Source organism: Vibrio lentus (assembly GCF_002875945.1).
In the GTDB taxonomy this organism is placed as follows: Bacteria; Pseudomonadota; Gammaproteobacteria; order Enterobacterales; family Vibrionaceae; genus Vibrio; species Vibrio apostichopi.
The window spans coordinates 57,672-152,586 of the sequence record NZ_MCZK01000158.1 but is presented as its reverse complement, the minus strand read 5'-3'; the positions used below and the strand labels follow the sequence as shown (position 1 = coordinate 152,586).

The 94,915-nt window shown below is 44.4% G+C and carries 76 protein-coding genes and 2 tRNA genes (1 of these 78 running past the window's edge); 30 read left to right on the top strand and 48 right to left on the bottom strand.

Annotation, left to right across the window (positions count from 1 at the left end; all coding sequences use genetic code 11):
* On the top strand, positions 1-437 hold a 437-nt coding region (locus BCT49_RS20465), incomplete at its 5' end, for a helix-turn-helix domain-containing protein (RefSeq protein WP_133151663.1).
* Between the two features lie 83 nt (positions 438-520).
* A complete protein-coding gene (locus BCT49_RS20460) occupies positions 521-2,209 on the top strand; it encodes an AMP-binding protein (protein ID WP_102437803.1) in 1,689 nt (562 codons plus the stop codon).
* Positions 2,210-2,331: 122 nt separating this feature from the next.
* Here the strand turns inward: BCT49_RS20460 and BCT49_RS20455 are convergent, their stop codons facing one another.
* From BCT49_RS20455 to BCT49_RS20440, 4 genes are all read right to left on the bottom strand, one after another.
* Positions 2,332-3,714, bottom strand: coding sequence for a vWA domain-containing protein (locus BCT49_RS20455; protein ID WP_102437801.1), 1,383 nt, complete (start codon positions 3,712-3,714; stop codon positions 2,332-2,334).
* Positions 3,715-3,725: 11 nt separating this feature from the next.
* The gene (locus BCT49_RS20450) at positions 3,726-4,283 is read right to left on the bottom strand and encodes a TadE/TadG family type IV pilus assembly protein (RefSeq protein WP_017108786.1); all 558 of its coding nucleotides are present in this window, start codon (positions 4,281-4,283) and stop codon (positions 3,726-3,728) included.
* Positions 4,284-4,294: 11 nt separating this feature from the next.
* A complete protein-coding gene (locus BCT49_RS20445) occupies positions 4,295-4,789 on the bottom strand; it encodes a TadE/TadG family type IV pilus assembly protein (protein WP_102437799.1) in 495 nt (164 codons plus the stop codon).
* 525 nt (positions 4,790-5,314) lie between these two features.
* Positions 5,315-5,506 (bottom strand): hypothetical protein, encoded by a 192-nt coding sequence (locus BCT49_RS20440; protein ID WP_102279505.1) that lies wholly within the window; start codon positions 5,504-5,506, stop codon positions 5,315-5,317.
* Positions 5,507-5,605: 99 nt separating this feature from the next.
* Between BCT49_RS20440 and BCT49_RS20435 the strand changes: the two genes are divergently transcribed.
* Positions 5,606-6,511, top strand: coding sequence for a LysR substrate-binding domain-containing protein (locus tag BCT49_RS20435; protein WP_017108783.1), 906 nt, complete (start codon positions 5,606-5,608; stop codon positions 6,509-6,511).
* Between the two features lie 56 nt (positions 6,512-6,567).
* On the opposite strand, the gene BCT49_RS20430 is transcribed toward BCT49_RS20435, so the two are convergent.
* Positions 6,568-6,774 (bottom strand): DUF1127 domain-containing protein, encoded by a 207-nt coding sequence (locus BCT49_RS20430; protein WP_102437796.1) that lies wholly within the window; start codon positions 6,772-6,774, stop codon positions 6,568-6,570.
* A gap of 103 nt (positions 6,775-6,877) precedes the next feature.
* Here BCT49_RS20430 and BCT49_RS20425 point away from each other — a divergent pair, with 103 nt between their 5' ends.
* The gene (locus tag BCT49_RS20425) at positions 6,878-7,828 is read left to right on the top strand and encodes a LysR substrate-binding domain-containing protein (RefSeq protein ID WP_102326217.1); all 951 of its coding nucleotides are present in this window, start codon (positions 6,878-6,880) and stop codon (positions 7,826-7,828) included.
* A gap of 45 nt (positions 7,829-7,873) precedes the next feature.
* Positions 7,874-8,086, top strand: coding sequence for a VF530 family DNA-binding protein (locus BCT49_RS20420; RefSeq protein WP_012604684.1), 213 nt, complete (start codon positions 7,874-7,876; stop codon positions 8,084-8,086).
* Positions 8,087-8,301: 215 nt separating this feature from the next.
* On the opposite strand, the gene fusA is transcribed toward BCT49_RS20420, so the two are convergent.
* Entirely contained in the window at positions 8,302-10,389 is a 2,088-nt protein-coding gene (gene fusA / locus BCT49_RS20415) for an elongation factor G (RefSeq protein WP_017106964.1), read from the bottom strand.
* Positions 10,390-10,623: 234 nt separating this feature from the next.
* On the bottom strand, positions 10,624-12,006 hold the full coding sequence (radA, locus tag BCT49_RS20410) for a DNA repair protein RadA (RefSeq protein ID WP_102437794.1): 1,383 nt from the start codon (positions 12,004-12,006) through the stop codon (positions 10,624-10,626).
* 161 nt (positions 12,007-12,167) lie between these two features.
* On the opposite strand from radA, the gene BCT49_RS20405 reads away from it, so the two are divergent.
* Entirely contained in the window at positions 12,168-14,516 is a 2,349-nt protein-coding gene (locus BCT49_RS20405) for a PilZ domain-containing protein (protein WP_102437792.1), read from the top strand.
* 114 nt (positions 14,517-14,630) lie between these two features.
* Here BCT49_RS20405 and serB read toward each other — a convergent pair whose 3' ends face one another.
* On the bottom strand, positions 14,631-15,611 hold the full coding sequence (gene serB / locus BCT49_RS20400) for a phosphoserine phosphatase (RefSeq protein WP_102437790.1): 981 nt from the start codon (positions 15,609-15,611) through the stop codon (positions 14,631-14,633).
* A 109-nt stretch (positions 15,612-15,720) separates the two neighbouring features.
* Between serB and BCT49_RS20395 the strand changes: the two genes are divergently transcribed.
* Positions 15,721-16,332, top strand: coding sequence for a YtjB family periplasmic protein (locus BCT49_RS20395; RefSeq protein WP_102437788.1), 612 nt, complete (start codon positions 15,721-15,723; stop codon positions 16,330-16,332).
* A 252-nt stretch (positions 16,333-16,584) separates the two neighbouring features.
* Here BCT49_RS20395 and deoD read toward each other — a convergent pair whose 3' ends face one another.
* From deoD to BCT49_RS25725, 7 genes are all read right to left on the bottom strand, one after another.
* Positions 16,585-17,304, bottom strand: a complete 720-nt coding sequence (gene deoD / locus BCT49_RS20390) for a purine-nucleoside phosphorylase (protein ID WP_029225895.1) — start codon at positions 17,302-17,304, stop codon at positions 16,585-16,587.
* A gap of 67 nt (positions 17,305-17,371) precedes the next feature.
* A complete protein-coding gene (locus BCT49_RS20385; protein ID WP_029224167.1) occupies positions 17,372-18,592 on the bottom strand; it encodes a phosphopentomutase in 1,221 nt (406 codons plus the stop codon).
* Between the two features lie 76 nt (positions 18,593-18,668).
* Positions 18,669-19,997, bottom strand: a complete 1,329-nt coding sequence (gene deoA / locus BCT49_RS20380; RefSeq protein ID WP_102437786.1) for a thymidine phosphorylase — start codon at positions 19,995-19,997, stop codon at positions 18,669-18,671.
* A 223-nt stretch (positions 19,998-20,220) separates the two neighbouring features.
* On the bottom strand, positions 20,221-20,997 hold the full coding sequence (gene deoC, locus BCT49_RS20375) for a deoxyribose-phosphate aldolase (protein ID WP_017080007.1): 777 nt from the start codon (positions 20,995-20,997) through the stop codon (positions 20,221-20,223).
* Between the two features lie 521 nt (positions 20,998-21,518).
* Positions 21,519-22,781, bottom strand: coding sequence for a NupC/NupG family nucleoside CNT transporter (locus BCT49_RS20370; RefSeq protein WP_017108773.1), 1,263 nt, complete (start codon positions 22,779-22,781; stop codon positions 21,519-21,521).
* Positions 22,782-22,985: 204 nt separating this feature from the next.
* Complete coding sequence (locus BCT49_RS20365) at positions 22,986-23,780, bottom strand: TatD family hydrolase (RefSeq protein ID WP_102437784.1); 795 nt, start codon at positions 23,778-23,780, stop codon at positions 22,986-22,988.
* Positions 23,761-23,916, bottom strand: coding sequence for a DUF5363 family protein (locus tag BCT49_RS25725; protein WP_157938617.1), 156 nt, complete (start codon positions 23,914-23,916; stop codon positions 23,761-23,763). The genes BCT49_RS20365 and BCT49_RS25725 overlap by 20 nt, the downstream gene beginning before the upstream one ends.
* 279 nt (positions 23,917-24,195) lie before the next feature.
* Here BCT49_RS25725 and BCT49_RS20360 point away from each other — a divergent pair, with 279 nt between their 5' ends.
* Together BCT49_RS20360 and BCT49_RS20355 are read left to right on the top strand one after the other, a co-directional pair.
* Positions 24,196-25,347: a hypothetical protein gene (locus tag BCT49_RS20360; RefSeq protein ID WP_102437783.1), complete on the top strand. Its 1,152-nt coding sequence runs from the start codon at positions 24,196-24,198 to the stop codon at positions 25,345-25,347.
* 97 nt (positions 25,348-25,444) lie between these two features.
* Positions 25,445-26,158 carry a hypothetical protein gene (locus BCT49_RS20355; RefSeq protein WP_102437782.1) on the top strand — a complete coding sequence of 238 codons (714 nt, stop codon included), beginning with the start codon at positions 25,445-25,447 and terminating at the stop codon, positions 26,156-26,158.
* On the opposite strand, the gene BCT49_RS20350 is transcribed toward BCT49_RS20355, so the two are convergent.
* From BCT49_RS20350 to ubiT, 6 genes are all read right to left on the bottom strand, one after another.
* Positions 26,155-26,985, bottom strand: coding sequence for a LysR family transcriptional regulator (locus tag BCT49_RS20350; RefSeq protein WP_102437780.1), 831 nt, complete (start codon positions 26,983-26,985; stop codon positions 26,155-26,157). The two genes, BCT49_RS20355 and BCT49_RS20350, sit on opposite strands and share 4 nt — an antisense overlap.
* 106 nt (positions 26,986-27,091) lie before the next feature.
* Positions 27,092-28,672 (bottom strand): peptide chain release factor 3, encoded by a 1,581-nt coding sequence (gene prfC, locus BCT49_RS20345; RefSeq protein ID WP_012604694.1) that lies wholly within the window; start codon positions 28,670-28,672, stop codon positions 27,092-27,094.
* A gap of 172 nt (positions 28,673-28,844) precedes the next feature.
* Positions 28,845-29,300, bottom strand: a complete 456-nt coding sequence (gene rimI, locus BCT49_RS20340) for a ribosomal protein S18-alanine N-acetyltransferase (protein ID WP_102437778.1) — start codon at positions 29,298-29,300, stop codon at positions 28,845-28,847.
* Positions 29,293-29,691, bottom strand: a complete 399-nt coding sequence (locus BCT49_RS20335) for a DNA polymerase III subunit psi (RefSeq protein WP_102437813.1) — start codon at positions 29,689-29,691, stop codon at positions 29,293-29,295. The genes rimI and BCT49_RS20335 overlap by 8 nt, the downstream gene beginning before the upstream one ends.
* A gap of 155 nt (positions 29,692-29,846) precedes the next feature.
* On the bottom strand, positions 29,847-30,350 hold the full coding sequence (locus tag BCT49_RS20330) for a GNAT family N-acetyltransferase (protein WP_102437776.1): 504 nt from the start codon (positions 30,348-30,350) through the stop codon (positions 29,847-29,849).
* Positions 30,334-30,861 carry a ubiquinone anaerobic biosynthesis accessory factor UbiT gene (ubiT, locus tag BCT49_RS20325; RefSeq protein WP_065103009.1) on the bottom strand — a complete coding sequence of 176 codons (528 nt, stop codon included), beginning with the start codon at positions 30,859-30,861 and terminating at the stop codon, positions 30,334-30,336. The genes BCT49_RS20330 and ubiT overlap by 17 nt, the downstream gene beginning before the upstream one ends.
* A gap of 257 nt (positions 30,862-31,118) precedes the next feature.
* Here ubiT and BCT49_RS20320 point away from each other — a divergent pair, with 257 nt between their 5' ends.
* From BCT49_RS20320 to BCT49_RS20310, 3 genes are all read left to right on the top strand, one after another.
* Complete coding sequence (locus tag BCT49_RS20320) at positions 31,119-33,158, top strand: bifunctional diguanylate cyclase/phosphodiesterase (RefSeq protein WP_102437774.1); 2,040 nt, start codon at positions 31,119-31,121, stop codon at positions 33,156-33,158.
* Positions 33,159-33,370: 212 nt separating this feature from the next.
* A complete protein-coding gene (gene ubiU / locus BCT49_RS20315; protein WP_102437772.1) occupies positions 33,371-34,384 on the top strand; it encodes a ubiquinone anaerobic biosynthesis protein UbiU in 1,014 nt (337 codons plus the stop codon).
* A gap of 18 nt (positions 34,385-34,402) precedes the next feature.
* Positions 34,403-35,281, top strand: coding sequence for a U32 family peptidase (locus tag BCT49_RS20310; RefSeq protein WP_198595884.1), 879 nt, complete (start codon positions 34,403-34,405; stop codon positions 35,279-35,281).
* A gap of 86 nt (positions 35,282-35,367) precedes the next feature.
* On the opposite strand, the gene BCT49_RS20305 is transcribed toward BCT49_RS20310, so the two are convergent.
* The 17 genes from BCT49_RS20305 to rlmE form a co-directional block, all read right to left on the bottom strand.
* Complete coding sequence (locus BCT49_RS20305) at positions 35,368-36,705, bottom strand: MATE family efflux transporter (protein ID WP_102437768.1); 1,338 nt, start codon at positions 36,703-36,705, stop codon at positions 35,368-35,370.
* Between the two features lie 93 nt (positions 36,706-36,798).
* Positions 36,799-37,206, bottom strand: coding sequence for a MarR family winged helix-turn-helix transcriptional regulator (locus BCT49_RS20300; protein WP_102437766.1), 408 nt, complete (start codon positions 37,204-37,206; stop codon positions 36,799-36,801).
* A 156-nt stretch (positions 37,207-37,362) separates the two neighbouring features.
* The gene (gene nlpI / locus BCT49_RS20295; protein ID WP_102437761.1) at positions 37,363-38,286 is read right to left on the bottom strand and encodes a lipoprotein NlpI; all 924 of its coding nucleotides are present in this window, start codon (positions 38,284-38,286) and stop codon (positions 37,363-37,365) included.
* 124 nt (positions 38,287-38,410) lie between these two features.
* Positions 38,411-40,531 carry a polyribonucleotide nucleotidyltransferase gene (gene pnp, locus BCT49_RS20290; RefSeq protein WP_102437759.1) on the bottom strand — a complete coding sequence of 707 codons (2,121 nt, stop codon included), beginning with the start codon at positions 40,529-40,531 and terminating at the stop codon, positions 38,411-38,413.
* Between the two features lie 379 nt (positions 40,532-40,910).
* A complete protein-coding gene (gene rpsO, locus BCT49_RS20285; RefSeq protein ID WP_004734493.1) occupies positions 40,911-41,180 on the bottom strand; it encodes a 30S ribosomal protein S15 in 270 nt (89 codons plus the stop codon).
* A 235-nt stretch (positions 41,181-41,415) separates the two neighbouring features.
* Positions 41,416-42,369, bottom strand: coding sequence for a tRNA pseudouridine(55) synthase TruB (gene truB / locus BCT49_RS20280; RefSeq protein ID WP_017108759.1), 954 nt, complete (start codon positions 42,367-42,369; stop codon positions 41,416-41,418).
* Positions 42,369-42,782, bottom strand: a complete 414-nt coding sequence (gene rbfA / locus BCT49_RS20275; protein WP_017106942.1) for a 30S ribosome-binding factor RbfA — start codon at positions 42,780-42,782, stop codon at positions 42,369-42,371. Before rbfA ends, truB begins: the two co-directional genes overlap by 1 nt.
* A 134-nt stretch (positions 42,783-42,916) precedes the next feature.
* Complete coding sequence (infB, locus tag BCT49_RS20270; RefSeq protein WP_102437757.1) at positions 42,917-45,607, bottom strand: translation initiation factor IF-2; 2,691 nt, start codon at positions 45,605-45,607, stop codon at positions 42,917-42,919.
* A gap of 22 nt (positions 45,608-45,629) precedes the next feature.
* On the bottom strand, positions 45,630-47,117 hold the full coding sequence (nusA, locus tag BCT49_RS20265; protein WP_065103003.1) for a transcription termination factor NusA: 1,488 nt from the start codon (positions 47,115-47,117) through the stop codon (positions 45,630-45,632).
* 35 nt (positions 47,118-47,152) lie between these two features.
* Positions 47,153-47,608 (bottom strand): ribosome maturation factor RimP, encoded by a 456-nt coding sequence (gene rimP, locus BCT49_RS20260; protein ID WP_004734501.1) that lies wholly within the window; start codon positions 47,606-47,608, stop codon positions 47,153-47,155.
* Between the two features lie 235 nt (positions 47,609-47,843).
* A tRNA-Met gene (locus tag BCT49_RS20255) sits at positions 47,844-47,920 on the bottom strand.
* A 53-nt stretch (positions 47,921-47,973) separates the two neighbouring features.
* A tRNA-Leu gene (locus BCT49_RS20250) sits at positions 47,974-48,058 on the bottom strand.
* A gap of 16 nt (positions 48,059-48,074) precedes the next feature.
* On the bottom strand, positions 48,075-48,407 hold the full coding sequence (gene secG / locus BCT49_RS20245) for a preprotein translocase subunit SecG (RefSeq protein ID WP_029223252.1): 333 nt from the start codon (positions 48,405-48,407) through the stop codon (positions 48,075-48,077).
* 278 nt (positions 48,408-48,685) lie between these two features.
* Positions 48,686-50,026 carry a phosphoglucosamine mutase gene (gene glmM, locus BCT49_RS20240; protein WP_017108756.1) on the bottom strand — a complete coding sequence of 447 codons (1,341 nt, stop codon included), beginning with the start codon at positions 50,024-50,026 and terminating at the stop codon, positions 48,686-48,688.
* 22 nt (positions 50,027-50,048) lie between these two features.
* Complete coding sequence (gene folP, locus BCT49_RS20235) at positions 50,049-50,879, bottom strand: dihydropteroate synthase (protein WP_102437755.1); 831 nt, start codon at positions 50,877-50,879, stop codon at positions 50,049-50,051.
* Positions 50,880-50,968: 89 nt separating this feature from the next.
* Positions 50,969-52,939 (bottom strand): ATP-dependent zinc metalloprotease FtsH, encoded by a 1,971-nt coding sequence (ftsH, locus tag BCT49_RS20230; RefSeq protein WP_102437753.1) that lies wholly within the window; start codon positions 52,937-52,939, stop codon positions 50,969-50,971.
* A 107-nt stretch (positions 52,940-53,046) separates the two neighbouring features.
* Positions 53,047-53,676, bottom strand: a complete 630-nt coding sequence (gene rlmE, locus BCT49_RS20225) for a 23S rRNA (uridine(2552)-2'-O)-methyltransferase RlmE (protein ID WP_017106934.1) — start codon at positions 53,674-53,676, stop codon at positions 53,047-53,049.
* Positions 53,677-53,790: 114 nt separating this feature from the next.
* Here rlmE and yhbY point away from each other — a divergent pair, with 114 nt between their 5' ends.
* Entirely contained in the window at positions 53,791-54,087 is a 297-nt protein-coding gene (gene yhbY / locus BCT49_RS20220) for a ribosome assembly RNA-binding protein YhbY (protein ID WP_004738252.1), read from the top strand.
* A 125-nt stretch (positions 54,088-54,212) separates the two neighbouring features.
* Here the strand turns inward: yhbY and greA are convergent, their stop codons facing one another.
* A complete protein-coding gene (greA, locus tag BCT49_RS20215; protein ID WP_017079993.1) occupies positions 54,213-54,686 on the bottom strand; it encodes a transcription elongation factor GreA in 474 nt (157 codons plus the stop codon).
* Between the two features lie 515 nt (positions 54,687-55,201).
* On the opposite strand from greA, the gene BCT49_RS20210 reads away from it, so the two are divergent.
* Both BCT49_RS20210 and dacB read left to right on the top strand, forming a co-directional pair.
* Positions 55,202-56,221, top strand: a complete 1,020-nt coding sequence (locus BCT49_RS20210) for a porin (protein WP_102437751.1) — start codon at positions 55,202-55,204, stop codon at positions 56,219-56,221.
* Between the two features lie 112 nt (positions 56,222-56,333).
* Complete coding sequence (gene dacB, locus BCT49_RS20205; protein WP_102437748.1) at positions 56,334-57,767, top strand: serine-type D-Ala-D-Ala carboxypeptidase; 1,434 nt, start codon at positions 56,334-56,336, stop codon at positions 57,765-57,767.
* Positions 57,768-57,893: 126 nt separating this feature from the next.
* On the opposite strand, the gene BCT49_RS20200 is transcribed toward dacB, so the two are convergent.
* Both BCT49_RS20200 and tyrS read right to left on the bottom strand, forming a co-directional pair.
* Positions 57,894-58,739 carry a magnesium transporter gene (locus BCT49_RS20200; protein WP_016768990.1) on the bottom strand — a complete coding sequence of 282 codons (846 nt, stop codon included), beginning with the start codon at positions 58,737-58,739 and terminating at the stop codon, positions 57,894-57,896.
* Between the two features lie 424 nt (positions 58,740-59,163).
* Positions 59,164-60,351, bottom strand: coding sequence for a tyrosine--tRNA ligase (tyrS, locus tag BCT49_RS20190; RefSeq protein ID WP_017633272.1), 1,188 nt, complete (start codon positions 60,349-60,351; stop codon positions 59,164-59,166).
* Positions 60,352-60,480: 129 nt separating this feature from the next.
* On the opposite strand from tyrS, the gene BCT49_RS20185 reads away from it, so the two are divergent.
* Positions 60,481-61,770, top strand: coding sequence for a peptidoglycan DD-metalloendopeptidase family protein (locus BCT49_RS20185; protein WP_102437746.1), 1,290 nt, complete (start codon positions 60,481-60,483; stop codon positions 61,768-61,770).
* Positions 61,771-61,897: 127 nt separating this feature from the next.
* Here the strand turns inward: BCT49_RS20185 and BCT49_RS20180 are convergent, their stop codons facing one another.
* The 3 genes from BCT49_RS20180 to erpA form a co-directional block, all read right to left on the bottom strand.
* Entirely contained in the window at positions 61,898-65,005 is a 3,108-nt protein-coding gene (locus tag BCT49_RS20180; RefSeq protein ID WP_102437744.1) for an efflux RND transporter permease subunit, read from the bottom strand.
* Positions 65,006-65,015: 10 nt separating this feature from the next.
* Complete coding sequence (locus BCT49_RS20175) at positions 65,016-66,140, bottom strand: efflux RND transporter periplasmic adaptor subunit (RefSeq protein WP_102437742.1); 1,125 nt, start codon at positions 66,138-66,140, stop codon at positions 65,016-65,018.
* Between the two features lie 343 nt (positions 66,141-66,483).
* The gene (gene erpA, locus BCT49_RS20170) at positions 66,484-66,825 is read right to left on the bottom strand and encodes an iron-sulfur cluster insertion protein ErpA (protein ID WP_102437809.1); all 342 of its coding nucleotides are present in this window, start codon (positions 66,823-66,825) and stop codon (positions 66,484-66,486) included.
* Between the two features lie 296 nt (positions 66,826-67,121).
* Between erpA and hemL the strand changes: the two genes are divergently transcribed.
* The 14 genes from hemL (at position 67,122) to BCT49_RS20100 (ending at position 89,922) form a co-directional block, all read left to right on the top strand.
* Positions 67,122-68,429, top strand: coding sequence for a glutamate-1-semialdehyde 2,1-aminomutase (gene hemL / locus BCT49_RS20165; protein ID WP_017106926.1), 1,308 nt, complete (start codon positions 67,122-67,124; stop codon positions 68,427-68,429).
* Positions 68,430-68,749: 320 nt separating this feature from the next.
* Entirely contained in the window at positions 68,750-69,835 is a 1,086-nt protein-coding gene (locus tag BCT49_RS20160; protein ID WP_017108746.1) for an AI-2E family transporter, read from the top strand.
* 110 nt (positions 69,836-69,945) lie between these two features.
* Positions 69,946-70,968, top strand: a complete 1,023-nt coding sequence (gene rsmC, locus BCT49_RS20155) for a 16S rRNA (guanine(1207)-N(2))-methyltransferase RsmC (protein ID WP_102437740.1) — start codon at positions 69,946-69,948, stop codon at positions 70,966-70,968.
* Positions 70,969-71,184: 216 nt separating this feature from the next.
* Positions 71,185-74,574, top strand: coding sequence for a response regulator (locus BCT49_RS20150; protein WP_102437738.1), 3,390 nt, complete (start codon positions 71,185-71,187; stop codon positions 74,572-74,574).
* 708 nt (positions 74,575-75,282) lie between these two features.
* On the top strand, positions 75,283-76,965 hold the full coding sequence (locus tag BCT49_RS20145) for an ABC transporter substrate-binding protein (protein WP_102437736.1): 1,683 nt from the start codon (positions 75,283-75,285) through the stop codon (positions 76,963-76,965).
* Between the two features lie 169 nt (positions 76,966-77,134).
* On the top strand, positions 77,135-78,121 hold the full coding sequence (locus tag BCT49_RS20140) for an ABC transporter permease (protein WP_102437734.1): 987 nt from the start codon (positions 77,135-77,137) through the stop codon (positions 78,119-78,121).
* Positions 78,122-78,123: 2 nt separating this feature from the next.
* Positions 78,124-79,149, top strand: a complete 1,026-nt coding sequence (locus BCT49_RS20135) for an ABC transporter permease (RefSeq protein ID WP_102437732.1) — start codon at positions 78,124-78,126, stop codon at positions 79,147-79,149.
* A gap of 2 nt (positions 79,150-79,151) precedes the next feature.
* Positions 79,152-80,135 carry an ABC transporter ATP-binding protein gene (locus BCT49_RS20130; RefSeq protein WP_102437730.1) on the top strand — a complete coding sequence of 328 codons (984 nt, stop codon included), beginning with the start codon at positions 79,152-79,154 and terminating at the stop codon, positions 80,133-80,135.
* Positions 80,136-80,222: 87 nt separating this feature from the next.
* On the top strand, positions 80,223-81,218 hold the full coding sequence (locus tag BCT49_RS20125) for an ABC transporter ATP-binding protein (RefSeq protein ID WP_102437728.1): 996 nt from the start codon (positions 80,223-80,225) through the stop codon (positions 81,216-81,218).
* Between the two features lie 97 nt (positions 81,219-81,315).
* Complete coding sequence (locus tag BCT49_RS20120; RefSeq protein ID WP_102437726.1) at positions 81,316-83,037, top strand: glycoside hydrolase family 9 protein; 1,722 nt, start codon at positions 81,316-81,318, stop codon at positions 83,035-83,037.
* Between the two features lie 2 nt (positions 83,038-83,039).
* Complete coding sequence (locus BCT49_RS20115; protein WP_102437724.1) at positions 83,040-83,924, top strand: N-acetylglucosamine kinase; 885 nt, start codon at positions 83,040-83,042, stop codon at positions 83,922-83,924.
* 12 nt (positions 83,925-83,936) lie between these two features.
* Entirely contained in the window at positions 83,937-85,883 is a 1,947-nt protein-coding gene (locus tag BCT49_RS20110; RefSeq protein ID WP_102437722.1) for a beta-N-acetylhexosaminidase, read from the top strand.
* Between the two features lie 146 nt (positions 85,884-86,029).
* Positions 86,030-88,435 carry a GH36-type glycosyl hydrolase domain-containing protein gene (locus BCT49_RS20105; RefSeq protein WP_102437720.1) on the top strand — a complete coding sequence of 802 codons (2,406 nt, stop codon included), beginning with the start codon at positions 86,030-86,032 and terminating at the stop codon, positions 88,433-88,435.
* A 74-nt stretch (positions 88,436-88,509) separates the two neighbouring features.
* Complete coding sequence (locus BCT49_RS20100) at positions 88,510-89,922, top strand: phosphoglucomutase/phosphomannomutase family protein (RefSeq protein ID WP_102437718.1); 1,413 nt, start codon at positions 88,510-88,512, stop codon at positions 89,920-89,922.
* 136 nt (positions 89,923-90,058) lie between these two features.
* Here the strand turns inward: BCT49_RS20100 and BCT49_RS20095 are convergent, their stop codons facing one another.
* The 4 genes from BCT49_RS20095 to BCT49_RS20080 all read right to left on the bottom strand — a co-directional run.
* Positions 90,059-91,087, bottom strand: a complete 1,029-nt coding sequence (locus tag BCT49_RS20095) for an ABC transporter ATP-binding protein (RefSeq protein ID WP_102437716.1) — start codon at positions 91,085-91,087, stop codon at positions 90,059-90,061.
* The gene (locus BCT49_RS20090; RefSeq protein ID WP_102437714.1) at positions 91,087-92,712 is read right to left on the bottom strand and encodes an ABC transporter permease; all 1,626 of its coding nucleotides are present in this window, start codon (positions 92,710-92,712) and stop codon (positions 91,087-91,089) included. The genes BCT49_RS20095 and BCT49_RS20090 overlap by 1 nt, the downstream gene beginning before the upstream one ends.
* A gap of 246 nt (positions 92,713-92,958) precedes the next feature.
* On the bottom strand, positions 92,959-93,972 hold the full coding sequence (locus BCT49_RS20085; RefSeq protein ID WP_017106911.1) for a Fe(3+) ABC transporter substrate-binding protein: 1,014 nt from the start codon (positions 93,970-93,972) through the stop codon (positions 92,959-92,961).
* A gap of 296 nt (positions 93,973-94,268) precedes the next feature.
* Positions 94,269-94,915 carry the 3' portion of an ammonium transporter gene (locus BCT49_RS20080; RefSeq protein ID WP_017106910.1) on the bottom strand. The gene runs 583 nt beyond the window's last position, so only the last 647 of its 1,230 coding nucleotides appear in the window; its start codon lies beyond the right edge, outside the window — the gene reads right to left on this strand; the stop codon is at positions 94,269-94,271.

Sequence of the window (94,915 nt, the reverse complement as noted above, 5' to 3'; positions counted from 1 at the left end):
AATTACGCAACAAAGCCGAACTACAGCGTAAAACGCAACATATCTTCGAGCCTCACTTTGATCTAGACCGAGATACCAACAACAATAATCAACTACCAGCAAAGTTGTTTACCTCTGAAGTCGTTAACTTTGTTATGGACAACATCAACAAAGAAATCAGAGAAACCGAGATAGCGGAAAAGTGCCATTGTTCAACAACCTACTTTTCTAAGAAGTTTCATCTACACTTTGGGGTAAGCTTTAGAGACTTTGTATGCGATAAACGAATCCTGTTAGCCAAAAAGTTAATCGAAGCCGATACCGAATCAAAAATCGCTGTTATTTCTTACCAATGTGGATACAAGGATGTGTCGTATTTTTCAAGAATCTTTAAGAAAAGGACCGGAGTAACACCCGCAAGTTACAGACGTGCCTGCACGGATAACAGAAAACGCTAATTTTACTCCCTAAAAGAAAAAATCATGGTACATTTAACATGATTTTAACAAAAATAACTTAGCGAAAAACATGGAGTTAGACAATGATTCAGCCTAACGAGTTTAGCCAAGAAAAAGCAACAGCTCTCCCTACACCCAATGACATGATTTTAAAATGGGCAGAAGAACGCCCAGATGAAGTCTATTTAAAACAAATAATTAACCGCCAATTTGTTGAATTCACTTATAAAGAAGTGGCCGACAAAGCACTAAAACTGGCGTCAGCATTAGAAGGACTCGGAGCCCAACCCGGCGATCGAGTCGCTCTCGTTTCAAAAAACTGTGCAGAGTGGTTTATCTGTGATCTTGCCATGATGTTAGGAGATTTTGTCAGCGTCCCAATCTTTCCGACAGCGGGTGCAGACACCATTCAATACTGTATTGAACACAGTGAAAGTAAGATCGTAATTGCAGGTAAGCTTGATGATCCTGCAGCGACACAAAAAGTACTCGATGATAATCCGAGCTTAGTCAGTATCTCGTTACCCTACGATACTGCGGCGAAGTGCCAACATACTTTTGAGCATCTCATAGAGACACATGAACCATCCACTAAACGACCTCAGCATCACGATGATAAGCTAATGTCGCTTGTGTATACATCGGGTACATCCGGGTTACCTAAAGGCGCAATGCTTACGTATGGTGCCTTTACATGGTCAGTTCAGAGATTAATCGATCACATTGGTATCCAACCCGGCGACCGTCTGTTTTCTTATCTGCCGCTTGCCCATATCACCGAACGAGTGTACATCTTTGGTTCTTCCGTAATGGGTGGTGTGGTCACTGCTTTCCCTGAATCGTTAGACACGTTTATTGACGATGTAAAAATGCACCGTCCAACTTTGTTTATTTCAGTTCCTCGTTTATGGACTCTATTCCAACAACGAATCCAAGATAAGCTGCCACAGAAAAAACTGAACTTCTTACTTAAAATTCCATTTGTGAATAACATCATTAAGAAGAAACTGGCTGATGGTCTGGGTTTAGACCAAGCTCGCGTTCTTGGTTGTGGTTCAGCGCCAGTATCACCGGCTTTACTCGCATGGTATGAAAGCGTTGGTTTACACATCACCGAGGCATGGGGAATGACAGAGTCTTTCGCCTACAGCACACTCAACTATCCATTTAGAGCAGACAAAATTGGTAGTGTTGGTAATGCTGGCCCGGGTATCGAGCTCAAAATAGCTGAAGACGAAGAGATTTTGGTTCGAGGTAAAGGGCTATTCTCTGGCTACTACAAAAATGATATTGCAACCCAAGAGTCTTTTGATTCAGAGGGTTGGCTACATACGGGTGATATTGGTGATATTGACAGCGAAGGCTATTTAACGATTCGTGGACGTAAGAAAGATACCTTTAAAACCGCTAAAGGTAAGTTTGTTGCTCCCGTTCCAATCGAGAACAAACTCTTTGAATACAGCCGCGTAGAAATGATGTGTTTGATAGGCTTAGGCTTACCAGGCCCTATCCTGCTTGTTGTACCCCATGACTTCCCTAACTTTGATCGAGCTCGTTATGAGAAAACGACCAAGCGTGTTATCGAGAAGATGAACGAACAACTCGCTTCACACGAGAAGATCAAAGGCGTATTGATGATTAAGGAACCGTGGAGTATTGAGAATGGCGTGTTAACACCAACGCTTAAGATCAAACGACATATCCTTGAGCAAAAATATCACGAAGTCGGTCATAACTGGCCGAAAGATAAATTGGTGGTTTGGGAAGAGTAACCAACGACAAAAATACACATAGCATTGAGAGGGAGCGAAAAGCTCCCTCTTTTATTTTTCTAATCTCTCGATTGAGATCCCTTTAATCTATCAATATGTAAAACTGCTAAACCAGAAAGACGTTACAAAGTTAAACGGATAATCACATCCAACATCTCGTCGAAGCAAGGGCCTAATGCTTCCTCATCGATTGCATGGCAATACACACCTTCTAGTTGGGCAGGGTCATAATCTGCACTTAAGTCTGGATCATCCAAAAGCGCACTAGAATTTGCCATTCGTAACAGTAAGTCTTCTCCAAACTCACTATCAGGTCCGGTTGCCGATGTTAATGATGAACCTAATCCCAAGGTAAAGACGTAAATATCTTCTCCTCTTGCAGCCTCAGCAATGTCTTCCACCAAGTTACGAGCAACTCTATTCACCCGTGTATACAAGTCACCAGCAGAATGACTATCAGGATCATACTGTGACACTGGCCGTACTGAATGTGTCGGATTTAAAATGTTAAACTCGGTTGCGCTTGAATCATGAGTGGTATAGTAGTCGGGCATCTCACTAATATGGTCATCAATATCGCGCCCCTCATAACCTCCACTTAACGTCGTTGCAATCGAGTCATGCCTCCAAAGCCCTCGGGGCGTACCACTGCTGCCGTCACTCGATCGAATAGCTCCCGTATGCGAATCACCGTCCTCAAAATCAAACGTTGTCGCAAAGGTATTTGGCGCTCCATCTGTGAAGAACACGATCACTTTCAAGTTAGCGGGATCGGTAACCGTTCTAAGCTCATTTAAAGCTCGATAGATCCCCTCTGATGCATTGGTATATTGTGCATTAGACGTACTACCAAAATTAAAGCTGTCTATTTCAGATTTGATAGTACTTCGGCTATGGCCACGAGTTGCATTAAACCCCACTGGAACCTCAGCTCCGAAAGCAAATTTAACCAATGAAACTCGGTCAAACCCTTCATGGAAATTTTCAACGAATGACTTAGACCGATCAATAACGTCTTGAGTCACATCACCAATGCTGCCAAGCCTCAAGGAAGTTGTGTTATCAATCACTAACACTAAATCGACAGGGCGACGAATAGATTGTGCTGACACGCCAGGGTTAAATGTGTCTAACCCTATTAAAGGTAAAAAGATTGTCGGCACTTGCGCCGTAGCTGAAATATCAATCGAGATATTACCGAATGAATCATAGGAGAAATTGACTGCGCCCAAGCTAGGTGTTGCTGAATAAAAATCGGCTGGGATATTTGCTGTAAAATATTTTTGAGCAGCGGCACGCCCTGCATCTTCGCCATTAGCAACCGCTCTAGCAGCGGCAATACTGGCAGCATCGACTGCTGCAAATAGTTTTGATTTAACGATATAAGCACGTCCAGCATCAACAGAAAGCCCGACAACTAACAGAATAAAAGGCAGTGCGATGACTGACATCAAAGCCACTAACCCACGACTGTAACGATATTTGATTGGGGTTCCCTTATCCATTTTAACCTCCCTTACATATATGTTGTGTCGCTCAGAATATATTCCTCATCGAATACTCGACTAAAAATCGGCGAATAGTCATAGAATACTTCTACGCTGTACACGATCTCCCCATCATCAAGCGCAACGGCTAAATTGTTAATGAGTGGAGGATCATCTGCATCCACATCAGAACACTCTCCATCATTTGCCCAATTACTGCAGCTCGACCAAATAGCACTATTTTTACTTAGCCCGTGTTGGTTCCATCGGTATTGGCTTTTAATGTAGGGAGAAGCATCTTCTTGCCCAACAACCTCGGTAATGTAAATGACCCCGTCTTGCGTCAAATCCAATGTTCCCGATGTCGTGGCGATGATGTCCATCACTTCTTGCGGGGTATCTGTATTACTCCGAGAAATAATGTTTCCACCTTCTCGGCTGATACTAATAATGATGTGGTTGGCTTGAATGAGGTGCGTGATATCGACAGCCGCAACAATAAGCAACATAAACAATGGTGCTATTAACGTCATTTCGATTGCTGCAAACCCTTTCTCTGCGGCTTTCTTTATCTGTAAAGGAAACATCCTGTCCCTCCTTAAAAAGCTTCGTTTTTCATTGCCGCGCTAACGGTAAATTTAAACTTCCCGTCATCAAGCAAAACATACATATAAGGATTTACAGATGGCCACTCGCAATCAAGATGAATAGAAATAATGTCTCCTGAGCCACCAAAGCCAGTGACTGCGTTGCCATAGACATCTTCAACACGTATGTTTTGGACATCCATCACTTTGTCGAGCAAACCGCTCGAGGATTGAGAAATTTTTTCTAATATTGCTGCTTCGCGGTCACTCGACGCATCAGGATCCAGATCAGAACGACCTGTGATGGCATATCTTGCGCCCTCTCTTGCTGAGTGTTGCATGGTCAATTTAACAAACCCATAAATACCAAGATCGACAACCGTTAAGAAAAGCGCAAAAAACAGGCTCACCACAACCGTAAACTCGATAATAGCGATGCCTTTCATTTTTGATTTTAAACTGCTTCGGAAACGGCTACGCTCCAAAACTCTTAAAATAGATTTCATACAGCCCCCACCCTCTCGTCTTTCCATTCACCTTATCTAGCCCAATAGAAAACCTCAGGAGATATAGAAAAACTGAACACTACATATATAGAACTGACAAATGAGTTACACAAGCGCCATTCAATAAATCAATTTCAACACTATTAATACGGAGATGGATTCAAACTGTTTTTTATTTAATTTAATTTAATTCAATTGCTTATATAAAATTAAAGGGTCTAATAATACATAGTAATTTAATTTTCATTTATTAACCCCCAAAATAACTGTCTGTTTTATATCCATTAGACAAAGAAAGAAAAAAAACATTACGATGCTTGTTTCTATATAAATCAGAGTTTCAGTCTCAAAAATAAGACAACGTAAATTAAAAACTAAGCATTTAGTTTAGTAGGAATAGGATTTTATAAGTACTCGATGATTAATGGGTAAAGTCAGGCTGGATTAAGCGAGTACAAATGAATATTGTGGCCGAGATAGAACCAGCGAGACTAGCCTTCACGCTAATGGATATATAAGTCATGATTATAAATATTTAGTATAATCAGTTGCATCGTTGTTTTCATATTCTAACCCTATATCTTCTTTCACTCGACGACTCAGCTGTTCCGCACATAAAACCTTATTCTGTTTCGCCTTAACTTTACCTACTTTTATCTTCTTATTTTTAAATAACTTAGCACCATAAAATCTCGTCCAACTGATTAATACTTCCATAATTACTCTCTTGTATTTGCCATCGTTCTGTCGTTATTATGAAAACAACCGGTTCGATAAGCGAACAACCATTTCTAACAAGAACTATAAGAAGACGTTATGGATAATAGACTACGCCACCTTTCCGGACTTCGTTACTTCGAAGTCGCAGCTCGCTTGAGTAGCTACAGCAAGGCAGCAGAAGAGCTCTTTGTTAGCCAAGCTGCTGTCAGCCAAAAGATCCGTCAGTTAGAGGAACAACTAGAGTGCAAGCTGTTCATTAGGAAAGGGCGTGAAATGGCATTAACTCAAGAGGGGCGGACTCTCTTCCAACATGTGTCAGATGGATTTAAAGAGCTTGTTGTCGGATTGAATAAGATCCAGTCTGAACCCTTGCAAGGCGTTATCGTTGTTCGAAGTCCTCCCTCTTTTGCATCGCGTTGGTTGCTGCCGAGGCTTTGGAAATTCTCAGTCAAGCACCCTGAGATTCCAATCAAGATCCTCACAGGGTGTGACACACCAAATCTAAAACATGGTGAAATTGATGTCGCGATTCGACAAGGGGAAGATCTGTGTGTTGAACAAGGTTTAGCACTTGAAGTACTGTTCAATGAACCTCTATATCCCTTTTGCTCACCCGAGCTCGCCAGTTCTTTGAAATTCACATCACCAGAACAACTACTAAAGTGTTGGTTGATTCAATTTGAGGGTGGCCTTTTCCCTTGGGAGGAATGGTTCAGACAAGCGAACATTCCAATGCAAGACACCGCAGTTCAATGGATGGAGGTGGGAACCTTTGATATGGGGTTAACGACAGTGATGGCGGGCCATGGGGTTTGCCTGGCAACAGATAGCTTAGCTGGAGACTTTATAGAACGCGGCCTGCTTGTTAAACCGTTTAATATTGGGATGACACCTGGCGTTCAAGTTAACTTATGTTTTGATCCTAGCTCACCGAGAAAAGAGCGTATTGCGGCGTTTACTGAATGGCTGCATGAAGAAGTTTCTGATATCTCAAAGATCTAGCATTGGTTTTGGCGTAACTCCTCCTAAGAAGAAAGAGTTACGTCTGATCATCTGAATCACTCCCAAAATGCTTTTCTCACCTCTTCATTAGCCTGGCCTCGGGTAATACCAACATCTTCAAGCAAATGATCTGACAGTTCAGCTAGGTGCTTTCTCGTTCTACGCTTCTGAAGATACAGTCTAAATTTAGAATAGAATTTCTTAACTGACAGTGATGAAAAGAATGCTTGATGACTATTTGTTCCCGAAGTTATTGTATTCATAACCTTTCTCCTATTGATTATCTGCTTTGTTATGGTCAATAATCGACCAACAACGTACTTACGACAAACGATAGACACTGGCATTCAGTTAAGGAAAACTAATGTGAGAGAACGCACCCCACCATTCCAAGGGATCTACTATTTTTATACTGCAGCTGAAACTGGCAGTTTTAAGCTCGCAGCAGAAAAGCTATTTGTCACGGCGGCTGCCGTCAGCCAACAAATTCGCCAACTTGAAGAGTGGTTAGGTGCAGACTTGTTTATTCGTCAGCACCGAAAAATAGTACTCACTCATGAAGGTGAAGTGCTTTACCTGCAAGCTAAGAAAGGCTTTGCCCACATTCAAGATGGTGTAAGGCGAATTAACCAAGACCCAAACCCTACTCAATTGTCTATTTCGACCGTGCCATCATTTGCCCAACACTGGTTGGTACCTAGAATTGGTGACTTTCGCGATCGTCACCCAGATCTATCCATGCTGATTGAACCGACCAACAAGCTTGTGACGTTTGAAGACTCTAATGTCGATGTCTGCGTTCGATATGGTCATGGTAATTATCCAAACATTGAATCACGTTGGTTAATGGACGAAGTGGTTTACCCTGTCTGCCACCCTATCTACCAAGAGAAGCATGGTATTTATGACATCGACGATCTACACAAAGCTGAGCTAATTGAAGACCGCTGGCCTGATATGGATTGGAATCTATGGTTAGATGTTGTTGGAGCAAAGGCAGGACGTTCATCACTGCAATTTGATGGTTCGCATTTTGTTTTAGAAGGCGCGTTATCCGTTCAAGGTGTCGCACTGGTTAAGCACAGCTTGGTTTATCGGTATTTGCAGGAAAAGAAGTTGGTACGGATAGGTAACATCGCACTTAAGCCCAAATACAATTACTTCTTGTGTGCACCTGCGGGATACTTTCATCGCGAGAAAATCAAACGCTTTGAAGCTTGGATGCAAAGTCAGGTTCAGTTGTTTGGAAATAAAGGTCGAGAAGAGCTTTCTATTATCGAGACAGATTACGAGCTGAAATGGTCTGATAATTCATAAAGCGAAACTGATATACTGAGCTCAAATAAATGGCGAGAACATCTCATGACACAAGACAATAATCCACTTCACGGTATCACTCTACAGAAGCTACTGACAGAATTGGTTGAACATTACGGTTGGGAAGAGTTGAGTTACATGGTGAACATCAACTGTTTCAAAAAAGACCCAAGCATTAAATCTAGCTTAAAGTTTTTGCGTAAAACAGACTGGGCTCGTACCAAAGTAGAGCAGATTTACATTGATTTGAAACGCTAGTCCCTCTCTTTTTAGCTCTATCTAAATTTGTCCCGTATTCACTTAGTACGGGGCTAATCACATGAATGTTGAGCTAATCAATCAAACCCCTGTGTCTACTTTTTAGGGGCCACATCATATCTCGTATCTCGTATCTCGTAGTATGTTACAAGAAACAAAAAGCCCCGCAAGCTTTCACTTGCGGGGCTTTTTTAGTTAATTTAGAAAAGGGCTAATTACTTACCAGCTTCTTTTTCTGCTTTAACTTTAGCGATTACTTCTTCTGCCACGTTCATTGGACATGGAGAGTACTGTGCGAATTCCATAGAGAATTGGCCACGGCCTGAAGTAATTGTACGTAGGTGACCGATGTAACCAAACATTTCTGAAAGTGGTACGTCAGCTTTAATACGAACGCCAGTTACGCCAGCTTGTTGATCTTTGATCATGCCACGACGACGGTTAAGGTCACCGATAACATCACCAACGTGATCTTCTGGAGTAAATACGTCAACGTTCATGATTGGCTCAAGAAGTTGCGCGCCAGCTTTAGGCATAGATTGACGGAATGCACCTTTCGCTGCGATTTCAAATGCGATTGCAGATGAATCGACTGCGTGGAAACCACCATCGTAAAGTTCAACTTCAACGTCTAGCGTAGGGAAGCCAGCTAGTACGCCGTTTTCCATCATGCCAGCAAAGCCTTTCTCAACAGCAGGCCAGAATTCTTTAGGTACGTTACCGCCAACAACTTTTGAAGAGAACGTAAAGCCAGAACCAGGTTCGCCAGGCTTGATACGGTAATCGATCTTACCGAATTGACCAGAACCACCAGACTGTTTCTTATGCGTGTAGCTATCTTCAATTGCTTGAGTGATAGTTTCACGGTAAGCAACTTGAGGAGCACCAACTGTTAGGTCAACGCCGTAAGTACGCTTAAGGATATCTACCTTGATGTCTAGGTGAAGCTCACCCATACCTTTCAGGATAGTTTCGCCAGTTTCTTCGTCAGTTTCAACTTGGAAAGATGGATCTTCTGCAACCATTTTACCGATCGCGATACCCATTTTCTCAGAACCGCCTTTATCTTTTGGAGATACAGCGATAGAGATTACTGGAGTTGGGAAAACCATTGGCTCAAGCGTTACTTGATCTTTAGGATCACATAGAGTGTGACCTGTTTGCACGTTCTTCATACCAACGATCGCAATGATGTCACCAGCTTGTGCGCTAGTTAGTTCGTTACGGTCATCAGCTTGCATCTCAACCATACGGCCAACACGCTCAGTTTTACCTGTGAATGAGTTAAGAATCGTGTCGCCTTTGTTCAATTTACCAGAGTAAATACGAACGAAAGTTAGAGCACCGAAACGGTCATCCATGATTTTGAATGCAAGAGCTTTAAACGTTTCTTCAGTAGAAACGATAGCGTGCTTACCAGTTTCTTCACCGTTCTCATCCATTAGAGGTTGAGGATCAACTTCAGTTGGAGAAGGTAGGTAATCTACAACAGCGTCAAGGATGATTTGAACACCCTTGTTCTTGAATGCAGAACCACAGTAAGTTGGGAAGAACGCTAGGTCACGAGTACCTTTACGGATACAACGCTTGATGTCTTCGATAGAAGGCTCTTCACCTTCCATGTAAGCTTCCATTAGGTCATCGTCTTGCTCTACAGCAGTTTCGATTAGCTCTTCACGGTATTGCTCTACGTCGTCTACCATGTCCGCAGGAACATCTAGGATTTCGTAGTTTTCAGGAAGACCAGTGTCATCCCAAACGTATGCTTTACGGCTTAGAAGGTCTACAACACCCACGAATTCATCTTCGCGGCCGATTGGTAGAACCATAACTAGAGGAGTTGCGCCTAGAACGTTTTTAACTTGGTCAACAACGTTGTAGAAATCTGCACCCATACGGTCTAGTTTGTTAACGAAGATCAGACGAGATACTTCTGATTCGTTAGCGTAGCGCCAGTTAGTTTCTGATTGTGGTTCAACACCACCAGAACCACAGAATACACCGATACCGCCATCAAGTACTTTAAGAGAACGGTATACTTCAACTGTGAAGTCAACGTGTCCAGGAGTATCGATAACGTTTAGACGGTGACCGTTCCAGAAACAGCTTACAGCTGCTGATTGGATAGTAATTCCGCGCTCAGCTTCCTGTTCCATGAAGTCAGTAGTTGATTCGCCATCATGTACTTCACCAGTCTTGTGGATCTGACCAGTTAGCTTAAGGATACGCTCAGTGGTAGTTGTTTTACCCGCATCAACGTGCGCGAAAATACCAATGTTTCTGTATTTCGATAAATCTGCCATTGTCTTACTCTGTTAATAGGATATAAAATGCGCGCAGAGTATATCACAATCTGTGAGGACTGATAGCTTTGCATGCATTTGGGACTAAAAAACTTTGCCTTTTCGTAACAAAAACGAAAAGGCAATCTGTAGAAACAATCTAATTGATTGTTAGGTTTAGTGCTAACCTAAAGCGCAATTAGCGTTCAAGTTAGACTGATTTTCTGCTGTATAGAGTAGCTGAAGTGAGCTCAATTACAACTCATCAAAAGCATTAATTGCCTCTGATAATTTTTTGACCCCGTGGATCTGCATTCCAGGAATGCCGCCCTTAGGCATGTTCGCAGCAGGCACTATCGCCCTCTTAAAACCATGCTTAAACGCTTCATTCAAACGCTCTTGTCCACTTGGTACTGGTCGAATCTCACCTGCAAGGCCTACTTCACCAAACACAACCACATCTTTCGGTAGTGCTCGGTCTCTAAAGCTAGAAAGTAACGCCATCACTAATGCTAGATCTGCGCTGGTTTCGGTTACTTTAACACCACCAACGACATTCACAAACACATCTTGGTCAGCCATTTGTAAGCCGCCGTGTTTATGCAGCACTGCTAATAACAATGAAAGTCGATTTTGCTCGAGACCAACCGCAACACGACGCGGGTTTGCCAGCTGCGAATAGTCCACCAGCGCTTGGATTTCAACAAGAAGTGGACGCGTCCCTTCCCAAACCACCATCACTGAACTGCCTGATGTTTCTTCTTCACCGCGAGAAAGGAAAATGGCTGATGGGTTGCTGACTTCTTTAAGGCCTTGGCCTGTCATTGCAAACACACCCAATTCATTGACCGCACCAAAACGGTTCTTGTGACTGCGCAGCGTTCTAAAACGGCTATCGGTTCCGCCATCTAACAGCACGGAACAGTCAATAATGTGTTCAAGTACCTTTGGGCCAGCCAGTGTGCCGTCTTTAGTTACGTGTCCAACTAAGAACACAGCAACGTTGTTTTGTTTCGCGTAGCGCGTTAATGCCGTTGCTGACTCACGAACTTGAGCAACACTGCCTGGCGACGATTGAACATCAGCGACATGCATTACTTGGATCGAGTCTATAACCATGATCTTAGGTTGTTCTTTTTCAGCGACCTGACAGATTTTATCGACATTCGTTTCAGAGAGCATTTTTAAGTGCTCTTTTGGTAAGCCAAGTCGAGACGCTCGCATCGCTACCTGCTGTAAGGATTCTTCCCCAGTGACATAGAGAGTCGGTAATTGCGAAGAAAGCTGACACATGGTCTGCAATAACAGGGTTGATTTACCTGCACCGGGATTACCACCGATCAGAATCGCAGCACCAGGAACGACGCCGCCACCAAGTACGCGGTCGAGCTCTTTGAAGCCGCTACTAAAACGAGGTACTTCTTGTAGATCAATCTCAGAGAGAGTTTGAACCGAAGATTCCGTTGCACCACCCGCGTAACCACCACTGAGTCGTTCATTACGCGCAACTTGAGGTGAAGCCGCTAACCTAACTTCGGTAATCGTGTTCCAAGCACCACATGCATTGCACTGTCCTTGCCAACGTGGAAAGTCAGCACCACAGTCATTACACACATAAGCTCGTTTTGCCTTAGCCATAAAACCTCAATAATTTACTCAGTTACACAATGATGTTGTCAATTTGTGACTTATTTGACCGTACGGGTGAAAATAAAAGTTGCAGTCATACCACTTATACTTAAAGATCGATTTAAACTAGTCGATAACATAAACGTACCGTCCATTCTAACAAGAAAAGTATGCAGCAATCTGAAATTCTATCTGTAGCAGAGCGACTCATCCCAGCCTATCACGCTGAGGATTTCGACTTCCTTCTTTCTCAAATGACAGAAGGTGAATCCCCGTCTCTGAAATTGCTCGTTAAAATGGAACTGAATCGTATCATGGCTCCGTGTACAAAGAGCATTGATTTACGCGGACGTATTGATAATGAGTGCCGTCAGTTTACGCTCGATGGACGTAAGCACTGGCTTGATGACATTGCGTTAAATGCGTATCAGCGTGGTACCAAAAAGTTTAAAGGCTATACCGAAGGCACGTGGGAGCTAGTCATGACCCCGCGAACTCAACCGCTTCGTAATATTGTTAAAACGTCTTCCCAAGACAACAACGACATCACCAGTGCGAATAGCCCTTATGAAGCCGAGGCTATCAACCTTGGTTATGACCTAAAACGTCAAGAAAACCGACTCAAGATCAGTTCTCAGGTTGAGATCACCACATCCAAAGGCCAAAGCCTACACGGTGTGACAGTCGACATTTCTCCTTCAGGTGCCAAATTCAAAGTACCAAGTGCCTTTAGATATAACCTTGGCGAAATCATCGAAGTAAAATTCACAGAGCTTGTTGAGAAGTCTTTGGAAACAGACAGAAACGACATCGTGGAATTTCGAGTGCTGGGCATTGACGAATCTTACGAAAATAATGCTGTTAAGTTCCTGAGAACGATCAAGATTAGCGATTCAAGCCTCGTTGCTCGCTTGCTTGATGAATCTTTGAATAGCTCTAGCAAGAAAACCAGTCACGAGAATCAAGACCGGTTTATTCGAACTCGTACTCGAGGCATCGAACATACCTATCTCAAGCACACCTGTAACCTTCCGCTGTTCTTTAGTGGTAGCGAGCTTAAACTGGCGTTGCTAACCGATAACAACCATCCATTGTGGCAATACTGGCACGATGAGCGAAACCAGCAAGCGCTCGGGACTCTATTTAACGAACAACGAATGAACTTGCTTGCTAAGCCTGGCGTTAAAGGTACAAGTAACGTCATCTATTCGTTTACTCATGAGCATCAAAATAAGACTTTGTTCTATTCGATGATGCTACCTGAAGCCTCTCGTGAGCAAAGACAGCTGTTTTGGCACATAGGTGGCAAACGCGCCAGTTGGAAAGCGTTTAAGTTCTCGGTATTCGAACTATCAGATACCGAAAGACAAGCACTCGCGAAACACTCAGATACGCTGGCTCAAAGCTCAGCGCAACTGACGCACTGTGGCATCTTGCAAGAGATTGGCGATCACGAAAGTGCTGCTGATTATCTATTGAGTGAAAAGCCACGTATTCCAAGCAGTGAACTGAATCGATTCCGTCATCCACGCGCAGTAGTAGGCAATATTCAAAGTATCTACTTTGATTCTCAAACTCGCCGTAAAGAACCGAGATACCAATTCAAATCGCCGCTGCAACTGACCTCTCAAGACGGAGCGGCTGCGAATGGAAACACCTTAGACATTTCTAAACGTGGTCTTAGCGTTACCCTTGAACACCCAATGGTTTTGAAGATTAATGACCCTGTGTTGGTGAACTTCAATGAGCTGCAACTCTATGACAAAAAGCTACCGCTCAGCACGGTTCCTTATCATGTTATTCGAGTGAGCCCCAACGGTCGTAATGTGCAATTGGTTATCGCTGAAAACGCAAAAACAATGCGTACCATCGCATTCTTAAATGGCCTGATTGATCAAAACCAAAGTAAGCTGGTTAAGAAACAAGAGATATTACCAACCCACTCGCTCCTTGAATCTCTGCATAATATCCTGTTGAGCAAGATGGTCAGTAACCCAATATTCATTGATAAACCAAGCTCAACACTGCGTTGTAAGATCATTGGTGTGAACTTCCCACTGAATAAACATCTAGCGCTGCTCGCTAAGCTTGGCCATAACCAAAAGTTTTCACTGGAACCGATTTTCAAAGGCCACTCTAATTCGCTATTGGCGGAGCCTTTGAAAAAAATTCAAGGTGCTGAGCCTAAGCATCATGATGTGTACATTGCTGCGGTTAAGTTTGGCGATAAGATCCAATCTGTGCACACTAAATTGGTCAAAGATTTCGCGTCTGCCAAAGAACGGATCTTATTCATTAAGAAGGCACAGCACTTAGGTGATGTGTATGTATTGCGAGTTACGACAGCGCCTATCTTCAATCCTTTGACCAGCTTGTTCCAGTCAGACTTAGAAGAGCTATCTCGAATCAGTATGCATCAAGCGAAAAAGCTAGAGAACGAAATTACCGCTTTTATCGGCTATGGCGAGATAGAAGATATTACTGATGAAGTATTAATTCGATTAGAGCTGACTCGCTAATCCAAGCTTCTAGTTCAGGCATATTCCAGAGACAAAAATAGAAAAAGCAGGCTCATCGCCTGCTTTTTTGTATCCGTTGTAAATTCGCTCTTGTTTAGCGCTTACCGAAGATGACTAAGGCTTCGCTTGCCAGCTGATTTTTTGCTGCTTAGCTAATACGCCAGACAAGATACACAGCACGCCACCTAAACCTGCGTAACGCACAGCGGTTTGAGCTTGTTGCTCTACTTTCGGCTTCGCATGGTAGGCAATACCTAAGCCTGCAGATCGCATCATCACCAAATCATTGGCACCATCACCAACAGCAACCGTGTTGTGCAGTTCCAGTTCATACTCTTCAGCAAGTTCTACCAAGATATCCGCTTTGGTCTGCGCCGAAACAACATCGCCTAACACTTCACCTGTCAGTTTGCCGTCAACGATTTCTAAGGTATTTGACTGAGCATGGTCAAGATCAAGCGTATCTTTTAAGTAATCAGAGAAGTATGTGAAGCCACCAGACGCAATCGCCGTTTTCCAACCCAGCTTATTCAGTGTGTTCACGAGTTCTACTAAATCAGGCATGAAAGGCAATGACTGACGAACTTGTTCTAAGATAGCTTCATCGGCACCTTTAAGTGCGCCGACTCGCTGGCGTAAACTCTGTTCAAAGTCGAGTTCACCTTGCATCGCTCGCTCCGTGATCTCAGAGACTAACTCTCCAACACCTGCTAGCTTTGCTATTTCATCAATACATTCAATCTGAATCGCTGTGGAATCCATATCCATCACAATCAAACCTGGCTTAGATAAGTCTGGGACCTCGCTAAGGCAAGCATAATCAAGCTTTAAGGCCTGTAGGATTTCTTCGTGCGCTGGGGTTAAATTTCCAGACATCAATGCCACTTCATAATGCCCAACTTTCCACGTATCAAGAATGGTGTTGTAAGTGCCGGTGAAAAAGTCGATGTCATCAAAAGATTGAGGAGACAAGTACTCGCCAAATATAATCCAGTTGGCTTTGGCTTTAGCGAGTTGAGAAGCGAAACGAGTCTCGGGGAGTCGAGTTAATAATGTTGTATGCCTTTTAATCGGCAGATATTTCTGAGCGTCCATGTGTATGATTCCTAATTAACTATGCTAAACGTTAACCTATTGCAATTTGAAAACGCAAGTCTCAATATGTCTTAATCATAACATTTGTTTATTTCAGGCTTCGTGAAACATGAATGAATCATTGTTCTCAATACGTAACGCTTTACGAATGCTAGCCCTCATTTTGCTGGCTACTATGTTCGTTGTAACGATTAAAAATACGGTCGTGATCAGTAAAGGTAACGAGAAGATCCAAGCAAAGCAGCTAGAAACGCTGACTAAATTACTTATCTCGCAGGCCTCGCTTTCGGCCAGCAAAGCGATCACACAACAAGATCAAGAACGGTTGCTTGAGCTAACCAATCAGCTTTCTCAAGATAGACTGGTATTCGATACCACTATCTATGATGCAGAGGGGATTCGACTGGCTTCAAGCGAGAAAGCACTCTCGGTACGTGAGGTTCTTGGCTTAGACACGCCACTTTCAACAGCAAGTATCGGCAGGCAGCAGTTAGTTGAACCTATCTACTCGCCAGAAAAAACCATCATCGGCTTTATTCGAGTGACCTTCGAAACCGGTAAAATGACGGCGATTTCTGATCACCACTATCGCAAGAGTGATCGTTACATGATCGGCATGGTCTTGATGGGCTTCGTCAGTGGTGTGTTGTTCATCATGCTGATTCGCAGACGACAAACTAAGTCGGGTGAGAACTTACTGCTTAAGAATGCAAACTCATAAGCTCTGTCATAGAGCCTTGGACCTTGGGCTTTTGACCTTGGAATCATGAAATAAAAACCTCGGATTAGGCAAGATGAATTATTTCGATTGAAATCACATAGCCTTCAGAATCCAAGAAATAGCACTCAGTAATAAATCATTACCAATAAAAAGCCCCGACGCTCAGGCAGCGACGGGGTTTTTTGTTATCTGTTGGTTTGGCTAGCTATGTTTATTTGAGAGCTAGAAACGACCTAAACCACAAAGCAACTCTTACTCTTGATCACCAAGAAGCACAGAATCGAGTGCAATCACCATCATGTCATTGAAGGTCGTTTGACGTTCATCTGATGTGGTTTGCTCACCTGTTTTAATGTGATCCGAAACAGTACAAATCGTCAGAGCTTTTGCGCCGTATTCGGCACAAACGCCGTAGATACCGGCCGCTTCCATCTCGACGCCGACGATGCCGTATTTGTCCATCACTTCGAACATGTCAGGATCTGGCGTGTAGAACAGTTCAGCAGAGAAAAGGTTGCCGACTTTGACGTCCACACCGCGAGCTTTGGCTGCATCTTCTGCCGCGCGCACCATTTTGTAATCTGCGATAGCCGCGAAGTCATGGCCTTTAAAGCGAATGCGGTTCACTTTTGAGTCGGTACACGCGCCCATGCCGATAACCACATCGCGCACTTTGATATCTTCGCTCACTGCACCACAACTACCGACACGAATGATCTTTTTCACACCAAAGTCTTTGATCAGTTCAGTCGCGTAAATAGAACAAGATGGGATGCCCATACCGTGCCCCATTACTGACACCTTACGACCTTTGTAAGTACCGGTGTAACCAAACATATTACGAACATCACACACCTGAACCACTTCTTCTAAGAAGGTTTCAGCAATGTATTTAGCACGTAGCGGATCGCCTGGCATTAGAACTACGTCAGCGAAATCACCCATTTCAGCGTTAATATGTGGAGTAGCCATTGAAAATATCCTTAATCTCAAAACAAAAAAGAAGAGAGAGGTTTCCCTCTCTCTAACTAACTAACTATTATAAAAAGCTTGTACCGTATCCCATTGGCGATGTGCCGAAGTATGACGCTAAGCTTTGACCAATATCAGCGAAGGTATCACGACGACCTAGAGAGCCTGCTGGAACCTTGTTACCGTAAACAATCACAGGGATATGCTCACGAGTATGGTCTGAACCCGGCCATGTTGGGTCACAACCGTGGTCTGCTGTCAGGATAAGCACATCATCTTCTTTCATCATATCGATGATTTCATTGATGCGACCATCGAAGTACTCAAGCGCCGCTGCGTAACCAGCAACATCACGGCGGTGGCCGTAAGCTGAGTCGAAATCAACGAAGTTAGTGAACACGATAGTGTTGTCGCCCGCTTCAGTGATTGCTTCTTTAGTTGCTTCAAATAGTGCAGGGATACCTGTCGCTTTCGTTTTCTGAGTGATACCACAACCTGCGTAGATATCAGAGATCTTACCGATCGAGTGAACGTTGCCGCCCTTCTCATCAACCAGCTTCTGAAGAACAGTCGCCGCTGGCGGCTCAACAGAAAGGTCGCGACGGTTACCAGTACGTTCGAATTGACCTTTACCAGCACCAATAAACGGACGAGCGATAACACGACCAATGTTGTAATCAGCTAGCTCTTCACGAGCAATCTGACAAAGGTCTAATAGGTTTTGTAAGCCGAATGTCTCTTCATGACATGCGATCTGGAAAACAGAGTCTGCAGAAGTGTAGAAGATTGGCAGGCCAGTCTTCATGTGTTCTTCACCTAGGTTATCTAGGATTTCTGTACCCGATGAGTGGCAGTTACCTAAGAAATCAGATAAACCAGCACGCTCAAGGATGCGGTCAGTCAGTTCTTTTGGAAAGCTGTTCTCTTTGTCGGTGAAGTAGCCCCAGTCAAACAATACCGGTACACCTGCGATTTCCCAGTGACCTGATGGCGTGTCTTTACCAGAAGACAGCTCAGCAGCATGACCGTAAGCGCCAATGATCTCAGCGTCTGCGTCCATACCAGGAGCAAAGCGACCTGTAGACTCTTTGTGAGCCATCGCTAAACCTAGCTTAGACAGGTTTGGCAGCGTTAGTGGACCTTTACGATCCGCGTTGTCTGCAAGGCCTTGATCACAATGGTCAGCAATGTGACCCATTGTATCCGAACCTACATCGCCGAATGTGTCAGCATCCGCTGTTTCACCGATACCGAATGAATCTAAAACTAAAATAAATGCTCTTTTCATTTTCTTCACCAACTTATTGCTCTTTGCACCAGAACTCTGTTTATCGGTATACGCGAGGTATACCGATACCTGTTATTTACACGTCTTCAGAACGAATCTGACGGTAAACGTCTGGCGTTGCTGTATATTCTCCGCCCACAGTGATTGCATTTTGTAATGCCATCGCAGCTTCTTGCCACTGTTGTTCATTGCGAGCATGAATCATTGCTAATGGTTTATCGTCACTTGCTACTTCGCCAAGGCGAATGAAGTGATCAAAACCGACTGCGTAATCAATGCTGTCTGTTGCTACGCGGCGACCACCGCCCATACCAACGACTGCCATACCAATTGCACGCGTATCCATCGCTGATACTACACCGCTTTCGAGTGCGTACACTGGTTTAACAATTTCTGCTTTTTCTAGGTAGTTATCGTAGTTCGTTACGAAATCTGCTGGACCACCAAGGCCCGCTACCATCTTACCGAAGCACTCTGCTGCTTTACCGTTATCCAGTACTGCCATCAGTTTTTCACGCGCTTCATCTGAATCTTTTGCTAGGTTACCCAGCACCAACATTTCCGCACACGACGCTAACGTGATTTCCAACAAACGTGGGTTACGGTATTCGCCTGTTAGAAATTGAACCGCTTCACGTACTTCGACTGCATTACCCGCAGAAGACGCTAGAACTAGGTTCATGTCCGTTAGGATTGCTGTTGTTTTAGTGCCAGCACCGTTTGCTACTGCCACGATAGATTTCGCGAGTTCTTCAGAAGCTTCATACGTTGGCATGAATGCGCCTGAACCGACTTTTACGTCCATCACTAGAGAATCAAGGCCAGCAGCCAGTTTCTTAGATAGGATTGAAGCTGTGATTAGCGAGATGTTATCTACTGTTGCTGTGATATCACGAGTCGCGTAAACGCGCTTATCAGCAGGTGCTAGGTCGCCCGTTTGACCGATGATCGCCACGCCAGCTTCTTTGGTTACGGCACCGAACACATCGTTGGTTGGTGTAATGTTGTAACCAGGGATAGATTCTAGTTTATCTAGCGTACCGCCAGTGTGGCCTAAACCACGGCCAGAGATCATTGGAACGAAACCGCCACATGCTGCCACCATAGGGCCAAGCATCAGAGAAGTTACGTCGCCAACACCACCAGTAGAGTGTTTATCAACGATTGGGCCATCAAAGTTCATGTGGCTCCAATCAATCACCATGCCTGAATCACGCATTGCACATGTTAGTGCGATACGTTCTGGCATCGTCATTTCATTAAAAAAGATAGCCATTGCGAATGCAGCAATTTGGCCTTCAGAAACCGTGTTTTTAGCGACACCTTGGATGAAGAAGTTAATTTCTTCTGTGGTCAGTACTTCGTTATCACGTTTTCTGCGAATAATTTCTTGAGGTAGATACATTAGTGCCTCCCAAACTCTAGTGAGTATGGTTTGTAGGAAAAGAGGTAATATGGAGTGACTTAACGCCACTCCATCAAACAGACTTAATTGTTATCAATACTCTAAATATTTGGCGTTGCAGTTAGGCGGCCAGCAAGTTCATTCCGATGAGCATAGAAGCTCTATGTGATTAGGAGGAACTTGCGCAGGCAACAACGCTGCGGCGTCAAATATGACGAGTAAATTAGTATGCTGCTGGATCAGCAGTTTCGTCTGTCACTTCTAATGTATTAAGAAGGTTAGTCAGTAGGCTTGAAGCACCAAAACGGTAGTGCATGTTGTCTGCCCACTCAGCGCCTAGTAGCTCATCTGCCATTGCTAGGTAAGCTTGAGCATCTTCAGCTGTACGAACGCCACCAGCTGGTTTGAAACCAACTGTTTTAGCAACGCCCATGTCACGAATAACTTCAAGCATCATGCGCGCGAACTCAGGAGTCGCGTTTACTGGCACTTTACCTGTTGAAGTTTTGATGAAATCTGCACCCGCTTCGATACAGATTTGAGAAGCTTTCTTGATCAGTGCTTCTTCTTTAAGCTCACCTGTTTCGATGATCACTTTAAGCGTGATATCACCACAAGCTGCTTTACATTGTTTAACTAGCTCAAAGCCAACTTCTTCGTTGCCAGCAATAAGAGCACGGTATGGGAATACTACGTCAACTTCGTCTGCGCCGTACGCTACCGCTGCTTTTGTTTCTGCAACAGCAATTTCGATGTCGTCATTACCATGAGGGAAGTTAGTTACAGTCGCAATGCGTACTTCTGGAGTACCTTGCTCACGCAACGCTTTCTTAGCTGCTGGGATAAAGCGAGGGTAAATACAGATTGCAGCGGTGTTGCCAACTGCAGTCTTCGCGTCATGACAAAGCGCCACTACTTTCTCAGTAGTATCGTCGTCATTTAGCGTCGTTAGGTCCATAAGTTTAAGTGCACGTAGAGCTGCTGCTTTTAAATCGCTCATTTCTATCTCCGATCAATATATTCAAATAGTTAACTACTTCGCCTTCCATCCAGTATAGATGGATATTTAGTAATGCTCAGTAGCCACAAATGAACGGACTTGGTTCCCTGAAGACTTGATAACTTTCGCTACCAATTGCAATCCTTGTCACCGCACAGTACCAGTTTGGTCTATGGCACAACAAATCAGTCATGTTGTGTCTAACATCTATAGCGTATCGCTAAGTTTGGCTAAATCCCAGAAGAATAACCTTTAGATAAATCCAAGCGGTTACTTTCTTGCCAACAAGAGACATCCTATCCCTTAAGCTTATACATTATAGGTATCCATCAATAAATTGTAGTGCTCCTTAGAACGCAAACGGTTTGTATCTCAAAAAAACATTCTAGACCCATTTTCGACTTCGAGCATATGTCCATGCTCTTGTAAAAATCACGGGGCCTAAAAACAAAAAAGCCCCGCAGCAATTTCTTGCTACGGGGCGATATTATTATGGCGTCTATATATCGATTTCTAACTAATTAGAAAGACAGGAAGAAGCCAGCAATTGTTGCTGCCATCAGGTTAGATAGAGTACCAGCAATAACCGCTTTAACACCCATACGAGCGATGTCGTGGCGACGGCTTGGTGCAATACCACCTAGACCACCTAGAAGAATCGCAATTGAAGAAAGGTTTGCGAAACCACATAGAGCGAACGAGATAATTGCTTGAGTCTTAACAGACATTACTTGGCCAGTCGCTTCAACGATTTGAGCGTTCTCACCGATGTATGGTACGAAGTTTAGGTATGCAACGAATTCGTTAACAACTGTCTTCTGACCAATGAAAGAACCAGCGATAGTTGCTTCTTCCCATGGAACACCAATGATGAATGCTAGCGGTGCGAAGATCCAACCTAGAAGAAGTTCTAGAGTTAGGTGTTCCATACCGAACCAACCACCGATGCCACCAAGGATACCGTTGATTAGAGCAATTAGACCGATGAATGCTAGTAGCATTGCACCAACGTTAAGAGCTAGTTGTAGACCAACTGATGCGCCACCTGCTGCTGCGTCGATAACGTTAGCTGGTTTGTCATCGCCACCGTCCATTTCGTCAGCGATGTTATCGTCTGGCGTATCTGTTTCAGGCTTGATGATTTTAGCGAATAGTAGACCACCAGGTGCTGCCATGAATGACGCTGCAACTAGGTACTCTAGAGGTACACCCATAGATGCGTAACCTGCTAGTACACCACCAGCTACAGAAGCCAAACCACCACACATTACTGCGAATAGTTCAGAGTTAGTCATTTTAGGAACAAAAGGACGAACAACTAGAGGTGCTTCTGTTTGACCAACGAAAATGTTTGCTGCTGCAGACATAGACTCGGCGCGAGAAGTACCTAGAGCTTTCTGAAGACCACCACCAAGAACTTTGATTACAATTTGCATTACACCAATGTAGTAAAGTACAGAGATAAGTGCAGAGAAGAAAATCAGAGTTGGTAGTACTTGGAAAGCAAAGATGAAACCGATACCGTCAACTGAGAAGTTAACTAGGCTGCCGAATAGGAAACCAGTACCGTCTTTACCGTAGTCGATCACGTTTGCTACACCAGCAGAGAAACCTGCAAGTAGATCACGACCCCAAGGGATGTAAAGTACGAATGCACCAAGTGCGAATTGGATAGCGAAAGCGCCACCCACTGTTCTTAGATTAATAGCTTTGCGGTTGTCAGATAGTAGTACTGCGATTGCAATCAGTGCAACCATTCCGACGAGGCTCATAAACAGGCTCATAGTTTATGACTTCCTTATTAGTTATTTATTGGCGTGTTACAAAATGGGGCTATAAAGCGGAGGCAATTATACTCATGCGACCACTAATAAAGTAATGCCATCCTCACACTTTCGTACAAGATTCATGTACCATTTACACGCAAATGTGAGCTAAATCACAAGCTCAATGCAATTTACGCAAACGATAAACAAAAACCTTCGATTTTATTCACATATACCGAATGCGCGATGGCTATTTTGCCATATTTGCGCTGCAACCGATTGCTTTGTCTCATTTCTAAGCAGAATAAGTTCATTTAATATCGTAACTAAATATTTGGAATGATTAACATTTCCTTGGTTCCCGTACACAGGCATGTCGGGAGCATCCGTTTCCAACACCAAGCATTCAAGGGGCAATTTAGCGATGGTTGTGCGCGTTTTTTGCGCTCTTGGGTAAGTTATCGTTCCACCGACCCCAATATAGAAACCGAGCTTGATCCACACCAAAGCTTGCTGCTCACTCCCCGAAAAGCCGTGAATCACGCCACCCAAAGTGAATTTGTGCTGCTTTATTAGCTCAATAAGTCGGTTGTATGACTTCCTTTCATGGATGATTAACGGCAGTTCAAATGCCTTCGCGAGTTCCATTTGTTGGATAAAAAAACGCTCTTGCTTGTCTCTATCTACATCAACAGAAAAGTCTAATCCGCACTCTCCTATCGCAACACATTGGCTCGTCCTTGAAGAGAGTAATTGGTGAAGTTCCGAGAATTGCTCATCCTCCGCTTGCTCTAAAAAGTACGGGTGAAAGCCTAATGCGTAGTAAATATTGGGGTGAGATTGAGCGATTTCATCAAGCTTCCCCCAGTTACTCTGGCCAATAGAAGGAATAAGAAGCTTCTCGACTTGCGCTTGTTTCGCCTCTTTTAGGTAACCATCAATACCTTGCTCAAAGGCATCAAAGTCCGCGTGGCAATGGGTATCAAATAGCGGAAAATCACTTAATTCTGGTGTCATCTTTCCTACTCTCTGCTTGTTGTCCTTGAGGATCACGCCGATAAGCCACACAACTGCGCTTATTTTCAGGCGTTAAGCCAAGCTCTTCGCACCACTTATCGTATTTCTTAATCCAAGCTTTTATCCAACTGAACATACTTACCTCAAGCCTCTGAATTCAAATAACACACTCTAATTCGCCTATACCCACACAAACCTCTAGAGAGCAAAACCATAAATAAAAACAACAATACTACACATACAAATAATAACTTAGTTCAATAATTGCCCCGTAAAAGATAAATTCATAAATAAGATTTATACATCAACACTAGCTGGCTATATTGTTGAAAATCTCATAAGAACGAATAATAGATGCACCTGCCAAGGAGGCATTGATAGCAAGACGCTCCATTCAATAACGAGATCCTACATTATGAAAGCATCACTCTTAGCCATTACAATTTCTGGCGTGTTAGCTGCACCCACTTTTGCTACAGCTTCCCAAGTTGACGTTGTTCGAGCCAACCAACAAACACTTCAGCTTATTGATGGACAAATGAAAGCTGTTGATGCTTCTGTTCAGTATAAGTTAAACGAACAATACGCAAATGCAACGCCAGGCACTACGGCAACATTAGATGACGTAGCCTATGAAAAACAATCAAACGGTACCTGGGCTGCTGTTGGTGCTGCTTCGGCAACATTGGTAGCGGGGCTCTTGAACACTTCATCTAGTTCAAATAGCGATAATGGTACGGATTATCTCCCACAAAACCCAGACGTAGAAGTAGACGTTACTCCACGCTGGGCTCCAGAGTTTGGTGAAGACCGCCCCGAGATGGGAGAGCGTGATCTTACAGTTACGATCATTAACGGCGAAATACACGTTATCGACGCAAACACCAGCGAGTGGGTAGGCACTGTTCAACGCAAAGATGGTGAAATCATTTTCCGTGGCAACGGCGACTTCGAAAAAATTCTAGTAAAAGTTGAGGGTGACCTAGAATCTAGCGGCACTGCAGCCATCGTTAAAGGTAATGGCGAGTGGTTAGCAACTGTTGAGCGTGTGGATAGTGGCTTTGAGATCACGGGAAGCAACGGAACTATTGTAGTTGATAGCTTGCGTCCTAGCCTACCGGCATCTCCTGAGCATCCAGACATGGACTTTGATGATACTCCACGTTGGTCTCCTGAATTCGGTGAAGACCGTCCCGAGATGGAAGAGCGAGCTCTCACAGTTAAGATCATTAACGGCGAAATCCACGTTATCGACGAAAACACCAGCGAATGGGTAGGTACTGTTCAACGTAAAGATGACGAACTCGTATTCATCGGTAACGGAGACTTTAAGAAAACGCTACTGCGTGTAGAAGGAGATGTTACTTCTGACCAATTTTCTTTAGTTAAAGCCAACGGTCAATGGGTTGCGACTGTTTCAAAAATAGACGACGGTGTACGTATTCAAACAAAGAATCACGACCATGTGTTTGATGGTTCAAACATCGACCGTAACAAACTTCAATCTATCGACCCAACTAAGTTACAGAAAGCGAAATCAGCGATTCAACAGCGTTTACGTGGCTAATAACTAGCCTAGGTTAAACCAGCTCACCCGATAATAGTTACTCCTATTATCGGGTGTTTTTACTCACTAGCTAAGGAAAGCGATTCGGGATTTGAATATGAAACGCCTTCTATTAATACTTGCTTCAACCTTCCCTTTTTACTCATCTGCAAATGACACCCTTGTTGAATCTATTGAGCGTTTTACGGATATTTTTTCCGTCAGCTTATCTCAAAATCCAGACAACGAAAAAACGGTTGCCACTCTTGATATAAATTATCAAATCAATGATAAGTTGCGTGTTTTTGGAGAAGTTGATACTCAAGAATACTGGCAAGCCGGTGTTGGCTACTCTTTCTGGCAAGGGAATACGTACTACACTGAAAATACGGTAAAAGTCAGTGAGCATGAAATCACAACGGGAATCTTTGCCGCGAAGCTAATCCATGAACAATGGACACTGATCGGCGACATTAACTACAACTATATGGATAGAGATTTCGATGCTTGCCTTCCAAACCTATGTCTGGAATACAAAGTATCTGACACATTTGATTACAGTGTCGGTGCTCTATGGAGTCCAATAAAATATGCTGACTTTCTTTACAAATTTAACCAAGAAATCGGATTCAAAAAAGATACTCAAGACTTTTACATTAATGACGATATTACTTCCGACTCTGGGCATATCAGAAATGAAGCTAGAACCAATATCCAATACCATGAAGTAGCAATTTTCTTTAACCTCAAATACATCAAGCCTTCTGTGACTTATACCTTACGCCCAGAGGCCGATAACTATGTTGAATTCGGATTATCTTTCGACTTTTAGTTATTGAGTAACTCTTTGATCATCTCGCGTAGTTCCTGATGCTGCCCATTAGTTTGATACTTTTTGTGGTAAACAAGCTCAAACTCCACCGGACGCATTGAGAATGGGGGCTCGTGAATTTGTAACCCGAGCGCTTTTGCAAAATGGAGCATACTTACAGGGACGGCAGCAATATAGTCGGTTCCTTTTACCGCTAACATTAAGTTAGTCAGATTCCTGACCTCAATCGCCACATCACGAGTAAAGCTCTTTTCAGAAAGGAAGTCGACAATTTGAGTATCTTGTCGCAGTAGCTTCAAGGTTACATGCCGTGCTGCAAGAAACTCTTCCATGGAAATTCGTTCACCAAATTTACTCACTTCAGGGTCACTCATAAGAAGAAGCCTGTCAGTAGTCGCAAATTCAGACTCTAGACTTGCCTGCTTTGGTAAACCAGTATCCACAACTAGGTCGACCCGATTCAATCGAATATCTTCAATTATATGATCGACAGATATGGGGGATTCAACTAATTGAACGCCATTGAGCATAGGCAGTTTGTGGAGAAGGTTAGCAGGGATGTAAACCGTAAAGTCTCGCTTCCTAGATACAGCACCTTCCATTAACTCTAACGCACTTGACAGTTGGCCTGCTAATTTGTGCGCCATCGAGGTTGGTTCTATTGAGCGACCCACTCTGACAAATAAAGCATAACCTACGACCACTTCAAATCTCTTGATAGCAGCACTTACTGCAGGTTGAGTGAGCTCTAACGATTCAGCAGCTTTTGTTATCGATCTTTGTTGATATACAGATAGGAATGGCTTTACTAAGTTGAGGTCAAACACGCTTTACTCCATCAAAACGGTGTTCTCTTAGTGTAACAAAAAAGCCGAATGCTAGAAGCAATTCGGCTTTAATATTATCCAACAGTGTTATGTGAAACTGTTGCTATTAGTGCTCGCGCGTCGCTCGGAATTGAACTTCTGGGAAACGTTCAGAAGCTAGGTTCAAATTCACCATGGTTGGTGCAATGTAAGACAAGTTATCACCGCCATCTAACGCTAGGTTAGCTTGGCTCTTACGTTTGAACTCTTCTAGTTTCTTAGCATCATCACATTCAACCCAACGTGCTGTTGCAACGTTCACACCTTCGTAAATCGCTTCAACGTTGTATTCCGCTTTCAAGCGCGCTACAACCACATCAAACTGAAGTACACCAACGGCACCAACGATCAGATCGTTATTTTGCAAAGGACGGAATACTTGAACCGCACCCTCTTCAGAAAGCTGAACTAAGCCTTTTAGAAGTTGCTTTTGCTTCAGTGGATCGCGCAAACGGATACGACGGAATAGCTCAGGCGCAAAGTTTGGAATACCTGCGAACTTCAAGCTTTCGCCTTGAGTAAAGGTATCGCCAATCTGGATTGTGCCGTGGTTATGTAGACCAATGATGTCACCCGCGTATGCTTTTTCAGCACGCGCACGGTCACCCGCCATGAAGGTTACCGCATCTGAGATGCTCACGTTCTTACCAGTACGAACATGGTTCATCTTCATACCTTGGTCGTAAGTACCCGATACGATACGCATGAATGCGATACGGTCACGGTGTTTTGGATCCATGTTTGCTTGGATCTTAAAGACGAAACCAGAGAACTTCTCTTCAGTCGCTTCAACATCACGCTCATTCGCTTGACGCGTTTGAGGTGCTGGAGCCCATCGAGTTAGGCCGTCAAGCATGTGGTCAACACCGAAGTTACCCAATGCAGTACCGAAGTAAACCGGAGTCAACTCGCCAGCAAGGAACAGTTCGTGATCAAACTCAGGACATGCGCCAATAACCAATTCAAGCTCTTCACGAACGCTGCTCGCCAGATCTTCACCAACAGCTTCGTCTAGCTCAGGGTTATCCAGACCTTTGATGATGCGAACTTCTTGGATCTCATGGCCGTGGCCAGATTCATACAAGATCGTTTCATCACGGTGAATGTGGTAAACGCCTTTAAACTCTTTACCACAACCGATAGGCCAAGAGATTGGAGCACAAGCCATACCTAGCTCGCTTTCCACTTCATCTAGCACTTCCATTGGGTCACGAACATCACGGTCAAGTTTGTTCATAAACGTTACGATTGGTGTATCACGTAGACGCGTTACTTCCATCAGTTTACGAGTACGATCCTCGACACCTTTAGCAGCATCGATAACCATCAAACAAGAGTCAACCGCAGTTAGTGTACGGTACGTATCTTCCGAGAAATCTTCGTGTCCTGGAGTATCGAGTAGGTTTACTAAGCAATCGTTGTATGGGAATTGCATTACCGACGTAGTTACCGAGATACCACGTTCTTTTTCCATCTCCATCCAGTCAGATTTAGCGTGCTGGTTAGAGCCACGGCCTTTTACGGTACCCGCTTTTTGAATCGCGTTTCCGAATAAAAGAACTTTTTCAGTAATCGTGGTTTTACCCGCATCCGGGTGAGAGATAATTGCAAACGTTCTACGTTTGCTCACTTCTTGTTGGAAAGACATAGTCGCCCTTTGCTGATCTAAAGCGTAAAAAGGGCAAGTAGATAATACTTGCCCTTGAATTCTGTGTGCGGATTATACAGAAAGCGTGTCACTTTCTAAAGGGTCAGTTTACACCCTATTTTTTGGCTAATTTTGTGATTAGCTATCTAGTTAGCGAAAAGACGTAACTTGACTAGCTGAAAGACATAAAAAGGTAGCTCATAATGATCGCATCTTCGTTGCCTTGCTTGGTTGGGTAATAGTTACGACGACGGTCGACTTCATTAAAGCCAGCCTTCTCGTAAAGATTAAAAGCATGCACATTACTTTCGCGAACTTCCAGCCAAGCACTCTCGGCGCCAGCCTGTTCACACATATCGAGAAAGTGCTCAACCAAAGCTTTTCCGTAGCCTTTACCTTGCTGCTTGGGGTCAACCGCTATCGTAAGCAAAGTCACTTCACCGACAATGTTCTGAGCATAGAAATAACCGACAACCTCTCCATCCACCTCTAAAACACGGTGGCAGCCTCCACGGCTATTAAGATCACGGATCATGTTTTCAGACCAAGGATGAGAATGCGCGGTCTGCTCAATTTGCCAAATAGCGTCGAGGTGTTGTTCTGAAGTCGGTAATAATTGATTAGTCATAAGCACAAATTTGTTGCCATAAGTCGCGGCGATGTTGGTTATTACCGTTAATGTCAGACAGTAATGGAGATTGAAGTGTTTTTGCCTTCAGTTCATAGGCAGATTCACAACCAGCAAACCAGATCCATTCAACCGAACCTAAATCCACAGCAGATAAGTGTTGTGGTTGAAGGTGTAAAGCCTGAGATAAGTCGAGCTTAATACTTTTAAGTACGCGTTCAAACATCACGGCGAGATCTTCCTGAGGCTTTTCAGGCGAAACCAATAGTAACTTGCAGTCGCTCGATAGCGGAATCAATTCAGATTCGTAGCCAGCCAAACGCTCTGGGTGGCTAAGCTCCCATTGGCTGATGCCCATCTCTTGCAGGTATTGCGCGTGTGTTTGTGACATATCTAGCGGTGTAACCTTAGGTTTGTTGATATTGGTCTTGTTAGAGCGAGCTGAAAAGGAGCTCATTGGGGCTGATACTAACAAAAAATAAAGGAGCATCAAGCTCCTTTATTTAGACTAAATCAGTTTGCATCATATTGCTTAGTGAATAAGGCCTATAAGTCGTTAAACTCTGGGCTGTAGGCAATCTTACCCGAATGGCCAGCAAGTACGCCGTCGACTAACTCGATAGCTTGGAAGGCACCTTCAGGTACATCCCAAATGCAGCTAAAGCCAAACTCACTTGCGGCTTTAAAACCAAAACGACCGTAGTAAGCAGGATCACCGAGCACAACACAGGCTGGGTAACCAAAATCCACCAAAATAGAGAAAGCTTCTTCAACTAAAGATTTTGCGATGCCTTGGTTTCTGCACTCTGCCTTTACCGCTAAAGGAGCTAAGCCTTGCCAGTTGTGGTCTTCGCCATCAAGCGTCACAGGGCTGAACATCAGGTGACCAACCACCTCGCCGTCATCTGAACAAGCCACCAGCGACAAGGTTAAATGACTATTCTCACGTAAGCTCATAACCAAATTAGCTTCTGCATCCGTTTCAAAAACAGATTTCAATAAACGATCGATGACAAGTATATCTGCCGGTGCTTCAGTTCGAATAAGCATTCATTACCTCACTTTGTGTATCTGGGGATTGTACTCCCTTCTGCACAAAATCAGCTAATTGATTTAACAAAGTTTTCATCGGAGTCGGCAATAAGTCCAAATCTACGCTATCCATCAAGTTTTTGACTTCTAAACCGAGCTCAGTATCACCCTCAATCGACAGTCTACGTTGGAAAAAAAGCGTATCTGGGTCTTCTTTACGCCCTGCAATAAGCACAAGATCATTAAGGTTACCGCTAAAGCTTACATCTTCAGAAACCTCTTTATCAGCTACAACTAGTTGCTCATTTTGGTAGCTAATACACCAACTTAATCCCATATCTTTGATCGAAACTTTAAGCCACTTATCTTCAAGGAACTCAAAGTCACCGTCTTCTAGAGCTTCTTTGAATACACTTTTCAGCGCCTCCAATAAGGCTCTTTTTTGTACTGTTTTAGGCAATAACTGGACTGGAGATCGCAAAATTGATGCGGCATTTTGAACTAGTTGAGTGCGAATCTTGTTTATCACGTGACTTATCCGTAACTTTGTCAATAATATGGAATGCATCATAAATGATGTTAAAAACTCAGTTACTGTTATGTATCAAATTTACTCCTCTTTGATACTCGACCTTTAATATCCTGAAAATCACAGTTATAGTAACTCAGGTAATGAGAATTACAGCGAATCGCTGCGCTCACAGGTAGATACCGACAATTACACACAAGTAATAAGTATTTATCTATAGTGAATATTCAAGCTCTTGGAGAATTGGTAGTACTTTGATGCCTCCCCAGCAACTACAACATTGGTTTACTCAGTTAACTGCGAACAGCCCGTTCTTTTTTGCAGTTCTTGATGCTCAACATAATTACCTTATAGTGAATGAGCGTTACTGTGATATTGCTGGTTTAACTCAAACTGAGCTTGCAGGCATGAATGATCGTCAAACCTTAGGCGAGCAATTCTACCAACATCTAAAGCCTTATTATGAGCGTGCATTCAATGGTGAAACGATTGAAGCGGAAGTCACTCTCAACGAGACTGACCTCGACACTAGCCTTCATTTTAGCCTTGCTCCCCTCACTAGCGGCAACAAAACCGATTACATCGTATTTCACGCCTTTGACACCTCAGAAAATCAAGTCCTCGTTCGCTCTCTAGAAGAATCTGAAGCGAAGTTCCACAAGCTTTCTCAACTGCTGCCAGACGGGCTGCTTTTGGTTGAGAACGACTACATCTTGTCATCTAACCCTGCAGCAGCAAGGTTACTTGGTTTCAACTCACCTTCAGAGTTGCTAGGTGAAGAACTGGGCCGTCTGTTTATCGATGAACAAACCAAAACTGTCTTCAACAATAGCCTGAGTTCTATTATTTCTGAGTCGGGTTTGGTTTGTTTAACTGGGGCTCGATGTGGCTTTGAACGTAAGGTTCAACTTCATATCGATTCGACCGCCGTGCTAGGAAACAGTACACAATTAGTACTCATCCAAGATGCACAGGAAACAGCAAAGCAGTTTACTCCGGCAAACAGTGAAGATGCCTATATTGATGCGCTCACCAAACTCTACAATCGAGTAGGATTTACCAAGCGCCTTGAGCAATTTATTCACAACAATACACCGGTTGTGATGCTCTACTTAGACATTGATAACTTCAAGAATATCAATGACTCACTTGGCCATCACATCGGTGATAAGGTCATCAAAGAAGTCGCTTCGCGCCTAAAACGCCTACTCCCTCGTCAAGCGGTAGTCGGCCACCTTGGCGGAGATGAATTTGGTATCATCCTGCCAGAACCGGAACATCAACGAACGCCTGAAGCCTTATCTGAAAAGATCATTGCTCTGATCAATCAACCCTTCGACCTTCACCATTTTAGTAAACGCCTAGCCTGCTCTATTGGCAGCGTGAGCTTTCCTCAAGATGGTACTGATGCACGTATCCTGCTGCAAAACGCTGATACTGCGATGTATGAAGCTAAAGATCGTGGGCGTAACCGTCTGATTAAGTTCAACGAGCAGATGAACAAAGAAGCACGTATGCGACTGTGGCTTGAGATAGAGCTTCAGAAGGCATTGCAACAAAATGGACTCGAGGTTTGGTATCAGCCAAAGGTGAATGCCCGTGATTTCACCATCAACGGCGCAGAAGCTCTGGTTCGTTGGAAGCACCCTGTTGAAGGTTACATCAGCCCTGCCGCATTCATCCCAGTTGCGGAACGTGCAGGTCTTATCGAACAACTTGGTCGTGTGGTGATGCGTGAAGTATTTGCGACAGTTAAGCGTTGGAAGATGCAAGGTATCCTGCCAGGTCGAGTGGCTATCAACTTGTCTCCAGAACAGTTTGGTAACCCGAAACTGATTGATTACGTTGAGAAATTACTCCGTTCAACAGAGCTTGATCCAAGCGCAATTACTTTTGAGCTGACAGAAAGTGCTGTGATGAGTGACAGTGAGCACACGCTGCAGATGCTCAACGCTATCAAGAAATTAGGATTCGCCTTATCCATCGATGACTTTGGTACAGGCTATTCATCGCTGTCTTACCTAGCTCGCTTCCCGATTGACGAGCTCAAAATTGACCGTGCGTTTATCTCTGATATCGATACGCTACCAAAGCAAATCACTGTGATTGAAAACATCATCAACCTTGGTAAGTCTCTCGATTTAACCGTGGTTGCAGAAGGTGTCGAAACCAGTGAGCAAGCGACTCTTCTATCAAACCTCAACTGTAGTTCCATTCAAGGTTTCCACTTCTATCGACCACAGCCGAAACAAGATGTTGAAGAGCTATTCGCACAAAACCGCCGCCACAAGAACTAGCGAAGCGATACAACTTGGCTTCGTTATGCAAACAAGCCAAACCATAAAGATTCGCTAACCGAAAACGACCCAAAGCACAAAAGCACCACTCGTCAGTACCTCAAACGGAGTAAAAGCAGATTTATCCATCTAAACCTGCCTTACATCAATTCCGTCATTCATAATTCTTCATAAAATGCCCGCTTCAATTTCATTCTACTGGTAGTGAGCAAATGGAACTCTTATGCCCAGCGGGTAACTTACCTGCTTTGAAAACCGCCATTGATTGCGGTGCGGATGCTGTCTATATCGGATTCAAAGACGATACCAATGCCCGACACTTTGCAGGCCTTAACTTTGCGGGTAAAAAGCTCGATCGTGCCGTGCAATACGTGCATGACCGCAACAAGAAAATTCACGTTGCCTTAAATACTTTTGCTCACCCAAATGGTTTCGAACGTTGGACCAGTGCCGTAGACAACGCGGCAGCGCTAGGTGTTGATGCACTGATCATCGCGGATATTGCGGTTCTTGAGTACGCAGCAAACAAATATCCGGATCTAGAACTGCATCTGTCCGTACAAGCTTCTGCGACCAATGCAGCTGCAATCGACTTCTATCACAAGAACTTCAATGTAAAGCGTGTGGTATTACCTCGCGTATTGTCGATTCATCAGGTCAAACAGCTTTCTCGTAACATCACCTCTGACGTTGACCTTGAAGTATTCGCTTTCGGTAGTTTGTGCATCATGGCTGAAGGCCGTTGCTACCTCTCTTCATACATGACCGGTGAGTCCCCTAACACGGTGGGCGCTTGTTCTCCGGCGAAATATGTACGCTGGCAAGAAACAGAAACAGGACTAGAGTCGCGTTTGAATGAGATTCTTATCGACAAGTACGTAGCAGGCGAAAACGCGGGCTACCCAACACTGTGTAAGGGTCGTTTTGAAGCGGACATCGATGGTGAACGTAAGCGCTACCATGCACTTGAAGAGCCAACTAGCCTTAACACGCTATCAATGCTGCCAGAGCTTTTTGCTGCAAATGTTGCTTCTGTGAAGATTGAAGGCCGCCAACGCAGCCCGGCTTATGTTGAACAAGTGACTCGTACGTGGCGTGCGGCCATTGATCGCTACTTAGCGAATCCAGAACAATACCAAGTAGAACAAGCTTGGAATACGACACTGGCGAACGTATCTGAAGGCACACAAACTACCCTTGGTGCTTACCACCGTAAATGGCAATAGCGCCAAATGGAGAACTCAATGAAATACGCATTAGGCCCTCTACTCTACTTTTGGCCAAAACAGGACGTTGAAAGCTTCTATGAGCAAGCAAAGTCTAGCTCTGCCGACATCATCTACCTTGGTGAAGCAGTGTGTTCAAAGCGCCGTGAGATGAAAGCCAAGCATTGGATGGACATTGCCAAAGAGCTGTCTGCTTCAGGTAAACAAGTGGTGCTATCGACGATGGCCTTGTTGGAAGCGCCAAGCGAAGTCAACATCATGAAGAAGTACATCGACAATGGTGACTTTGCGATTGAAGCCAACGATGTATCTGCCATTCAACTAGCCAGCGAAAGCAAAGTACCTTTCGTGGTTGGCCCTGCGGTTAACACCTACAATGCACGCACTCTGAACCTGTTCTTGAAGCAAGGTATGACGCGCTGGTGTATGCCTGTTGAGCTTTCTCGCGAATGGTTAAGCAACGTCATGACACAATGCGAAGAGCTTAATATTCGTAATAAATTCGAAGTCGAAGTGTTTAGCCACGGCTACTTACCGCTTGCTTACTCAGCACGCTGCTTTACCGCTCGCGCTGAAAACAAAGCCAAAGACGATTGCGAAACCTGCTGCATCAAATACCCAACAGGTCTACAAGTCGATAGCCAAGAAGGTCAGTCGGTCTTTAACCTTAACGGTATCCAAACCCAATCGGGTTACTGCTACAACCTAGTCAATGACTTGCCGAGCATGCATGACTTGGTCGACGTTGTTCGTTTAAGCCCGTTAGGCATCGATACCTTCTCTGAGATCAACAACTTCAAAGCCAATGAGCATGGCCAAAAACCGATGACCATTGAAAGCCGTCAATGCAACGGTTACTGGCATCAACTTGCAGGTTTAGAAGTTAAGAACATCTAACACCTCTTGTTGAATCAATCAGAAACAGATACAAAAAAGGTCTAGCATTCGCTAGACCTTTTATCATTCAGTTTAAGAAAAACGATCTACGCCGTCGCGGTTTCCAGCGGCGCAGCGTCGAGCTTCTTTACATCTTTGTAGAGCATGATCATAACAACGACGCTTAACGCGATATTGGACAATGGATAAGCAATCCAGATCCCCGGCACACCGTACAACTTAGGCATAATGTACAAGAAAGGTAATTGGATAAGCATGTTACCTATCGTCACAAACATCGCCTTACTGCCCTTGTTCACCGCTTGATAGTAAGCACCCGCTACCACTAAGAAGCCATCAAGAGCCAATGCAAACATGTGTAGTCGAATACCTAACACGGTGTACTCAACTAGCTGAGGTTCATCCGAGTTAAAGACGGAAACAAACTCACGTGGGAACGCGTTCAACAGCAACACAAACGCCACACCAATCAAGACAGAGCTCACCATCGCAATCTTCAGTAACTTACGAATATTCGCTTGATTGCGAGCACCATGGTTGTAACTCACTAAAGGCTGCATACCATTTGCGATACCTTCCGCTGTGAGGTAATAAACCGTCACGATGTAGCCCAAAATAGCGTAAGCACCAATCATCAACTGGTCGCCATATTGAGAGAACAACGCATTGTGCAGCGCCACCATCATCGAGCCATAAGCGTACATAAAGAAGCTGGATGTACCAATAGCGAAGATTTCAGGAATAACCGATAACTTCAACCTCAGTTCATTCCAACGTAAACGCAAGTTTGCGCGACGTGAGAAGAAGTAAGCCAAACCCAGACCAGTTACCACAAACTGAGCAATTGCAGTTGCCAATGCCGCCCCCTTCAACTCCCAGCTAAACTGAGCGATAAACAGGTAATCCAATACAATATTGATCACCGCACCAACAATCATCAGTATCGTGGCTAAGTTCGGGCTGTCATCGTTACGCAGTAAAAATGGCATCGCAATAGAGCCTAATGTAAAGACACTTGCACCAATTAGGATATGTAAGTACTGCAGGCCAAGCTCATACACTCGACCTTCTGCGCCTTGCCAAAGCAAAAAGTTATCAGCAAACAGAAACAACAACCCGGAGACAATTGGCGTTATCGCCAACAGCAAGGTTAGACCCGTGGCTAAGATCTGCTTAGCGCCTTTGGTGTCTTTTTCGCCTTGGCGAATCGAGACAAGGGCACCCGTACCCACGCCCACTAACATACCAATGCCGAGAATCGAACCAATAACAGGCCACGCGACGTTAATACCCGCAAGTCCATCAGCACCTACATAACGGCCGATAAAGATGCCATCTACCACTTGGTAAAGGCCATTAACCAACATAGCCGCTACGGTAGGAATTGTGTATCGCCAGAATTGACGACTAATTGAGTTACTCATTTCTTACTCTACTTTCTTCATCTATTGAGCCGCACTAAAATGAGATACGACTCTAAAAGTTAGTTAACAAGGCTAACTAAATATTTAAACTAATTACTTCAACGCTTTATCTAACAGTTGATTCAACAGTTGGGATTCTTGCTCAGATAAACGGCTCTCAAGCGTTTGTGCCATCACCTGATAAATCTTACTTTCTTCTTCCAAACCAATTTCAGCTTTCTTGGTTAAAATTAACAACTTAGAGCGTGCATCCTCAAGCGAGGCTTGGCGTTCTACTAGTCCTTTTCTTTCTAGCCTTTGAACCATAGTCGTGGCTGAAGGTTTTGTCACCTGCATCTCAATAGCAAGGTCTGTTAGCCGAATAGGCTCTGGTGAAGCTTGAATGACCTTCAAATAATCGTACTCATTGAAGCTCAATTGGCAGATAGGATCTTCATTCACTTGAGTTCGCCATATCTTAGAAGCAAAGCGTTCAATTTTTTCTAGATTCTGATCCAGCATAGATTTCCAACCACAGAATTTACATTTAGTTAGCAAGGCTAACTATTTTAATGTTGTTTAAATAAAAAGCAATCAAAAACGAGCCCCACGTTTATAAAAAAGGAGCATAAAAAAACCGCTGACAGGCAGCGGCTTTTCGGAATCAAAATGTATCGCTTACTTAGCGTTAGCTTCTTCTTCGGCAGCGGCCAACTTAGCTTGCGCTAAATGTTCGGCCTTAAGCGTACTAAAAATACGGCTTAACTCTAAGAAAGAGTAACGGTGTTCTACGTATTCATACACGTTAAAAGAAACCGCTAACTTGTACAAAGAGATAGCATTCGCGTAATCACCATTCATGTGGTGACGCTTAGCAAGGTAGAAGTACGTTTCAGTCAGGCGTTGAGCTAGCAGCGTATTGTCACGAGTCCCCGTTAGGATAGCTTTAAACGCTTGCTCTTCGGTAATATCTTCAAGCATGATCGCAACTAATACCCAGCCCCACTGTTCATCACGACTCTCGTAACGCTTTTGCAAATCAAGCTTCGCTTGTTCTGGCGTGAGTTCATGCTGAATGATGTAAAGCCACAGAGTGCGGAACGGATCGCTAGGATCATCAGCGTAGTGCTTCATCATCTCTTCATTGGCTAAGTCATAGCGCTCGCCATAGTAGAGTGCGATAGAGCGATTTCGTTCTGCATATGAGTTTGCAGGATCAAGCTCTAACGTCGAATCAAAAGATTCATAAGCGGCATCAAACTCCCCTACTTGCGTAAAGTAAACACCCAAAAGGTTGAAGATATCAGGTTGAGCGGGGTTCAATGAAAGAGACTGATTGAAATCAAGACGTGCTAAATCACGCAGGCCAACGCTGTCGTAGTAGTTACCACGCTCGAACAACATTTTAGCTCGAACTTCATCGTTCAAGTCTGGGCGCTGTAATAACTGACTAAGGCGTGCTATTTGCACTTCTTGCTGAACACTTGGTTGAAGCGGCACAGCCATTGGTGGATAAACCCAACGTGAGGTGTTATCTGATGTTGTCGCACAACCAGTTAGTACAAGCAGTAAACACATACTCGCGGTTTGAAACCATTTCACAAATAATTACTCCTGTTATGACCGCAATAAAAAAGGGGAGCGATATGCTCCCCTTTATAACATGCTTTTTTACCAATGGGTTAGAAATCACTAAAAAGCGATAGTCCCATTAGTAGGCTAAGAATTACTCAGCAGCAGGTGCTTCGCCTTCAGCTGGCGTTTCAACTGCTTCTTTCATGCTTAGACGTACACGGCCTTGACGGTCAATTTCAAGAACCTTAACTGGTACTTCTTGACCTTCAGTTAGGTAGTCAGACACTTTCTCAACACGCTTGTCAGCGATTTGAGAGATGTGTACTAGACCATCTTTACCTGGAAGGATAGTAACGAATGCACCGAAATCAGCTAGACGAGCAACTTTACCTTGGTAAATGCGGCCAACTTCAACTTCAGCAGTGATCTCTTCGATACGACGGATAGCTTCTTTAGCAGCTGCGCCTTCAGTAGCAGCAATCTTGATTGTGCCATCGTCTTCGATTTCGATTGTAGTACCCGTTTCTTCACAAAGAGCACGGATAACTGCGCCGCCTTTACCGATAACATCTTTGATCTTATCAGAGCTGATTTTCATTGTGTGGATACGTGGAGCGAATTCAGAGATATCTTCACGAGCACCAGAGATAGCTTCATCCATTACAGAAAGGATGTGCTTACGTGCACCTTGCGCTTGGTTAAGTGCAATTTGCATGATCTCTTTAGTGATACCTTCGATCTTGATGTCCATTTGAAGTGCAGTGATACCAGCGTTAGTACCTGCTACTTTAAAGTCCATGTCACCTAGGTGATCTTCGTCGCCAAGGATGTCAGAAAGAACAACGAAATCGTCGCCTTCTTTAACAAGACCCATTGCGATACCCGCAACAGAAGCTTTGATTGGAACACCAGCATCCATAAGAGCTAGAGATGTACCACATACAGAAGCCATTGAAGAAGAACCGTTAGATTCTGTGATTTCCGATACAACACGAACTGTGTATGGGAATTCGTCAACAGAAGGCATTACTGCTTGGATACCACGTTTAGCAAGCTTACCGTGACCAATTTCACGACGCTTAGGAGAACCAACGAAACCAGTCTCACCTACACAGTATGGAGGGAAGTTGTAGTGTAGAAGGAAGTTGTCTTTCTTCTCACCCATTAGGCTGTCGATGATTTGTGCATCACGTTGTGTACCAAGAGTTGCAGTAACAAGAGCTTGAGTTTCACCACGAGTGAATAGAGAAGAACCGTGTGTACGTGGAAGAACACCAGTACGCACGTCTAGCGCACGAACCATGTCTTTTTCACGGCCATCGATACGTGGGTTGCCAGCAATGATGCGGCTACGTACTACGTTTTTCTCTAGAGAACCAAGCATGCCGCGGATTTCGCGCTCATCTAGGTTTTCGTCTTGAGCTAGAAGAGCAGCAACCGCTTCAGTTTTGATTGCGCCAACTTGCTCGTAACGAGCCATTTTCTCTGTGATCTGGTACGCGTCAGATAGACGAGTTTCAGCCAGTTCAGCAACACGAGCTTTAAGCTCAGTGTTAACTACTGGTGCTTCCCAGTTCCAAGATGGAGTTGCAACTTCAGCTGCAAATTCGTTGATCGCTTTGATTACAACTTGTTGTTGGTCGTGACCGTAAACAACAGCTGAAAGCATTTCTTCTTCAGATAGGTTATCTGCTTCAGATTCAACCATAAGTACTGCGCCTTCTGTACCAGACACAACTAGGTCTAGTTTAGAGTTTTCAAGCTCAGTATTTGATGGGTTAAGAACAAGTTCGCCATCGATGTGACCAACACGTGCAGCACCGATAGGACCATTGAATGGAGCACCAGAGATAGCAAGCGCAGCAGACGTTGCGATCATAGTGATCATGTCTGGGTTTACGTCAGGGTTGATAGAAACAACCGTAGCGATAACTTGAACTTCGTTTTTAAATGCACTTGGGAAAAGTGGACGAATTGGACGGTCAATCAGACGAGCTGTTAGCGTTTCGCCTTCAGAAGGACGACCTTCACGCTTGAAGAAACCACCAGGGATTTTACCCGCAGCGTATGTACGCTCTTGGTAGTTAACTGTTAGAGGGAAGAAATCTTGGCCTGCAACAGCTTCTTTCTTAGCAACAACAGAAACGAATACTGATGTATCGTCCATAGTCGCCATTACAGCAGCAGTAGCTTGACGTGCCATTACGCCCGTTTCTAGAGTAACGGTGTGGTTACCGTACTGGAACGATTTTACAACTGGTTTTTCAAACATTGTATATCCTTAGCTCTAAAGTCATGACTTTAGATTAAGTGAAGAATGACTCAAGATATTACCAATCGCGACTAGTGAAAAGAGACTTGGGAATGATGCTTCTTTGTATGAGTTCATACGCCGAATTAAGACCAAATCCGCCTTTGAATAGTCGCGACCTATTGGCCGACATCTGTGACTGTAACGTCTTGAGAGGTTGATTGCCCAACGTTGAAAACGCATAGGCGGGCGTAGTATAAACTATTTTTATTAGGAGAGATATTTCCTATCAGAAAAAGCCAGATGATATTCTGTGCATCCGGCCAAACATTTTCTTACAGGCACAAAAAAAGGAGCATAAATGCTCCTTTTCTTCAAACTGTCTTTGCAGACATCGCTATTAGCGACGTAGGCCTAGACGCTTGATTAGGTCTTGGTAACGAGTAAGGTTTTTGCCTTTCAAGTAATCAAGAAGCTTACGACGGCTAGAAACCATACGTAATAGACCACGACGGCTGTGGTGATCGTGTTTGTGCGCTTTGAAGTGACCTTGTAGGTGGTTGATAGAAGCAGTAAGTAGTGCTACTTGTACTTCTGGTGAACCTGTGTCGCCTTCAGATTGTGCGTATTCTGCAACGATTGCTGCTTTAGTTTCTGCATTCAGAGACATAAATCTCTCCTGATAAGAGTAAGTTTATATTTGTAGCAGCCAATCTCTGATTCAGCCGCTACGCGAGCCGAGGATTATAGGGAAGTTTACGGGTTGGTGCAATAACAATCGAACTGATGAAAAACGAAAAAAGCGAACCATTAAAATTAAAGGCTCGCTTTCTGTATTATCTACTCGTCTTGATTATTTACTCGCCTTTCACGACTCAGCGCTAATATCAGACTGAATTTAAACGTTACGCTTGTGGCTCTTCATCTCTGAAAACAACCAAACGTTTCGGTGCAACTCGGCCATCTTCAGCAATTTGAGCAACGCCAACAAACAGCTTCTCTTCACCGCTTGTCATGCGAACGGTACCTTCAGCAGGAGCGCCTGCGACTTGAACTGGCATACCGTGCTGAACAAGATCAGTCAGTTCCGCATTCAAGTTAACTTCAGGTAAATCTTCTACAGCCGTGTCCATTGGCATTAGCAATGGATCAAGCAACTCTTTGGGTGCAATTTCTTGCGCTTGTGCTTGCTCTAGAATTTCGTTCAGCTGTTCCAAGGTAACCATGCGTTCATACGGGTACTTTGCAACACCAGTACGACGAAGCATTGTCACGTGAGCACCACAACCTAGCATTTCACCAAGATCGTCGGTGATCGTACGGATGTAAGTCCCTTTAGAACAATGCACTTCCATCTCAACTTCATCACCTTCAAAGCGAAGTAGCTCAATAGAATACACAGTGATCTTGCGAGACTCACGAGGAACCTCGATACCTGCACGTGCGTATTCATACAAAGGCTTACCTTGATACTTCAATGCAGAGAACATTGATGGAATCTGGTCGGTTTCACCTTTGAAGCTTGCAATGCAGCGTTCAAGTTGCTCTTGAGTCACGTTGATATCACGCGTCTCAACCACTTCACCATCAGAGTCAGAGGTATTGGTACGCTCACCAAGCTTAGCGATAACAACGTAGCGCTTATCAGAATCTAATAGAAACTGAGAAAACTTCGTTGCTTCACCAAGACAAATTGGCAGCATGCCAGTCGCAAGAGGATCCAGAGCACCGGTGTGCCCTGCTTTCTCTGCAAAGTAAATGCGTTTTACTTTTTGCAGTGCATCATTAGATGAAATACCTGTCGGCTTATCTAACAGAATTACCCCGTTTATAGGGCGACCTTTACGACGGCGAGCCATTACTCTTCGTCCTTAGACTGAGTATCCTCAGTACGGCCTGCTTCTTCTTGCTTACGCTTGTCGTCGTTCAATACTTCGCTAACTAGGTTAGACATACGCATGCCTTCAACCAAAGTGTTGTCGTAAGTAAAGCGAACTTCAGGCGTTAGACGGTGACGAATACGCTTACCAAGAGCCATACGAACTGGCACTTCATGCTCTTTAAGAGCAGCAAGACATGATTCAGGTGTTTGCTCACCGATACATAGGAAAGTCACGAACACTTTTGCGTAAGCAAGGTCACGAGACACTTCTACATCTGAAATCGTTACCATACCAATGCGTGAGTCACGAACTTCACGTTGTAGGATAAGTGCTAGCTCTTTTTGAAGCTGCTGAGACACACGTTGTGTGCGGCTAAATTCTTTTGACATTTTCTTTTCTCACTTAGAAAGATGGGGGGCTTGGTAATTACCAGCCCCCCATGGTGTATTCAACAACCGATTACTTATTACCTTTACTAGTAATGTTAGTAACCTTAGTCAATATGTCGAGTCGTACAGACTGATTAGTCTAGAGTACGTTTAACTTCAACAATTTCGAATACTTCGATCTGGTCACCAACGCGAACGTCGTTGTAGTTCTTAACGCCGATACCACACTCGTAACCATTTTTAACTTCTTGAACGTCATCTTTAAAGCGACGAAGTGACTCTAGTTCACCTTCGTAGATAACAACGTTTTCGCGAAGTACGCGGATTGGGTTGCTACGCTTAATAGTACCTTCAGTAACGATACAACCAGCGATTGCACCAAGTTTAGGCGACTTAAATACGTCACGAACTTGAGCAAGACCAATGATCTCTTGACGGAATTCAGGAGCAAGCATACCGCCCATCGCCTGTTTCACTTCGTCGATCAGTTGGTAGATGATTGAGTAGTAACGTAGGTCTAGGTTTTCATTCTGAACAGTACCGCGCGCAGTTGCGTCAGCACGTACGTTGAAACCAAGGATGATAGCGTTAGAAGCTGCTGCAAGCGTTGCATCAGTTTCCGTAATACCACCAACACCAGAACCTACGATGTTCACTTTAACTTCGTCAGTTGACAGTTTCAGTAGAGAGTCAGCAATCGCTTCTACAGAACCTTGAACGTCAGCTTTAAGTACAACGTTAAGTTCAGCAACTTCACCAGCAGTCATGTTCGCGAACATGTTCTCTAGTTTCGCTTTTTGTTGGCGAGCTAGTTTAACATCACGGAATTTACCTTGACGGTAGTTTGCAACTTCACGCGCTTTACGCTCATCACGTACAACCGTTGCTTCATCACCTGAAGCAGGAACGCCAGAAAGACCTAGAATTTCTACAGGGATAGATGGGCCTGCAGTTTCGATGTCTTTACCGTTTTCATCACGCATTGCACGAACACGGCCGTACTCTTGACCACAAAGAACGATGTCGCCTTTGTTTAGAGTACCAGACTGTACTAGTACTGTTGCAACTGGACCGCGACCTTTATCAAGACGAGATTCAACAACAACACCAGATGCCATGCCTTCTTTAACCGCTGTAAGCTCAAGAACTTCAGACTGAAGAAGGATAGCTTCTAGAAGACCATCGATGTTTGTACCCTGTTTTGCAGAGATGTGAACGAAGATGTTCTCACCGCCCCATTCTTCAGGGATAACGTCGTATTGAGCTAGCTCATTCTTAACGTTGTCTGGGTTTGCACCCTCTTTGTCGATCTTGTTCACAGCAACAATCAGAGGAACACCTGCCGCTTTCGCGTGCTGGATTGCTTCGATTGTTTGTGGCATTACGCCATCGTCTGCTGCAACAACAAGTACAACGATATCTGTCGCTTGAGCACCACGAGCACGCATAGCTGTAAACGCCGCGTGTCCAGGAGTATCAAGGAACGTGATCATGCCGTTGTCAGTATCTACGTGGTAAGCACCAATGTGCTGCGTGATACCGCCAGCTTCGCCAGAAGCAACGTGTGCTTTACGAATGTAATCAAGTGTAGAAGTTTTACCGTGGTCAACGTGACCCATGATAGTAACAACAGGAGCACGACCTTCTGCGATAGCATCGCTATCACGGTCAGCTAGCACTGCTTCTTCTAATTCGTTTTCTTTGCGAAGGATAACCTTGTGGCCCATTTCTTCAGCAACAAGTTGTGCTGTTTCTTGGTCGATCACTTGGTTGATAGTCGCCATAGCGCCCATCTTCATCATCACTTTGATAACTTCAGTTGCTTTAACTGACATTTTGCTAGCCAGTTCAGAAACAACGATAGTTTCGCCGATAGCAACATCAGATTTAGCAACAGTTGCTGACTTATCGAAGCCTTGTTGCATTGAAGTTGGTTTAGCTAGCTTACCTTTACCGCCACGACCACGTTGGTTACGACCACCACGGTTGTTGCCAGGTTGAGCTGCTGGAGCAGGTTTCTTCTTGCGACGACGAGGAGCTTTCTCATCTTTTTTATCAGCCGCATCTTCTGCTTCACGAGCATAAGTAGAAGTAGTCACATGGTAATCCGCAGATTTCTCTTGCTCTTTCTTCTTCTTCTCTTCTTCAGACCAACGTTCTTGGTTTTCTTCTGCTAACTTACGAGCCTCTTCAACAAGCTTAGCTGCTTCAGCTTCTGCTTTACGAGTTGCTTCTTGCTCTTGACGAGCTTTTAGTTCATCCGCTTCTTTTTTCGCTTGTGCGTTAGCGTCTGCATTTTTTGAATTCATGTCTTTTTTAGCCTTATCAGCTTGTGCGCGTTGAGCCTTCTCTTCAGCTTCACGTTTTGCATCCGCTTCACGTGTTACTTTTGCTTCGGCTTCGCGCTGTGCTTTCTCTGCAGCATCACGTTTCGCTTGCTCTTCAGCATCGCGTTGTGCTTTCTCTTCCGCTTCACGATTAGCTACATCCTCAGCCTCACGTTTCGCTTCATCTTCAATAGCGCTGCGCTTCACGTAAGTACGTTTTTTACGTACCTCTACTTGAACATCCTTACTCTTACCGCCTCCAGCGGCAACACTTAGCGTGCTGCGGGTCTTGCGTTGAAGAGTTAAACGAGTCGGTTCTGTTTCACCTGAAGTATCGCCGTGCTCCTTTTTAAGGTGCGTTAGCAATGTTTGCTTCTCTGAATCAGTCACTTGATCCGACCCTGCTTTCTTCATGCCTGCATCAGCAAGTTGTTCAATTAAGCGGTCAACTGGCGTACCAATCTCTTCACTCAGTGCTTTAACTGTTAATTGTGTCATACCGCTCTCTCTCCTTGCTGAATTATTCTTCGTCGCCGAACCAACAGATGTTACGCGCAGCCATAATCAGCTCGCCCGCACGCTCTGCAGTTAGGTCTTCGATGCCTTCTAGTTCATCAACGCCTTGGTCAGCTAGGTCTTCCAATGTAGCAACGCCTTTTGCAGCTAGCTTGTAAGCCATTTCACGCTCAAGACCTTCAAGTGCAAGTAGGTCTTCAGCAGGCTCAACACCATCGAAAGTTTCTTCTTTCGCTAGCGCTAGAGTAGTCAGTGCGTCTTTTGCGCGGTTACGTAGTTCTTCGACGATACCTTCGTCTAGACCGTCCACTTCAAGAAGCTCGTTTACAGGAACGTAGGCTACTTCTTCAAGCGTAGAGAAACCTTCTTCAACAAGCATTTGAGCAAAGTCTTCTTCGATGTCTAGGTGCTTCATGAAGTTTTCAATTGAAGCAACTGCTTCTTCTTGGTGCTTCTTCTGAAGATCTTCAACAGTCATTACGTTCAGTTCCCAACCCGTTAGTTGAGAAGCTAGACGTACGTTTTGACCGCTACGACCGATAGCTTGCGCTAGGTTGTCAGCTTCAACCGCGATGTCCATTGAATGTGTATCTTCATCAACGATGATAGAAGCCACATCAGCAGGAGCCATTGCGTTGATTACGAATTGTGCCGGGTTATCGTCCCAAAGCACGATATCGATACGCTCACCGCCAAGGTCGTTAGAAACAGCTTGTACACGTGCACCACGCATACCAACACACGCACCAACAGGGTCAATACGTTTGTCGTTTGTTTTAACAGCGATTTTAGCACGAGAACCAGCGTCACGTGCAGCACCTTTAAGTTCAATTAGCTCTTCACCAATCTCAGGCACTTCAACGCGGAATAGTTCAGCTAGCATTTCAGGCTTCGAGCGAGTAATGAACAACTGGAAGCCGCGAGCTTCTGGCTTAACTGCGTATAGAAGACCACGAACACGGTCACCTGGGCGGAAGTTTTCACGAGGAAGCTGGTCATCACGAAGGATTACCGCTTCAGCGTTGCTACCTAGGTCTAGGATAATAGTGTCACGGTTTACTTTCTTAACAACACCAGTAACTAGCTCACCTTCGTTATCGATGAACTGCTCAACGATTTGAGCACGCTCAGCTTCACGTACTTTCTGTACGATAACTTGCTTAGCCGTTTGAGTCGTAATACGGTCAAACGTTACTGATTCGATGTCATCTTCAATGAAACCGCCAAGTTCGATCTCTGGGTCATCGTACTTCGCAGCTTCAATAGAGATTTCTTTTGTTGGGAATTCAACTTCCTCAACAGCTTCCCAACGGCGGAAAGTTTCGAAATTACCCGTTTTACGGTCAATTTCAACACGAACTTCGATTTCTAGTTCGCTTTTCTTTTTTGTTGCCGTTGCAAGCGCGATTTCAAGCGCTTCAAAAATACGCTCACGAGGAACTGCTTTCTCATTAGAAACAGCTTCTACTACCGCCAAAATTTCTTTGTTCATTAATCTAGCCTCTTAAGCTCATCTCTCTAGGAGAACTAAAATTTAGGGATCAGGTTAGCTTTCGCAATATTACTCAGGACGAATTCTTCTTCTTGTCCTTCAACCAATACTTTTACTGTCTCGCCTTCAATAGATTGGATATCACCTTTCCATTTACGACGGTTGCCGACAGCCATTTTCAAAACGATGCTTACCTCGTGACCAATAAATTGTTGGTAATGCTCTGCTTTGAACAGTGGTCTCTCTAAACCTGGTGAAGAAACTTCAAGGTTATAAGCCACTGAAATTGGATCTTCAACGTCCATTACGGCACTTACTTGGTGACTAACTTCAGAGCAATCGTCTACATTGATACCATTTGGTGAATCGATGTAAATACGTAGCGTTGAGTGCTCACCAGCACGAATAAATTCTAATCCAACTAACTCATAACCTGATGCTGCTACTGGAGCGTCAAGCATTTCAGTAAGTTGTCTTTCTAAACCAGTCATTTAACCACTCCAGAAACAAAAAAAGGGCTCAAAGCCCAATTTAAATTCCAAGCAAACATTATCTAAATTGCATTTACAAATGCTTAGATAACAAAAAACCCCGTATAAGCCGGGGTTTTTGTTGCTGGACCCTTATATGTTAAGTGCCATCATATTTGATATTACACTTAACTCACAGTGAGGTTCACACTGTGCAAACTTGCTACCAATACACGCTATATAATAGCATTGAAATTGGTTGCGGGAGCCGGATTTGAACCGACGACCTTCGGGTTATGAGCCCGACGAGCTACCAAACTGCTCCATCCCGCGTCCGACTTGTGAGCATTATACGCCCAACAAGATGTTTTACAAGTTTGTAAACATGGTGCCGAGAGAGGGACTCGAACCCTCACACCCTAAGGCACTAGCACCTCATGCTAGCGTGTCTACCAATTTCACCATCTCGGCATCAAATCTTTGCAGATTATTGTGGAATCTCGTCGCCTTGCGCCGGAACTTCACTCACTGCATCTTCAGCTTGCTGAATTACCTGACCTTCAGTCGGGTTAATCCATTGTGACTCAGTTTTATGTGTAGACATATTACCAAGCACTAAGCTAAGGATAAAAAATGTAGTTGCAAAAATTGCAGTCATTCGGGTAAGGAAATTTCCTGAGCCACCAGCACCAAACACAGTGTTTGAAGCGCCAGCACCGAATGAGGCTCCCATATCTGCGCCTTTACCTTGTTGAATCAACACTAGGCCAATTACACCAAGCGCTGCCAACAGGTAAATCACAAGTAGAACTGTAAACATTTTTCCACCTATGTTCCTAATTGTTGAGCCAGCGCCGTTCAAAAAACTATTTTTAAGAACAAGGCTAGCGACCTCCTAACTGAAGGCCGAGCAATACTAGCGAATGCGACGATGACTGACAAGAGGAATTTGCTAAAAAATAAGCCTTTAACAAGCGAGTGGTTAAAAAAAGGGCAAAAGCGACACAAAACTCGTTTGTGTCGCTTTTCATCAAGGCATAAGTTAAACAGACTTAATCACGGGCATGATGATGCATGCTACAGCGATAAACTATTTAATTAGCAATTCGCTTTTACAGCATCAGCAATCTTAAGTGCAGATTTCTGAACAAGATCAGCATCTTCACCTTCAACCATCACTCGCAATAGAGGCTCTGTGCCTGACTTGCGCAGTAATACGCGGCCTTTTTCACCAAGCTCAGCTTCCACTTCAACAACAGCCGCTTTAACAGCCTCAGCTTCTAATGGGTTTGAGTCACCGCTGAAACGAACATTTTCTAGAACCTGAGGGTATAACGTCATACCTTGAGAGAGTTCATTCAGTGTCATTTCACTATCAACAACTGAAGCCAACACTTGCAGTGCAGCAACGATGGCATCACCCGTCGTTACTTTATCCAATAGAATCACATGGCCAGAGTTTTCTGCACCGATCTTCCAGCCTTTAGCAAGAAGCTGCTCCATTACATAACGGTCACCTACAGCAGCACGTACAAATGGAATACCTAATTGCTTAAGTCCATTTTCCATACCAAGGTTCGTCATCAATGTACCAACAACACCGCCTTTTAGCTCACCACGACGTAGCGCATCACGAGCAATGATGTAAGCGATTTGGTCGCCATCAACCTTATTGCCTAGCTCATCAACCATAATGATACGGTCACCGTCGCCATCAAAGCCAAGGCCTAAAGCTGCTTTCTCTTCAACCACTTTAGCTTGCAGAGCACGCACATCCGTCGCACCCACTTCATGGTTAATGTTGGTACCATTTGGCTCAACACCCATTGCAATGACTTCAGCACCCAACTCTTTAAACACAGCTGGCGCGATGTGATAAGTTGCACCGTGCGCGCAATCAACCACAATTTTCATTCCGGCTAATGTCATTTTGTGCGGGAATGTACTTTTACAAAATTCAATATAACGGCCTGCTGCATCATTTAAGCGAACTGCTTTACCTAGTACTGAGGATTCCACGCACTCGATATCTTTGTCTAGTTCGGCTTCGATTGCCAACTCGATTTCATCCGACAATTTAGTTCCTTCAGAAGAGAAGAACTTAATACCGTTATCGTAATATGGGTTATGCGATGCAGAGATAACAATCCCCGCCTCAGCACGGAAAGTTTGTGTTAGGTAAGCAACAGCTGGTGTCGGCATTGGCCCAGTAAACGTAGCCTGAAGACCCGCAGCAGCTAAGCCAGCTTCTAAAGCAGACTCAAGCATGTAACCAGAAATACGAGTATCTTTACCGATAATCACTTTCTTTGTGCCCTGCTTTGCTAGAACACGACCAGCAGCCCAGCCAAGCTTCAAAACAAAATCAGGTGTAATTGGGTATTGACCCACTTTGCCACGTACGCCATCTGTTCCGAAGTAACGTCTTTTATCAGACATATTGATTTTCCTTAATTATTATTTAGTGATTGTTGTTCATCACTTCAATTATCTTCATCGCTTCCAATGTATCTTCTACATCGTGAACGCGAATAATTTGAGCACCTTTCATCGCAGCAATGGTAGCGCAAGTAACACTTCCTACCATGCAATCTGCTGGTGCTTTATCTAGCAGCTTAAAGATCATCGATTTTCTCGAGATACCCGCTAAGATTGGCAAGCCAAGCGTATGAAATTTTTCAAGGTGCGCTAATAGGTGGTAATTATGCTCTATGGTTTTACCAAAGCCAAAGCCCGGATCGAGAACAAGTCGCTCTTTAGGTATGCCGACAGCCTCACAAGCCTCAACTCTTTCTTTTAAAAAGTCTTCGACATCCGTGAAAACATCGTCATAGCTAGGGTTAGCTTGCATGGTTCTTGGCTGGCCTTTCATGTGCATCAAACAAACGGGAACCTGAGCTTGAGCGGCAGCTTCTAAAGCGCCTGACTCTTGCAGAGCTCGCACATCATTGATCAAGTCAGCACCCGCTTCAACGGCTTGACGCATCACTTCCGCTTTGCTGGTATCAATAGAAATCCACACATCAAAATTAGCTCGAATCGCTTTAATTGCGGGGATAACCCTTGATAGTTCATCTTCCAATGTAACTTCAGGCGCTCCCGGACGGGTAGATTCACCACCGATATCAATAATACTGACACCGGCTTTGATCATGCGTTCAGCTTGCTGCAATGCTTTCTCTAATGAGTTGAATTGACCACCATCAGAAAATGAGTCGGGAGTTACATTGAGGATACCCATCACATGCGGACGGTCTAAAAGGAGTGTTTTGCTGTTTGCTTGTAATATCATGGAAGGCAGGTCTTAAAAGGTTAAAACACTTTGCGCTAGAAACAGAAAAACCCTGAGCATACTCAGGGTTTTAATTAATAGCTTAGCGATTAAGAATCTTTGTTTTGAGCATCATCTGATTCAGATTTAGCTTCTTCAACTTTTGACTCTTCAGCTTTTGGTTCGGCTTTAGCTTCAGGTGTTTCCTCAGCTTCAGGCTTGGCTTCTTCCTTTGTAGGTTCAGCTTTTGCCTGGTCACCCCAACCAGCAGGCTCACGAATGTCAGTCTTACGTTCCATGAGGTCATCAATTTGACCCGCATCGATCGTTTCGTACTTCATAAGCGCATCTTTCATCGAGTGCATCAAATCCATATTGTCTTCTAGGATTTGCTTAGCGCGAGCGTAGTTGCGGTCGATAAGAATACGAATTTCTTCATCGATAAGTCGAGTTGTATCGTCAGAAACATGCTTCGCTTGACTCATGCCGCGACCTAAGAAAACTTCGCCTTCTTCTTCAGCATAAAGAAGAGGACCCAGTTTCTCAGAGAAGCCCCACTGCGTAACCATCTTACGAGCAATATCTGTTGCACGTTCGATATCGTTAGACGCACCAGTCGAAACCTTCTCTTTACCGTAGATAAGTTCTTCAGCAAGACGACCGCCGTACAAGCTAGAAATCATAGACTCTAGATGTTGGCGAGACATGCTTACGCGATCTTGTTCTGGTAGATACATCGTCACACCAAGTGCACGACCACGTGGTATGATTGATACTTTGTACACTGGATCGTGTTCAGGTACCAAACGACCAACAATCGCGTGACCAGCTTCGTGGTAAGCCGTTGACTCTTTCACTTCTTCAGACATAACCATTGAACGGCGCTCTGCACCCATCATGATCTTATCTTTCGCAAGTTCAAACTCAACCATAGAGACATTGCGTTTGTTTCCGCGAGCAGCAAATAGAGCCGCTTCGTTAACAAGGTTCGCAAGATCTGCACCAGAGAAACCTGGAGTACCACGAGCAATCAGAGATGGTTCAACATCGCCTGACAGTGGAACTTTACGCATGTGTACTTTAAGAATCTGTTCACGACCACGTACATCAGGTAGACCAACCACAACTTGACGGTCAAAACGACCTGGACGAAGTAGTGCTGGGTCAAGTACGTCTGGACGGTTAGTCGCAGCGATAACAATAATACCTTCGTTACCTTCGAAACCATCCATCTCAACCAGCATTTGGTTCAGTGTTTGCTCACGTTCATCGTGACCACCACCAACACCAGCGCCACGTTGACGACCTACTGCATCGATTTCATCGATAAAGATGATACATGGTGCGGCCTTCTTAGCTTGTTCGAACATGTCACGCACACGAGATGCACCAACACCAACGAACATTTCTACGAAGTCAGAACCAGAGATAGTAAAGAACGGTACTTTCGCTTCACCCGCAATCGCTTTGGCAAGCAATGTCTTACCAGTACCAGGAGGGCCAACCAACAGAATACCTGTAGGGATCTTACCACCTAGTTTTTGGAAACGACTTGGGTCACGAAGGTAGTCAACAAGTTCTTTAACGTCTTCTTTTGCTTCGTCACAACCTGCGACATCAGCAAACATCGTTTTAATTTGTTCTTCGCTCATCATTCGAGCTTTGCTCTTACCAAACGACATTGCGCCTTTACCGCCGCCGCCGCCTTGCATTTGACGCATGAAGAAAATCCACACACCAATCAGTAAGATCATTGGGAACCAAGAGATAAAGATAGTGCCAAGCAGGCTCTGCTCTTCAGGTGGTGTGCCCTGAACTTTCACGTTTTGGTTAATTAAGTCATCAAGTAGCTTCTGATCATAAACAGGCATGTAAGTTACATACTTAGCACCACCACCACGACGGGTGAAAGAGATTTCACTGTTATTGAACTGTGCGTCTTGAATCTGGCCTTGGCCAACTTCCTGTACAAACGTGGTGTAATCAACTGCTCTGCCATTACTTTCACCAGGGCCGAAGCTCTGGAATACAGACATAAGCACTACAGCGATAACTAGCCACAGAATTAAATTTTTTGCCATGTCACTCAAGGTGTCAGCCTCTCGATAACTAATTGTAATTAAAGGTAGGGTACTACAGTTTGTAACCTGTAGCTATATTGTTAACGGTTCAAAATCGAACAGAATCGTTAACCTTTGTAACCAGTGGCTACGATAAACACTTCACGAGAACGAGCTCGAGAAGAGTCGGGTTTTCTGACCTTAACCGTTTTAAACATCTCACGGACATCTTTAACGTATTGGTCAAACCCTTCGCCTTGGAATACTTTAACAACAAAACTACCATTGGTAGCTAGAACTTGTCGACACATATCCAAAGCTAATTCAACCAAGTACATAGCTCTTGGTTGGTCTACTGAGTTATTTCCCGCAATGTTAGGTGCCATGTCAGACATAACCACATCAACCATATTAGGTTGAATACGGTCTAACAACGCTTCCAATACTGCTTCTTCGCGGAAATCACCTTGTAAAAAGCTCACTCCAGCGATTGGGTCCATAGGTAACAAGTCACACGCAATGATTTGTCCACTGTCACCAATAATCTTAGCAGCATATTGAGACCAACCGCCAGGAGCTGCACCCAAATCCACAACGGTCATCGCAGGAGACAACAATTTATCTTTCGCTTGAATCTCTTCCATTTTGAAATAAGCACGTGAACGATAGCCTTTCTTTCTCGCCTCATTTGCGTACTTGTCGTCGAAGTGTTCCTTCAACCAACGGCCTGAACTGGCCGAGTGTTTCTGTTTACTCATTGGATACCTAAATTGGAGGAAAGTACTAATTGCTGAATAAATTATAGTCTTCAGCATTAGATGGCGTTAAAATAGGTTTTTTCAACCCTAATACTAAAGAAAATTGGCCGCGTAATGAACCTAAGTACCAAACAAAAGCAGCATCTAAAGGGCCTAGCTCACAGTTTAAAACCTGTAGTGCTAATGGGCGCAAATGGACTTACTGAAGCTGTTCTAGCGGAAATCGAATTAGCTCTAGACCACCACGAACTGATCAAGATTAAAGTTGCATCAGAAGACCGTGAGACTAAGCAACTGATTATCGATGCAATTGTACGTGAAACTAAAGCTGAGAAAGTACAAACTATCGGTAAAGTTCTTGTACTGTTCCGTCAGTCTGAAGCACGTAAAATCGAGATTCCACGCAAATAAGTTAGTTTGACTTCAAGCTAGCTCCGCAATCAGAAAGCCACTGTGCTTATCTTTTAGTGTAGCGTGAGAAACGAAAAAGGTCGCATTAGCGACCTTTTTACTTATTAGAACCAAAGTAAATTCAATTAGATGTATTCTACTTTGTCGATTTCGAAGTCTTTATCGCCGCCAGGTGTAGAGATAATAACCTCGTCACCTTCCATCTTACCAATAAGACCACGAGCGATCGGTGATTTCACCGAAATGCGACCTGTTTTGATTTCAGCTTCATCTTCAGAAACGATTTGGTAACGGAACTCTTCATCAGTATCTACGTCAATCAAAGTAACCGTAGTACCAAAGATAACCTTACCTGTGTTATCCATTTGAGTTACGTCGATGATTTGAGCTAGCGATAGCTTGTATTCGATATCTCGAATTTGAGCTTCACAGATACCCTGCTCTTCACGAGCGGCGTGATATTCAGCGTTCTCTTTCAAGTCACCTAGTTCACGTGCTTCACCAATAGCTGCTGAAATAATAGGACGTAGCTTAAGTAGGCGATCTAATTCGTCACGTAGCTTCTGAGCGCCACGTACTGTCATTGGAACCTTTTCCATTTTTTACCTCTATGCCAAAGCTTTCTTTGGCCAACATAAATCCACCCAACATACTTATTGGGTGATAGAAACAAAACGATTTGGCTTAGTGTAAACAAACTTGATGGCTAAATCACCTTTATTCCACTTTGTATTATAAAAGCTTTATCTAGGTCTAAATTACAGACATCACAAAAATGAATATTAACCTCCCCATCAATAAGTCAGCAAATAAATACCTAAAAAAAACAAAAACAAACCAAATAAACGCAGATCACACTTTTATAAAAACAAAATTAAAACAACAACTTAAGTAACAGTAAATGTAATAAAACAGTGTTCACTATTTTTATTGATATCATTTTACTAACTGACTATGGAACTTTAGGGGTAAAAAGTACCCCATGAATTGCTCTGGCAAGTTTCACGCTTTTGTTCTAAGCATGATTATGAAGCTTGATTAATACGAGCAATACACAAAAAGGATTCAAATCCTTGATAAATACCTTTATGGACAGTAATTAGGAATTAATAACATGAACAAGACTATGATCGCGCTTGCTGTATCTGCTGCAGCTCTTGCTACTGGCGCTAACGCGGCAGAACTATACAACCAAGACGGTAACTCTGTTGAAATGGGCGGCCGTGCTGAAGCTCGTCTATCTTTAAAAGATGGCAAAGCTGAAGACAAAACACGTATCCGTCTTAACTTCCTAGGTAAAGTTGAAATCCAAGACGGCCTATACGGTGTTGGTTTCTACGAAGGCGAATTCACAACGGCTGAAAACGGCGGCGCTACTGATAACAACGATGGTGATATCACTAACCGTTACACGTACGCTGGTCTAGGCGGTACATTCGGTGAAGTAACTTACGGTAAGAACGAAGGTGCTCTAGGCGTAATCACTGACTTCACAGATATCATGGCATACCACGGTAACTCTGCTGCAGACAAACTAGCTGTAGCTGACCGTTCAGACAACATGCTTTCTTACAAAGGTCAATTCCAAGACCTAGGCCTGAAAGCAAGCTACCGCTTTGCTGACCGTGAAGAAACTAACGGTGAGTTCACTGACAACGGTAAAGATGGTTACTCTCTATCTGCTATCTACGCAATCGGCGAGACTGGTGCTAAGCTAGGTGCTGGTTACGCAGACCAAGATAAATCTAACGAGTACATGCTTTCAGCTTCTTACGCTATCTCTGACCTGTACTTCGCAGGTGTATTCACAGACGGTGAAAAGCAAACTACAGGTGCAATCACAGACAAAGCTGTTGACTACACTGGTTACGAATTAGCAGCGGCTTACACTCTAGGTCAAACTGTATTCTCAACTACGTACAACAACGCTGAAACTGATAGCGAAACGTCTGCAGACAACATCGCAATCGATGCAACGTACTACTTCAAGCCTAACTTCCGTGGCTACGTATCGTACAACTTCAACCTAATCTCTGAAGGCGACAAGATCGGTAGCACTGACTTAGTTAACGGCAAAGCAAGCTCTGCTGACGCTGAAGACGAGCTAGCTCTAGGTCTACGTTACGACTTCTAATTCTGATTATCTAATTGTTTAATTAGTTAATTGAGAATCAAAACGCCCGCTATCTAGCGGGCGTTTTTTATATCTGTATACTGAAAACATCAGCCATCCAAGAAAATCTTCTATGCGCCTTCTACCCACTCTACCTCTATGTAGTTTTTTCATTAGTCTTTTCTCACTTAACGCTTTCGCATATGCCCCTCTTGATAAACTGCCCGACGGCAGCAGCACAAGTATCATTTTGGAATCACTAAGTGGCGATTCAAATGAAATGCATACCGACACTGATGGCTTTTACCCACCAGCCAGCACTTTAAAACTGGTTACGGCTTTGGCGGCTAAATTGGAGTTAGGAGATAACTTTCACTACACAACCGGCATAGCTCGTTCTAATGAAGATGTGATGATCTCATTCAGCGGTGACCCAACGCTACAAAGAGAACACCTAAAAAGCCTTTTATCTCAATACGCTAAGTCGCAATCTAAAACCATCAAGGGCAACTTATACCTCGATAACTCGGCTTATACGGGCTATCAACGAGCGGTTGGTTGGCCTTGGGACATTCTAGGCGTTTGTTACAGCGCGCCTTCTAGCGCGATGACCTTAGACAGCAACTGCGCACAAGCCTCTATTTATACGAAAGATAACGGTTCGACACGGGTATATATCCCAGCTCATTATCCAATAGACGTGACAACCACCGCAGCCACCGTAACTCGCTCAGGGCAGAAGGCCACACAATGCGACTTAGAGCTCATAACGACTCCAGACAACGCTTACAAGCTCTCTGGTTGCTTAGTAGAGCGTAAGAAGCCACTACCGCTCAAGTTCGCGATTCAAAATCCAGAGCTTTATAGCTACCAAGTCGTGACCTCACTGCTTAAAGAGCTGAAAATTCAAGTTAATGGCGATGTGATTGTGGGTAAAAAAGTTAAAGCAAACAAAGCAACGTTAGTCGCGAGCCACCATTCTGAAAAGCTTCCTGAACTGCTCGATACCATGCTGAAGAAGTCTGACAACCTAATCGCGGACAACCTCACCAAAACACTGGGTGCAACGTTTTATGTCCAGCCTGGTAGTTTCAATAACGGCACCGAAGCGATAAAGCAGATATTACTGACCAGGGCCAACATTGACCTAAGCAAAGCTCAGTTGGTTGACGGCTCAGGGTTATCGAGGAATAATCGCATGACCTCGCAGACCATGGCACAGGTGCTTCGTTATATCTGGGAAAACGATCAACAACTCAACCTAATTGATGCGATGCCAACGTCAGGCACTGATGGAACGCTTAAGTATCGTCAAAGCATGCGAAAAACACCGATTCAAGGCAACATCATTGCTAAAAGCGGCTCTCTATACGGCAGTTACAACATGGCAGGGTTTGGTTTAGATAAATCAGGTAATCCAAATTCGATCTTCGTGCAGTTTGTTCGTGATTATTTCCCTGAAAAGCCAGATCCTGACAGACCAGTCGAAGCACCTATTACCCAGTTTGAACGTGCTTTCTACACAGATGTAGTTGAATTCAGTCAAACACAGAGCAAACCTCAATAGCGATTGACTTGTAAAAGGCTGTTAATTAGATAATAAAAAATGGCGCTGAAGATCTTGAATCTTCAGCGCCATTTTTGTTTCTAAGGTGTTTTTAGCTATTTTTATAGGTGCCTATTTTAATAGGAGCTAAGCGATACCGAGGAATGAGTTAACGACTGTAAAATAAATCCACATCCCTGAAATATCCACTATCGAAGCCAGTACTGGGCTCACCAGCACCGCAGGATCTAATTTGAATAACCGAGCAACAATCGGCAATCCAGCGCCTAGCACGGTTGATATTGTCACTTGAATAAACAGAGCGACAGCAATCGCGTAAGCAATCATATTAATGTCGTAACCACCCGTTGATTGGTTATCACTGAACAGTAATATGCGGCCTATCATCACCAAGGCAATCGCAAGTGCTAAGCAGATAGCAACTCTAAATTCTTTCCAAAGAACGTTCGCCCACTGGCGTTTCTTCAACTCCCCTGTAGCTAAGGCCCTAATGACCAAAGTCGCCGCTTGTGTGCCTGTATTGCCACCCGCAGCAGCGATTACTGGCATATAGATCGCCAGAAGTACTAGTTGGCTAAGAATGTCTTCATACTGAGCAATGATAAGCCCAGAGACAATACCCAGCAGCGCTAAGGCAATAATCCAACCGATACGCTGCCTAACATGGCTAAGCACTCCAGTTGAAAGGTAACCCTGTTGAGGTTCAACCTCTGAATAGATCAGCCCTAGTTGGTGAGCTAGATGTCGAGAGCGCTTCTCAAAGCCCTGCTCTTCTAGCTCACTAAGTAAAGTCTGAATCGTACTAAGAGAGCATTGCCCGAGTACTAACACCGCATCTTCAAGCGGCATACGGTTCAAAAGGTTAATTTGTTGCTCACGTCCGTACTGTTGAAAGGCATTAGATACAGCTTGGATGTCTTTCTCTGAGTACAGAGCTTCAATAGATAAAAAAGTGTTGTTCATTACCGTCATGGCGAATCTCCCGATTGGCAAAGGTAACGACCATCAAAACAAATAGCTTATAGCGAATACATCAAGAACATTTAACTCGTGTACCAAGAGCGTATAGCCCGTATATCAGGAGCGTATAGCTAAGCGCACAAAGAGCTTAAAGCGCTAATGTGTCTACTTGTTAGAATCTAGTGTGTGGAAAAGAATGAGGGGGAAAACAAAGATACCCTACCTGAACGGCAGGACAATAGATCAACACCGAGACAGGTTATTCTTCTCCATTCAAACTAGGAGGATGGTCGGTATTGTTCATAAAAATCTCCAGAATTACTGTCAATATGACAGCGCGCATAGTGTAGCAATGCACGTTCAAAAACTTCGTCAACTTTGTGTCAATAAAAAAGACATCCGTGGATGCCTTTTGTTCAATTATTGATGTGCGTTATTACTTAATAGTAATACGAGCAAACTTACGCTTACCTACTTGGTAAACTGCAGTACCTGCTTCAGGTACAAACTTGCTGTCTTCAATCTTCTCGCCTTCAAGCTTAGCAGCGCCTTGCTTGATCATACGCATCGCATCAGAAGTAGAGTTTACTAGACCCGCTTCTTTTAGAACGTTCGCAATTGGCAGGCCAGCTTCGAATTCGAATTCAGGCATATCATCTGGTACTTGGTTCTTAGCAAAACGGTTAACGAACTCTTGCTCAGCCGCATCTGCATCCGCTTCACTGTGGAAACGAGCAATGATCTCTTTCGCTAGTAGCACTTTAACGTCACGCGGGTTCTTACCTGCATCAACGCCAGCTTTCAGTTCCGCAACTTCTTCAAGTGGACGGAAAGACAGTAGCTCGTAGTAGCTCCACATTAGATCGTCAGAGATAGACATAATCTTACCAAACATCTCGCTTGGTGCTTCGCTGATACCGATGTAGTTGTGCGCAGACTTAGACATCTTCTTAACGCCGTCTAGACCAACAAGTAGTGGCATCATTAGTACCGCTTGTGGTTTTTGACCTGCTGCTTTTTGCAGTTCACGACCCATTAGAAGGTTAAACTTCTGGTCAGTACCGCCAAGCTCAACATCGCTCTCTAGTGCAACAGAGTCGTGACCTTGAAGAAGTGGGTACATGAATTCGTGGATTGCGATCGGTTGACCACCAGCGTAACGCTTTTTAAAGTCATCACGCTCAAGCATACGAGCAACAGTTTGGTTAGAAGCAAGACGAATCATGCCTTCTGCACCAAGCTCAGATAACCACTCAGAGTTGAAACGAATTTGCGTTTTCGCAGGATCTAGAATCTTGAATACTTGCTCTTTGTAAGTTTCAGCATTCTTCAATACGTCTTCACGGCTTAGCGGTGGACGCGTTGAGTTCTTACCAGATGGGTCACCAACCATTGCAGTGAAATCACCGATAAGGAATGTCACTTCATGACCAAGCTCTTGGAAAGCACGAAGCTTGTTAAAGATAACCGTATGGCCTAGGTGGATATCTGGAGCTGTTGGATCGGCACCCAGCTTAATGCGTAAAGGACGACCTTCTTTTAATTTAGCAATCAGTTCGTCTTCTGGAATCAATTCTTCTACGCCACGTTTGATCTCGGCTAGTGCAGCTTCAATACTCGCCATTCTTGTTCACTCCCACAGATTTGGCAAAAATATAATAATTAGACATCTTACTTGAATAGCGATGTATTTTGAAACCAGTTACACTATTCCGTCGTCGATTTTCATAATATTTACAGAACGAACCGGAACATGTTGTCTATTTTTGCACGCCTTCCTATTTTGCACCGGGCTTTTATCGCATTTTTTAGTGCCGTAATTTTCGTCGCGATCTTCTTACTCCCCGATGTCAGCAGTTTACGTGACGATACGGGCGCTTTAGTGGTGGGGAAACATTACCCACTGACTATCAATGCATCTGCACTTGTTAGCTCGAGTGACGCACCGCCGACGGCAGTGCTTAATTGGGAGAAATACACCGTTCGTTCTGGCGAAAGCACCTCTGTTTTATTCGAACGTATTGGACTCTCATACCGCTTGCTGATCACGCTACTCAATACCAATAATGATATTAAGAAGCAGCTGTCTAACCTAAGACCTGGCGATGTATTGCAGTTTGGTTTTGATGAAAACAACGACCTTATTCAGCTAAAACGACAACTTAGTGCGTTTGAAAGCTTCAAAATCACTAAGTCTGGCGATTCGTTTACCTCTAGCATCGACAAGAAAGAAGTTGCCTACCAATACAATTACGCTGAAGCCAACATTACCTCTAACTTCTGGAATGCAGGCGTTAGCGCAGGTTTAACCGCAAACCAAATTATGGAACTAGCCGGTATCTTCGGTTGGGATATCGACTTTGCTTTGGATATTCGTAAGAACGACAGCTTTAAAATCTTGTACCAAGAGAAAGTGGTTGAAGGCGAAGTGATTGGTCGCGGTAAAATCATGGCTGCTGTGTTTAAAAACCAAGGCGATTCATTTACCGCGGTACTCGATGACAAGAGCGGCAACTACTTCGATGAGAATGGTCGAGCGATGAAGAAAGCCTTCCTACGCTCGCCAATTGATTTCCGTCGTGTGACATCGAACTTTAACCCACGCAGAAAACACCCAGTGACAGGCAAGGTTCGAGCTCACCGTGGTACTGACTATGCAGCTCCTGTTGGCACACCTATTTGGGCAGCCGGTGATGGTATTGTTCAGAAGTCGGGTTATAACCAATTCAATGGTAACTACGTTTTCATTCGACACAGCAACACCTACATCACTAAGTACCTGCACATGAAGCGACGTATGGTGAAAACAGGTCAACGCGTCAAACAAGGTCAAACTATTGGTACTTTGGGTGGTACAGGTCGTGTTACTGGCCCGCACTTACACTATGAATTCTTGGTCAATGGCGTACATAAAAATGCGCGTACCGTGAAATTGCCGCAATCGAAGTCGTTAACCGGTAAAGCAAAAGCAACCTTCATTGCTAACTCAGAGATTCGACTGAATAACCTTGAGCGATACGGCCAGTTGCTAGCGACCAATTAGGTTACTAGCGATCAATTAGGTTAAGAACTACATAACCCAACGAAAAGAGCGCCTATTGAAGGCGCTCTTTTTTATTTCGTAGAATCCGTTGCTGTGATTAAGCGTGATTGCTTCAATCACCATGACTTTAACTACTATTGTTTTGGCTTTCTTCAGGCTTTTTATCTCGCCCTAGCATCAACAAACAAGGTGTCAGTACCAAGGTTAGTACCGTCGCAAATGCCAAACCTCCAGCAATAGCAGTCGCAAGCTGTGACCACCATTGCGTACTCGGCGCGCCGAACTCTATCTTTTGATTAATCAAGTCGATGTTCATCTCTAACACCATCGGCATCAAGCCTAAAATGGTGGTGACTGTAGTCAGCATTACCGGCCTTAAACGCTGAACTCCGGTTCTTAGTATCGCATCTCGCTTATCCAAGCCTCGTTTAATCAACTGATTATAAGTATCGATCAGCACGATATTGTTGTTCACGACGATACCAGCCAGTGCTATCACCCCAATACCGGACATCACAATGCCAAACGGACGCTGGAAGATAAGCAAACCAACAAACACACCAACCGTTGAAAACAACACCGCACTAAGAATCAAGAACGCTTGATAGAAGCTATTGAACTGAGTAATCAGAATCAATGCCATTACCGCAAGAGCAACCATGAATGCACTTTGTAAGAAGGCTGAAGAGTTCTCTTGTTCTTCATTCTGCCCACGGATACGGAACTCAACGCTACTCGGCAGCCCTAACTCACTCAGCGACTGTTCGATCTTTGGCAGTTCGAGGGCAAGGTTATAGCCCTCTTCCATATCCGCCATGATGTTCACCACACGCTTTCCATCAAGACGCTTAATCGTATCCTGCTTATGGTCTGGAACGATCTGAGCAAAATTGGTAATCGGCACTAAGCCTGCTGGCGTTTTCACTCTCAACTGGTCAAAGCGCCCGATATCTCTCTTGTCATTTGGATAACGCACCAAGATGTCGACCTCTTCTGATGAATCATCAGGCAGGTAATCACCAATCTTCAATCCGTTAGTGACGAATTGAACGGTATTACCCACTAAGGTCGCATCTGCTGCAAAACGCGCGGCATCGTCTCTGCGAATATCCACCTTCCAGTCGATACCGTCTTTGCTTGCAGTGTCGCTGATATTGGTCAGCGCTTGATTTCCATCCGCCCAGCTTCTGACGATCTTAGCCGCTTGATTGAGCTGATCCGGTGTTTTGGCTGACAGCTCAATCACTAAGTCATTTTCAACCGGAGGTCCTGCATCTGGAAACTTATATTCAATCTCAACACCTGCGTATTGATCGGTTTGCACCTTTAATTCATCAATGATCGCCTTAACACTACGACGGTATTGCCAATCCACAGGGGTGATCGATATCAAACCAATTTGGTCGTCACCACCAGTACGAGTGTAAACGGTATCGAACTCGTCATGATTTAGCATCATCTGTTCAATATCGCGCATGATGACATCTTTCTCTTGGATGGATAGATCACCATGGGAACGAACTTTGACGTTAAAGAATGGCGGATCAACTTCTGGGAAGAACTCAGCACCTAGACCCGCTTTTGAATAAGTAAAACCAACCGCAACCGCGAGTAATATCGCACTGAAGAGAATCTTAAATGGGTGTTTAATCGCAATCGAAAGTGTGTGGTAGTAAGCCTTGGTTAAACCAGTCGCCTGTGAGAAATCACCATTGTGCAATGCCACCATTCGCGCTTGGCTTTGGGGTGATACGTATTGAGGTTTGCCAATCAAACCGCCTAATACTGGCACAAACAACAACGCCATAATTAATGATGCGGTTAAGGTCGCAATCAACGTTAATGGCAAGAACTTCATGAATTCGCCCGTCACATCCGGCCAAAACAGTAACGGAGCAAATGCCGCCAACGTTGTCGCAGTAGACGCTGTTATCGGCCATGCCATGCGCTTAGCTGCATCTCGGTAAGCGGCTTTACGTCCTTCACCTTCTTGCATTCGCCTGTCGGCAAACTCGGTCACCACAATCGCGCCATCGACCAACATCCCAACGGCCATGATCAAAGAGAACAGCACTACAATGTTGACGGTTAAACCGAATACAGACAGCACTAGTAGCCCGGTAAGGAATGATCCAGGAATTGAAATTCCGACCAATAACGCGGTTCGAACACCAAGAATAGCGATGATAACAATCACCACTAAAATGATGGCGGATAAGATATTATTTTGAAGATCGTTGAGCATGATCTTTACATCTTTAGATTCATCCCAAGTGTATTTGACCAATAGATTATTTGGCCATTCAGCTTGCTGTTGAGCACCACTCATCACCGCCTTCACGAGCTCAACGGTTTCAATGATGTTTTCACCCGCGCGCTTCTTGATATCCAAGACAACCGCTGATTTACCATCTAAACGAGCAAAACTCTCTGGATCTCGAAATGCTCGACGAACAGTCGCTACATCGCCAAAGGTCACTACTTGCTTACCATCGACTTTGATCGGCAGCTCAAGTACGTCTTTTAAAGAGTTGAACACCGAAGGAACTTTGACGGAGAAACGCCCATACCCCGTATCCACAAAACCGGCCGCAACCACTCGGTTATTCAAAGCGATCAAGTTGTAGATATCCGCTTGATCTAGGCTGTAGCTCTCCATCAACAGAGGATCAACAATGATTTCGACAATGTCATCACGATCGCCTGCAATGTCGACTTCAAGGATCTGACGATAACTTTCTAGTTTATCTCCAACCTCTCGCGCAATTTGCACAATGGTACGCTCAGGAACAGTACCGAACAGAACCACTGACAACACAGGTTGCTCAGACGCGAGTGTCACCTCATTGACCGTCGGTTCATCACTGTCTTCAGGGAGTTTTGGTTTGGCAAGATCAACCGCATCGCGCACATCCGCCATTGCTTTGGTGAGGTCAACGCCAACATTAAACTCCAACACAACAGAGGCATGACCTTCTGCTGCGGTTGCCGTCATCTCCTTTACGCCTTCAATCGACCTAAGCTCTTGCTCGATAGGTCTTACCAATAAACGCTCCGCATCGGTTGGCGAGATCCCTTGGTGCCCTACTGAAACGTAGATAATTGGAATGGTGATGTCTGGGCTCGATTCCTTAGGTATCGTGATATAGGTAACGACACCGGCGACAAGAATTAACGCCAAAAGGGAGAGCATTGTTCGAGCACGAGACAAGGCTGCATCAATAATTGAATACATCGGTTATCTCCTACTCAGTTGTTACGTTAGAGAGTTCAGCACCTTGCTCAACAGCAATCACCGAGTCACCATCACGCACAAAACCCTGCCCCACAGTGATGATATCGACACGCTGACCTAACCCCGTGAGCCACACGCCATCTTGCTCAGCTTTCACCAGTTGAATACCGACAAATTTCACGATTGGTGAGTCATCAATTGAAACCAAAGTTTTGACCCCAAGATTACCCGCCTCATCTAGTGCCAACATGGCAGGTGTCACCTTGATAGCGTCTCTCGTTTCTAGATTGAGGGTGACTTCAGCACTGACACCAGCAGGTAACAGGCCATCTGAGTTATCGATTTCAATCTCAATTGGGAAGGTATTGGTTGAGGCAGAAGAAATTCGAGACACATAACGCAAACGCCCTTCCGCTTCTTCTCTTCCTAGCAAACGGACCAAAGCGGCTTGATTGACTAACAAATGCTGGATATGACGCTCACTAACATCGGCCTCAATAACCAAAGGATCGAGATCAATCACGCCAGCGACAGGATCGCCAACACCAACGAAATCACCGAGCTCCACCATCAAATCTTGAACCACTCCCGAGAAAGGTGAGGTAATCACTGTATTCTTTAGAGCCAATTCCGCATTGCGCTTCATGGCCTTTGCTTCCGTTAGTGAAGCCTCTGCGGTGGTATAGGCAATCTCGCCTTGCAGCCCTCTCTTCTTCAAAGACTGCGCTGCTTTAAATTCTTTCTGTTTCAAACGATATAACGCAGATGCTCGCTCCAACTGGATTTCTAAATCGCCTTTATCAATCTGGGCAATGGCTTGCCCTGCTTTAACCGTATCGCCTTTAACAACATTCAGCCGGACGACCTTACCCGCAACTTCCGCTCCTAATCGGGCATGCCTGTCGGGCGCCGTTCGTCCATAGAGGTCAATCGTTTTGAAGGTCGGTGATGAGCTGAATGTTTGAAAGGAAACCTTAGCCAACGGAATCTCTGTCGCTTTTTTCTCAGGCGACTCTTCCGCTTGTCCCACTCCTAAACCAAGCCAGATAGACAACAACATCACTAGAATCAGCGAAACCAGCCACGGCTGCTTAAGTTTCTGAAAAAATGGCGAGTTAGGAAATAGAGTGGGCATAACAAATCCTTTTGTCCGATGTAATTAAGGCGCGCTAATTGGCTCAACACTGTTATGTGCAACTTCCATATGCACAGAGATAACCTTAACAGACCAAAACCAAACGAAGTTGGACACTATCGACAGTTTAAAAAATATGCCATGTACTAAAAATAGAGGGAATGCGTTGAAAAATAATAGGTTAAATATCGAGGTAAATACTGATTTCGGAGAAAAAGCCAAACGGTCGACCGTGAGACTTAGCTTGCTGCGGTTTTTTGAGGAGTCTATAAACACAAAAACGCCGAACATAGGTTCGGCGTTTACAGTACTTCTAATGTAGCTTCAGCTTTTTCAGTTCAAGCTATACGCTGAATGAAGCACCACAGCCACATGTTGTTGTAGCGTTCGGGTTATTAACAAAGAAGCGTGCGCCTTCTAGGCCTTCAGTGTAATCAACCATGCCGCCCATTAAGTACTGTAGGCTCATTGGGTCAACAACCAGCGTTACACCGCTGTTTATAATGGTAGTGTCGCCATCATTTACTTTTTCATCAAATGTGAAGCCGTATTGGAAACCACTACAACCACCACCTGTAATGTATACACGCAGTTTTAGTTCTGGATTTTCTTCTTCAGCAATTAGCGTTTGTACGCGGGTAGCTGCTGCATCAGAAAAAGACAATGGGATATTTACTTCGCTCACGACAACCTCTCTTACCTGTGTCAAAAACAACATGATACAAATCTAATTCGAGACCATAGTTGTTGAGTATTTTCTTATATTCTGGTGATTATCTAATACCTGACTGAAACGTTCAAGTATTCACCACAGGATCGGTCCTTTTACTGTTGTAAACTCGCCAGAATCTGACAATTAAAACGTGTAACCACACAAAACAACCAGATTCGGGGGATTATATCGGCGAAAGCATTCCTAGTTGGATTCGGGATAGGTACAATGCGAGCCAATTGGTCCGACAGTCAAAAGAGGATATATCAATGACCAAATCAGCAGAACTGTATCAAAAGGCACAGCAAACTATTCCAGGTGGCGTTAACTCTCCAGTGCGCGCTTTTAACGGTGTAGGTGGTTCTCCAATCTTCGTTGAGCGAGCTGACGGCCCACTTCTTTTTGATGCTGATGGTAAAGCATATATCGATTACGTTGGCTCTTGGGGTCCAATGATCCTAGGTCACAACCACGCGGTTATCCGTGAAGCTGTTATTGATGCGGCGCAACGTGGTCTAAGTTTCGGAGCTCCCACTGAAACTGAAATCAAAATGGCTGAACTAGTATCTGAAATGGTTCCATCAATGGAACAGCTGCGTATGGTTAGCTCAGGTACAGAAGCAACAATGAGTGCGATTCGTCTCGCTCGTGGCTTCACTGGTCGTGACAAGATCCTTAAATTTGAAGGCTGTTACCACGGTCACGCAGACAGCCTACTTGTAAAAGCAGGTTCTGGCGCACTGACTTTAGGTCAACCAAGCTCTCCAGGTGTTCCTGCTGACTTTGCTAAGCTGACACTAACAGCAACGTTCAACAACCTAGATTCTGTACGTGAAATCTTCGCGGCAAATAAAGGCGAAATCGCATGTATCATCGTTGAGCCAGTCGCTGGCAACATGAACTGTATCCCGCCAGTAGAAGGCTTCCATGAAGGTCTTCGTGAAATCTGTGACCAAGAAGGCGCGTTGCTGATCTTTGATGAAGTAATGACAGGTTTCCGCGTTGCAGAAGGTTGTGCTCAAGCTTACTACAACATCAAGCCAGACCTTACGTGTCTTGGTAAAGTGATCGGTGGCGGTATGCCAGTGGGTGCTTTTGGTGGTCGTAGAGATGTGATGCAGTACATCGCACCAACAGGTCCGGTTTACCAAGCAGGTACGCTTTCTGGTAACCCTGTTGCAATGGCAGCTGGCTACGCATGTCTGAAGCTATTAAGAGAAGAAGGCAACGAGAAGCGTCTTGCTGCGAAAACTAAACAGCTAGCAAGCGGTTTCAAACACCTAGCGGATAAACACGGCATCCCAATGCTCGTGCACCAAGTTGGTGGTATGTTCGGTTTCTTCTTTACGGATCAAGAAACAGTAACGTGCTACGAAGATGTAACCAAGTGTGATGTAGAACGCTTCAAGCGCTTCTTCCACCTTATGCTAAAACACGGTGTTTACCTTGCACCATCAGCATTCGAAGCAAGCTTTACGTCTCTTGCTCACGGTTCAAAAGAGATCGATGCAACATTAGAAGCAGCCGATCGCTGTTTCGCTATTATTGCTGCAGAAAGCAACGAATCAAACAGCTAATTCTTTAGCTAAGCGTTTGAATTTAGGGCTGCATTACTGCAGCCCTTTTTAATATTTGAGCACTTGTGTTCAAAGTAAATACCTCAGCGACACAAGCTAGCTCGGTACTAAAAAGCCTTTAACGTTCCCAAAAAAGAAAAACCAGCAACATAATTGTGCCTAGAAACATTCGAAACCAAGGGATCTCTTTTTTTGTTTGCTGTTCTTCATCTTGGCATTTTTTATCTTTACCACAACATCCCATAATGCAAACTCCTCATTGCTAACTCTCTGTTTTGCAGCCATTATAAACTCAGAACGCCAATATAGAGACCATTACTGTGTCAGAAAAACTCAAAATCAATACAAGCCACTGGGTAATCATCATTGCCCTACTCGCGGCGGCTTATGCTTGTTTCTTACTTATCGAGCCTTATGTAAATTCCATAGTAATGGCATTCATCATCTCGTTGCTGATGTTTCCAATTCACGAATGGCTTGAAAAGAAGATACCGAATAAAGAGAACGTAGTCTCTCTACTTTCTTGTGTAATCCTCACTTTTATTATCGTCATCCCTTTATTGGCGGTATTTGCAGCCATCGTGCAGCAAGGCTCGTTATTCTCGCAAAACACTTATCAATGGGTAACACACGGCGGCATTCAAACCTTGTTTGAACACCCTTTAGTCGTGAAAGCTTTGTCGTTCGTGAACAATTATCTACCTTTTGACAATATCGAACCAAAAGCAATAGCTCAGAAAGTCGCAGAATTTGCCACCAGCTTTGGTTCAAAACTTGTGGGTATTAGTGCGAAGATCCTTGGTGATGCGACTAACTTCTTGATGGACTTTTTCTTAATGCTGTTTGTGTTGTTCTTCTTATTGAGAGATCACGACAAAATCATCAGCGTTGTTCGTCATATTTTGCCTTTATCTCGCAGCCAAGAAGACAAACTGTTAACCGAGATTGAGCAAGTTTCTAAATCAGCCGTGATGGGCTCATTCTTAACCGCAATAGCGCAAGGTTTTGCGGGCGGATTAGGTATGTGGATAGCAGGCTTCCCAGGTCTATTCTGGGGCACAATGATGGGCTTCGCATCTTTCATTCCCGTGGTTGGTACTGCGCTTATCTGGATTCCAGCAGCCACGTACTTATTCCTAACGGGCGATACCACTTGGGCTATTTTCCTAACGGTATACTGCGTTGCGATTGTGGGCTCGATTGATAACCTTCTGCGCCCGCTATTAATGCAGGGCAGCGCAGGCATGAACACCCTAATGATCTTCTTCTCATTACTGGGTGGTATTCAACTGTTTGGCTTAATCGGCCTGATCTATGGTCCACTGATCTTTGCTATTACGATCGTCCTTTTCAATATTTACGATGAAGAGTTTAAAGACTTTTTGAACCAGCAAGACAAGAGTTAACCAACTCAACGTCAACTTGGTTAGCGAACGAGTATTAAACACTTCAAGCTTTGGGCGGATTATGCGAAAATCCGCCCTCATTTTTTGCTAACGATTCAATAGAGTGTCCTATGTCCGCCTATATTGCCCCAAGCCAGATTGCTCAGCGTCAACTCGCCTACTTTGAAGGCAAACATGTTTTAGTTGCTGGTGAGGCAGAAGACTTATTCCCTGTTGAGTTAGCCAAACATTGTGAATCTGTCACCGTTTATACGTCTAATTACAGCTATTACCGCCAATTGGATAACTGCAGCTCTATTCAACGTTTTTATGGTGCTGAATTTACCGAAGAAACCAAAGCTGACTTGGTAATGCTGTATTGGCCAAAAGCAAAAGCGGAAGCTGAGTTCTTACTTGCGATGTTGTTTGCAAAATTAGGCAAAGACACTGAAATCGTTGTCGTTGGTGAAAACCGCTCAGGCGTGAAAAGCATTGAGAAGATGTTTGCCCCTTATGGCAAGGTCGTAAAATACGATTCAGCGCGCCGTTGTTCTTTCTACTGGGGTCAGTGCTTCGAGCAACCGCAAGCGTTCAACCTACAAGATTGGTTTAAAACCTACGAAGTTAGTATTGACGAACAATCACTTACTGTTAAAAGCCTTCCTGGCGTATTTAGCCACGGTGCATTCGATGTGGGCAGTCAACTTCTGCTAGATACTCTGCCGAAACTAAAAGGCAAAGTATTGGATTTTGGTTGTGGTGCAGGCGTGTTAGGCGCGGTTATGGCATCTCGTAACCCTGATATCGAGCTAGAAATGTGTGATATCAGCGCGTTCGCAGTCGCATCAAGCCAAGCAACCCTCGAAGCCAATGGTCTAACGGGCAAAGTTTTCGCTTCTGATGTTTATTCTGATACGTCTAAAGACTATCAGTTCATCATCAGTAATCCGCCTTTCCACTCAGGATTAGACACAAGCTACAGCGCAACGGAAACACTGCTAGCGCAGGCACCAAAGCACCTCAAGCGCTCTGGTGAGATGATTATTGTTGCAAACAGCTTCTTAAAATACATCCCTATTATTGAACAAGCGTTTGGAAAATGCGCGACGCTAAATAAGACCACAAAATTCGCGATATACCACGCAAACAAGTAGCCTATCTAACACAGCGCAGGGTCATATTCTGCGCTGTCTGTTCATATTTCTATCAAAACTCTATAAAAATGAGCTTTTGCACACGCTTTAAATACCACTTACTTGTCAAAGTAAAAAAACTCGTTAATTTCGTTAAATTGGAACCCATTAATTCTATTCTCTGTACTTGTTTTCGCCCCTTTTAGCAGTACATCAAAGGAAAGTAGTACCCAATTTATGTTTAGATTCTATCGAAAGCAGAAGTTTAAGCGCCTTCAAAATACCCTAATGTTGGCGTTTCTCGTCCTCAGTATTACCCCAGTGACACTTATCGCGATCTTTTTCCTCCAATCGCACAGTCAGGATCTTCAGGAACAAAGTACTTCGCACCTTGTTTCGGTCCGTGATACTAAGCAGCAGCAAATCGTCGATTACCTACAGGCACAAGAATCGCAAGTCATGGGCTTCGTTCGCTCAGAGCTAGCCAATGCCAGTGGTGGACGTTTCTACGGTTTAATCAATGCCTTTCAACGACTCGGCTTAGATATTGATGAAGCACGCAGTAATGCTCAACAGCGCTACATTCAAGGATCGGGCGATCAAATCAAAACTTCTATCCTCCCTGAATCGAGTAGTTTCATCGGAAGCGAACGCTATCGCTTGCTGCATAAACGCTACCATAACTCCTATCAAGAACTGCTTAAGCGTTCAGATTTTGATGACATTCTATTAGTCGACATTAACGGTAACGTCGCTTACTCCGTATTTAAGCGTGATAACTACGGTACCAACTTACTGACCGGCAAATACAAAGATTCAAACCTTGGAGTCACCTTTCAAAGGCTGACTAAGGACGTAACAGACAAGCGTAAATCCAACGAAGATTACACGCCGGTTATCGTGTCTGACTTTAAAGACGAAAACGGCAAGCAAACCGCATGGCTCGGTGCTCCTATTGTTCAACAAGGGTATTTGCACAGCTATGCGATGTTTAGACTGCCAATTAACGGCATTACCAAGCTTATTGCGGATCTAAACAAGAGCTCAAACATTCAAACACTTCTTGTTGGTAGTGACCACTTACCTCGTAGCCTCGCTCACTCTCAAGAATCGATTAACCTGAGCTTAGATGTTGTCGACAAAGCTCTGGCAGGTGAAACCGCAGTAGGCACGTTTGACAACACTCTCGATCAAGCGATCATCGCTGCTTACACCCCGATTGAGCTTAAATACGCAACATGGGCACTGGTTGTCGAACTGCCAGAAAAAGAGGCGTTTGCTCGTATTCATCAATTAGAAAAGATCTTCGTGATTGTGATGCTAACAGCGATCATTCTCGTGTTTGTTGCATCGCACTACTTATCGAACTTCATCACCTCGCCATTGTTAAAGCTCACCTGGGCTGCCGAGAAGGTCTCCGCCGGCGATCTTGATGAAACGATGATCAATACCGAGCGTAAAGACGAGATAGGTCGCCTAGCCGTCAGTTTTGAAAGGATGCAGCGCTCTATTCGTGAAAAAATGCTGCTGATTAAAAGTCAAAATGATGAGTTAGAGGACAACCTCAAAACGATTCAAAAGCAAAACGAAGAATTGCAGCTTGCCAATAAACTGAAAGATGAATTCTTGGCGACGACTTCGCATGAGCTCAGAACACCACTGCATGGCATGGTTGGTATCGCAGAGGCACTAATATCTGGTGCGAACGGCCCTATTCCTGCCAACCAGAAGTACCAGTTGGATATCATCATCAATAGCGGTCAAAGGTTGGCGACCTTGGTCGATGACCTGCTCGATTACCACAAGATGCGCTATGGCAGCTTAGATATAAAGAAATCAGCCGTAGACTTGTCTGCTGCCACCAGCTTAGTGCTTGAGTTATCTCATCATCTGTTAGGTAACAAGCCAATCCGCATTATCAACCAAGTTCCAAGTGACTTAGGGCTAGTCTCGTCTGATCCTCAACGATTGGAACAAGTGATGTATAACTTGGTCGGCAATGCCATCAAGTACACATCCGAAGGTAAGATTGTTATCTCAGCCAGCGTTATCGACGACAACATTCGCGTACAAGTTGTCGACACCGGCCAAGGTATCCCAGCAGAATACCTAGAACACATCTTTGAACCACTGATTCAAGCAGGACAAGACTCAAGTAACTATCGCCAAGGTGCAGGACTTGGGTTGTCCATTAGTCGTCAGCTGATCGAGCTAATGGGTGGCTCGCTGTACGTAAGTAGCCAACCTATGCTTGGGACGACCTTCAGCTTCACATTACCTTTAGCTACCCAAGATGAATTGGACAGTTACAATGAATCCGGGAGCTATTCACACTTCCAAGCACCTGATTTGATTGATAACGCGCAACAAGAAAACAGCGTTATCAGTGAAGACCCGAATGGCCCGTTGTTAGTGATTGCTGATGATGAGCCGGTCAACTTACGCGTGTTAGATAGCTTCTTAAAATTGGAAGGTTATCGAGTTCGCACCGCATGTGACGGTCCAGAAACGATTGAACTGATTGAGAAAGAGAAGCCGGAACTGCTTCTACTCGACATCATGATGCCGGGCATGAGTGGCTATCAGGTGTGTGAAGCGCTGCGTAAGCAATATGACCACGCACAATTACCAATCATCATGCTCACTGCACTTAATCAAGCGGAAGACCGTGTTCGTGGCTTTGAAGCGGGTGCCAACGATTACTTATCCAAGCCGTTTAATAAACAGGAACTGGCTGCTCGAATCACAGCGCATTTATCGGCAAGTAAAGCAGAGCAAAGACGCCTTGAGAATGACCAGCTGCAACTGGAGCTCAAACACCGAGCCATGGTTGAAGCTAACCTGCTCGAAACTCAAGGACGCTTGCTAGAACAATTGGAGTCAGCTCCAGAAGCCATTATCTGTATTCGGGAAGACCAACGCATTCGCTTTGCCAACGAAGCGGCAGCTAAGCTGTTTAGGCGCGGGCAAGAGCAACTTAAGCGCTCAATGGCCGACGAAATCATTGCCCCTAAATACCTCAAGGTGGAACAAGCTCACTACTGTGGTGACATCGATATCTATATTGATGACACGCGTCAGCGCATACCAAGTGACATTCTCAAACTACCTGAAGGCTCAGGACTCGATACCATGTATATCTTCAATGTTGGTGGTGGTGTTAACTCGAACCGTATCAATAACCTTGAAACGGCGGTTGAGGCGCTTTCAAGCTACGCCTTTGAAGGTGATAAAGATAAACTGCAACAACTGAAAGAGCTCGGTGGTGAGTTCACTCGCCTTGCTGATAAGGCAACCGGTGAAGGTAAAAACAAACAAGAGCTAATGCGCGAAGTGTTGGTGGAGGCGATGACCAATGCGATCATTTATTGGGAGTCAGTCACTGGTGAAACCAAGTTTGCTTTCGCAGAGAAGAGTGGCTTGTGGCGTGTTTATTTAGACCGAAGCACGCTTCAAACTCGAACCTTAGATAAATATCTACGCTTTGAAACCTTACCTAAAACGCCTCGCTGGCGCACGGTGTTGAGCTCTATCGAGTTCATTCTAGAGCACTGTAAAGAACAGACACCTGAAAGAACTCATATCGAGATGCTCAGAGACAAGCTACAGAAATTACTGACCAGCTAATCCTGAACTAACATCACGATACTTTAATAATGGAGCCCACCTCGTGTGGGCTTTTTTGTACGTAACATTTCGATTCGAAGAGCAATACCATCTGCTCGAATGTACTTTTTTCACGTCTTTAAACAAGAGAAATATCACGTTACTTGAGCTTCAACGCACCTTTAAAAAGTCGCGCTTACTCGCCCTATTCTCCGCCTTTTCTAACCGTTAGCTGACTCTTTGTTGCAGTTTGAGAAGCGAGTCACAACAGAACGGCAGATTTAATTTTCTAGGAAAATTTAACGTAAAATCAGTAAGTGACCAAGATCTACAATTACATCAATGTAGAGCAAGGGTATATAATTAAACGCCAAATAAGTAAGTGAACACTTACATATCATCACAACCACAAATTCAATTGCGAGTCACATCACCATAACAATTACGCGCAAAAAACCACCAAAGCACCCTATTTTGACGTTAATGACGTGTGGTTATGTGTTTTTAACGTTTTTGACGGGAAACGAGTTTGATTAATTCATCGATAAGGTGTTTTCTTACTCCTGCCAAAGGCCTACAGGCCACTCTTACCACTTCTCAGAAGAAGCAACAAATCTGGAGCAACGAAGAAGAGGTAGGCCTTTAACTAGAGTGTGTATCTACTAAACAATTAGCGACAGATAACATTCAATCCATTAGTGAAATGAAAGCAAATAGTAAGGAACAGCTATGCTTGCCAATATAAAAAAAACAGCACTAGCAACAGCAATTATTGCAACTGCTACAACAGGTTTTGCATCAGTAGCAACTGCTGCAGAACGCAGCGAACTGACCGTTCACCCGAAAGAGTACACTACATTCGTACGTAACTTTAACCCGTACCTTGGTGCTACTAACCTACATACTACAACCGACTTCATGTATGAGCCGCTAGTAGTATTTAACGAAATGCACGGTAACACTCCAGTGTTCCGTCTAGCTGAAAACTTCAAGATGTCAGATGATCTGATGAGCGTTGTTTTCGACATTCGTAAGGGTGTTAAATGGTCTGATGGAGAAACTTTCTCTGCTGATGATGTTGTTTTTTCTTTCAACCTTGTAAAAGAGAAGCCAGAGCTTGACCAGTCTGGTATCAACTCTTGGGTAACTTCTGTAGAAAAACTGAACGATCACCAAGTTAAGTTCAGCCTAACAGAAGCAAACTCGAACGTACCTTATGAGATTGCTAAAGTACCAGTAGTACCTAAGCACATCTGGAAAGACATTAAAGACCCATCAACTTTCACTAATGAAAATCCAGTGGGTTCTGGTCCATTTACAGAGATCGATACGTTTACAGCACAACTTTACATTCAGTGTGAAAACCCGAACTACTGGGATGCTGACAACCTAGATGTTGACTGTCTACGTGTTCCACAAATTGCGAACAACGACCAATTCCTAGGTAAAGTTGTAAACAGTGAAATGGATTGGACGTCTTCTTTCGTTCCAGATATCGACCGCACATACGCAGCAGCTAGCCCGAAACACCACTACTGGTACCCGCCAGCAGGTACACAGGCATTCATCGTTAACTTCAAGCACCCTGATGCTGCGAAGCATGAAGCATTGAGCAACGTTGAATTCCGTCGTGCTTTCTCTATGGCTCTTGACCGTCAAACTATCATCGACATCGCATTCTACGGTGGCGGTACAGTAAATGATTTCGCTTCTGGTCTTGGTTACGCGTTTGAAGCTTGGTCTGATGAAAAAACTCATGACAAGTACAAAGGCTTCAACACTTACAACGCTGAAGGCGCGAAAAAGCTTCTTGCTGACGCTGGCTTCAAAGATGTAAACAAAGATGGTTTTGTTGATACTCCATCTGGTAAGTCTTTCGAACTAATGATCCAATCGCCAAATGGCTGGACTGACTTCAACAACACAGTTCAACTAGCGGTAGAACAGCTAAACGAAATCGGCATTAAAGCGAAAGCTCGTACGCCTGACTTCTCTGTGTACAACCAAGCGATGCTTGAAGGTACATACGACGTAGCTTACACAAACTACTTCCACGGTGCGGATCCATACACATACTGGAACAGTGCTTACAACTCATCACTTCAATCTGGTGATGGTATGCCTCGTTTCGCGATGCACTTCTACCAAAACGACAAGCTAGATGGTCTTCTAAACAGCTTCTACAAAACAGCTGATAAGAACGAACAGCTAGATATTGCACACGGTATTCAGCAAATCATCGCTGCAGACCAAGTAACGATCCCTGTGATGTCTGGTGCTTACATGTACCAATACAACACAACTCGCTTCACTGGTTGGTGGAACGAAGAAAATCCTAAAGGCCGTCCAAACATTTGGGCTGGTATTCCAGAGCGTCTACTTCATGTACTGGACCTAAAACCAGTTAAATAAGTAATCGTTCAATCTTTGCGGCGTAACTTCTTACGCCGCTTATAAAAATCCCCACACTCTCAATTGAAAGTATGGCGCTAGTCGTCAGGGGATTTTTCGTTCCAAATTTCGCTAGGAGCGACCTGAATCCAGAAACAGGGAAACAATCTGGGTGAGTAAGGTGTGAGTTATGGGTTATTTTTTAAGACGTTTGTCATTTTATTTTGTCGCGCTATTAGTTGCAGCGACGTTAAACTTTATTATTCCAAGAGCAATGCCTGGTGACCCAGTTACCATGATGTTTGCGAACGCTTCTGTACAAGTTACTCCTGAGCGTATTGCTGCAATGAAAGAACTATTAGGCTTCGTTGATGGCGGCTTACTGGTTCAATACGGCGCATACATGAAGAACATTCTAAGCTGGGAGCTTGGTACATCAATCCAGTTCTACCCACTTTCAGTAAATACGCTGTTAGGTGGCGCATTCGGTTGGTCGCTTTTCTTAGCTGGCACCGCAGTTATTCTTTCTTTCTCAATTGGTTCAATCCTAGGTATTTTTGCAGCGTGGAAACGTGGCAGCAAATACGATGCATTTGTTACTCCAGGGATGCTGATTCTACAAGCCGTTCCTCAAGTGGTTATTGCAATGATTGCACTATTTACCTTCGCAATCGGTCTGAAGTGGTTCCCAACAGGCTACGCCTATACCGCAGGTACGATACCTGATTGGACAAGCTGGGCATTCATTAAAGACGTTGCGTACCATGCTTTCTTACCTCTGGTGTGTGCTTCTATTGTTCAAATTGGTGGCTTCCTAGTAAACATGCGTAACAACATGATCAACCTACTAGCAGAAGACTACATCACAATGGCTAAAGGCAAAGGCCTTAGCGAAAACCGAGTGGTATTCAACTACGCAGCTCGTAACGCGATGCTACCAAGTGTCACTGCGCTTTCTATGTCGCTAGGTATGGCTATCGGTGGTCAGTTAATTATCGAAATCATCTTTAACTACCCAGGTCTTGGTAGCGTACTTTTCAACGCAATCAACGCTCGTGACTACCAAGTATTACAAGGTCAGCTACTTATCATGACGCTGTTCATGCTGTTCTTTAACCTAGTTGCAGACATGCTTTACGTTGTTCTTGACCCTCGTCTTCGTAAGGGTGGTAAATAATCATGAAAGACTTTCTAAAACTCATTTGGCGTAACCCGATGGCCCTAACAGGCGTCGTCATTCTAAGTATTTTTATCCTTGGCGCGATTGCAGCTCCATTGATCACCAAACACGTACCAGACAAACGTACAGGTAATCCACACGAATACCCTGGCTTCGTCGTTAAGTCTGCACAAACAAGCCCTGATGGCTGGGTTGCTCAAAACCTAGCAGACGACCGTCGTACATTGATTATGTCTAAAAAGGCGGACCACGTACTTGGTACAACACGTATGGGTCGTGACGTTTGGTCACAAGTGGTATACGGCGCACGTGTATCTCTTGCTGTCGGTTTTGGTGCAGGCCTAACTGTATGTTTACTCGCAACGGTTATCGGTGTTTCTGCTGGCTACTTTGGCGGCCGTGTCGATGACATTTTAACCGCCGCAATGAACATCATGTTGGTTATCCCTCAATACCCACTGCTGTTCGTAGTAGCAGCCTTTATCGGTGAGGCAGGGCCACTCACCATAACCTTAGTTATTGGCTTTATGTCCTGGGCTTGGGGCGCGCGTGTTGTTCGTTCTCAAACCTTGGCACTACGCGAAAAAGAATTTGTAAAAGCCGCTGAAGTATTGGGTGAATCTTCATTCCGCATCATCTTCGTTGAGATTCTTCCAAACCTTATCTCTATCGTTGGTGCGAGCTTCATCGGTTCGGTGATGTACGCAATCATGATGGAAGCAACGATTTCGTTCCTAGGTCTTGGTGACCCGAACACAATCAGCTGGGGCATCATGCTTTACAACGTTCAAACCTCTTCATCAATGCTGATTGGCGCTTGGTGGGAACTATTGGCTCCTTGTATCGCATTGACACTACTTGTAACTGGCCTTGCACTACTTAACTTTGCTGTCGATGAGATTGCTAACCCTCAACTGCGTTCTCATAAAGGCATGAAGCGTTGGAAGAAACTTGCAGCTCAAGACAAAGAAGAACGCGAACCTGACCTACCACCACAAAATGCACTTTGGAGCGGAGATAAATAATCATGTCTAAACCATTAATTTCTATCCGTAACTTATGCGTGGATTACATCACAGAAGCTGGCGATGTTCGTGCGTGTAACAACGTAAGTTTTGATATCGCTCCAGGTGAAGTATTTGGCCTAGCCGGTGAGTCCGGCTGTGGTAAATCAACCGTCGCTTTCTCTTTAATGCGTCTACATAAGCCGCCAGCATACATCAGTGGTGGCGAGGTTATCTTCAACGGTGAGAACATCCTGGAATACAGTGATGAACGCATGCAAGCGTTCCGTTGGAGCGAGATGTCGATGGTATTCCAAAGTGCAATGAACGCACTGAATCCAGTATTACCAATGGAAGAGCAGTTCTGTGACGTGATTATGCATCACACCAACATGACTCGTGAGCAAGCGAAAAAACGCGCTGAAGGTCTACTTGAGATCGTCGATATTCACCCGAGTCGTTTGAGTGACTACCCTCACCAATTCTCTGGTGGTATGCGTCAACGTTTGGTTATTGCTATCGCTCTTGCTCTGAATCCAAAGCTGATCATTATGGATGAGCCAACAACAGCACTTGATGTGGTTGTACAACGCGAAATCCTACAAAAGATCTACGCACTAAAAGAAGAATTTGGTTTCTCGATTCTGTTCATCACCCATGACTTGTCATTGATGGTCGAGTTCTCTGACCGTATCGGCATCATGTACTCAGGTGAGCTTATCGAGATTGCGAACTCTCAAGATATTCTAGAAAACCCTTTCCACCCTTACACCAAAGGGCTGGGAAGTTCTTTCCCACCGCTAACTGGGCCAAAAACCAAGTTAGCAGGTATTCCGGGCAACCCTTTGAACCTGTTAGAGATTCCTGAAGGGTGCCGCTTCCAAGCTCGTTGTGACCGTGTACATGAAGCCTGCACTAAGGTGCCAACCTCACTACGTGCAATCGAACCGGGACATTTGTCTAACTGCCACCTGTACGGCGACCCAATAGTACAAAGGAAGCTATAGCTTGCACGCTCACTCAGCGTGAATAAATAACAAAGTGGTTTAACCGCTCTAAAACAAGCAAAGCGAACAAGGATTCTGGAGACAATTATGAGCAAAGATTTCGGTCAGTTATTGGTAGAAGGTAAGAACGTCGTAAAAGACTTCCCAATAAGCAGCACCACCATTCAAACCCCGATGATGCGTGCGATTAACGACGTGTCATTCAAAATGTACAAAAGCCGCGGCCTAGCGGTGGTTGGTGAGTCTGGCTCAGGCAAATCAACAACGGCAAAAATGATCGCAAAAATGTATGCGCCATCAGGCGGTACGATCGAGTACAAAGGCCGTGACATCCAAGAGATCTCAAGCAGAAAAGATCTTATGCATTACCGTGAAGGCGTGCAGATGGTATGGCAAGACCCGTTTGGTTCTCTGAACCCAACACATAACATCTTCCACCACATTGCTCGCCCATTGTTGATCCACAAAAAAGTATCTCCAGGCAACAAGAAAGAGTTACAGGAACGTGTGTACGATCTTCTAGAGCAAGTGGGCTTAATCCCACCAAAAGCAACGGCAGAAAAGTACCCTCACCAACTCTCAGGTGGTCAACGTCAACGTGTCAACCTAGCCCGTAACATCGCGGTAGGGGCAGAGGTTGTATTAGCCGATGAACCAACATCAATGCTTGATGTATCGATTCGTGCTGGTGTTTTGAACCTGATGGAAGAGATGAAGTTTGAGAAGCAAATGTCTCTACTTTACATCACTCATGACATCGCAACGGCTCGTTACATCGCTGAAGATCTTTCGGTGATGTACGTAGGGCACATGGTGGAATGGGGCGATACCGATGACGTTATTGCTAACCCTCAACACCCTTACACCCAACTGCTGGTTTCTGCGGTTCCAGACCCTAAGAAATCAATCCACGACCAACTAGCAGGTAACAAAGGGGAGATCCCTCTTTGGACACCAGTATCAGCAGGTTGCCCATTTGCAGGCCGTTGTACTCACGCAATGGATAAGTGTAAAGAGCAATTACCGGGTGTCACTCAACTCGCAGAGAACCATTTTGTGCGTTGTTACCTACACGAAAGCTAAGCAATAAATGCCCGTTAGGGTCTGCGGACCCTAACTATTTATCCTAAAAAATTTCAGGTACCTAGCCATAAGAAACTAGGGCTTTTGGAGAACATTGATGCTGTTATTGACCAACCATATTGGCTACGAATCCACGGCTCCAAAGCAGGCTATCTTACAAACTAAGAAAGCTCGCTTATCAAGTACGACTGCACTTTTAGTGTGTGCCGACAACCATATTACCGTGGGCAACTTCGATGTTGTAAAGCAAGGCCGCGTAGCAAACTGGCATCAAGGACAATTCTTCACCATCGATTTCAGTTCATTCATTGAACCTGGTCGCTACTACCTACGCTTTGACAATCTACGCTCAGAAGTCTTTGAAATTGGTAGCAACCTGTTAATGAACCACACGTTTTCTGATGTGCTTCATTACTTTAAGTCTCAACGTTGTGGCGGCGCTTTCGACAAAAAAGATCAACAGGCGCAAATTCTGGGCACTGACAGATACGTCGATGTCCATGGCGGTTGGTACGACGCATCCGGTGACGTAAGCAAGTACTTTAGCCACCTGTCTTATGGCAACTACCTAAATCCTCAACAGATTCCCATGGTTGTTTGGAACATGCTTAAAAGCGTGCGCTTAACCAGCAATAATCCAGACTTCCCGAAATTCTCCATGACTCGCCTGACGGAAGAAGCCCTATTCGGTGCAGACTTCTTAGTGCGCATGCAAGACGCGGCTGGATACTTCTATATGACGGTATTCGACAAGTGGAGCAAAGACATCAATCAGCGCGACATCTGCGCTTATGCTACTCAAGAAGGCCATAAATCAACCGACTTGCAAGCGGGCTATCGACAAGGTGCAGGCGTTGCTATTGCAGCATTAGCCGCAGCTTCTGCACTTGAAACCTCTGGCAGTTACTCTAGCCAAACCTATCTTGATACCGCTACGAAAGGTTACTGGCACCTAAAAGAGTACAACCTGCAATACCTAAATGATGGTGAAGAGAACATCATCGATGAGTATTGCGCCCTACTCGCTGCCAACGAGTTGTTCCGAGTTACACAAGATTCTCAATATCTATCAGAAGCAAGAACTTGGGCTAATCGCTTGATCGCTCGTCAGCAATCCGATGATTCATTTACGCATTTCTGGTCGGCAAACTCTGATGGCTCTCGACCTTATTTCCATGCAGCTGAAGCTGGCCTTCCAGTGATTGCTCTGTGCGAGTACATCGACAATGAAACCAATGCAGAACTGAAAGAACAAGCGCGCACGGTTGTTGAAAAAGCATGTCAGTTCGAAATCAATATTACCGACAAAGTCATCAACCCATTTGGCTACCCAAGACAATACGTTAAGTCTGTCGATGGTGATAAGCGCGATGCCTTCTTTGTCGCTCAACAGAACGAAACCGGCTACTGGTGGCAAGGTGAAAACGCACGTCTTGGTTCAATTACGACCATGGCGTACTTAGTTCAACCACACATTCAAGATACCGATCTTCAAAAGCGCTTAATCCAGCTTTCACAAAACAGCCTTGATTGGATTTTAGGATTGAATCCTTACCACATGTGCATGCTCGATGGTCACGGTCATAACAACCCAGACTATCTACCACAGCTTGGTTTCTTTAATGCGAAAGGCGGGATCTGCAACGGCATCACGGCGGGTTTTGACGATGAACAAGACATCGCATTCAATCCACTAGCTCAAAAAGACGACATGCTACAAAACTGGCGTTGGGGCGAACAATGGATTCCTCATGGCGCGTGGTACTTACTGGCAACAGCAGCACAATTCAACCATTTAGCACAGTGTAAGGAGCAATAATCATGACTCTTTACTACGTAGGTATTGATGGTGGAGGCACTTCTTGCCGAGCTCGAATTAGAGATGACCAAGGCAAACTGATTGGTGAAGCTAAGAGCGGCAGTGCCAACATCCTATTGGGTGTTGATGTTGCGATGAATTCGATTGTTGATGCCATCACCAAAGCCGCACAACAAGGCCAACTCGACTCTGATGACTTTTCTAATATGCATGTTGGATTAGCACTGGCTGGCGCAGAGCAAAAATCAGCATGGCTCGACTTCATGGCACAAGCACACCCTTTCGCAAGCATGACACTAAATACCGACGCTTACGGCGCTTGCATTGGTGCTCACAATGGCCAAGACGGTGCAATCATGATCGGTGGCACAGGTTCATGCGGCATCTACTTAAACAACGGCGAGCAACATGTTGTTGGCGGTCGTGAATTCCCAATTTCAGACCAAGGTGGCGGCGCAGTAATGGGCCTTCGTTTAATTCAACAGGTTCTACTCGCTGAAGACGGCATTCGCAACAAAACTCCACTGACTCAACACGTTATGAATCATTTCAATAATGATGTTGATGCGATCGTGGCGTGGTCGAAAGGCGCGATTCCAAAGGATTACGGTCAATTTTCTCCAGTCATTTTTCAACTCGCTAATGAAGGCGACGAACTGGCTATCGAGATGCTTAAGCAGACTGCAGCCGATATCGAAATGTTTGTGTTAGCGCTGCATCGAAAAGGCGCTGACAAGGTGTGCTTAATGGGAAGTATCGCTGAACGCATTCTCAACTGGCTATCGCCACCAGTACAGCAATGGATCGTTAAACCTCAATTTGACGCTATCGAAGGCGCATTGATGTTTGCCGGAAAATCACAACACAACTTGTATCAACAGGCTTAGCAGGGAAGTTATATGAATTATCGCATCGACTTAGCTGTTCTTTCTGAACAAAAAAATAACTGCCGATTCGGCCTTACGGTACATAACTTAAGTGACCTAGACGTACAAGATTGGTCACTGCATTTTGCCTTTGACCGATTCATCCTTCCTGAGAGTTTATCGCAAGGTGAACTGACTCAAGTTGGAAGCTTTTGCTCGTTCAAACCAAGCTCTCCGGTATTAAAGGCGAACAACCATTACTACCTTGAATTCAGTATTCAAAGCGCCCCATTCCGCTTCTATTCAGATGGCCTTAATGATGCCTTTATCCAATCACATCACCAAGGAGAAGCATCGGTACTGCCTGTTGCTATATCTCCGATTGTTCTGGCTTCACCATATCGTGAACGTAATCAAATTCCTGAAGTGAGCGCAGCTCAAGTGGCATTGATTCCTCAGCCGAACCAGATCGAACTTAAACAAGGTAGCTTCGCGCTAAGCAGCGAATGCAAGATTGAGGTTCAATCTCACCTTGCAGATAAAGCCGTCTCTTGGCTGCAACAAGAGTTAATTTCAACTTTTGAATTGTCTCTTTCGAATGCACTTTCAACTGAACTTTCAAAAGACCAAAGCGGCGACATTCTATTTCGCAGCAATCCGACTTTAGATGAAGCCGAATACAAGTTCACCGTCACGGCACAACAGATAATGGTTGAATCAGGTAGCCAATCTGGTTTCACACACGCCGTGGCAAGCTTGATTCAGTTAGTACAACAACTGGATGCCGAGAACTTCTCTGTTCCATGTTGCAAAATCGCCGATCAGCCTCGTTTCAAATACCGAGGCATGATGTTGGACTGCGCTCGTCACTTCCACTCGGTAGAGCAAGTTAAGCGTTTAATCAATCAATTAGCGCACTACAAATTCAACGTATTTCATTGGCACCTAACTGACGATGAAGGTTGGAGAATTGAGATTAAGAGCCTACCTCAGCTGACTGAAATCGGCGCTTGGCGCGGCCCTGACCATGCGTTAGAACCGCAATACACACACCTTGCTGACAACTATGGCGGCTTCTACACGCAACAACAAATTCGTGAAGTCATTGAATACGCAGAGCACCGTAGTATCACTGTTATTCCTGAAATCGATATCCCAGGACACTGCCGCGCCGCTATCAAGTCACTGCCTGACATGCTAGTAGAGCAAGCAGACACCACACAATACAAGAGTATTCAGCACTACAACGACAATGTGTTAAACCCAGGTTTACCAGGCACTTACCAATTCCTAGATGCCGTTATTGAAGAAGTGGCAGAGCTTTTCCCTAGCGAGTTGATTCACATGGGCGCAGATGAAGTACCACCTGGCGTGTGGAGCAACAGCCCTGCTGCTCAAGCTCTGATGAAAGAACATCAATATCAAGACAGCAAAGATCTACAAGGCCACCTATTCCGCTATGCCGAGAACAAGCTTAAGCAGTTAGGCAAGCGCATGGTGGGCTGGGAAGAAGCACAGCACGGCGACAAAGTCAGTAAAGAGACCATCATCTACTCGTGGCTCAGTGAAGAAGCCGCTGTGAACTGTGCTCGCCAAGGCTTTGATGTGGTACTGCAACCTGCACAATTTACCTATCTCGACATGACCCAAGATTATGCACCGGAAGAGCCGGGCGTAGATTGGGCTGCCGTTATCCCATTAGAACAAGCTTATACCTACGAAGCGCTTGCTGAAATATCCGACACCGACCCAATTCGTAAGCGGATCCGCGGAATTCAGTGTGCTCTATGGTGTGAGATCGTCACCAATCAAAAGCGTATGGATTACATGGTATTCCCAAGAATTAGCGCTTTAGCTGAAGGATGTTGGACACATAAAAACAACCGAAACTGGCTAGATTACCTATCTCGCCTTAAAGGGCACTTGCCATTACTCGACAGACTCAATGTTGACTATCGCAACCCTTGGAAAGCTCAATAAAACAAAACCAAAGCGACACTCACATCGAGCGATTGCTGACTCAAATTAAGTTACTAACTCAAATTAAGGTGCTCAGTTAGATAAGACTCAGCATCACTATTTAAAAATTAGCTGCATAGATGCAGTTTGTTAAAAAGGAAATGACAATGAAATACGGCTATTTCGATAACGACAATCGCGAATACGTCATCACTCGCCCTGATGTACCAGCACCTTGGACAAACTACCTAGGTACTGAAAAGTTTTGTACCGTGATTTCGCACAATGCGGGCGGTTACTCGTTCTACAATTCTCCGGAATACAACCGTGTTACTAAATTCCGTCCAAACGGTACATTCGACCGTCCAGGACACTATGTTTACCTGCGTGATGATGAGACAGGTGATTACTGGTCTATCTCTTGGCAACCAGTGGCAAAAAGCCTAGATGAAGCGAACTACGAAGTTCGTCATGGTCTGTCATACTCAAAGTTCAAATGTGAATACAGCGGCATTACAGCAACTAAAACGCTATTCGTTCCTAAGGGCGAAGATGCAGAAGTGTGGGATGTAGTCCTAAAGAACAACACTGACAAGCCAAGAACCATCAGCACTTTCTCATTTGTTGAGTTCTCTTTCAGTCACATTCAGTCAGATAACCAGAACCATCAGATGTCTTTGTACTCTGCGGGCACGTCTTACCAAGAAGGTGTTCTGGAATACGACTTGTACTACAACACTAACGACTTTGAAGGCTTTTACTACTTAGCATCAACCTTCTCGCCAGACAGCTACGACGGACAACGTGACAACTTCCTTGGTATGTACCGTGACGAAGCAAACCCAATTGCGGTTGAAAATGGCAAGTGTTCTAACAGCGCGCAAACTTGTTACAACCACTGTGGTTCTCTGCATAAGCAATTTACGATTCAACCGGGTGAAGAAGTTCGCTTTGCATATGTACTAGGTATCGGCAAAGGCAACGGTGAGCGCCTACGTGAGAAATACCAAGACACAACAAACGTAGACGCAGCATTCCAAGGCATCAAAGATCACTGGGACGAGCGCTGCAACAAGTTCCAAGTTAAGTCTCCAAACGAAGGCTTGGACACCATGATCAACACGTGGACGCTTTACCAAGCAGAAACCTGTGTGGTTTGGTCGCGCTTTGCATCCTTCATTGAAGTCGGTGGCCGAACTGGACTTGGTTACCGTGATACGGCGCAAGACGCGATCTCAGTACCTCATGCCAACCCACAAATGACCAAGAAGCGTATTATCGATCTGCTTCGTGGCCAAGTGAAAGCGGGCTACGGTCTACACTTGTTCGATCCTGACTGGTTCGATCCAGAGAAAGCTGACGTTGAACCTTCAAAATCGCCAACGGTTGTTCCAACGCCTTCAGACGACGATAAGATCCACGGCATTGACGATACCTGTTCTGATGATCACTTATGGATCGTACCAACCATCATCAAATACGTGATGGAAACGGGTGAACACGATTTCTTTGACGAAGTGATTCCATACGCAGATGGTGGCGAAGCAACGGTTTACGAACACATGAAAGCCGCACTTAACTTCTCTGCAGAATACGTAGGTCAAACAGGTATCTGTAAGGGTCTTCGCGCAGACTGGAATGACTGTTTGAACCTAGGTGGTGGTGAATCTTCAATGGTTTCATTCCTACACTTCTGGGCTCTGCAAGAATTCTTAGACCTAGCTAAGTTCCGTAATAACGATGCTGACGTTACTAAATACACAGAAATGGCAGCGAACGTTCGCGAAGCTTGTGAAACGCACCTTTGGGATGACGAAGGTGGCTGGTACATCCGTGGTCTGACTAAAAATGGCGACAAGATTGGTACAGCTCAACAAACTGAAGGTCGAGTTCACCTTGAGTCAAACACGCTAGCAGTACTATCTGGTGCTGTTTCTCAAGAACGCGGTGAGAAAGCGATGGACGCAGTTGATGAGAACTTATTCTCTGAGTACGGCTTACACCTAAACTCTCCATCATTTGCTACACCAAACGACGATATCGGCTTTGTGACTCGTGTTTACCAAGGCGTTAAAGAGAACGGCGCTATCTTCTCTCACCCGAACCCATGGGCTTGGGTAGCTGAAGCTAAGTTAGGTCGTGGTGACCGTGCGATGAAATTCTACGACGCACTAAACCCATACAACCAAAACGACATGATTGAAACACGCTACGCAGAACCATACTCGTACGTGCAGTTCATCATGGGTAAAGACCACCAAGACCACGGCCGTGCAAACCACCCTTGGTTAACCGGTACGTCTGGTTGGGCTTACTTTGCGGTAACCAACTTCATTCTTGGTGTTCGCACAGGCTTTGAAGGTTTAACCGTCGATCCTTGTATCCCAACTGATTGGCCAGAATTCGAGGTAACTCGTCAATGGCGCGGTGCGACTTACAACATCACAGTGCAAAACCCGAATTCAGTAAGTAAGGGCGTTGCCTCTATCACAATTAACGGTGAGCAGATTGAAGGCGCAATCCCAGTACAAGCAGAAGGCAGCGTAAACGAAGTTATCGTTGTACTCGGCTAATCACTTAATTTGATGAACATCTCCTATCTCAAGTCTTTACTGGCTTGAGGTAGTGAGACTAAAAGGATTTTCTAATGATTAAATTTGGTACTGGCGGCTGGCGCGCGTTTATTGGTGAAGAGTTCACTAGAGAAAACGTTCGCTTAGTGGCACAAGCACTCTCTAACATCATCAATAATGAAGATGCAGCGAAAAATGGCTTCGTTATCGGCTATGACCGCCGCTTCCTTTCAGATAAAGCCGCGTGCTGGTTTGCTGAAGTATTGGCAGCCAACAACATCAAAGTGAGCTTTATCGACAAGTTCGTTCCGACTCCTATCGTGATGTTCCAAGCGAAGGAAATGGGATGTGTTTACTCTGCGTGTATTACTGCTTCTCATAACCCAGCGGACTATAACGGCATAAAGATCTTCATTGAAGGTGGTCGTGATGCTGATGAGATCATCACAGAAAAGATCGAACAACAAATTTCGACTTTAACCAGTGAAGATGTCGTAAGAGTCGATTTTGAACAAGCATTGAACGACAAAGAAATTGAAATCATCAATCCGATGAACGCCTTTGTTGACTCGATCATTAACGCTATTGATATCGAATCGATTAAACAAGCCAACCTGCGAGTCCTGATCGACCCAATGTTTGGTGTAGCAAAAAACGCACTGCAAACCGTGTTAATCAGTGCTCGTTGTGATGTTGATGTGATTAACGATGGTAAAAACCCAGACTTTGGTGGATTGATGCCTTCGCCAAGTGCTGCAACGCTGTATCGCTTGAAGCACTTAGTTGCGGCTGAAGGTTACGACATTGGTATTGGTACCGATGGCGATGCCGACCGTTTGGGGATCATCGATGAGAAAGGTCACTTCATTCACCCTAACGAAGTGCTGCTATTGCTTTATTACTACCTGCTGGAATACAAAGGCTGGAAAGGCTCTGTAGTACGTAATATCGCAACCACACATCTACTTGATAAAGTCGCTGCGGATCATGGTGAAAAGAGCTTTGAGGTTCCTGTAGGCTTCAAACATATCAGCTCTCAAATGGAAGTCGACGACTCACTGATTGGTGGCGAAAGCTCGGGTGGTTTAACCATTCGTGGCCACATCAAAGGTAAGGATGGCGTGTTTGCTTCGAGCTTACTGGTTGAGATGATCAGTGTGACAGGTAAAAAACTCTCTGAGCTGCTTGATGAAATCTACTCTAAGTATGGTTATGCGTATACGGCAGAAGGAGATTGCAAATTCAAACCTTCAGAGAAAGAAGCGCTCTACACCAAGATCTACGTAGAGAAACAACTGCCTGAATTTGAATACGAAATTGAAAAAGTCAGCTATGAAGATGGCGCTAAGGTGTACTTCAAAAATGGTGGCTGGGTCATTGCTCGCTTCTCAGGAACAGAGCCGTTACTACGAATCTTCGCAGAAATGGAAGATAAAGACACTGCAGAACATGTTCTTCAAAAAGTGAAAGACTTCCTCTCTCTATAGGCTTATAGAGTGCAGCAGTTTTGTATAGGATTTAACAAATCACTGCCTTGTTAACGCCTATAAGTGAAGAACTCTTGCCCAGTACTTGATTAAAGTGCTGGGCTTTTTTGTCACTATAATTTCGAGTTGGACTTTGTTAGAACGCCAATACGCCTTTGGTGTCGACTTTAACCGTTACCGGCATACCGAACTCAAGCGCTTCTGAAGACGTTGCTAATAATTTCTGGCCATTAGCTTCAATCACATAACGACAGTGGTCACCCATAAACTGCTGTTCCAATACCGACAAATTACTGTCGACATCGTGGCTCGCCACAATATGCTGAGGCCTTAACAACAACGCACATTCAGCACCAATTTCGATCTGAGTCTGCGCTTTCGCTTCAATCAAACCTAAGCTTGTCTCAAACTCATGTTCAGAAATACGTTGCGCACCTAAATAACTACCACCGCCCAAGAAGTCTGCAACAAACTTGCTTGATGGGTGGAAGTACAATTCTGACGCCGAGCCGTATTGTTCGATGACACCATGATTCATTACCGCCATCTTGTCAGCAAAGGCAAACGCCTCTTCACGACTGTGAGTAACAAAAATAGCCGTCACACCCTGCTTCTTAAAGATTTTACGAATCTGAGAAATCAGCTCATGACGTACTTGGGTATCAATGTTGGAAAATGGTTCATCCAATAGCAGCAGGTCTGGCTTATATGCCAAAGAACGCGCAATCGCGACACGTTGCTGTTGTCCACCAGAAAGCTGATGAGGATAACGATCGCCAAATTGATCAAGATGAACAAGCTCAAGCATCTCTTTAACTTTCGCTGTCTTATCTTGCTCAGACATATCACGCAGACCAAATGCCACATTCTGATTCACAGTAAGGTGTGGAAACAGAGCATAGTCTTGGAAGATCATGCCAATGTTACGCTGCTCTGGTGGTAACCAATTCGCAGCGTCATCAATAACTTGGCAATTCAGACTCATGACACCACTACTCAATGGAAGCAGGCCGGCAATCGCTTTAAGCAGCGTCGTCTTACCACAACCACTGGCACCAAGCAGACAAACAATTTCACCATGCTCAACTTCTAAAGAAAGAGATTCCAAAATAGTTTGGGACTCGTACTTACAAGTCAGATCTTTAATGGATAATGCACAACTCATTAGTGTTTCTGCTCCAAAGAACGGTTTACGATGATCAGTGGAATTAAACCCACCAAGACTAACAACACAGCAGGCATGGCTGCTAATTCAAGGTGCTCATCTGACGCATAGTTATAAACATAAGTCGCGAGCGTTTCGAAATTAAAAGGACGCAGCAACAATGCCGCATTCAACTCTTTCATTGATTCGATAAACACCAATAAGCCTGCAATCAGTGCACCACGCTTAATCAGAGGGAGATGCACACGACGTAACATCTGATTGGTATTACAACCCATTGTTTTAGAAGCCATATCCAATGAAGGTGATACTTTGCTTAAGCTACTTTCGATACTACCAATAGCAACAGCTGAAAAGCGCACCACCATGGCAAAAATAAGCGCAAACATAGAACCAGAGAAGATCAGTCCCGGACGTCCCCACTCCATCGCTTTCGCTATGTCATTAACTAAGTGATCCATAAACAGCACTGGAACCATGACACCTATCGCCAACACGGTGCCAGGAACCGCATAGCCCATAGATGCGAACCTCATGTAAGCCAGGTTTTTCTTACCAGGGCTGACACGTTGATTAAAGTTAACAATCAACGCAACGAGCACACCAATAATCGCAGCGACAACAGAGACATAAAGGCTATTAAGCGCATACTCTCTGAACTCCGGGGTCCAGCTTTGGGCAAAATACTTGTAGGCATAAATGATTAACTGCGCGATAGGGAATAAGAACGCAATACACACTAATCCCCAACACCAAAAGAGTGCCAACCACTTCTTCCAACCGATTAGCTCATAACGAAAGTCTTCACGGCTACTGAACTGATTCTGAAATAATTTCTGTTTACGACGGCTATATCGCTCGGTACTCAATAATAGAATGACGATAACCAGCATGATTGCCGATATTTTTGCTGCGGCCGTTAAGCTCGAATAGCCTAACCAAGTATCGTAAACCGCTGTCGTTAATGTGTTTACAGCAAAGTAACTCACGGTACCGAAGTCACCGATGGTTTCCATCGCAACAAGAGACAAACCTACCGCCATCGAAGGGCGCACGAGCGGTAATGAAATACGACGAAAGCTTTCCCAAGGAGAGCACTTTAATAAGCGAGCGGATTGTAATAGGGATACGTTTTGCTCCATGAACGCCGCACGGCAGAGCAAATAAATATAAGGGTAAAGAACGAGAGACAGAACAATAATCGCGCCCGACAAGGTTCTAATATCAGGGAACCAATACTCACCAGGCCCCCAGCCCGTTAGATCTCGCAAGAGAATTTGAACAGGGCCAGCAAAGTCAAACCAGTCGGTAAAGATATAACCCACGATATAGCCAGGCATTGCTAATGGCAGCACTAGCGCCCATTGCAAAACACGCTCTCCAGGGACACGGCACATTGCCATGATCCATGCAGATGGAATACCAAAAATTAAAGACAGGAACATGGTTCCCATGACTAAAACCACCGTATTGTAGGCATAGGTGGGCATTACTGTGGACATCAGATGAGAAAAGAGCTCATCGGTTTCTCCAACAGCAGTCGTGAATATCGCTAAGATTGGTAAAACGAGTAGTACAGCGATTATGCCGCTACTGGTGTTCCATAAATAATTCTTTTCTTTCATCGCCTAACTACAACGAGGCTTAATGAAATACATATGCATTTGCAAATACATCTCATGTCCTTTTAATGGTGGGGTTATTTATACCCATATACTCTAATGACTTCAAGGTGAGATGCACATAACTCAAGGGATCAACAGAGAGCTTTGTATCAAAAAGTGATTTCCAAAAAACAAACAACCCCAAGTGGCCAAAAAGTAGCTACTTGAGGTTGTAATTTTATGCGGGCCGAAGCCTACAATAATAAATTATAGATCGAACTTAACTTCATCTAATAGCTTGATTGCAGCCGCGTGGTGGTTTGCAATTTCATCTAGAGAAATAGTATCTGCTTTGAACTCGCCCCATGAAGCAACAAGCTCAGAAGGTTTAACGTCTGCTTTCACTGGGTATTCGTAGTTCACTTCTGCGTACATGCTTTGTGCAGTGTTACCAGATAGGAATTCCATCAGCTTAACCGCATTCTCTTCGTTTGGAGAGTATTTAGCCATTGCCATACCAGAGATATTTACGTGAGTACCTGTTGTCTCTTGGTTAGGGAAGTTAATGTAAACAGAGTCAGCCCAAGCTTTTTGCTCTTTATCATTAATCATTTTGCCTAGGTAGTAGCTGTTACCAAGAGCAACATCACATAGACCTTCTTTAATCGCTTTAACTTGAGCGCGGTCGTTACCTTGAGGCTTACGTGCTAGGTTTGCTTTTACGCCTTCTAGCCACTCTTTCGTTTCAGCTTCACCTTTGTGAGCAATCATCGAAGAAACGAGAGAAACATTGTATGGGTGCTTACCGCTACGAGTACAGATTTTGCCTTTAAATTCAGGCTTAGTGAGATCTTCATAAGTGAACTCTTCACCTAGACGACCAACACGGTCACGTGAAGAATAAACGCTACGTGTACGAGTTGTTAGAGCAAACCACTCGTTAGCAGTATCTTGGTACTGAGCAGGGATGTTCTTTTCAAGTACATCGCTTTCAACTGATTGAACTAGACCTTGTTTAGTTAGCTCAGATAGACGACTAATATCGACAGTTAACACAACATCAGCAGGGCTGTATTCACCCTCTTGAGCTAACTTCTCTGCTAAACCTTTTTTAGCAAACTTAACGTTTACTTTAATACCAGTCTCTTTCGTGAACTCTTTGAACATTGGCTCAACAAGGAAAGGTTGGCGGTAAGAGTATACATTTACTTCTTCCGCAGCCATTGCTGTTGGGGCAATTACGCCACACGCTAGAGCTGAAAGTGTTAGCAGTTTCTTCATTTTAAAATCCTTTATATCGAAATGATAATGTCTATCAGTTGCGTTATTATATTCATCATTAACATAATTACAATGACGACCGACAAAAAATCCGTCTACTCAGACCATTTAAACTCTCACTTTTGTAACAAAGCATTTCAGTAATTATGCCCGTCATAAGGCTTTCACATAGCGCCTGTAGTCACGGCGAGCTCGCTTACAATGTTCAGCTCCAAATACAACAAAACCCCACAACAATTCGTTGCAGGGTTTTCTTTGTACTGCCTAACCATTTCAGATTAGGCGATTACTGTTGATTATTTTACTGATACAAACTCAGGGTAAGCACCAACACCACAATCGTGCATGTCCATACCTTCAAGTTCTTCATCTTCACTGACACGAATACCGATTGTTGCTTTAAGCACTGCCCATACCGCTAGGCTAGCACCGAATACCCATGCAAAGATAACTGCTGCACCCAGTAGTTGAGCACCAAATGTTGCATCAGCATTGCTTAGTGGCACAGCCATTAGACCGAAGAAACCACATACACCGTGAACCGAGATAGCACCCACTGGATCATCAATCTTAGCTTTATCTAGAGCAATGATACTGAATACAACCAACGCGCCAGATACAGAACCAATCGCTACCGAAAATAGTGGTGATGGAGATAGAGGGTCTGCAGTGATTGCTACTAGGCCAGCTAACGCACCGTTCAGAATCATTGTTAAATCAGCTTTACCCCAAGTTGTTTTACATACTAGTAGTGCTGCAATCGCACCTGCTGCTGCTGCAGCGTTAGTGTTAAGGAAGATTTGGCCAACCGCTGTCGCGTTCTCAAAGTCAGAGACCATAAGTTGAGAACCGCCGTTGAAACCGAACCAACCAAACCAAAGGATAAATGTACCTAGCGTTGCCAGTGGCATGTTTGAACCTGGAATCGGGTAGATTTCACCGT

Excerpts from the sequence above, each read along its gene's own strand:
- BCT49_RS20460 (WP_102437803.1), top strand. The coding sequence starts at position 521 with ATGATTCAGCCTAACGAGTTTAGCCAAGAAAAAGCAACAGCTCTCCCT.
- BCT49_RS20455 (WP_102437801.1), bottom strand. The coding sequence starts at position 3,714 with ATGGATAAGGGAACCCCAATCAAATATCGTTACAGTCGTGGGTTAGTG.
- BCT49_RS20450 (WP_017108786.1), bottom strand. The coding sequence starts at position 4,283 with ATGTTTCCTTTACAGATAAAGAAAGCCGCAGAGAAAGGGTTTGCAGCA.
- BCT49_RS20445 (WP_102437799.1), bottom strand. The coding sequence starts at position 4,789 with ATGAAATCTATTTTAAGAGTTTTGGAGCGTAGCCGTTTCCGAAGCAGT.
- BCT49_RS20440 (WP_102279505.1), bottom strand. The coding sequence starts at position 5,506 with ATGGAAGTATTAATCAGTTGGACGAGATTTTATGGTGCTAAGTTATTT.
- BCT49_RS20435 (WP_017108783.1), top strand. The coding sequence starts at position 5,606 with ATGGATAATAGACTACGCCACCTTTCCGGACTTCGTTACTTCGAAGTC.
- BCT49_RS20430 (WP_102437796.1), bottom strand. The coding sequence starts at position 6,774 with ATGAATACAATAACTTCGGGAACAAATAGTCATCAAGCATTCTTTTCA.
- BCT49_RS20420 (WP_012604684.1), top strand. The coding sequence starts at position 7,874 with ATGACACAAGACAATAATCCACTTCACGGTATCACTCTACAGAAGCTA.
- fusA (WP_017106964.1), bottom strand. The coding sequence starts at position 10,389 with ATGGCAGATTTATCGAAATACAGAAACATTGGTATTTTCGCGCACGTT.
- radA (WP_102437794.1), bottom strand. The coding sequence starts at position 12,006 with ATGGCTAAGGCAAAACGAGCTTATGTGTGTAATGACTGTGGTGCTGAC.
- BCT49_RS20405 (WP_102437792.1), top strand. The coding sequence starts at position 12,168 with ATGCAGCAATCTGAAATTCTATCTGTAGCAGAGCGACTCATCCCAGCC.
- serB (WP_102437790.1), bottom strand. The coding sequence starts at position 15,611 with ATGGACGCTCAGAAATATCTGCCGATTAAAAGGCATACAACATTATTA.
- BCT49_RS20395 (WP_102437788.1), top strand. The coding sequence starts at position 15,721 with ATGAATGAATCATTGTTCTCAATACGTAACGCTTTACGAATGCTAGCC.
- deoD (WP_029225895.1), bottom strand. The coding sequence starts at position 17,304 with ATGGCTACTCCACATATTAACGCTGAAATGGGTGATTTCGCTGACGTA.
- BCT49_RS20385 (WP_029224167.1), bottom strand. The coding sequence starts at position 18,592 with ATGAAAAGAGCATTTATTTTAGTTTTAGATTCATTCGGTATCGGTGAA.
- deoA (WP_102437786.1), bottom strand. The coding sequence starts at position 19,997 with ATGTATCTACCTCAAGAAATTATTCGCAGAAAACGTGATAACGAAGTA.
- deoC (WP_017080007.1), bottom strand. The coding sequence starts at position 20,997 with ATGAGCGATTTAAAAGCAGCAGCTCTACGTGCACTTAAACTTATGGAC.
- BCT49_RS20370 (WP_017108773.1), bottom strand. The coding sequence starts at position 22,781 with ATGAGCCTGTTTATGAGCCTCGTCGGAATGGTTGCACTGATTGCAATC.
- BCT49_RS20365 (WP_102437784.1), bottom strand. The coding sequence starts at position 23,780 with ATGACACCAGAATTAAGTGATTTTCCGCTATTTGATACCCATTGCCAC.
- BCT49_RS25725 (WP_157938617.1), bottom strand. The coding sequence starts at position 23,916 with ATGTTCAGTTGGATAAAAGCTTGGATTAAGAAATACGATAAGTGGTGC.
- BCT49_RS20360 (WP_102437783.1), top strand. The coding sequence starts at position 24,196 with ATGAAAGCATCACTCTTAGCCATTACAATTTCTGGCGTGTTAGCTGCA.
- BCT49_RS20355 (WP_102437782.1), top strand. The coding sequence starts at position 25,445 with ATGAAACGCCTTCTATTAATACTTGCTTCAACCTTCCCTTTTTACTCA.
- prfC (WP_012604694.1), bottom strand. The coding sequence starts at position 28,672 with ATGTCTTTCCAACAAGAAGTGAGCAAACGTAGAACGTTTGCAATTATC.
- rimI (WP_102437778.1), bottom strand. The coding sequence starts at position 29,300 with ATGACTAATCAATTATTACCGACTTCAGAACAACACCTCGACGCTATT.
- BCT49_RS20335 (WP_102437813.1), bottom strand. The coding sequence starts at position 29,691 with ATGTCACAAACACACGCGCAATACCTGCAAGAGATGGGCATCAGCCAA.
- BCT49_RS20330 (WP_102437776.1), bottom strand. The coding sequence starts at position 30,350 with ATGCTTATTCGAACTGAAGCACCGGCAGATATACTTGTCATCGATCGT.
- BCT49_RS20320 (WP_102437774.1), top strand. The coding sequence starts at position 31,119 with ATGCCTCCCCAGCAACTACAACATTGGTTTACTCAGTTAACTGCGAAC.
- ubiU (WP_102437772.1), top strand. The coding sequence starts at position 33,371 with ATGGAACTCTTATGCCCAGCGGGTAACTTACCTGCTTTGAAAACCGCC.
- BCT49_RS20310 (WP_198595884.1), top strand. The coding sequence starts at position 34,403 with ATGAAATACGCATTAGGCCCTCTACTCTACTTTTGGCCAAAACAGGAC.
- BCT49_RS20305 (WP_102437768.1), bottom strand. The coding sequence starts at position 36,705 with ATGAGTAACTCAATTAGTCGTCAATTCTGGCGATACACAATTCCTACC.
- BCT49_RS20300 (WP_102437766.1), bottom strand. The coding sequence starts at position 37,206 with ATGCTGGATCAGAATCTAGAAAAAATTGAACGCTTTGCTTCTAAGATA.
- pnp (WP_102437759.1), bottom strand. The coding sequence starts at position 40,531 with ATGTTTGAAAAACCAGTTGTAAAATCGTTCCAGTACGGTAACCACACC.
- rpsO (WP_004734493.1), bottom strand. The coding sequence starts at position 41,180 with ATGTCTCTGAATGCAGAAACTAAAGCAGCAATCGTTGCAGAATACGCA.
- truB (WP_017108759.1), bottom strand. The coding sequence starts at position 42,369 with ATGGCTCGCCGTCGTAAAGGTCGCCCTATAAACGGGGTAATTCTGTTA.
- rbfA (WP_017106942.1), bottom strand. The coding sequence starts at position 42,782 with ATGTCAAAAGAATTTAGCCGCACACAACGTGTGTCTCAGCAGCTTCAA.
- infB (WP_102437757.1), bottom strand. The coding sequence starts at position 45,607 with ATGACACAATTAACAGTTAAAGCACTGAGTGAAGAGATTGGTACGCCA.
- nusA (WP_065103003.1), bottom strand. The coding sequence starts at position 47,117 with ATGAACAAAGAAATTTTGGCGGTAGTAGAAGCTGTTTCTAATGAGAAA.
- rimP (WP_004734501.1), bottom strand. The coding sequence starts at position 47,608 with ATGACTGGTTTAGAAAGACAACTTACTGAAATGCTTGACGCTCCAGTA.
- secG (WP_029223252.1), bottom strand. The coding sequence starts at position 48,407 with ATGTTTACAGTTCTACTTGTGATTTACCTGTTGGCAGCGCTTGGTGTA.
- glmM (WP_017108756.1), bottom strand. The coding sequence starts at position 50,026 with ATGTCTGATAAAAGACGTTACTTCGGAACAGATGGCGTACGTGGCAAA.
- folP (WP_102437755.1), bottom strand. The coding sequence starts at position 50,879 with ATGATATTACAAGCAAACAGCAAAACACTCCTTTTAGACCGTCCGCAT.
- ftsH (WP_102437753.1), bottom strand. The coding sequence starts at position 52,939 with ATGGCAAAAAATTTAATTCTGTGGCTAGTTATCGCTGTAGTGCTTATG.
- rlmE (WP_017106934.1), bottom strand. The coding sequence starts at position 53,676 with ATGAGTAAACAGAAACACTCGGCCAGTTCAGGCCGTTGGTTGAAGGAA.
- yhbY (WP_004738252.1), top strand. The coding sequence starts at position 53,791 with ATGAACCTAAGTACCAAACAAAAGCAGCATCTAAAGGGCCTAGCTCAC.
- greA (WP_017079993.1), bottom strand. The coding sequence starts at position 54,686 with ATGGAAAAGGTTCCAATGACAGTACGTGGCGCTCAGAAGCTACGTGAC.
- BCT49_RS20210 (WP_102437751.1), top strand. The coding sequence starts at position 55,202 with ATGAACAAGACTATGATCGCGCTTGCTGTATCTGCTGCAGCTCTTGCT.
- dacB (WP_102437748.1), top strand. The coding sequence starts at position 56,334 with ATGCGCCTTCTACCCACTCTACCTCTATGTAGTTTTTTCATTAGTCTT.
- BCT49_RS20200 (WP_016768990.1), bottom strand. The coding sequence starts at position 58,739 with ATGACGGTAATGAACAACACTTTTTTATCTATTGAAGCTCTGTACTCA.
- tyrS (WP_017633272.1), bottom strand. The coding sequence starts at position 60,351 with ATGGCGAGTATTGAAGCTGCACTAGCCGAGATCAAACGTGGCGTAGAA.
- BCT49_RS20185 (WP_102437746.1), top strand. The coding sequence starts at position 60,481 with ATGTTGTCTATTTTTGCACGCCTTCCTATTTTGCACCGGGCTTTTATC.
- BCT49_RS20180 (WP_102437744.1), bottom strand. The coding sequence starts at position 65,005 with ATGTATTCAATTATTGATGCAGCCTTGTCTCGTGCTCGAACAATGCTC.
- BCT49_RS20175 (WP_102437742.1), bottom strand. The coding sequence starts at position 66,140 with ATGCCCACTCTATTTCCTAACTCGCCATTTTTTCAGAAACTTAAGCAG.
- hemL (WP_017106926.1), top strand. The coding sequence starts at position 67,122 with ATGACCAAATCAGCAGAACTGTATCAAAAGGCACAGCAAACTATTCCA.
- rsmC (WP_102437740.1), top strand. The coding sequence starts at position 69,946 with ATGTCCGCCTATATTGCCCCAAGCCAGATTGCTCAGCGTCAACTCGCC.
- BCT49_RS20150 (WP_102437738.1), top strand. The coding sequence starts at position 71,185 with ATGTTTAGATTCTATCGAAAGCAGAAGTTTAAGCGCCTTCAAAATACC.
- BCT49_RS20145 (WP_102437736.1), top strand. The coding sequence starts at position 75,283 with ATGCTTGCCAATATAAAAAAAACAGCACTAGCAACAGCAATTATTGCA.
- BCT49_RS20140 (WP_102437734.1), top strand. The coding sequence starts at position 77,135 with ATGGGTTATTTTTTAAGACGTTTGTCATTTTATTTTGTCGCGCTATTA.
- BCT49_RS20135 (WP_102437732.1), top strand. The coding sequence starts at position 78,124 with ATGAAAGACTTTCTAAAACTCATTTGGCGTAACCCGATGGCCCTAACA.
- BCT49_RS20130 (WP_102437730.1), top strand. The coding sequence starts at position 79,152 with ATGTCTAAACCATTAATTTCTATCCGTAACTTATGCGTGGATTACATC.
- BCT49_RS20125 (WP_102437728.1), top strand. The coding sequence starts at position 80,223 with ATGAGCAAAGATTTCGGTCAGTTATTGGTAGAAGGTAAGAACGTCGTA.
- BCT49_RS20120 (WP_102437726.1), top strand. The coding sequence starts at position 81,316 with ATGCTGTTATTGACCAACCATATTGGCTACGAATCCACGGCTCCAAAG.
- BCT49_RS20115 (WP_102437724.1), top strand. The coding sequence starts at position 83,040 with ATGACTCTTTACTACGTAGGTATTGATGGTGGAGGCACTTCTTGCCGA.
- BCT49_RS20110 (WP_102437722.1), top strand. The coding sequence starts at position 83,937 with ATGAATTATCGCATCGACTTAGCTGTTCTTTCTGAACAAAAAAATAAC.
- BCT49_RS20105 (WP_102437720.1), top strand. The coding sequence starts at position 86,030 with ATGAAATACGGCTATTTCGATAACGACAATCGCGAATACGTCATCACT.
- BCT49_RS20100 (WP_102437718.1), top strand. The coding sequence starts at position 88,510 with ATGATTAAATTTGGTACTGGCGGCTGGCGCGCGTTTATTGGTGAAGAG.
- BCT49_RS20095 (WP_102437716.1), bottom strand. The coding sequence starts at position 91,087 with ATGAGTTGTGCATTATCCATTAAAGATCTGACTTGTAAGTACGAGTCC.
- BCT49_RS20090 (WP_102437714.1), bottom strand. The coding sequence starts at position 92,712 with ATGAAAGAAAAGAATTATTTATGGAACACCAGTAGCGGCATAATCGCT.
- BCT49_RS20085 (WP_017106911.1), bottom strand. The coding sequence starts at position 93,972 with ATGAAGAAACTGCTAACACTTTCAGCTCTAGCGTGTGGCGTAATTGCC.